The organism is Serratia plymuthica, from assembly GCF_018336935.1.
GTDB lineage: Bacteria > Pseudomonadota > Gammaproteobacteria > Enterobacterales > Enterobacteriaceae > Serratia > Serratia plymuthica_B.
Genome location: NZ_CP068771.1, coordinates 2,417,128 through 2,532,470, shown reverse-complemented (window position 1 = coordinate 2,532,470; position 115,343 = coordinate 2,417,128). Strand labels below are relative to the sequence as shown.

Annotated in this window: 102 protein-coding genes, 1 pseudogene and 1 riboswitch (2 of these 104 only partly in view); of the genes and pseudogenes, 60 read left to right on the top strand and 43 right to left on the bottom strand. The window is 57.4% G+C overall.

The genetic code is table 11. The features are described from left to right. The 5 genes in view from JK621_RS11720 to JK621_RS11700 are tightly spaced (at most 34 nt apart) and all read right to left on the bottom strand, a layout consistent with a single transcriptional unit that may run on beyond the window. Window positions 1-46, bottom strand: partial view of a branched-chain amino acid ABC transporter substrate-binding protein gene (locus tag JK621_RS11720; RefSeq protein ID WP_212559951.1) — the start only. The gene continues 1,118 nt to the left of window position 1, outside the view; 46 of the gene's 1,164 nt are visible here — the first part of the coding sequence; its start codon is at window positions 44-46; its stop codon lies off the left edge, out of view. Between the two features lie 34 nt (window positions 47-80). Further along, window positions 81-794: an ABC transporter ATP-binding protein gene (locus JK621_RS11715; protein ID WP_212559950.1), complete on the bottom strand. Its 714-nt coding sequence runs from the start codon at window positions 792-794 to the stop codon at window positions 81-83. Then, complete coding sequence (locus tag JK621_RS11710; protein WP_212559949.1) at window positions 787-1,557, bottom strand: ABC transporter ATP-binding protein; 771 nt, start codon at window positions 1,555-1,557, stop codon at window positions 787-789. The genes JK621_RS11715 and JK621_RS11710 overlap by 8 nt, the downstream gene beginning before the upstream one ends. Beyond that, window positions 1,554-2,666, bottom strand: a complete 1,113-nt coding sequence (locus tag JK621_RS11705) for an ABC transporter permease subunit (protein WP_212559948.1) — start codon at window positions 2,664-2,666, stop codon at window positions 1,554-1,556. The genes JK621_RS11710 and JK621_RS11705 overlap by 4 nt, the downstream gene beginning before the upstream one ends. 9 nt (window positions 2,667-2,675) lie before the next feature. After that, window positions 2,676-3,626, bottom strand: a complete 951-nt coding sequence (locus tag JK621_RS11700) for a branched-chain amino acid ABC transporter permease (RefSeq protein WP_212559947.1) — start codon at window positions 3,624-3,626, stop codon at window positions 2,676-2,678. Between the two features lie 171 nt (window positions 3,627-3,797). Between JK621_RS11700 and JK621_RS11695 the strand changes: the two genes are divergently transcribed. The 3 genes from JK621_RS11695 to JK621_RS11685 all read left to right on the top strand — a co-directional run bounded on the left by JK621_RS11695 (window position 3,798) and on the right by JK621_RS11685 (window position 7,063). Then, entirely contained in the window at window positions 3,798-4,709 is a 912-nt protein-coding gene (locus tag JK621_RS11695; RefSeq protein ID WP_432761926.1) for a LysR substrate-binding domain-containing protein, read from the top strand. 68 nt (window positions 4,710-4,777) lie between these two features. Beyond that, window positions 4,778-6,658, top strand: coding sequence for a potassium transporter Kup (locus JK621_RS11690; protein ID WP_212559945.1), 1,881 nt, complete (start codon window positions 4,778-4,780; stop codon window positions 6,656-6,658). Between the two features lie 99 nt (window positions 6,659-6,757). Further along, a complete protein-coding gene (locus tag JK621_RS11685) occupies window positions 6,758-7,063 on the top strand; it encodes a cupin domain-containing protein (RefSeq protein WP_212559944.1) in 306 nt (101 codons plus the stop codon). Here the strand turns inward: JK621_RS11685 and JK621_RS11680 are convergent. Beyond that, a complete protein-coding gene (locus tag JK621_RS11680) occupies window positions 7,060-7,647 on the bottom strand; it encodes a TetR/AcrR family transcriptional regulator (protein WP_212559943.1) in 588 nt (195 codons plus the stop codon). The two genes, JK621_RS11685 and JK621_RS11680, sit on opposite strands and share 4 nt — an antisense overlap. A gap of 141 nt (window positions 7,648-7,788) precedes the next feature. On the opposite strand from JK621_RS11680, the gene JK621_RS11675 reads away from it, so the two are divergent. Genes JK621_RS11675 through JK621_RS11665 form a run of 3 tightly spaced genes read left to right on the top strand, consistent with a single transcriptional unit; the run spans window position 7,789 to window position 10,665 of the window. Continuing rightward, the gene (locus tag JK621_RS11675) at window positions 7,789-8,844 is read left to right on the top strand and encodes a sugar phosphate isomerase/epimerase family protein (RefSeq protein WP_212559942.1); all 1,056 of its coding nucleotides are present in this window, start codon (window positions 7,789-7,791) and stop codon (window positions 8,842-8,844) included. A gap of 29 nt (window positions 8,845-8,873) precedes the next feature. Further along, window positions 8,874-9,770: an alpha/beta fold hydrolase gene (locus JK621_RS11670; protein ID WP_212559941.1), complete on the top strand. Its 897-nt coding sequence runs from the start codon at window positions 8,874-8,876 to the stop codon at window positions 9,768-9,770. After that, window positions 9,760-10,665 carry an alpha/beta hydrolase gene (locus JK621_RS11665; RefSeq protein WP_212559940.1) on the top strand — a complete coding sequence of 302 codons (906 nt, stop codon included), beginning with the start codon at window positions 9,760-9,762 and terminating at the stop codon, window positions 10,663-10,665. Before JK621_RS11670 ends, JK621_RS11665 begins: the two co-directional genes overlap by 11 nt. Window positions 10,666-10,746: 81 nt before the next feature. Here JK621_RS11665 and JK621_RS11660 read toward each other — a convergent pair whose 3' ends face one another. Continuing rightward, window positions 10,747-12,180: an NAD-dependent succinate-semialdehyde dehydrogenase gene (locus JK621_RS11660; protein ID WP_212559939.1), complete on the bottom strand. Its 1,434-nt coding sequence runs from the start codon at window positions 12,178-12,180 to the stop codon at window positions 10,747-10,749. A gap of 235 nt (window positions 12,181-12,415) precedes the next feature. Between JK621_RS11660 and JK621_RS11655 the strand changes: the two genes are divergently transcribed. Next, a complete protein-coding gene (locus tag JK621_RS11655) occupies window positions 12,416-13,243 on the top strand; it encodes an AraC family transcriptional regulator (protein WP_212559938.1) in 828 nt (275 codons plus the stop codon). A 46-nt stretch (window positions 13,244-13,289) separates the two neighbouring features. Here JK621_RS11655 and JK621_RS11650 read toward each other — a convergent pair whose 3' ends face one another. Beyond that, window positions 13,290-13,706: a MarR family winged helix-turn-helix transcriptional regulator gene (locus JK621_RS11650; RefSeq protein WP_212559937.1), complete on the bottom strand. Its 417-nt coding sequence runs from the start codon at window positions 13,704-13,706 to the stop codon at window positions 13,290-13,292. Continuing rightward, window positions 13,706-14,068 (bottom strand): GIY-YIG nuclease family protein, encoded by a 363-nt coding sequence (locus JK621_RS11645; protein ID WP_212559936.1) that lies wholly within the window; start codon window positions 14,066-14,068, stop codon window positions 13,706-13,708. Before JK621_RS11645 ends, JK621_RS11650 begins: the two co-directional genes overlap by 1 nt. A gap of 349 nt (window positions 14,069-14,417) precedes the next feature. On the opposite strand from JK621_RS11645, the gene JK621_RS11640 reads away from it, so the two are divergent. Both JK621_RS11640 and JK621_RS11635 read left to right on the top strand, forming a co-directional pair. Continuing rightward, the gene (locus tag JK621_RS11640; protein ID WP_212559935.1) at window positions 14,418-15,080 is read left to right on the top strand and encodes a DUF2239 family protein; all 663 of its coding nucleotides are present in this window, start codon (window positions 14,418-14,420) and stop codon (window positions 15,078-15,080) included. Window positions 15,081-15,213: 133 nt separating this feature from the next. After that, window positions 15,214-16,179, top strand: coding sequence for a DMT family transporter (locus tag JK621_RS11635; protein ID WP_212559934.1), 966 nt, complete (start codon window positions 15,214-15,216; stop codon window positions 16,177-16,179). A 33-nt stretch (window positions 16,180-16,212) separates the two neighbouring features. Here JK621_RS11635 and fusA read toward each other — a convergent pair whose 3' ends face one another. From fusA to JK621_RS11615, 4 genes are all read right to left on the bottom strand, one after another. Further along, entirely contained in the window at window positions 16,213-18,318 is a 2,106-nt protein-coding gene (gene fusA, locus JK621_RS11630; RefSeq protein WP_212559933.1) for an elongation factor G, read from the bottom strand. A gap of 202 nt (window positions 18,319-18,520) precedes the next feature. Continuing rightward, the gene (locus JK621_RS11625) at window positions 18,521-19,558 is read right to left on the bottom strand and encodes an ABC transporter ATP-binding protein (protein WP_212559932.1); all 1,038 of its coding nucleotides are present in this window, start codon (window positions 19,556-19,558) and stop codon (window positions 18,521-18,523) included. Next, complete coding sequence (locus JK621_RS11620) at window positions 19,555-21,138, bottom strand: ABC transporter permease (RefSeq protein WP_212559931.1); 1,584 nt, start codon at window positions 21,136-21,138, stop codon at window positions 19,555-19,557. The genes JK621_RS11625 and JK621_RS11620 overlap by 4 nt, the downstream gene beginning before the upstream one ends. Before the next feature lie 25 nt (window positions 21,139-21,163). Next, window positions 21,164-22,180 (bottom strand): iron ABC transporter substrate-binding protein, encoded by a 1,017-nt coding sequence (locus JK621_RS11615; protein WP_212559930.1) that lies wholly within the window; start codon window positions 22,178-22,180, stop codon window positions 21,164-21,166. 304 nt (window positions 22,181-22,484) lie between these two features. On the opposite strand from JK621_RS11615, the gene JK621_RS11610 reads away from it, so the two are divergent. The 5 genes from JK621_RS11610 (at window position 22,485) to JK621_RS11595 (ending at window position 26,123) form a co-directional block, all read left to right on the top strand. Beyond that, the gene (locus JK621_RS11610) at window positions 22,485-22,697 is read left to right on the top strand and encodes a hypothetical protein (protein WP_212559929.1); all 213 of its coding nucleotides are present in this window, start codon (window positions 22,485-22,487) and stop codon (window positions 22,695-22,697) included. A 228-nt stretch (window positions 22,698-22,925) separates the two neighbouring features. Next, window positions 22,926-23,099: riboswitch (M-box (ykoK) riboswitch) on the top strand. A 72-nt stretch (window positions 23,100-23,171) separates the two neighbouring features. Beyond that, window positions 23,172-24,194: a magnesium transporter gene (locus tag JK621_RS11605; RefSeq protein ID WP_212559928.1), complete on the top strand. Its 1,023-nt coding sequence runs from the start codon at window positions 23,172-23,174 to the stop codon at window positions 24,192-24,194. Between the two features lie 143 nt (window positions 24,195-24,337). Then, window positions 24,338-24,430 carry a protein MgtS gene (gene mgtS, locus JK621_RS11600; protein ID WP_013813036.1) on the top strand — a complete coding sequence of 31 codons (93 nt, stop codon included), beginning with the start codon at window positions 24,338-24,340 and terminating at the stop codon, window positions 24,428-24,430. 111 nt (window positions 24,431-24,541) lie between these two features. After that, window positions 24,542-24,721 (top strand): hypothetical protein, encoded by a 180-nt coding sequence (locus tag JK621_RS25520; protein ID WP_126482861.1) that lies wholly within the window; start codon window positions 24,542-24,544, stop codon window positions 24,719-24,721. 25 nt (window positions 24,722-24,746) lie between these two features. Then, complete coding sequence (locus JK621_RS11595; protein ID WP_212559927.1) at window positions 24,747-26,123, top strand: cation diffusion facilitator family transporter; 1,377 nt, start codon at window positions 24,747-24,749, stop codon at window positions 26,121-26,123. 39 nt (window positions 26,124-26,162) lie between these two features. On the opposite strand, the gene JK621_RS11590 is transcribed toward JK621_RS11595, so the two are convergent. Continuing rightward, window positions 26,163-27,389 (bottom strand): M24 family metallopeptidase, encoded by a 1,227-nt coding sequence (locus JK621_RS11590; RefSeq protein WP_212559926.1) that lies wholly within the window; start codon window positions 27,387-27,389, stop codon window positions 26,163-26,165. Between the two features lie 266 nt (window positions 27,390-27,655). Between JK621_RS11590 and JK621_RS11585 the strand changes: the two genes are divergently transcribed. Further along, window positions 27,656-28,468, top strand: coding sequence for an AraC family transcriptional regulator (locus tag JK621_RS11585; RefSeq protein WP_212559925.1), 813 nt, complete (start codon window positions 27,656-27,658; stop codon window positions 28,466-28,468). A gap of 80 nt (window positions 28,469-28,548) precedes the next feature. Further along, window positions 28,549-28,911 (top strand): cupin domain-containing protein, encoded by a 363-nt coding sequence (locus JK621_RS11580; RefSeq protein ID WP_212559924.1) that lies wholly within the window; start codon window positions 28,549-28,551, stop codon window positions 28,909-28,911. Between the two features lie 65 nt (window positions 28,912-28,976). On the opposite strand, the gene JK621_RS11575 is transcribed toward JK621_RS11580, so the two are convergent. Next, window positions 28,977-30,704, bottom strand: a complete 1,728-nt coding sequence (locus tag JK621_RS11575) for an ABC-F family ATP-binding cassette domain-containing protein (protein ID WP_212559923.1) — start codon at window positions 30,702-30,704, stop codon at window positions 28,977-28,979. 509 nt (window positions 30,705-31,213) lie between these two features. Between JK621_RS11575 and JK621_RS11570 the strand changes: the two genes are divergently transcribed. After that, a complete protein-coding gene (locus tag JK621_RS11570; RefSeq protein ID WP_212559922.1) occupies window positions 31,214-33,637 on the top strand; it encodes a DUF3772 domain-containing protein in 2,424 nt (807 codons plus the stop codon). Window positions 33,638-33,693: 56 nt separating this feature from the next. On the opposite strand, the gene JK621_RS11565 is transcribed toward JK621_RS11570, so the two are convergent. Next, window positions 33,694-33,867: a hypothetical protein gene (locus tag JK621_RS11565; RefSeq protein WP_212559921.1), complete on the bottom strand. Its 174-nt coding sequence runs from the start codon at window positions 33,865-33,867 to the stop codon at window positions 33,694-33,696. Between the two features lie 346 nt (window positions 33,868-34,213). Here JK621_RS11565 and JK621_RS11560 point away from each other — a divergent pair, with 346 nt between their 5' ends. Further along, entirely contained in the window at window positions 34,214-34,483 is a 270-nt protein-coding gene (locus JK621_RS11560; protein ID WP_212559920.1) for a PTS transporter subunit EIIB, read from the top strand. Here the strand turns inward: JK621_RS11560 and JK621_RS11555 are convergent, their stop codons facing one another. Continuing rightward, window positions 34,484-35,419: a LysR family transcriptional regulator gene (locus JK621_RS11555; protein WP_212559919.1), complete on the bottom strand. Its 936-nt coding sequence runs from the start codon at window positions 35,417-35,419 to the stop codon at window positions 34,484-34,486. Between the two features lie 246 nt (window positions 35,420-35,665). Between JK621_RS11555 and JK621_RS11550 the strand changes: the two genes are divergently transcribed. From JK621_RS11550 to JK621_RS11520, 7 genes and pseudogenes are all read left to right on the top strand, one after another. Next, window positions 35,666-36,931: an ABC transporter substrate-binding protein gene (locus JK621_RS11550; protein WP_212559918.1), complete on the top strand. Its 1,266-nt coding sequence runs from the start codon at window positions 35,666-35,668 to the stop codon at window positions 36,929-36,931. 43 nt (window positions 36,932-36,974) lie between these two features. Next, window positions 36,975-37,967 (top strand): carbohydrate ABC transporter permease, encoded by a 993-nt coding sequence (locus JK621_RS11545; protein WP_212559917.1) that lies wholly within the window; start codon window positions 36,975-36,977, stop codon window positions 37,965-37,967. Continuing rightward, a complete protein-coding gene (locus JK621_RS11540; protein WP_212559916.1) occupies window positions 37,964-38,809 on the top strand; it encodes a carbohydrate ABC transporter permease in 846 nt (281 codons plus the stop codon). The genes JK621_RS11545 and JK621_RS11540 overlap by 4 nt, the downstream gene beginning before the upstream one ends. A gap of 32 nt (window positions 38,810-38,841) precedes the next feature. Continuing rightward, window positions 38,842-40,203, top strand: coding sequence for an alpha-glucosidase (locus JK621_RS11535; RefSeq protein WP_212559915.1), 1,362 nt, complete (start codon window positions 38,842-38,844; stop codon window positions 40,201-40,203). A 61-nt stretch (window positions 40,204-40,264) separates the two neighbouring features. Next, window positions 40,265-41,380 (top strand): ABC transporter ATP-binding protein, encoded by a 1,116-nt coding sequence (locus tag JK621_RS11530; protein ID WP_212559914.1) that lies wholly within the window; start codon window positions 40,265-40,267, stop codon window positions 41,378-41,380. Window positions 41,381-41,396: 16 nt separating this feature from the next. Beyond that, on the top strand, window positions 41,397-43,070 hold the full coding sequence (locus JK621_RS11525) for a glycoside hydrolase family 13 protein (protein WP_212559913.1): 1,674 nt from the start codon (window positions 41,397-41,399) through the stop codon (window positions 43,068-43,070). A gap of 112 nt (window positions 43,071-43,182) precedes the next feature. Then, a pseudogene (locus JK621_RS11520) lies at window positions 43,183-43,449 on the top strand (monooxygenase); the annotation flags it as partial. 131 nt (window positions 43,450-43,580) lie between these two features. On the opposite strand, the gene JK621_RS11515 reads toward JK621_RS11520, so the two are convergent. Continuing rightward, a complete protein-coding gene (locus JK621_RS11515) occupies window positions 43,581-44,033 on the bottom strand; it encodes an acyltransferase (RefSeq protein ID WP_212559912.1) in 453 nt (150 codons plus the stop codon). 397 nt (window positions 44,034-44,430) lie between these two features. Here JK621_RS11515 and JK621_RS11510 point away from each other — a divergent pair, with 397 nt between their 5' ends. The 8 genes from JK621_RS11510 (at window position 44,431) to JK621_RS11475 (ending at window position 51,878) form a co-directional block, all read left to right on the top strand. Next, window positions 44,431-45,243 carry a MetQ/NlpA family ABC transporter substrate-binding protein gene (locus tag JK621_RS11510; protein WP_212559911.1) on the top strand — a complete coding sequence of 271 codons (813 nt, stop codon included), beginning with the start codon at window positions 44,431-44,433 and terminating at the stop codon, window positions 45,241-45,243. Continuing rightward, window positions 45,243-46,223, top strand: a complete 981-nt coding sequence (locus JK621_RS11505) for a methionine ABC transporter ATP-binding protein (RefSeq protein ID WP_212559910.1) — start codon at window positions 45,243-45,245, stop codon at window positions 46,221-46,223. The genes JK621_RS11510 and JK621_RS11505 overlap by 1 nt, the downstream gene beginning before the upstream one ends. Then, complete coding sequence (locus JK621_RS11500; RefSeq protein ID WP_212559909.1) at window positions 46,220-46,891, top strand: methionine ABC transporter permease; 672 nt, start codon at window positions 46,220-46,222, stop codon at window positions 46,889-46,891. The genes JK621_RS11505 and JK621_RS11500 overlap by 4 nt, the downstream gene beginning before the upstream one ends. 399 nt (window positions 46,892-47,290) lie before the next feature. After that, on the top strand, window positions 47,291-48,733 hold the full coding sequence (locus tag JK621_RS11495) for a GGDEF domain-containing protein (RefSeq protein WP_212559908.1): 1,443 nt from the start codon (window positions 47,291-47,293) through the stop codon (window positions 48,731-48,733). 116 nt (window positions 48,734-48,849) lie between these two features. Continuing rightward, on the top strand, window positions 48,850-49,203 hold the full coding sequence (locus tag JK621_RS11490; protein WP_212559907.1) for a DUF1428 domain-containing protein: 354 nt from the start codon (window positions 48,850-48,852) through the stop codon (window positions 49,201-49,203). 13 nt (window positions 49,204-49,216) lie between these two features. Continuing rightward, window positions 49,217-49,687 (top strand): VOC family protein, encoded by a 471-nt coding sequence (locus JK621_RS11485; RefSeq protein ID WP_212559906.1) that lies wholly within the window; start codon window positions 49,217-49,219, stop codon window positions 49,685-49,687. 28 nt (window positions 49,688-49,715) lie between these two features. Beyond that, window positions 49,716-50,408, top strand: coding sequence for a VIT1/CCC1 transporter family protein (locus tag JK621_RS11480; RefSeq protein ID WP_212559905.1), 693 nt, complete (start codon window positions 49,716-49,718; stop codon window positions 50,406-50,408). Window positions 50,409-50,540: 132 nt separating this feature from the next. Next, on the top strand, window positions 50,541-51,878 hold the full coding sequence (locus JK621_RS11475; protein WP_212559904.1) for a D-serine ammonia-lyase: 1,338 nt from the start codon (window positions 50,541-50,543) through the stop codon (window positions 51,876-51,878). Here JK621_RS11475 and JK621_RS11470 read toward each other — a convergent pair. Beyond that, complete coding sequence (locus tag JK621_RS11470; RefSeq protein ID WP_212559903.1) at window positions 51,875-52,708, bottom strand: IclR family transcriptional regulator domain-containing protein; 834 nt, start codon at window positions 52,706-52,708, stop codon at window positions 51,875-51,877. The two genes, JK621_RS11475 and JK621_RS11470, sit on opposite strands and share 4 nt — an antisense overlap. A 21-nt stretch (window positions 52,709-52,729) precedes the next feature. Continuing rightward, the gene (locus JK621_RS11465) at window positions 52,730-53,377 is read right to left on the bottom strand and encodes a TetR family transcriptional regulator (protein WP_212559902.1); all 648 of its coding nucleotides are present in this window, start codon (window positions 53,375-53,377) and stop codon (window positions 52,730-52,732) included. An 819-nt stretch (window positions 53,378-54,196) separates the two neighbouring features. Between JK621_RS11465 and JK621_RS11460 the strand changes: the two genes are divergently transcribed. The 4 genes from JK621_RS11460 (at window position 54,197) to JK621_RS11445 (ending at window position 59,005) form a co-directional block, all read left to right on the top strand. Further along, entirely contained in the window at window positions 54,197-54,451 is a 255-nt protein-coding gene (locus tag JK621_RS11460; protein ID WP_212559901.1) for a hypothetical protein, read from the top strand. 263 nt (window positions 54,452-54,714) lie between these two features. Continuing rightward, entirely contained in the window at window positions 54,715-56,040 is a 1,326-nt protein-coding gene (locus JK621_RS11455) for a lysine N(6)-hydroxylase/L-ornithine N(5)-oxygenase family protein (RefSeq protein ID WP_212559900.1), read from the top strand. A 29-nt stretch (window positions 56,041-56,069) separates the two neighbouring features. Then, the gene (locus tag JK621_RS11450; protein WP_212559899.1) at window positions 56,070-56,948 is read left to right on the top strand and encodes an ATP-grasp fold amidoligase family protein; all 879 of its coding nucleotides are present in this window, start codon (window positions 56,070-56,072) and stop codon (window positions 56,946-56,948) included. A 182-nt stretch (window positions 56,949-57,130) separates the two neighbouring features. Further along, a complete protein-coding gene (locus JK621_RS11445; RefSeq protein WP_212559898.1) occupies window positions 57,131-59,005 on the top strand; it encodes a bifunctional sugar phosphate isomerase/epimerase/4-hydroxyphenylpyruvate dioxygenase family protein in 1,875 nt (624 codons plus the stop codon). A gap of 38 nt (window positions 59,006-59,043) precedes the next feature. Here the strand turns inward: JK621_RS11445 and JK621_RS11440 are convergent, their stop codons facing one another. Continuing rightward, window positions 59,044-59,907, bottom strand: a complete 864-nt coding sequence (locus tag JK621_RS11440; RefSeq protein ID WP_212559897.1) for a shikimate dehydrogenase — start codon at window positions 59,905-59,907, stop codon at window positions 59,044-59,046. A gap of 527 nt (window positions 59,908-60,434) precedes the next feature. Between JK621_RS11440 and JK621_RS11435 the strand changes: the two genes are divergently transcribed. The 5 genes from JK621_RS11435 (at window position 60,435) to pcaC (ending at window position 66,570) form a co-directional block, all read left to right on the top strand. Beyond that, window positions 60,435-61,796, top strand: coding sequence for an MFS transporter (locus JK621_RS11435; protein WP_432761931.1), 1,362 nt, complete (start codon window positions 60,435-60,437; stop codon window positions 61,794-61,796). A 337-nt stretch (window positions 61,797-62,133) separates the two neighbouring features. Continuing rightward, window positions 62,134-63,489: an MFS transporter gene (locus JK621_RS11430; RefSeq protein ID WP_212559895.1), complete on the top strand. Its 1,356-nt coding sequence runs from the start codon at window positions 62,134-62,136 to the stop codon at window positions 63,487-63,489. Window positions 63,490-63,500: 11 nt separating this feature from the next. Further along, window positions 63,501-64,679 (top strand): 4-hydroxybenzoate 3-monooxygenase, encoded by a 1,179-nt coding sequence (locus JK621_RS11425; protein WP_212559894.1) that lies wholly within the window; start codon window positions 63,501-63,503, stop codon window positions 64,677-64,679. 144 nt (window positions 64,680-64,823) lie between these two features. After that, complete coding sequence (locus JK621_RS11420) at window positions 64,824-66,188, top strand: 3-carboxy-cis,cis-muconate cycloisomerase (protein ID WP_212559893.1); 1,365 nt, start codon at window positions 64,824-64,826, stop codon at window positions 66,186-66,188. Next, on the top strand, window positions 66,181-66,570 hold the full coding sequence (gene pcaC, locus JK621_RS11415; protein WP_212559892.1) for a 4-carboxymuconolactone decarboxylase: 390 nt from the start codon (window positions 66,181-66,183) through the stop codon (window positions 66,568-66,570). The genes JK621_RS11420 and pcaC overlap by 8 nt, the downstream gene beginning before the upstream one ends. On the opposite strand, the gene JK621_RS11410 is transcribed toward pcaC, so the two are convergent. The 7 genes from JK621_RS11410 to JK621_RS11380 all read right to left on the bottom strand — a co-directional run bounded on the left by JK621_RS11410 (window position 66,567) and on the right by JK621_RS11380 (window position 74,020). After that, entirely contained in the window at window positions 66,567-67,502 is a 936-nt protein-coding gene (locus tag JK621_RS11410) for a LysR substrate-binding domain-containing protein (RefSeq protein ID WP_212559891.1), read from the bottom strand. The genes pcaC and JK621_RS11410 overlap by 4 nt on opposite strands. A gap of 98 nt (window positions 67,503-67,600) precedes the next feature. Continuing rightward, window positions 67,601-68,224: a protocatechuate 3,4-dioxygenase subunit alpha gene (pcaG, locus tag JK621_RS11405; RefSeq protein ID WP_212559890.1), complete on the bottom strand. Its 624-nt coding sequence runs from the start codon at window positions 68,222-68,224 to the stop codon at window positions 67,601-67,603. Then, entirely contained in the window at window positions 68,224-68,952 is a 729-nt protein-coding gene (gene pcaH, locus JK621_RS11400) for a protocatechuate 3,4-dioxygenase subunit beta (RefSeq protein ID WP_212559889.1), read from the bottom strand. Before pcaH ends, pcaG begins: the two co-directional genes overlap by 1 nt. A gap of 233 nt (window positions 68,953-69,185) precedes the next feature. After that, the gene (locus JK621_RS11395) at window positions 69,186-70,622 is read right to left on the bottom strand and encodes a 6-phospho-beta-glucosidase (protein WP_212559888.1); all 1,437 of its coding nucleotides are present in this window, start codon (window positions 70,620-70,622) and stop codon (window positions 69,186-69,188) included. Between the two features lie 261 nt (window positions 70,623-70,883). Then, entirely contained in the window at window positions 70,884-71,618 is a 735-nt protein-coding gene (locus JK621_RS11390; protein ID WP_212559887.1) for a MurR/RpiR family transcriptional regulator, read from the bottom strand. A gap of 88 nt (window positions 71,619-71,706) precedes the next feature. Further along, complete coding sequence (locus JK621_RS11385; protein ID WP_212559886.1) at window positions 71,707-73,014, bottom strand: MFS transporter; 1,308 nt, start codon at window positions 73,012-73,014, stop codon at window positions 71,707-71,709. Between the two features lie 55 nt (window positions 73,015-73,069). Continuing rightward, window positions 73,070-74,020: a 2-hydroxyacid dehydrogenase gene (locus JK621_RS11380; RefSeq protein WP_212560187.1), complete on the bottom strand. Its 951-nt coding sequence runs from the start codon at window positions 74,018-74,020 to the stop codon at window positions 73,070-73,072. 349 nt (window positions 74,021-74,369) lie between these two features. Between JK621_RS11380 and JK621_RS11375 the strand changes: the two genes are divergently transcribed. From JK621_RS11375 to JK621_RS11360, 4 genes are all read left to right on the top strand, one after another. After that, window positions 74,370-74,810: a rhodanese-like domain-containing protein gene (locus tag JK621_RS11375; RefSeq protein ID WP_212559885.1), complete on the top strand. Its 441-nt coding sequence runs from the start codon at window positions 74,370-74,372 to the stop codon at window positions 74,808-74,810. 53 nt (window positions 74,811-74,863) lie between these two features. Continuing rightward, on the top strand, window positions 74,864-75,817 hold the full coding sequence (gene epsC / locus JK621_RS11370) for a serine O-acetyltransferase EpsC (protein WP_212559884.1): 954 nt from the start codon (window positions 74,864-74,866) through the stop codon (window positions 75,815-75,817). Between the two features lie 143 nt (window positions 75,818-75,960). Continuing rightward, complete coding sequence (locus JK621_RS11365) at window positions 75,961-76,893, top strand: family 2A encapsulin nanocompartment shell protein (RefSeq protein WP_212559883.1); 933 nt, start codon at window positions 75,961-75,963, stop codon at window positions 76,891-76,893. After that, window positions 76,868-78,679: a family 2A encapsulin nanocompartment cargo protein cysteine desulfurase gene (locus tag JK621_RS11360; protein ID WP_212559882.1), complete on the top strand. Its 1,812-nt coding sequence runs from the start codon at window positions 76,868-76,870 to the stop codon at window positions 78,677-78,679. The genes JK621_RS11365 and JK621_RS11360 overlap by 26 nt, the downstream gene beginning before the upstream one ends. Window positions 78,680-78,953: 274 nt before the next feature. Here the strand turns inward: JK621_RS11360 and JK621_RS11355 are convergent, their stop codons facing one another. From JK621_RS11355 to JK621_RS11320, 8 genes are all read right to left on the bottom strand, one after another. Next, complete coding sequence (locus JK621_RS11355) at window positions 78,954-79,904, bottom strand: sulfonate ABC transporter substrate-binding protein (protein WP_212559881.1); 951 nt, start codon at window positions 79,902-79,904, stop codon at window positions 78,954-78,956. 23 nt (window positions 79,905-79,927) lie between these two features. Next, window positions 79,928-80,581, bottom strand: a complete 654-nt coding sequence (locus JK621_RS11350) for a methionine ABC transporter permease (RefSeq protein WP_212559880.1) — start codon at window positions 80,579-80,581, stop codon at window positions 79,928-79,930. Continuing rightward, entirely contained in the window at window positions 80,565-81,656 is a 1,092-nt protein-coding gene (locus JK621_RS11345) for a methionine ABC transporter ATP-binding protein (protein ID WP_212559879.1), read from the bottom strand. The genes JK621_RS11350 and JK621_RS11345 overlap by 17 nt, the downstream gene beginning before the upstream one ends. Window positions 81,657-81,659: 3 nt before the next feature. Continuing rightward, window positions 81,660-82,472, bottom strand: coding sequence for a MetQ/NlpA family ABC transporter substrate-binding protein (locus tag JK621_RS11340; RefSeq protein ID WP_212559878.1), 813 nt, complete (start codon window positions 82,470-82,472; stop codon window positions 81,660-81,662). A gap of 29 nt (window positions 82,473-82,501) precedes the next feature. Continuing rightward, window positions 82,502-83,872, bottom strand: coding sequence for an LLM class flavin-dependent oxidoreductase (locus JK621_RS11335; protein WP_212559877.1), 1,371 nt, complete (start codon window positions 83,870-83,872; stop codon window positions 82,502-82,504). Then, window positions 83,872-85,077 (bottom strand): SfnB family sulfur acquisition oxidoreductase, encoded by a 1,206-nt coding sequence (locus JK621_RS11330; protein ID WP_212559876.1) that lies wholly within the window; start codon window positions 85,075-85,077, stop codon window positions 83,872-83,874. Before JK621_RS11330 ends, JK621_RS11335 begins: the two co-directional genes overlap by 1 nt. Before the next feature lie 11 nt (window positions 85,078-85,088). Next, on the bottom strand, window positions 85,089-86,327 hold the full coding sequence (locus JK621_RS11325; RefSeq protein ID WP_212559875.1) for an SfnB family sulfur acquisition oxidoreductase: 1,239 nt from the start codon (window positions 86,325-86,327) through the stop codon (window positions 85,089-85,091). 174 nt (window positions 86,328-86,501) lie between these two features. After that, window positions 86,502-86,651 (bottom strand): hypothetical protein, encoded by a 150-nt coding sequence (locus JK621_RS11320; RefSeq protein ID WP_212559874.1) that lies wholly within the window; start codon window positions 86,649-86,651, stop codon window positions 86,502-86,504. Window positions 86,652-86,926: 275 nt separating this feature from the next. Here JK621_RS11320 and JK621_RS11315 point away from each other — a divergent pair, with 275 nt between their 5' ends. Continuing rightward, window positions 86,927-87,796, top strand: a complete 870-nt coding sequence (locus tag JK621_RS11315; RefSeq protein ID WP_212559873.1) for a LysR family transcriptional regulator — start codon at window positions 86,927-86,929, stop codon at window positions 87,794-87,796. A gap of 8 nt (window positions 87,797-87,804) precedes the next feature. Here JK621_RS11315 and JK621_RS11310 read toward each other — a convergent pair whose 3' ends face one another. Further along, window positions 87,805-88,710, bottom strand: coding sequence for a DMT family transporter (locus tag JK621_RS11310; protein ID WP_212559872.1), 906 nt, complete (start codon window positions 88,708-88,710; stop codon window positions 87,805-87,807). A gap of 129 nt (window positions 88,711-88,839) precedes the next feature. On the opposite strand from JK621_RS11310, the gene JK621_RS11305 reads away from it, so the two are divergent. Continuing rightward, on the top strand, window positions 88,840-89,409 hold the full coding sequence (locus JK621_RS11305) for a helix-turn-helix domain-containing protein (protein WP_212559871.1): 570 nt from the start codon (window positions 88,840-88,842) through the stop codon (window positions 89,407-89,409). A 32-nt stretch (window positions 89,410-89,441) separates the two neighbouring features. Here JK621_RS11305 and JK621_RS11300 read toward each other — a convergent pair whose 3' ends face one another. Then, the gene (locus tag JK621_RS11300; protein ID WP_212559870.1) at window positions 89,442-90,836 is read right to left on the bottom strand and encodes a PLP-dependent aminotransferase family protein; all 1,395 of its coding nucleotides are present in this window, start codon (window positions 90,834-90,836) and stop codon (window positions 89,442-89,444) included. 298 nt (window positions 90,837-91,134) lie between these two features. On the opposite strand from JK621_RS11300, the gene JK621_RS11295 reads away from it, so the two are divergent. Next, window positions 91,135-92,328 carry a benzoate/H(+) symporter BenE family transporter gene (locus JK621_RS11295; protein WP_249337178.1) on the top strand — a complete coding sequence of 398 codons (1,194 nt, stop codon included), beginning with the start codon at window positions 91,135-91,137 and terminating at the stop codon, window positions 92,326-92,328. Between the two features lie 46 nt (window positions 92,329-92,374). Here the strand turns inward: JK621_RS11295 and JK621_RS11290 are convergent, their stop codons facing one another. Together JK621_RS11290 and JK621_RS11285 are read right to left on the bottom strand one after the other, a co-directional pair. Further along, window positions 92,375-93,424 (bottom strand): type II asparaginase, encoded by a 1,050-nt coding sequence (locus JK621_RS11290; RefSeq protein WP_212559869.1) that lies wholly within the window; start codon window positions 93,422-93,424, stop codon window positions 92,375-92,377. Window positions 93,425-93,578: 154 nt separating this feature from the next. Next, the gene (locus tag JK621_RS11285) at window positions 93,579-94,286 is read right to left on the bottom strand and encodes a TetR/AcrR family transcriptional regulator (RefSeq protein ID WP_212559868.1); all 708 of its coding nucleotides are present in this window, start codon (window positions 94,284-94,286) and stop codon (window positions 93,579-93,581) included. 43 nt (window positions 94,287-94,329) lie between these two features. On the opposite strand from JK621_RS11285, the gene JK621_RS11280 reads away from it, so the two are divergent. The 5 genes from JK621_RS11280 (at window position 94,330) to JK621_RS11260 (ending at window position 102,301) form a co-directional block, all read left to right on the top strand. Further along, entirely contained in the window at window positions 94,330-95,844 is a 1,515-nt protein-coding gene (locus tag JK621_RS11280; RefSeq protein ID WP_212559867.1) for an MDR family MFS transporter, read from the top strand. 115 nt (window positions 95,845-95,959) lie between these two features. Then, window positions 95,960-97,108, top strand: a complete 1,149-nt coding sequence (locus JK621_RS11275) for an efflux RND transporter periplasmic adaptor subunit (protein WP_212559866.1) — start codon at window positions 95,960-95,962, stop codon at window positions 97,106-97,108. Window positions 97,109-97,110: 2 nt separating this feature from the next. Next, window positions 97,111-100,287 (top strand): efflux RND transporter permease subunit, encoded by a 3,177-nt coding sequence (locus JK621_RS11270; protein ID WP_212559865.1) that lies wholly within the window; start codon window positions 97,111-97,113, stop codon window positions 100,285-100,287. Between the two features lies 1 nt (window position 100,288). Next, on the top strand, window positions 100,289-101,743 hold the full coding sequence (locus JK621_RS11265; RefSeq protein ID WP_212559864.1) for an efflux transporter outer membrane subunit: 1,455 nt from the start codon (window positions 100,289-100,291) through the stop codon (window positions 101,741-101,743). A 180-nt stretch (window positions 101,744-101,923) separates the two neighbouring features. Then, a complete protein-coding gene (locus tag JK621_RS11260; RefSeq protein ID WP_212559863.1) occupies window positions 101,924-102,301 on the top strand; it encodes a DUF1493 family protein in 378 nt (125 codons plus the stop codon). Between the two features lie 119 nt (window positions 102,302-102,420). Here the strand turns inward: JK621_RS11260 and JK621_RS11255 are convergent, their stop codons facing one another. Then, on the bottom strand, window positions 102,421-102,990 hold the full coding sequence (locus JK621_RS11255; RefSeq protein ID WP_004944657.1) for a DJ-1/PfpI family protein: 570 nt from the start codon (window positions 102,988-102,990) through the stop codon (window positions 102,421-102,423). A 713-nt stretch (window positions 102,991-103,703) separates the two neighbouring features. Between JK621_RS11255 and JK621_RS11250 the strand changes: the two genes are divergently transcribed. Then, window positions 103,704-105,407, top strand: a complete 1,704-nt coding sequence (locus JK621_RS11250) for a hypothetical protein (RefSeq protein WP_212559862.1) — start codon at window positions 103,704-103,706, stop codon at window positions 105,405-105,407. A 76-nt stretch (window positions 105,408-105,483) separates the two neighbouring features. After that, window positions 105,484-108,837, top strand: coding sequence for a hypothetical protein (locus JK621_RS11245; protein WP_249337176.1), 3,354 nt, complete (start codon window positions 105,484-105,486; stop codon window positions 108,835-108,837). A gap of 184 nt (window positions 108,838-109,021) precedes the next feature. On the opposite strand, the gene JK621_RS11240 is transcribed toward JK621_RS11245, so the two are convergent. Beyond that, the gene (locus JK621_RS11240) at window positions 109,022-110,296 is read right to left on the bottom strand and encodes a Glu/Leu/Phe/Val family dehydrogenase (RefSeq protein WP_212559860.1); all 1,275 of its coding nucleotides are present in this window, start codon (window positions 110,294-110,296) and stop codon (window positions 109,022-109,024) included. A 693-nt stretch (window positions 110,297-110,989) separates the two neighbouring features. Between JK621_RS11240 and JK621_RS11235 the strand changes: the two genes are divergently transcribed. Further along, window positions 110,990-111,622, top strand: a complete 633-nt coding sequence (locus tag JK621_RS11235) for a helix-turn-helix transcriptional regulator (protein ID WP_212559859.1) — start codon at window positions 110,990-110,992, stop codon at window positions 111,620-111,622. A gap of 16 nt (window positions 111,623-111,638) precedes the next feature. On the opposite strand, the gene JK621_RS11230 is transcribed toward JK621_RS11235, so the two are convergent. Then, window positions 111,639-112,529: a LysR family transcriptional regulator gene (locus tag JK621_RS11230; protein WP_212560185.1), complete on the bottom strand. Its 891-nt coding sequence runs from the start codon at window positions 112,527-112,529 to the stop codon at window positions 111,639-111,641. A 307-nt stretch (window positions 112,530-112,836) separates the two neighbouring features. On the opposite strand from JK621_RS11230, the gene JK621_RS11225 reads away from it, so the two are divergent. The 3 genes from JK621_RS11225 to JK621_RS11215 form a co-directional block, all read left to right on the top strand. Further along, window positions 112,837-113,865: an alpha/beta hydrolase gene (locus JK621_RS11225; protein WP_212559858.1), complete on the top strand. Its 1,029-nt coding sequence runs from the start codon at window positions 112,837-112,839 to the stop codon at window positions 113,863-113,865. A gap of 83 nt (window positions 113,866-113,948) precedes the next feature. After that, window positions 113,949-114,434 carry a cyclophilin-like fold protein gene (locus JK621_RS11220; RefSeq protein WP_212559857.1) on the top strand — a complete coding sequence of 162 codons (486 nt, stop codon included), beginning with the start codon at window positions 113,949-113,951 and terminating at the stop codon, window positions 114,432-114,434. Window positions 114,435-114,524: 90 nt separating this feature from the next. Next, window positions 114,525-115,343 carry the 5' portion of an MFS transporter gene (locus JK621_RS11215; RefSeq protein WP_212559856.1) on the top strand. It continues 372 nt past the right edge of the window, so 819 of the gene's 1,191 nt are visible here — the first part of the coding sequence; the start codon lies at window positions 114,525-114,527; its stop codon lies off the right edge, out of view.

Here is a 115,343-nt window from a genome sequence, read left to right as displayed (position 1 = left end):
CGGCGGCGGCCAGGGCCAGCGGCTTAAAGCGAGTTATCTTGTTCATGTAAAACTCCCGGTGCGGTTAAAAGTAAAAACGGCTATTCGCCCAGATAGGCTTGTTTGATTTTTTCATCGTCGAGCATGCCGGCAGACCGGCCGCTGTGGCTCAGGCTGCCGCTGTCCAGCACGTAGGCGCGATCGGTCGATTCCAGCGCCAGCCGGGCATTCTGTTCCACCAGCAATAGCGTGACGCCGTCACTGGCAAGGGTTTTGATCACGTCAAAAATGGCGTCGACCACGATCGGCGCCAGGCCCATTGACGGCTCATCCAGCACCAGCAGACGTGGCCGGCTGAGCAGCGCACGGCCCATCGCCACCATCTGTTGTTCGCCGCCGGAGAGCAGCCCGGCTTGTTGCCGCAGCCGTTCGCGCAGGCGTGGGAAAAGGGCGCAAACCCGCTCCAGATCCTGCCGTACCGCCGGTTTGTCGCGGCGGGAGTAAGCGCCAAGCTGCAAATTCTCCAGCACCGTCATGCGGGCGAAAATGCCGCGGCCTTCCGGCACCATCACCAGCCCCTGTTGCAGCAGCCGATGCGGAGGAACTCCGCGAATGGACCGGCCGTCGAACAGAATGTCTCCTTCAAAGGGTTGCAGGCCGGTCAACGCACGCAGGCTGGAGGTTTTGCCCGCGCCGTTGGCCCCGATCAACGTCACCTGCTCGCCGTGATTAACCGTGAAATCGATGCCTTTTACCGCATGGATGCCGCCGTAAGACACTTTCAGCCGTTTGACTGACAGTAAAGGTTCAGACATGCGCAGATCCTCCCAGATAAGCCCGGATCACCGCCGGTTCGCGCCTTACCTGCGCCGGTTCGCCTTCGGCGATGACTTTGCCGTAGTCGAGCACCGTCAGGCGGTCGCACAACCCCATCACCAGTTTGACGTCGTGCTCTATCAGCAGCAGGGTTTTGCCGCTTTCGCGAATGCGTTGCAGCAGCTCGCGCAGCGCCACTTTCTCTGCGGCGTTCATGCCGGCGGCCGGTTCATCCAGCGCCAATAATTGCGGATCGGTTGCCAGCGCCCGGGCAATTTCCAGCCGCCGCTGGTGGCCGTAGGAAAGATCGCCGGCGCGGTAGTGGGCAAACTGACTGATGCCGACGTACTCCAGCAGCGCGTGGGATTTCTCCCGCGTTGCCTGTTCTTCCTCACGGGCGCGGCGGTGGCGTGAAATCGCCGCCCACAGACCGTTGCGGGTGCGCACATGGCAGCCCACCATCACGTTTTCCAGTACGCTCATCTCGTTGAACAGCCGCAGGTTCTGGAAGGTGCGGGCGATGCCGGCCTGCACGACTTGGTCGATCGCCTGCGGTTTGTAGCGACGATCCAGCAGGCGGAACTCGCCGCCATCGGCGCGGTACAGGCCGGTAATCAGATTGAAGCAGGTGGTTTTACCGGCGCCGTTCGGCCCGATCAGCCCGTAGATTTCCCCCCGGCGGATACTCATGCTGACGTCATCCACGGCGGTCAGCCCGCCAAAGCGTTTACTGACGTGGTTAAGGGCGAGCAATGGCGTCATGATGCAGCTCCCGATTGATGACGCGCCGGCCACAGGCCAGCCGGGCGATACAGCATGACCAGAATCAGCGCCAGGCCGTAGAACAGTTGGCGGATAATTTCCGGATCGACCCACACCTGGCCGAACAGGGCCTGTTGCAGCGGCCCCATGGTGCTGCGCAGCAGTTCAGGCAGCGCCGCCAGCAGCAAGGCGCCGAGGATCACGCCGGGAATGTGGCCCATGCCGCCCAGCACCACCATCGCCAGTACGGCTATCGATTCTTGCAAGGTGAAGGATTCCGGTGAGACGAACCCCTGGAATGCGGCAAATAGCGCGCCGGCGATGCCGCCGAAAGTGGCGCCGATGGCGAACGCCAGCAGCTTGAAGTTACGGGTGTTGATGCCCATCGCCCGCGCGGCGTCCTCATCTTCGCGGATGGCGGTCCAGGCGCGGCCGACCCGCGAATGTTGCAGGCGCAGGCAGATAAACAGGATCGCCAGCAGCAGGGCGGCGAACAGGTAGTAATACAAATACAGCGAGGAGAAACGGATGCCGAACCACTCATGCATGCCGGAAAACTTCAGGCCGAACAGGCTGACCGGATCGATGCCGGAAATGCCCTTTGGGCCGTTGGTGATATTGACCGGGCGGTCGAGATTGCGCATCAGAATGCGCACGATTTCGCCAAAGCCCAGCGTGACGATCGCCAGATAGTCGCCGCGCAGACGCAGCGTCGGTGCGCCGAGCAGGATGCCGCACAGCGCCGCCAACACGGCGGACAACGGTATCAGCAGCAGAATCGACAGATGCAAGCCATCCGGAAACCAGTGCAGAAGCAGCGGAAACTGTTCGGTCAGGTGCGGCGATGACAGCAGCGCGGTCAGATAGGCGCCGACCGCGTAAAAGGCGATAAACCCCATGTCCAGCAGGCCGGTCAGACCGACGACGATATTCAGCCCCAGAGCCAGCATCAGATACAGCAGCGCGAAGTCGATCACCCGCACCCAGTAGTTGCCGCCGGCGGCCCCGGCCAGCCAGGGAGCCAGCAGCAGGCCGAGCATGAACAGCGCGACGCCGAGCCTGGCGCGGCCTGGGGTGGCGGTTTGCAGATTGGTGGTCAGAACGGTCATTTTATCTCCTCAGGCGCGGGTGGCGACGCGCTCGCCCAGCAGCCCGGATGGGCGTAATACCATCACCGCAATCAGAATCAGGAAGGCGAAAACGTCCTGATAATTGCTGCCGAAGGTGCCGCCGGTCAGTTCGCCGAGATAACCGGTACCCAGGGATTCAAATAGCCCCAGCAATAGTCCGCCGAGCATGGCGCCGCGCAGGTTGCCGATACCGCCCAGCACCGCGGCGGTAAACGCCTTGATGCCAGGAAGAAAGCCCATGGAGAAGCCGGCGTTGCCGTAGTTGCTGGCCATCATAATGCCCGCTACCGCCGCCAGCGCGCCGCCGAGAGCGAAGGTCAACACGATCACCCGGTTGGGATCGATGCCCATCAGGCCGGCGACCTGCGGGTTTTCCGCCGTGGCGCGCATCGCGCGGCCAAAACGCGAGTGTTCGACCAGCAACAGCAGCCCGGCCATCACCAACACGGCGACAACCAGCGTGGCGATACCGGTGCCGGTGATCACCGCCGGTGCATGCCCGGCGCTGCCCTGGGTCAAGGCGATGGGGGACATGGGCAGCAGTTGCGGGAACATCAACGGATTGCGCGACCAGATCAGCATCGCCAACGTTTGCAGCAGCAGCGAGACGCCAATACCGCTGATCAACGGCGCCAGGCGCGGGGCATTGCGCAAGCGGCGATAGGCCAGGCGTTCGATGCCCATCGACACCAGCGCGCAGATCGCCATGGCGAACGCCGTCGCCAGCAACAGTACCCAGTACGGCGACAGGGAGGGAAAATGATGCTGCAACACGCCGATGGCAGACAGGGCGCTCAGCGCGCCGACCATCAGCACGTCGCCGTGGGCGAAATTGATAATGCGCAAAATGCCGTACACCATGGTGTAGCCCAGGGCGATCAGCGCATAAATACTGCCGAGCATCAGTCCGTTGACGGTCTGCTGTACCAGCGTATCCATAGGAGGGAGTCCCGAAAATAATGATTCAGGAGGCTCACAGTAGAGAATTTAAAAAAATTGTAAAATACGGAAAAATAATTTCTTATATAAAAAATGTGTGTTTTTAATTTATTGATTTATTTGTATATTAATTTCAACCCGCAGCCGATTTTTTACCAAAATAGTCAATATATGAAAAAAACAGAAGAATACGAGGCGCTGCTGCCGAACGATCCGCCGCTGCGCGCTGTAAGGGCGTTCGAGGCTATCGCCCGCCTGGGCAGCATTACCGCGGCAGCGAAGGAGCTTGCGATCTCGCCTTCGGCCGTCAGCCATCAGCTCAAAACGCTGGAGGCTTTTCTGCAAATGCCGCTCACCGAACGGCAGGGCCGCAACCTGATCCTGCGCAGCGAAGGGCGCGAGTATTACCGCTCGATCCGCTCGGCGTTTAACGTGTTGCGCCAGGCGACGGAGCATGTGCGTGAGCAATCGGCTTCCCGGCAGGTGACCATCAGCCTGATCCCGCTGTTCGGCATGGGCTGGTTTATTCCGCGTTTGCACGGTTTTCTGCGCGAGAATCCCGATATCGACATCAACGTTGTGTACGCCAATCACCGCAACTATCTGAGCGACGCCGCCGATATGTCGATTCGCTTTGGCGTGGGGCAATGGACCGGCTATCGCAGCGAAAAGCTGATGTCCGGCAAAATGGTGCCGGTGTGCAGCCGCAGTTTTATCAGGCTGCACGGGCTGCTGGATACGCCGGATCAACTTTTGCCGCTGCCGTTGTTGCACGACGAAGAACGCAATACCTGGATGCAGTGGTTCCAGCAGGCCGGCGTCAGGCGGCCGCTGCGCAGCACCGGGCCGATGTTCGAGGATGGCCTGCTGACGCTGGCGGCGGTGCAGTCGGGGCTGGGCTGCGCCCTGATGCGCGAGCCGCTGATCGAACCCTATCTGAACAGCGGCGAGCTGGTTAAGTTGTTTGACAGGCCGATTGACGATGGCCGCGATTATTACCTGTGCGTACGGGCAGACAGCGAGCTGTCGCAAGAAGGGCTGAACCTGCAGAAATGGTTGCTGCGCGAGGCCGCAGGCCAATAAAGATATGCGCGCTAACTGCCTGAATTGACTATCCTGAATAGAGTGTAATGGGCCAACAGGAATGTCCGATGACTGCAGAAAACGAGCTGGAACAAACGCCAAAAATGAGTCTGCCGCTGCTGGCCGGCGGCGCGTTGGGCGTGGTGTTCGGCGATATAGGCACCAGCCCGCTGTATACGCTGAAAACCGTGCTTTATCTGTCTGGCGATGCGCCGTCCGCCCCGGTGATCCTCGGCTTGTTGTCGCTGATTTTCTGGACGCTGGTGATAGTGACCTCGCTCAAATACGCCATGTTCGCCATGCGGATCGATAACCGCGGCGAGGGCGGGATTATGGCGCTGATGTCGCTGCTGGTCAGCAAGAAGAGCGCCCGGCCGATGGTGGTGTTCGCCGGCCTGTTCGGTGCGGCGCTGATTTATGGTGATGGGGCGATCACCCCGGCGATCTCGGTCTTGTCGGCGCTGGAAGGGTTGAACATTGTTCTGCCTGAATCGCAGCCCTATATTTTACCTGCGGCGGTGGTGATCCTGGTCAGCTTGTTCGCCATTCAGCCGCTGGGCACTGCACGTATCGGCAAGGTGTTTGGCCCGATTATGGCGCTGTGGTTTTTTTCCATCGCGGCGTTGGGCATCTGGGGCATTATCCAGCACCCTACGGTGCTGATGGCATTGAATCCTCTGTATGGCATTGATTTCCTGTTTTCAAACGGGGTGACCAGTTTTCTGGTGCTGGGCGGTGTTTTCCTCTGCGTTACCGGCGCAGAAGCGTTGTACGCCGATATGGGGCACTTCGGCAAAAAGCCGATCTGGCTCGCCTGGTTTGGCATCGTTTTCCCCAGCCTGTTGCTGAACTATGCCGGGCAGGCCGCGCTAATTCTTTCTGGCGCGGACGTCACTCAAAATATCTTCTTCCGCCTGTGTCCGCCGATGCTGCAAATCCCGCTGGTGATCCTGGCCACTCTGGCCACCATCATCGCCAGCCAGGCGATCATCAGCGGGGCCTTTTCCATGACCCGTCAGGCGATTCAGCTTGGCTGGTTGCCGCGCCTGCGGGTGAAGCAAACCACCGAGGAGAGCTACGGCCAAATTTACATCGGCGCCATCAACTGGTTGCTGATGACGGTGACGGTCTTTCTGACGGTGTTCTTCAAATCCTCCGATAACCTTGCCGCCGCTTACGGCATCGCCGTTTCGCTTACCATGATCATGACCAGCGGTTTGCTGTTTGTGGCGATGCGTGAAGTGTGGCGCTGGGGAAGGGTCACCAGTTTGCTGGTTGCGGGAGGCTTCTTTATCGTCGATCTCAGTTTCCTGTTGGCAAACCTCAGCAAGGTGATGCAGGGCGGCTATGTACCGTTGCTGCTGGCCAGCCTGGTTTATGGCGTGATGCTGATCTGGCATCGCGGCGTGGCGGCAGCTTCACGCACTCTGGGTGAAAAGAGCATGCCGCTGGCGGATTTCCTGGCGCAGATCGAAGCGCAGGCCATTCCTCGGGTACCGGGTACGGCGATATTTCTTACGCGTAGTATGAATGGCACGCCGCCGGTGATGAAATGGCACGTCAAACGTAACGGCTCGTTGCACACCGATGTATTGACGCTGAACATCATGATCGTGAACGAACCGCGCGTGGCGAATGCCGAGCGGTTGGTGATGCGGCAACAGTCACCGGGCTTCTGGTGCGGCGTGGCCAGTTACGGCTTTATGGAGCGGCCGAACATCCCCCGGTTATTGCACCACGCCGAGGCGCAGAAAACCGGGTTTAATTTTGACGATGCCACCTACTATCTGGGGCATGAAACCGTGGTGCGCCGCGAAGACAACGACAGGTTACCGGCGTGGCAGCGCAGTATCTTTGCGTTGATGGTGCGTAACGGCATGCACGTGACGGATTACTACTACCTCCCCAGCGATCAGGTGGTTGAGATCAGCCGCCGGGTGCCGGTGTGACGGTCTGGCTATAGGTTAAAAGCAACGGTTATTTAGCCGCAAGCATGGCGCAGGCTATAGTGCGGTGGCGCGATGTGCGCGGCTTTGCTCCGAGGGTTTATGTCACAGTTCGATCTTGTTGCTTTGGCGGCCGGTTTGCCGCAGGCATGGCGTTCCAGCATCCTGGGGCGCGTCGGTTCGGCCAATATCAAAGTGCTGCGAATGGATCAGCGCGCCATTGACGATGAGGTTCACGAATACCATGAGGCGCTGCTGGTGATTGAAGGCCAACTGCGGTTGGCGGTGCAGGGCGAAGAAATTACGGTGAACGCCGGGCAACTGTATCAGGCCATGGCCGGCGTGCCGCACCGCGTATTGGCGGGCAGCCACGGCACGCTGGTGATTGTCGATTTACCCGAGAATTAATCGCCCAGCGCGGACAACGCCACGTCAACTGCCGCCAGCAATCGCTCTTTTGTGACGCCGTCACGTGCTTGTATCGATAGCCCGTGCAAAAAGACCGCGAAGTAATCGCCGAGGCTGTCCGCGTCGGTATCCGCCGGCAGCTCCCCGTTTTGCACCGCCAGCCGCAGCCGCTCAATAATGCCCTGGGTACGCAGCAGGCGGTGTTCCGCCAGCCAGGTTTTGATGCCGCTGTTTTCAGCGCTGACGCTGGCGGCGGAGGAGACCACCATGCAACCCTGCGGCAGATCGGCGCGGCTATAGAGCGCCACCGCGTCTTCCAGCAGGCGCTTTATCGCCGCCCGCACGCCGGTTTCCTCACTGAACGCGCGCTCGGCAAAGCCGCCTTCATGGCTTTCGTAGCTGGCGATGGCTTCGCGGAACAGCAATTCCTTCGAACCGAACGCCTTGTAAATACGCGCGGAGGCGATACCCAGTTCGGCCACCAGATCCGACATCGAGGTGCCTTCGTATCCCTGGCGCCAGAAGAGATCCCGTGCCTTCAGTAATGCCTGTTCACGGTCGAATTCGCGTGGTCTGCCTGCCATCGGTCGGCTCCTGTTTGCCTGTCATTCAGTGGGATAGGATCGCTTAAATCGCCCCCGACGCCAACGAATTTCTAAAATCTGCTTGCTGCAGGATTCATTTAAGCCTATTGTTTGTCAATCGACAACCAATAGGAGTTTACGATGAAAACCTTGAAAGGTCCAAGCCTGCATCTCGCACAATTCAGTGACGATACCGCCCCCTTCAACAGCCTGCCCGCCATTGCGCAATGGGCGGCGGACACCGGTTTTAAAGCGCTGCAAATCCCCGCATGGGATCGCCGCTTGTTCGATTTGGCTACCGCCGCGGAAAGCCAGACTTACTGCGATGAACTGATCGGCATGCTGGCAGACAAGGGGCTGGTCGTCAGTGAACTGACCACCCACATTTTTGGTCAGTTGATGGCGGTGCACCCGGCTTATGACGCGCTGTGCGACAGCTTTGCGCCGCCGGCGCTGCACGGCAACCCGCAGGCTCGCGGCGAATGGGCGCGGCAACAGCTGCTGTTGGCGGCCAAAGCTTCCGCGCGGTTGGGGCTGAGCGACATGGGCACTTTTTCCGGTTCGTTGGCGTGGCCCTATCTGTTCCCGTTCCCGCAGCGCCCGGCCGGGTTGATCGAGACGGCGTTCGATGAACTGGCGAAACGCTGGTTGCCGGTGCTGAATGCCTGCGACGAGCAGGGCGTGAACCTGTGTTATGAAATTCACCCCAGTGAAGACCTGCACGACGGCGTGACGTTTGAAATGTTCCATCAGCGCGTCGGCGGTCACCCGCGCTGCCAGATCCTGTTCGATCCGAGCCACTTCGTGCTGCAACAGCTGAACTACCTGGATTACATCGATATCTATAAAGACTTTATCCGCATGTTCCACGTCAAGGACGCCGAGTTCAACCCGACCGGGCGGCAGGGCATCTATGGCGGTTACCAGTCGTGGACCGAACGCGCCGGGCGTTTCCGCTCGCTGGGCGACGGCCAGGTGGATTTCAAAGGCATTTTCTCCCGGCTGACGCAACACGGCTACGCCGGTTGGGCGACGCTGGAATGGGAATGCTGCCTCAAGCACCCGCAGGACGGCGCCCGTGAAGGGGCGGCTTTTATCCGCGACCATATCATCAACGTCACCGACAAGGTGTTTGATGACTTTGCCGGCGCGCCGGTCGACCAACAACAGATCAATACTTTGCTCGGCCTGCGCTGAGCCACGCTATTCCACCACGGAGAACACCCATGAAAATGCAAAATAACGGGTCCATGCTGAATGGACCTGAACCCGAACACGTCTATGCACGGGTCAACGGCAACCGCATTCACTGCGTCACCCTCGGCGAAGGCCGGCCGGTATTGTTGATCCCCGGCTGGCCGCAGACCTGGTATACCTGGCGCTATGTGATGCAGGCGCTGGCAGCGGCCGGCTTTAAGGCGATTGCGGTGGATCCGCCGGGCATCGGCGATTCGGATAAACCCACCGGCGGTTACGACACCGGCAGCGTCGCCGCCGTGCTGCACCAGACCATGCTGCAGCTTGGGCACCCGAGTTATGCGTTGGTCGGCCACGATATTGGCATGTGGATCGGTTATGCGATGGCCAGCGACTATCCACAGGCGGTGGAAAGACTGGTGCTGACCGAAGCGGTGATCCCAGGGCTGGCCCCCGCACCGCCGATTTTTGTGGCGCCGGACCAAAACATCTTCCTGTGGCATTTCATGTTCAACCAACTGGCGGATCTGCCGGAGGCGTTGACGCTGGGGCGCGAGAGGGAGTATCTCGGCTACATCTTTAACCGCTGGTCTTATCGCCGCGATCGGGTGGCTGCAGAGACCTATATCGCCGCTTATTCCGCACCGGGCAGCCTGCGCGCCGGCTTTGATTACTACCGCGCCATTCCCGAGACCGTGCGGCAAAACCAGCGGCGTGCCGAGAGCCGGCTCGAAATGCCGGTGATGACCATCGGCGCAGAGCACGCCACTGGCGATGCGCCTTTTGTCACGTTGCGGGATAACGCCGTGGATCTGCGGGGTGAGACGGTCGCCGGCTGCGGTCATTTCATTACCGAAGAGTGTCACGAGGCGTTTATCGCGCTGGTGGTGTCTTTCCTGTCAGAGGCGCAGACCGATGCCGCTTGATACGCAGATTGCCCGTTTTCTGGCGGATACGGCAGGTGCGGCGGCACCCGCCTCCCTGGCCGAGATGCGCGCCGCCGCCGAGGCTGGGTTGTTGCAGTTGCAGGGCGAAGCTGAAGCCGGCGGCGGCGTGCGGGATTTTACGGTCACCGCCAACGACGGCCATGAAATCGCCATTCGCGCCTATTTACCGCTGGGCGCGGGGGAAGGCCCCTTGCCGGCCATGCTGTACGCCCACGGCGGCGGCTGGTGCCTGGGGTCGTTGGCGCTGTATGACCGGCCTTGCCAGGCGCTGGCCAATGCCACGGGCCGGTTGATCCTGTCGGTCGATTACCGGCTGGCGCCGGAGCATCCGTTCCCTCGGCCGCTGGAGGATTTTTACCAGGCATTGTGCGCAGTGGCTGAGCAGGCGGATGCGCTGGGGATTATCGCCGGGCGCATCGCGGTTGGCGGCGACAGCGCAGGCGGCAATCTGGCGGCGGCCGTGGCGTTGCTGGCCCGCGACCGCGCAGGGCCGCAAATCGAGCATCAGCTGTTGCTGTATCCGGCGCTGAGCGGCGCGATGAATACCGCCAGTTACGACGACTACGCGCAGGGGTATTTCTTGACCCGGGAAGTGATGACGTTTTGCTGGGCGACGTATTTGGGTAAAGAGGGGAAACCGCGCGACCCTTACGCCGAACCCCTGCATGCAATCACCCTGGGGCGGTTGCCGCCGGCGACCATTCTGAGCTGCGAGTACGATCCGTTACGCGATGAGGCCGAGCAGTATGCGCAGCGGTTGCGTGAGGACGGGGTGGCGGTGCGCTGCGAGCGGCTGCCGGGCATGGTGCATGCCTGCATTCATATGCTGGGGTTAACCCCGGCGGCGCGGGTGCTGTTCGACAAGGCCGTTTAATCGGGTGCTGAATGCGGCATCTGGTGTGATTAATGCCCCGCATGTGGATTGCGGGGCATTGGCGTTTCCGGCTATGGGAGTTTAACGGCCGGCGACGGTGACGAAGCGGGTCTCCAGATAGGATTCGATCGCCTCGCTGCCGCCTTCGGTGCCGTGACCGGAGTCTTTCACCCCGCCAAACGGCGTCTCAGGCAGGCCGAAACCGATATGGTTGATGCTGAGCATGCCGCTTTCCACATCGCGCCCCAGCGCGGTTACCGTGGCGATGCTGCGGCTATAGGCATAGGCCGCCAGACCGTAAGGCAGGCGGTTAGCCTCGGCGATCGCTTCCTCGTAGGTGGCAAACGGACGCAGCAGGGCGACCGGGCCAAACGGCTCTTCGGACATCGCTCGCGCGCTCAGCGGGACGTCGCGCAGCACCGTTGGCTCAAAGAAGTTGCCGCTGCCCGGCAGACGGTTGCCGCCGGTGCTGGCCTTGGCGCCCTGGTCGATGGCGTCCTTCACGAAGGCATCGATGGCGGCGACGCTGCGCTCCAGCACCATTGGCCCCATGGTCACGCCCTCATCCAATCCGTTGCCCAGTTTGATGTCGCGCACCGCTACGGTGAATTTCTCTACAAAGGCTTCATAGACGCCTTGCTGGATCAGGAAGCGGGTTGGGGCGATACAGACCTGGCCGGCGTTGCGGAACTTGGCCAGTGCCAGCTCTTTGGCGGCGGCGTCGAGATCGGCATCGTCAAAAATCAACACCGGCGCGTGGCCGCCCAGCTCCATGGTGGCCTTTTTCATATGCTGCCCGGCCAGCGCTGCCAGATGTTTGCCCACGCGGGTGGAGCCGGTGAACGAGATCTTGCGAATGGTCGGGTGCGGGATCAGGTATTCGGAGATGTCCGCCGGGGTGCCGTACACCAGCGCTATCACGCCGGCCGGGATGCCTGCGTCGGCAAAGGCTCTGATCAGCTCTGCCGGTGAGGCCGGGGTTTCTTCCGGGCCTTTGATGATGATCGAGCAACCGGCGGCCAGTGCGGCGGACAGCTTGCGCACGATCTGGTTGATCGGGAAGTTCCACGGCGTAAAGGCGGCAACCGGGCCGACCGGCAGCTTAAGGGTTTGCTGTTGAACGTCGCGGCTGCGGGCAGGGATGATTTGGCCGTAGGTGCGGCTGGCTTCGCCGGCAAACCAGTCGATGACGTCCGCCGAGTTAAGGATCTCAACCTTGGCCTGCGCCACCGGTTTACCCTGTTCCTGCGTCATGATGGCGGCGACAGAGTCTGCGCGTTCGCGCAGCAAGGCGGCGGCTTTACGCATCAGGATGGCGCGCTGATAGGCGGAGGTGTCGCGCCAGAGTTTAAAACCGCGTTCGGTAGCGGCCAGCGCCAGATCGAGATCGGCCTGTGCGGCGTGCGCCACGTTGCCGATTACCTCACCGGTTGCGGGGTTGGTGACCGGCATGGTTTTGCCGGCAACTGCGCCGCGCCATTGTCCGTCAATATAGAGTTGAGTATCTGGATACATTGTTGCCTCTTACTTTCAGGGAGTTAAACACCGTTTTCCTGCTCTGCGGCAGGATAATCAAACCCGCCGGTGCCGATCAACAGGCGCCGGGCGATGGGTAAAATACCCTACGCCGAATGAGCGCGATCGTCCAGGGAACCGCGTTGCGCACTACTCAAACGGCGTGGGTTTGACTATCATACAAGCCAGATTCGGCCTTGATGCAAGGCGGTAGGGCGCAGGCGATGGAGGTTGCGTGCAGGGTGTTCCACAGCAGTTCCCCTTCGAAAAAGATTGCGCACAGTTCCGGCAGTTGCCGCAACTGCCGGGCGTAGAGCTTTACCACGCCCATATCGAGCGCTATGTCTTCGAACCGCATACCCACGACGCTTTCGCCATCGGCACCGTCGATGTCGGCGCCGAGCGCTTCCGTTATCGTGGCGCGCAGCATCTGGCGGCACCGGGTTCGCTGGTGCTGATGAACCCGGATGAGCTGCACACCGGCGAGGCGGAAACGGCCGGCGGCTGGAATTATCGGATGCTCTATCTTGAACCCGGGGCGCTGGAGCTGCTGTCCGGCGAGCAGGGGTTTTGGTTTACCGATGCGGTACGCCAGGATCCGCAGGCGGCGCGGCAACTATCGGCGACGCTGGCCGCTCTGTGGCAAGCCCGGGATCCGATGACGATCGACGACCTGCTGCTGCAAGTGGTGGCGATTTTCCGCCCCCACGCGCGTACCGCCCGGCCGCTGAAAGATGAGCCGGCGCACCGTTTCGACATCGTCAAAACCTACCTGCGCGATAACTTTTCCGCCGCTATTACGCTGGATCAGTTGGCGGCGTTGGTGTCGCTCAGTCCGTATCATTTTTTGCGCAAATTCAAAGCCGAATACCATGTATCGCCCCAGCAGATGCTGATGGCGATCCGCCTTGCGCAAGCCAAGCTGATGCTGGGGCGCGGCATGCCGGCCGCGCAGGTAGCCGCCGCAGCCGGGCTAACCGATCAGGCGCATTTAACCCGCGCTTTCGCCAACCGTTACGGTGTCACGCCCGTGCGCTATCAAAAACAGGTCATGGCTCGCTAAGTATCGCCATTTATACGCTGGTTAGTGCATGACAGGATTAATGACTTTAAGGCGCGTCTGCCAGCGTCACCATTGCGGCGAAAACAGTTGCCACCATTGCCGGGGTAAATGACTCGAGAGCTTTTGTGCCAACACTCGCTGCAGTTTCACGCGCCACGTTCACCAATACACGGCCGGGCGCGCGAAGCACGACCTGACGAAGCCCATCGGTGCTGTCGCGTGCTACGAGGCCAATTTTTTCGAGAACGATCAATTGACGCACTACGGCTGATTGCGGTTTACCCATCTGCTCCCCGAGTACTGATATCTTTACCCGATCGCCGTCCGATCGCGCGATAACATTCAGTAGCGTAAAGTCACTGAAGCTGATGCCATGATATGTGCCCAATTCATCGTCAAGCTTAAGTTGCAGATTGGCCTGAGCACGATATAACGCCAAACAAAAATCGAGATTTGCGTTCATTAAGGCTTCCTTCCGGGTTCGTCGTAGCTAAGTTGGTCGGGGCAGTGGATTTCCTGGCGCCACAGGCTCACCAACATTTCCAATTCCCGCGCGGCATCGAAAGCGGGATCTTCACTGGCTTTAACCATGTCGAGTACCTCAAAGAGAAAGTTACTCTCACCATGCTCGACCCAATCCTGCGCGAGTCTCATGTTCCGATGTTGTGCATATCGCAGTTCAAAACGGTGCCGGTTGAGTGTTCCCTGAACGTTAGCACTGCCTGCAACTAATACTCGCCCCGTGATCTTGTTACGGATCGCATACACCCCTGCCCGGGTTTTCGTGTCCAGGTACTGCCGTTTCAGCGCTTGTTTGTCTGTCATTATCCCTCCTCTTGGTTTCAGGTAAGTCATGGCGTTGTTGTCAGCGATATGCATTTTCACGAATAATACCCGGATAATATTACGTGTCAATAATACCCGGGTAAATATACCTATCGCTATGCCGCATGAAAATTTGGGGTTGACGGCGAGCCGCTGGAAGAGGGCCTCTCATCACCGGTAAATGGGGTTACAGTTTGAATTTGCTGCTGTTATAAGCCACCGGTCGTTGCAAGTTTTGCGGATGTCGTCAAAAAGGCGACCAATCAGAATGAAACTGTCTTCATAATATTTACTATTAATTTTATCCGGGTATATTAAGGCCCCTTAACATCCCATTGAGGTTGAATGCATGTCTGAATACCTGTCGAAGGCGTCGACAGCCTTTGGTGATCAACAGTTGCTGTTCTCAGGTCCGTTGGTTGAGGTTGCACTTGCCGTTAAAAATGAGATCGAGAAGGGATCGTTAAGAACATTTCTTGTTTTTGATGATATGACAGGCGGCGTGATCGACTTGGACCTGCGAGGGTCCGATGCCGACGTCGTAGAGAGGCTTTCCTGTCCTCCCCAACAATTCACGGGGCGTTATGCCACCCGCCGGGACAAGTCGGGAGATACGCAGGAAGACGATTCCGCCGAATCGAAAGGACGGGGTCGGCCAAAATTAGGTGTCGTTGCTCGCGAGGTAACCTTGCTGCCAAGTCAATGGGATTGGCTAACCGCCCGGCCCGGCAGCGCATCCGCTATACTCAGGCGTCTGGTAGACGAAGCCATGCATTCGGAGGGGGCGCGTGAACAAAAACGGGCAGCTCATGAGGCTGCTTATCAGTTCATGCAGGCGATCGCCGGAGACTTGCCTGGCTATGAGGAGGGGATTCGTGCGCTCTTCGCAGACAATCGCGCCAAACTTGAACAATGTATTGCGGCCTGGCCTGTAGACATCAAGACTCATACTCTATGCCTGGCTTTCGGTTCATCAGATCAGCCAACGAAGAGAACGACTCAGACCGGCTAAAATATCGCCATAAAAAACAGGCTTGACGTAGTTTCCCAGGTCGACCCGCTAAAACAGCAACCTGCTACAATATCGCCACCGTGGATTGCGCTACGCTGCCCCTGAAATGCATTCACGGGTTGATGGAGTCACTATGTTTGTTGGCGTGTTATTTGCCCTCTCTGCCGGGCTGATGTGGGGGCTGATTTTTGTCGGACCGGTATTAATCCCCGAATATCCTGCAGCGTTACAGTCCACCGGGCGCTACCTGGCCTTTGGCCTGATCGCCTTGCCGTTGGCGTGGCTCGATCGTCGCCGGTTGAAAAAGCTGCAGCGTAAAGACTGGCTCGAGGCGCTCAAACTGACGGCGATCGGCAACCTGCTGTATTACCTGTGCCTTGCCAGCGCCATTCAACGCACCGGTGCGCCGGTGTCCACCATGATTATCGGCACGTTGCCGGTGGTGATTTCGGTGACCGCCAACCTGTTCTACAGCCGTCATGACGGGCGACTTTCCTGGCGGAAGCTAACGCCGGCGCTGGTTTTGATCGCTTGCGGGCTGGCATTCGTCAACGTCGCCGAACTGAAGGGCAATGCGGCACCGCTCGATCTCTGGCGCTATATCAGCGGTTTGGGGCTGGCGCTGTTGGCGGTGGCCTGCTGGACCTGGTTCCCGCTGCGCAATGCCCGCTGGCTGCGGGAAAATCCAGACCAGAGGCCGGCCACCTGGGCGACGGCGCAGGGGGTCGTTACCTTGCCGTTGGCGTTGGCGGGCTACCTGTTGGTTTGCGGCCAGTTGGCCCTTACTCAACCGGCGTTCGCGCTGCCGTTTGGGCCACGGCCGGGGGTGTTTGTCTCGTTGATGATTGCCATCGGCATACTGTGTTCGTGGATTGGCGCGCTGTGCTGGAATGAGGCGAGCCAGCGCCTGCCGACGGTGCTGGTGGGGCCACTGATCGTCTTCGAAATTCTGGCGGGGCTGGCCTACACCTTCATGCTGCGCCAGACGTGGCCGCCGCTGTTGACGCTGTGCGGTATCGCCTGTCTGATGATCGGGGTGGTGTACGCGATGCGCATCAAACCGCAGCCGGTGATAGTGCGGTTGGCAGAGAACGAGTGACGCCTGCCGCTTACGCGGCAGGCGGTGAACAGCTTAACGTTTACTGTGGTGAATGATCTCTTCGGCCACGTTGCGCGGCGCTTCGGCGTAGTGGCTGAACTCCATGGTGTAGGTCGCGCGGCCCTGGGACATCGAGCGCAGGGTGGTCGAGTAACCAAACATCTCGGACAGCGGCACCTTGGCGCGGATCTCCTTGCCGCCGCCGCCGGGGATATCCTCCATGCCCTGTACCAGACCGCGCCGCGACGACAGATCGCCCATCACGCTGCCGGCATAGTCTTCCGGCGTTTCCACCTCTACCGCCATGATCGGCTCCAGGATCACCGGGTCAGCCTCGCGGCAGGCCTCTCTAAAGCCAAAGATCGCCGCCATGCGGAAGGCTTGCTCAGAGGAGTCGACGTCGTGGTATGAGCCGAAGGTCAGATGCACCTTGACGTCAACCATCTGATAGCCGGCCAGCACGCCGTTGTTCAGCGCCTCCAGCAGGCCTTTTTTTACCGCAGGTATATATTCGCCCGGGATCACGCCGCCCTTGATTTCATCGAAGAACTCGAAGCCTTTACCCGGTTCGTTCGGTTCCACCGTTAACACCACGTGACCATATTGGCCTTTACCGCCGGACTGCCGCACAAATTTGCCCTCCACGTCGACCACGCGTTTGCGGATGGTTTCGCGGTAAGACACCTGCGGTTTGCCGGTGGTGGTCGCCACGCCAAATTCACGGCGCATGCGATCGACGATAATTTCCAGGTGCAGCTCGCCCATGCCGTAAATAATGGTCTGACCGGAGTCTTCGTCGGTGCGAACGCGGAACGAAGGATCCTCGGAGGTGAGGCGTTGCAGCGCGATGCCCATTTTTTCCTGGTCGGCCTTGGTCTTGGGTTCGATCGCCTGCGCAATCACCGGTTCCGGGAACACCATTTTCTCCAGCGTGATAATGGCGTTAGGGTCGCACAGGGTGTCGCCGGTGGTGACGTCTTTCAGCCCCACGCAGGCGGCGATATCGCCGGCGTGCAGTTCTTCGACCTCTTTGCGATCGTTGGCGTGCATCTGCACGATGCGGCCAATGCGCTCTTTTTTGTCTTTGATCGGGTTATAGACACTGTTGCCTTTGGCCAGCACGCCGGAATAGACCCGTATGAAGGTCAGTTGGCCCACAAAGGGATCGGTCATCAGCTTGAACGCCAGCGCCGAGAATTTTTCGTCGTCGGCGGCGTGGCGGATAACGATATTGTCGTGCTCGTCATGGCCTTCCATCGGCGGCACGTCGAGCGGCGAGGGCATCAGTTCGATCACCGCGTCGAGCATGCGCTGTACGCCCTTGTTGCGGAAGGCCGAGCCGCACAGCATCGGCTGGATTTCACCGGCTATGGTGCGCAGGCGCAGGCCGCGAACAATCTCTTCTTCGCTCAGCGGTTGCTGGTTGAGGTATTTGTCCATCAGCTCTTCCGAGCCTTCGGCCGCGGCCTCGATCATTTTATCCCGCCATTCCTGCGCGGAATCGCGTAGCTCGGCCGGGATCTCTTCAAAGCTGAAACTCATGCCCTGCGAGGCTTCGTCCCACAGGATGGCCTTCATGCGCACCAAGTCCACCACGCCGGTGAAGTGGTCTTCGGCGCCAATCGGGATGACGATAGGCACCGGATTGGCTTTCAAACGCTCGATCATCATTTTGCGCACGCGGAAGAAGTCGGCGCCGACGCGGTCCATTTTGTTGACGAAAGCCAGCCGCGGCACTTTATATTTATTGGCCTGCCGCCAGACGGTTTCTGACTGCGGCTGTACGCCGCCCACCGAGTCATAGACCATGACCGCACCGTCCAGCACGCGCATTGAGCGCTCGACCTCGATGGTAAAGTCAACGTGTCCTGGGGTATCGATAATATTGATGCGGTGCTGCGGATAATTATGCTGCATGCCGTTCCAGAAGCAGGTGGTCGCCGCCGAGGTAATGGTGATGCCGCGCTCTTGTTCCTGCTCCATCCAGTCCATGGTGGCCGCACCGTCGTGCACTTCCCCCAGCTTGTGACTGACCCCGGTGTAAAACAGAATCCGCTCGGTGGTGGTGGTTTTGCCGGCATCAATGTGCGCCGAGATGCCGATATTGCGGTAGCGTTCGATAGGGGTAGTACGTGCCATAATTAACCTTTCTTAGCCGCGTTAAAGAAGGGCGGCTTAAATAGTATGAATAATTATGATAATCCTCAATGGGTTACCTTCTTGACCTGTAAAGGGAATGAATCGGTCACAGAATAATCGTAGTTGATGAAGGGGGATTTACTAAGCAATGGCTGCGATAGGTGGAGCCTGAATGATCGGGGCGGCGAACCGCCCCGGAAGGTTACCCGGCAAAGATATGCGCCTGCCCGATGATATTCAGGCAGACTTGGGAACCGGCGCGGATGCCTTCGCGGCTGACGGTTTTTATTTCGATAGCGGCGTCGCTGCCGCTCATGCGCAGGTTGAGGGTCGAGACAAAACCGGCGAAATCGATGCTGGTGACCACCGCCTGGCCCTGCTGAGCCGGCTCGGACAGGCTGATTTGGATCTGTTCCGGGCGCAGCATAATGCGGGCAGGTCCCTGGCGGTGGCGATCGTCCACCGCAATCCGGCCCAGAACGCAATCGGCCCAGCCGTGTTCAAGTTTGGCCGAAAGCACCAGGGTTTCCCCCAGGAAGGTGGCGGTCGGTTCATCCACCGGTCGCAGATAGAGATCCTGCGGCGGGCCCACCTGCGCCAGCCGGCCATTGCGCATCACCGCGACCTGATCGGCAAACGACAGCGCTTCCGTCTGATCGTGGGTCACCAGAATGGACGCCACCCTGGCTTCCGCCAGCAGTTCCGCCACCGCTTTACGGGTTGCGGCGCGCAGGCCGGTATCCAGGGCGGAGAAGGGTTCGTCCAACAGCATCAGCTTGGGTTGCTGAGACAGCGCGCGCGCCAGTGCCACCCGCTGCTGTTGCCCGCCGGAAAGCTCATGCGGCCACAGCGCGCCCAGCCGCCGATCCAGCGCCACCATGTCCATCAACGCATCAACATGCCGCTGCTTGTCACGCTTGCTGCCCTTCAGGCCGAAACCGATATTCCCGGCCACGGTAAAGTGCGGGAACAGCGCGCCGTCCTGCGGTACAAAGCCAATGCCGCGCAGATGCGCCGGTACCCAGCCGCTGCCATTGGCCATCGGCTGGCCTTGCAAGATAACCTGGCCGCTGTCCGGTATTTCAAAGCCGGCGATAATGCGCAGCAAGGTGGTTTTTCCCGAGCCGGAAGGGCCGACAATCGCGGTGCGGCTGCCCTGCGCCACCTGCAAATCCACGTGCTCCAGCACCTTGACCGAATTATAGGACTTACCGATACCCTGCAGTTGAAGCGTGCTCATAATCCCGCCGTGCGTTTAGATTGAGAATAAAGAAGCCAGGTCAATGGCAGCGATAACGCCACCATAATCAGTGCGTAAGGTGCGGCCGCCACGTAGTCTATCTCGCTGGTCAGCGCCCAGAAACCGGTCGCCAGCGTGCGGGTCCCGTTCGGCGCCAGCAACAGCGTCGCGGTCAGCTCATTGGTTATCGCCAGAAACACCAAGGCTGCACCGGCAGCCGCGCCGGGGGCGGCCAGCCGCAAAGTGGTGCTCCACAACGCCTGCGCCGGCGAACGGCCAAGGCTGCGCGCCACGTTTTCCAACTCCACCGGCGCCTGGGCAATACCTGCACGCAGGTTGATCAAGGCCCGGGGCATAAACATCAGCAAGTAGGCCAACAGCAGAGTGATTTCCGTCTGATAAATCGGCCGGAAGCTGTGGATGGTAATGGTCACCAGGGCCAGCGCCACCACGATGCCGGGCAGCGAACTGGTGACGTAATTGCAGCCTTCCAGCAGCCGATACAGCCGCGCCGGATAACGAACCGACAACCAGGCCATCGGGATGGCGCACAGCGTGATCAGCAACGCACCGCTGGCGGCCAGCGACAGCGTTTGCAGCAATGCGGGCAGTAAATCCGCATTGCGCCAGACCTCAATCCCGCCCAGCGTCAGCCAGCGCGCCAGGGTGATAAAGGGCACGCCCAGCGCCAGCGCGCTAAGGCTCAAAGGCAGTAACAGGGCAAGCAGAGTCGTTACCGGCCCCAGGCGGTAGGGGGTTTGGCTGCGGGCGCTGCCGGAACCGACGCGGGCATAACGCGCGCGGCCTCGGCTGGCGGCCTCCAGCAGCAGTAAGCCCAGGCAGCACAGCACCAGCACCCCGGCCAGCATATTGGCGGCCGGGCCGTTAAAGGTGGACTGGAACTGATCGAAAATGGCGGTGGTGAAGGTGTCAAAACGGATCATGGCGTACAGGCCGTACTCCGCCAGCAGATGCAGCGCGATCAGTAACGATCCGCCCCAGGTCGCCAGTTTGAGCTGCGGCAACACCACGCGGAAAAACACCGCCAAGGGGCGGGTGCCGAGCGAAGTGGCGACGTCTTCAATGCCGGGATCCAGGCGGCGCAGCACCGCTGCGGCCGGCAGATAAATAAACGGGAAGTAGGCGAGGACCGAAATGAACACCCCGGCGCCCAGCCCATGCATCGAGGGTACCAGGCTGATCCAGGCATAGCTTTGCACGAATGCCGGAACCGCCAGCGGCGCGGTCGCCAGCAGCGACCAGATGCGGCGGCCCGGCAGCGTGCTGCGCTCCGTCAGCCACGCCAGTGTGACCCCCAGAATGGCGCAAATGGGCAGCGTGAAGACCACCAGTAACAGGGTGTTGAGCAACAGTTCGGCCACCCGGGGGCGGAATACCAGAGCTTTTACCGTCTGCCAGCCGGTTTCAAACGCCACGCTGACGACAAACCCCAGCGGCAACAGGGCCAACAGGGAGAGTAAAAGGGCGGCCGCCACGATAAACACCCCCGGCCGCTGATGCCGCCGGGTAGTGGTATAACATGGCGTGGCGCCGGTGGCGTTAAGGCCAATATTCGACATAAGGTAAAAGCTCTCTAAAACCGGCTTACAGCAGCCCGGCCTCGGTCATCAGTTCAACTGCTTTTTTACCGTTCAACTGCGAAGCGTCGATTTTCGGCGCGTCCAGCTCTTTCAGCGGCACCAGTTTAGGATTGGACGCTGCGTTCACGCCTACCGCATATTCGAAGGCGTTATTGGTACGCAGAATGTCCTGGCCATTCTTGCCGGTGATCCACTTCACGAAGGCCTGAGCCTGTTGTTGGTGTTTGCTGGAAGCCAGTACGCCGCCGCCGGAGGTGCTGACGAACGCGCCCGGATCCTGGTGTTTGAAGTAATAAAGTTTGACGTTTTTGCTGTTTTCGCCGGTCTTGGCGCCGTCGACGAACGGATAATAGTGATAGATCACGCCGCTGTCGATCTGGCCGGCATTGACCGCTTTCATCACCGTGCTGTTGCCCTTATAGGCGGTGAAGTTGGTTTTCATCGCTTTCAGCCATTCCAGCGTGGCTTTCTCGCCTTTCAGCTCCAGCAGCGCGCTGACGATCGCCTGGAAGTCCGCACCGGATGGCGACGCGGCCCAACGGCCTTTCCATTCAGGCTTGGCCAGGTCCAGCAGCGATTTAGGCAATTGCGCTTCGGTCAGTTTCGCCGGGTTGTAGACGAATACGGTTGAACGGGCGGCGATGCCGATCCAGCGGCCATGCTGCGGGCGGTACTGCGGTTCGACCTGCGCCAGCGTCGCTGCATCCAGCGGGGCAAACAGCTTGGCGTTGTCCACCAAGACCATTGCCGGGGAGTTCTCCGTCAGGAAAACGTCGGCAGGGGACGCGCTGCCTTCCTGCACCAGTTGGTTGCCCAGCTCGCTGTCACCGCCGTTACGCAAAGTCACCTTGATGCCGGTGTCTTTGGTGAAGCCATCCACCCAGGATTTCACCAGGTTCTCGTGCTGGGCGTTATAAATAACGATGCCGTCATCGGCAGAAGCCGCATGGGCGGAAAACGCCAGCATCATTGATGAGGCGAGCAGGGCAACGGGGCCCAGAGAAGAAAGACGCAGCTTCATACTGTTATCCTTTTTAGAGGTCGAAGAAGAAAAGCGAATATCGCCTGGTGAGCGCAAGCAGGCCCGATTGTAGCTAAGAACAGTCATAATGATAGTGAAAACGATTCGTATTAAATTATTTTTTGCATTCGCTCATAAATTAACTCGCCCTAAGGAAAAATTAAGCTTCAGCCTGAATACTCTGAACTGATTGCCTCATGTCTAGCGTATTCAGGCAGTTGAAAATATTCCCTCACGTGCTCGCCTTCTCAGGATCCGCCATCTCACTCTCAAACCAGTCTGCCAGTTGCGCTACGGCGCGGCCGTGCTTGCCGTCGGGGTTGCTGACAAAATAATGCGCGGCGCCCGCCAGCGAGTGCCCGAATGGCGCCACCAGCAGACCGCCATTCAGCGCGTGTCGCACCCTCAGTTGGCCGGGCCAAACTCGCTGCGCCAAAGCGGCCAGTCTGGGGAAGATTGCAATAATCGGCTGGAAGCGCCGGCCGGGTTGCAACTGACGCTGTTCCAGCCGCTATAAATCCATGCCCGCCATTATGGCAGGCATTAAGGTCATTTAGGGTATTTTGTTCCTGGGCAATATACGACAACAATAGGTCCATTATCGCTCGTCGATATCCTAATAATGGGGGGGCATTTTTATTGTCTTCGTGGTTAAAATTGTTTTTTCTAAATGTTTCATAAACGGTTGGCCAGATTTACCTCTGCCGTGAAAAAATCGCGTCTATAATGCCCCCGTAGTTTATATGCAGTATCTCGTTTGGCGAGGCTCCTATACAAACACAGGTTACTGATCTGACGACATCGAGAGATGCCCAAGGTTAAGACAGGCTTTATCGGATTAAGGTTTAGCCCAAGGTAACTTCTGATAAATACATCAGATACGTTGTATAGTGCTAAAACCTGGACGCGGAGATAGGCTGTCTGCACTCCCTCTGTGGTTAACGCCCCTATGCGATTCGCTGTTGAAGTTTAAACAGAAATAGGGACTAACATGATGAAGTCACATCAAAATTACTCATCCCCGGCGCTGGCCCATACCGAAACTCTCGACGAATCTTCGGTAGCCGGCTATATGAACGCCAATTTCATTACCGTCCCCGGTAATATGACGGTCAATAAAGCCAAGGAATATTTTCTTTCACAGCTTAAAACGGACGAAATTCCGACCCAGCTGTTTGTCACCGCCGACGATTATCAATTGCGCGGCACGCTATCGGTTAAAAAATTGCTGCAGTGCGCGGACGATGATAAAGCCGTTGGGGTAATGATCAACCACAGCTATTTCCAGGTATCGCCCGACGACGATCGTAATGACGTTGCCCATTTATTGGGCAAGGGCGGGCTGGACGTGGTGCCGGTGGTGGTGAATAAAACCCTGGTCGGGGTATTGGGGGAAAAAGAGATCGCCCGGCTGATTGAGGATGAAAATACCGAGGATGCGCAGCGACAGGGTGCCAGCCTGCCGCTGGACAAGCCCTATCTGGAAACCAGCCCCTGGGCGCTGTGGCGTAAACGTTCGGTTTGGTTGCTGATGCTGTTTGTCGCCGAAGCCTACACCGGCAACGTACTGAAAGCGTTTGAAGACCAACTGGAAGCGGCGATCGCCCTGGCGTTCTTCATCCCGTTGCTGATTGGCACCGGTGGTAACAGCGGTACGCAGATCACCTCCACGCTGGTACGCGCCATGGCGCTGGGCGAGGTCAGCCTGCGCAATCTGGGCGCGGTGATCCGCAAAGAGGTGTCCACCTCGCTGCTGATCGCCGCCACTATCGGTATCGCCGCCTGGGTTCGCGCCTGGATCATGGGGGTGGGAATGGACGTGACGATGGTCGTCAGCCTGTCGTTGGTGGCGATAACCGTCTGGAGCGCGATTGTGTCCTCGATTATCCCTATGTTGCTGAAAAGAGTGGGGATCGATCCGGCGGTAGTGTCTGCACCCTTTATCGCCACCTTTATCGATGGCACAGGCCTGATTATCTATTTCAAAATTGCCCAGCACATTCTGAATATTTAAACCGAAATCCGCTTCGTGTCGCTGCCGGAGCGGACATTTTATCTCACCCAACAAGGAGGCGCGTTAATAGCAATGAACAATCCTTTAACCCACTTTTTAATTAAAGAGGTTTTTATCGATAACCGTTAACTGAGGAAGTAATAATGGGAAATATGACGATTTTTGTAGGATTTCTGAGCATCATCAGCTCGCTGGGCCTGTTGGCCGCCTATATGAGCACCAAATGGGATGATTAATGAACGTTGAAGAACCGCCAGAATGCATCCTCCCCGAAGTGCTTTATTTACGACGGGGAGGATACCGATAAACGCTGACCGCCGCCTGCGGTTTTAACGAGTGAAACGATAATGATTATTTTTATTCTTGGTTTGCTTTATGCCATTTTAATGATCTCTGTGGGTGTTAATGAGATTTATTTTTATTCAACCGGAAAATCAGAATTCCTGACTAGTTTAATGCTGACATTCTCGGGTAGTATGCTGCTGGTTGCTTTTGTCTGGCAATTGTCTGCGAAAATGAAAAAATAAATTCCCCAGGAATGTGAGCCGTATTATGAAAAATGAAAAACAGTCCGTTGCCAGAAACTCGATGATAGCCAGCGGACTATTGGCAACCGGGAAATTTACTGCAGGCATTTTTACCGGCAGTATTGGCCTTATTTCCGAAGGAATACACTCTTTCACCGATTTTGTCGCCACCAGCATTACCTGGCTGGCGGTGCGCATCAGCGACAAACCGGCCGATGAGGACCACCACTTTGGTCACGGCAAGGTCGAAAATCTGGCGGCGTTGTTTGAAGTGCTGCTGCTGTTGGGCGCGGCGGGCTGGATTGTTTACGAGGCCGGTACCAGCCTGCTGGGGCAGGCGCATGAAATCGTCGCCGCGCCGGTAGTGATTGCGGTACTGTTGATCTCGATTGTGGTCGACTATTTCCGCGTCAGGGCGCTGAATCGCGTGGCGAAGGCCACCGACAGCGCGGCGCTGGAGGCCGACGCGCTGCACTTCTTCTCCGACATGCTGTCTTCAGCCGTGGTGCTGCTGGGGATGGTATTTGTGTTACTGGGGTTCGGCCGCGCAGATGCGATTGCGGCGTTGATCGTGGCCTGTTTTATCGTGGTCGCAGCCCTGAAACTGGGTAAACGTTCGTTCGATTCGCTGATGGATACCGCGCCCGCCGGTACCAAAGAGGAGATCGGCGCGTTGCTGGATAGTTTTCCGGCGATACTGGCGACCGAGAATATCCGCATTCGCAACGCCGGTGCAGCCCTGTTTATCGAGGTGACCGTCGCCGTCTGTCGCACCTTGCCGCTGGAGCGCATCAACGCGCTGAAGCAGTCCATCGCCGAGCGTCTGGAGCGGCAGTATGCCCATGCCGAAGCCACGGTGATTGCCAACCCGCAAACCCGCAGCGATGAGGACATGGCGACCCGTATCCGGGTGATTGCCGCCAATCACGGCGCGGTGGTGCAAAACGTGGCGTTGCAGCAACTGCCGGAACGCATGTCGATCAGCATGGATCTGGCTGTGCCGGCCAGCGCCAGCGTGGCGCAGGCGCACGATATCGCCAGCGAGATTGAAAACCTGCTGCGCCAGGCCATCGGCGAAGACACGGAAATCGAAACTCACCTTGAACCGCAAATGCACCACTGGGTCGCCAGTAAGGACGTAGAGCCGGATGAACTGGCAAACATTCGCCAGATCTTGCGAACTGCGGTGGAGAAGGGGGATATGGTGCAGGACGTGCATAACATTCGGGCGCGCAAAACGGCGGACGGTATTATCGTCAATTTCCATTGCCGGGTGTCGCCGGCAGCATCCATTGTGGCGGCTCACGACGCGGTGGACCGCATAGAACGCCAACTGCGGGCGCTTTATCCCACCATTTCGCGGGCGGTAGGGCACGTGGAGCCGATCAAACCCGCTTTGTGAGCCTGCATGCGGCGACGGTGGGTGGCCGCAAGGCAGAGGTCAGGATGCCAGATCGAAAGGATCATCGAGGGATTTTGCCGGCGGGGTAAACCAGTGTGCTCCGCCTTCAGTAACGTAAAAATGATCCTCAAGGCGGATGCCGAACTCGCCAGGTAGACATAGCATGGGTTCGATGCTGGCACACATGCCAACATCGAGCTGTTCCTGCCGTTTGCGGACCAGATACGGCGCTTCATGAATGTCCAGCCCGATACCGTGTCCGGTGCGATGCGGCAAGCCCGGCAACTGATAATCCGGCCCGAAGCCATGAGAGGCCAGGACTTCGCGTGCCGCGTCGTCCACTTTATGGCAGGGCACGCCAGGCGCGATAACGGCAAACGCCGCAGCCTGCGCTTCATGCTCCGCTTGCCAGGCGAAACGTTGGCGGGCGTTGGGTTCGCCGTACACATAGGTGCGGGTGATATCGGACAAATATCCCTTATATCGGCAACCGGTATCCAGTAGCACGATATCGTTGTCCCGCAGAGGCTTGGGTTCTTTCACACCATGCGGGAATGCGCTATCGGAACCGAAGAGTGCAATACAGAAGTAAGAGCCGGTGGTGCCCATTTTGCGGTGGGCTTTATCAACGAAATCGATGAGTTCGCTGGCGGTGATACCCGGGTGCAAAATGCTGGCCGCCGCCTGCTGTACTCTCAGGGTAATGTTATTCGCAGTCTGCATCAGTGCGATTTCCGTCGCCGATTTGCGGCTGCGGCAGTGACCGGTGATGGTTTGTGCGCCGATCAGTTCAATATCGCCGGCGTACTGCTGCAGGCCGAGGAACAGCGTTACCGACGCGGTTTCGCAAATCGCCACCTTGCGCCGCCTGCCCGCGCCCGTCAGCCCATAAGACGCCAGCAGGGTGAAGAACAGCTGGTAGGGATCTTCCTCCTCATGCCAGCTGAATATTTCGGCTTCGATGACTTGCGCATCTTTGAAGGTGCCTATCTCAAACCAGGGCGCAATATAAGCGATTTCACCTTCGGCCGGGATCACTGCGCCCACCATACGTTCGCTGGGCGACCAAGAGGTCCCGGTAAAATACAGTAGATTGTTGCCGGCATTGATATAACAGGCATCAATGTCGTTTTCGCGCATCAGACGCTGCGCGTGCCGAATGCGTTGTCGATACTCGCCGCCGGCGATTGCGGGCGGGTTGTCCGTTAAGGGTTGCAACTGTTCCAGAGCCTGTTGCGGCGTGCAACCGCCAATACCTGCAGCCATGTTTTTCTCCTCGCGGAATGTTCAATATCAGGGCCAATATCCCAGCGTGCTTAGTCCCATCATAAATAAAATGCGGCGGCAATACTTGGCACCAATAGACAGGAAAGGTAGCGATTACGGCACAATGCTTTTCCCCAACGCCGTCAATGCCGGGATATCGATTTCATTGTGTTAAATGGTCTTTTTTAACGGGAACTACTAGCCAACCCGATCTTTAACGATTATCAATAGAGTCTCGTTGTCTCGACAGATGCAGGTATCTCCCCATGTCACGAAGTAAAAACCTGCAAGATTGGGTAAAACCGGCCCGGTCCCCACTGCAAATTGAGCGTATCGAAGCTTTTTTCGGCGGCCACGGATATGAGCTCCATCGCCACGATACCTACGCCATCGGCCGCACGTTGTCCGGTGTGCAAAGTTTCAACTATCGCGGCGGCAGGCGCCATAGCTTGCCCGGCGGCACCCTGGTATTGCATCCGGATGAGCTACATGACGGAGAGGCGGGTACGCAAGCGGGGTTTCAATACCGCATGGTTTATATCGAACCTGCATTGATCCAAAAGATACTCGGCGGCAAGCCGTTGCCCTTTATTCCGGGCGGTCTTTCCGATGACCCAAGGCTCTTTGCCGCGGCTCAACCCTTGCTCAGGGCCATGGACGATCCCTTTGAAACGCTTGAGGAAGAGGATGCGCTTTATGACCTGGCGCAGACCCTGGCCACTGTCGGGGGGCAGCGTTATCAACGGCGAGCGTTTGACTACCAGGCGGCTGAAAGGGCAAGGGAATATATCCATTCCTGTTTCGATAAAAATATTACCCTGGATGAGCTGGCTGTGATCAGCGGCCGAGATCGCTGGAGTCTGAGCCGGGATTTTCGGGTGCTGTTTGGCACCAGTCCTTACCGCTACGTCACTATGCGCCGTCTCGAACATTGCAGACGGCGGATGTTGGCGGGCCATCATCTGGCCGATATTGCAATCGATGCAGGATTTGCGGATCAAAGCCACATGACGCGCCAATTCATCAGCAATTTTGGCGTTTCTCCTGGCCGCTGGCTGAGGTTTATCAACGGAAGTTGAGCCAGAAGTTGCACAATCATTCAAGATTGCCGCCCGCTGGGGCAACTATGCTGGGTTCCTGTTAACCAAGGAGCCTGAAAATGCATCAACCTATTAATTTCGCTCATAAACTCTCTCTGTTTTCTGAACAATGGCAGCCGAAGGTGATTGCCGAGATGAATGACTATCAGTTTAAAGTGGTCAAAATTCAGGGAGACTTCGTCTGGCATACGCATGCCGACACCGATGAAACCCTTATGGTGTTGGACGGCGTTTTACGCATTGATTTTCGCGATGGCCATGTGCTGGTCAATGCGGGAGAGATGTATGTGGTCCCGCGCGGCATCGAACACAAAACCTCTGCCGAGATCGAAACCCAACTGATGCTTATCGAACCTCGCGGCGTGTTGAACACCGGTGACGAACGGGGAGAGCGCACGGCGGTCAACGATGTCTGGATTTGATCAAGCGCCCCCGGCAAGCCTGTAGCGGGGATAATAAGGCCGCCAGAACAGGCGGCCTGTGAGGGTCAGTCTAGCTTCAGCAGGACGGTGATTTCAGCAATTTCGTTGCGCCATTGCCGTTGCAACGCCGGTTTTTGGTGGCTGGTTTTACGCGCCAAATCCTCCTGCAGTTTAGCCTCGAGTTCGAACAGGCAGGCCAACAACCGCTCTTCGTCATGGTGTAAGCCGTCGCTGTCGCCGGCGGCGGTTTGCCTGGCCGCTGCTGGCTCGGCACCGGGTTCTTCCGCCAGCCGGGCATAGACCGGGTCCAGCTCCTGCCACTCTTCCAGGCGTTGATGATCAATCAGCCAGAAGCGGTTACAGCTGTTTTCTATCAACATCCGGTCGTGAGTGACCAGCATCACCGCGCCGGCAAACTCACGCAGGGTTTCCGCCAGCTCCTCTTTGCCTTCCATGTCCAGATGGTTGGTCGGCTCGTCGAGCAGCAACAGCGAATGGTTGGCCAGCGTCAGGCCGACAAACAGCAGGCGCGAACGCTCGCCGCCGCTCAGGGTGCCGATCCGCTGCTGATGGCGCAGGTAAGGGAAACCGGCACCAATCAGCGCCATTTTGCGCTGCTCTTCGGTCAGCGGAGCGAAGTGCGTCAACGCCTCGCTCAGCGTATCGCCATCCTGCAACTGCTGGAGGCTCTGATCGTAATACCCGATGCGCACCCTGGGGTGAAATACCACCTCACCGGAAACGGCGCTTTGGTATTCCCGCCACAGATGCTGCAACAGCGAGGATTTACCGCAGCCGTTACGGCCAACGATGGCGATGCGATCGCCGCTTTTCACCCGCAGGTGCGCCAGGCGAAACAGCACCGGTGCATCGGCTGCCGGGCGTACATCCAGCTGCGGCAGGGCCAACAGGCGATCGGCGTCCAGGGCTTCGCCCCGCAGCCGGAGCCGCCACTGGGTAGCGGCCGTCAGTTGCGTTTGATCTTCTTTCAGGCGGTCGACCCGTTTTTCCATCTGTTTGGCCTTGCGGGCCAGATCCTCGTTGTCGTACACCCGTCCCCAGACCGCCAGCCGCTGGGCGCTTTTTTCCACCCGGTCGATCTCCTTTTGCTCCGCCTGGCGGCGATGCGTATCCGCCGCATCCTTCTCCGCCAGCGCCTGACGCGCCGCAGAGCAGGGCAAGCGGAAGAACTGCAGGGTTTTGTCGCGCAGGATCCAGGTGCAGTTGGTCACCTTGTCCAGCAGGTAGCGGTCGTGGGAAACCAGCACGAAGCTGCCCGACCAGTTTTGCAGGAACCGCTCCAGCCACAACAGCGTCGGCAGATCCAGATGGTTGCTGGGTTCATCCAGCAACAGCAGGTCCGGCCGGCGGATCAGCGCACGCGCCAGCAGCAGGCGGGTATGCTGGCCGCCGCTCAGGGTGCCGGCGGTCAGTGTCCAGCAGGACGCAGCAAACCCCAGGCTGGTCAACAGGACTTCCGCCTGCCAACTTTCGCAGGCGCGCTGGTTTTCCGGCAGGCGCGCCAGTACCGCATCCAGCAGGGTGCAGCCATGCAATTCGGCGGGAAGATGTTGTTCCACTCGCGCCATCAGGCATTGGTGAGAGAGGGTAACGCTGCCGGTACTGGCGGGCAGGGCGCCGCTGAGGATTTTAAGCAGGGTGCTTTTGCCGCAGCCGTTGTGGCCGATTAAACCGATGCGATCGCCTTTTTTCAGGCCGAAGGAAACCTCAGCCAGCAGTGGGCCGAACGCGTTGTCGTAACCGACGGATTGTGCAGATAATAATGTGCTCATTGCTTACTCGAGAGTTACAGGCATGCAAATGCCTATCGTCAAACATCGCTGACGACAACCCGGTAAGCCGGAGGGAAGGGACTCAGATTTTAGTAAGCTTCGCTCAAGCCTGGGTTATCGCAGCACGATACCGGTAATGCTTGAGCAGCGGCAATTACTATAGAAGTGTGAGTAAAAGAACAATTCACACATCGGCATAGTAATCCTCCTTTTATAATGTTGGTTAATAGGTGAGCTGAGTATAGGGTTATTCTTCAGAATACGCCACCACCCAATAACTCGGGTTATCAGTGGGCTAACGACCCAAAGCGGCCAGATTTCAGGTGGCGTTGTGCGCGGTGACGCAGCAGCATAAATAATCGTGCTGAATGGGAATAATACTGATATTTAAGCTGAGATTAAGCAGCTATTATAATCCCAGTTTATGCTTAACCAAGCGGGCCGGTAAATAATCAATACCGGCCCGTTTGTTTCGTCTGTCTATCATGCCATTGCCGAGCACTGAATTTATGTTAAAACCCCGTCAGATCATTCTTTTCCTGTTCCTGCTGTTTGGGTTGCAGTTGGCGCCGCTGACCAGCGTTGCCGCTCAGGATGACCCTGTTGCCATCAGCGCGCCGGATGCCGCCACCGCGTTGAAAAATTACCAAAAACAGTTGGATAGCATCAAACAGCAGGTCTCCAAGGCCAGCAACGACACCCAGCTCATTAAGCTGAGGCAGACCACCGACGAGCTGGCCGCGGGGCTGGAAAAACTGGCAACCGACCTGCAACCGGCGCAGGAAAAGCTGCAGGGGCAGCTGGACGTCCTGGGCCCGCAACCCGCCGCCGGTTCGATGCCTGAAACCGCAGCCGTGGTACAACAGCGCAACGCGTTGAATAACAGCAAAAAGCAGCTGGATGATGCGGTAAAACGCGCGCAAGAGATGAAAGCCGGTGTGCTGGATCTGGGGCAGCAAATCGGTGATATGCGCCGGGTGGCGTTCAAAACCCAGCTGGCGCTAAATACCGGCAGCGTATTGGGGGGCAAATTCTGGTCGCCGATCGTGCAACCTACGGACGATGACGCACAGCGGCTGGATCAGTTCAATGTCGCCATGAAAGAGGCGTGGGATGCCAGTTGGCAGGAGGAATGGCGCTACGGCACCCTTGGCCTGCTGCTATTGGCGGTCGTTATCTGGTCATGGGGGCGTTATTTCTCCGAACGTTTCCTGGCCTGGGTGAGCATTCGTTATCTGCCGGACGGGCGTTTGCGCCGCAGCTTTATGGCGATGGTGACCGTCAGCGTCACGGTCATCACCACCAGCATCGCGTTGAATCTGGTGTATCTCACCTTTACCCGCGTGCAGCCGCTGCCGCCCATGCTGGAGGATTTCGCCGAGGGGTTTAATCGGCTGGGGATCTTCTGCGCGCTGATCGCCGGACTGGGCCGTGCGACGCTTTCGCTTAACCGCCCGTCATGGCGTTTGGCCTCGCTGGACGACGCCGTCGCCTCCGGCCTGCGTTTCTTCTCGCCGTTGCTGGCTGGGTTGGCGCTGGCATTCGGTACCATTGAACAAATCAATAACGTGGTGAGCGCCAGCCTGGCCGCGACCATTTTCGGCAATGGCCTGGTGGCCGGATTGATCGGCATGGTGCTGCTGGCGATGCCGCTGCACGCCCAACGCATCCGCCGCAAGCTGGAGCAACAGGGTGAACACGTCGAGAAACGTTCCACCATCAGCGGGTTGCTGCACATGGGCACGTTGGTTGGCTCGCTGGTGATCCTGTTCTCGCTGCTGATCGGTTATATCGCTTTCGCCCGTTTCCTGACCTATCAGGTGATCTGGATCGCCCTGGTGCTAATGGCGTTCTATTTCCTGCTGCTGTTTGCCGTCGATCTGTGCGGCGCGATTTTCTCGCCGCAAACCGCCAGCGGCAAAATGCTCAAGAAGTCATTGAACTTCAAGGACCGTCATTTGGAGCAGCTGGCGATAATCTTCACCGCCATCGCCAAATGTTCTTTGCTGTTACTGATGATTGTCGCACTGTTTAACGGCACCTTCGGCACCACCACGCCTAATTCGCTGTTGGACAAGATTATCGCCATTCTGAGTGGCGAAGGGCTGAAGAGCCTGCACATCGTGCCCGGCAACCTGATCAACGCGGTAATATGCCTGGCCATCGGCATCTATATCATGCGGGTGACCCAGCGTTGGCTGAGCCATGAACTGTTGCCGAAAACCATTTCGGATATCGGTATCCGCGCATCCTTGGTCACGCTGTTCAGCAACGTGGGTTATGTGCTGCTGATCCTGATTACCCTGGCGGCGCTGGGCATCCAGTGGAGTAACCTGGCGTGGATTGTCAGTGCGTTGTCGGTCGGTATCGGTTTTGGTTTGCAAGAGATCGTGAAGAACTTTATTTCCGGCATGATCCTGCTGACGGAACGGCCGGTGAAAGTCGGCGATATGATCGGTATCGGCGGCGTAGAGGGTGACGTGCGCCGGATTAACATCCGCGCCACCGAAATCCAACTCAGCGACCGTTCGACGATGATCGTGCCCAACTCGCAACTGATCTCGCAGAACGTACGTAACGCCACCATGGGCAACGCCCAGGGCGTGGTGACCATCGCGTTGACCTTCCCGACGGATATCGATCCTGAGCAGGTGCGCAATATCCTGCTCAGCGCCTATCAGGAGTATGACGCCATTCAGGAAACGCCGGCGCCTTATGTCCGTTTCAGCCAGCTCGGCCCGGAAGGCATCATCCTCAGCGTGACCGGCTACGTTGCCAGCCCGCGCATGGTCGGCGCCACCAAAAGCGAATTGCTGTTTAATATTCTTAAACTGCTGCGCGCGCAACGGGTCAATATGTCCAGCCCGCAGGAAGTGGTGTTTATGAAGCAGCAGGCGAAGAATCTGGCCAACGAAGAAGAACAGTCTTCTTAACCTTTGCCGGAGGGTGGCGGGCCGGCGCGTTTCTCGGTGGCCCGCCAGTCCGCCGATCAGTGCATCGGCGGCACTACCGATTGCGAACAGTCGCTGTTGGCGCTGGCGGATGAGTTATTGCAGGTCTGCGGATCATTATGTACCGGCGGTGGCGGCACGTCCTGCGGGCCACCTCTGCCAATACAGCCGGAAAGGACAAAAATCAACATCGCAGGGATTATCGCTTTCATTTCACTCTCCTCGAGCAATCTCACTGCCGTGCATTACCGCGGATACCCTTGCCGAACGTCGCGTCGGGCTTCAGACCTTGGCGCCGGTCATGATGTAGAGCAGCATGCAGACGATCAGTAATGATATAACGATAGCCCAGATTAATCGGTTCATCTGCGGTCCCTGGTTATTCTGTGAACTCAGGGTCTACCATAGCGCCGCCGGTGGCGCAGGGATATCAATGATTGCCGTTTTTTTGTTCGCCATAGATTCACTCTATATCCTCCCGGCCGAAATCAATTTCACTTTGCCCGGCGACCGGGCCTATGCTGCAGCGGCATGTGGCAAACTCTCTCAGGAGGCATAATGGAAAAGCAAAAGCTGGCGGCATCGGTGTTGGCGGCATTCGGCGGGGCGGACAATCTGATCAAATTGCGATACTGCGCCAGCCGCATCAGGGCGGAACTGCGCGATGGCAGCCGGTTGGATCGGTCGGGGATTGAGGCTCTGGATGGGGTTAAGGCGTTGCTGGAGGTGGAAACGTCGCGCCACACCCCCGAGTTTCAACTGGTGGTGGGGCCAGGCAACGCCCGGCCCTTGTATCAGGCGTTGATCGCAGTGACCGGCGAGAAATAACTACAGCAACAGAGGGCGGATCTGCTCCAGATGCTGACGCATCAACGCCTGCATCTGCACCACATGGGGCGCATCCGCCTTTTCGCGCATCAGGTAAATGCCTACCGTGCAACGCAGGCTTTCCTGCGTCGTTTTCAGCGGCACAATGCCGTAGTCGGCGAAATAACCCGCCATGCAGGTGGGATAAGCCAGCATCACCGCATCAGAATCGTTGATCATGTCCACCGCCGACATCATCGAGTTAGTCGAGCAAATCACCCGTTCCGCCAGATGCAGCCGGTTACGCGCGAGCCTCTTCGGCTGCATGTCTTCCACCATATGTTGATAGCGGCTTTCGTCCGGCGTCAGTTCCACGCAGGGGTAATCCAGTAATTCGTCCGGCCCAACCTGCCGGCCCGCCAGCGGATGCCCGCGGCGGACGAACATGCTGTCGGTGGTGGCGAACAGCGGCAAAAAGCTGATGCCGGCCTTGGGGTTCAACCCCTGAATTTCATGACCGATAAACATATCGATATCCCCGCCCAGCAGCAGATCCATCAGGCGCAGGTGGTTACCCAGATCGATATGAATATTCACCGTGGGGTGCAGGTTGCGGTAGGCATTAAAGCTGTCGCGCACGAACATATACCACCAGGCGTGGCCAGTGCCCATGCGCAGGCTCTGCTCCTGGCGCGCCTTGATAAACGCCAGCTTGATCAGCGTGTTGTCATAAATGCGCTGCATCATCTGCGCCTGTTCCAGCAGCAGATCGCCGTATTCGGTGGTGTTAACCCCGGTAGACGTGCGCTCCAGCAGTGGCACCCCCAGATTCTCTTCCAGTTTCTTCATGTTGTGGGTCAGCGTCGGCTGGCTCAGGCACAGCTTGTTTGCTGCATGACTCACATTTTTGAACATCGCAACTTCGATAAACTGCCGCAGAATTTTGTCCACGATCATGTTTTCCGCTAGTGGTATAGAAAGTTTCTATATCGTAGCGGCAAAAAACGATTTCCGCCAATGACCCGCGTCCGATAGTTTTGCTGCCATACCCAAAATAATTGGCGTTGCATCAAGGCGGCAAGGCCGTAAATCCCCAGGAGCTTAGTCACTAAGTGACTGGGGGGCGCGGGTGCAGCCAACACATGCAGCTTCAAGTATCACGGGGATATGCCGGTATTCCCAGCCGCCACCAGAGAGGACGCAATGAGAAAATTGATACCGAGTATGGTCGCCGCCGCACTGGCGCTGATGTCCGGCCAGGCGCTGGCCGATACCTTGCGGATGGAATGCGCGCCCAGCAAAGAGGGCCGTCAGTTCTGCAATGAGATTAAGCAGCGCTTTGAGGCTCAGACCGGCCATACCCTGGAGTTTATCGATCTTCCCCGCGCCTCCGACGAAAAGCTGTCGCTGTTTCAGCAGTTGTTTGCCGCCAAAGATTCCAGCGCCATTGATTTGTTTCAGGCCGATACCGTGTGGATCGGCGTGCTGAACAAGCACCTGTTGGATCTGACCGACAGCGTGAGCGATATCCGGCAGGATTTTTTCCCCGCCGCCTGGCAGAACAACGTGGTCAATGGCCGGGTCAAGGCGGTTCCGGCTTATCTGGACACCGGCGCGCTCTATTACCGCAAAGATCTGTTGGAAAAGTACGGCGAACAGCCGCCGGTCACCTGGGATGAACTGACGCGCATCGCCACCCGCATTCAGCAGGGCGAACGCCAGGCGGGCCATAAGAATTTCTGGGGGCTGGTGTTCCAGGGCAAGTCCTACGAAGGGCTGACCTGCAACGCGCTGGAATGGGTGGCCTCGCAGAACGGCGGGGGATTTATCGACGCCAACGGCAACATCACCATCAATAACCCGCAGGCGGCGCAGGCGTTGAACAGGGCCGCCAGCTGGATCGGCACTATTTCGCCGAAGGGCGTGCTGGGTTACATGGAGGAAGAGTCCCGCGCGGTATTCCAGAACGGCGACGCACTGTTTATGCGCAACTGGCCTTACGCCTACGTGCTGGCGCAGGACAGCAGCAGCGTAATCAAAGGTAAGGTCGGCGTGCTGCCGCTGCCAAAGGGCGCGGACGGCAACTCGGTCAGCGCGCTGGGGGGCTGGCAGTGGGCGATCAGCGCCTACACCAAAAACCCCACGGCGGCGATAGCGCTGCTGAAAATCGTCAGCGACGCCGAATCGCAGAAAAGGGCGCTGGCGCTGATGGGCTGGGCGCCGTCGCGCACCGCGCTGTATGAGGATCCCAAGGTGTTGGCGCAGGCGCCGTATCTGGCGGACTTCAAGGGCATCTTCTCGCAGGCGATGCCGCGCCCGGCGTCGCAGACCAAAAGGCAGTATGCGCAGGTCTCGAAAGCCATTTACAACGCCACTTTCAATGTATTGCGCGGTGACAGTGACGGTGTCACGGAGGTGGCGGATTTACAGCAGCGGCTGGAGCGGATTAAAGCCAGAGGATGGCGTTGAAGGCAGTGCAATTTCCCCCCATTAACGGCCCGGAGTCTGATGCATGAAACGCGATACACACAGCTTAACCCTGACGGCCACGCCCGCTCCGGCGGCAGTGAAGCCGGTCAGACGCAGCAAGCTTAATCACCGCCAGCGCCGCAGCCGCATCGCCTGGCTGTTGGTGGCGCCGGCAATGTTGCTGCTGGCGGCGGTTGCCGGCTGGCCGCTGCTGCGAACCCTGTTTTACAGCTTTACCGACGCCATGCTGGATGCGCCGGATGAATACCGCTTTGTCGGCTTCGCCAACTATCTGGATCTGACCGGGGGCGAACACGCGTACGGCGTACTGGCGGATCCGCAGTGGTGGCAGGCGGTGGGCAATACGCTGCGTTTCAGCCTGCTGTCGGTATCGCTGGAGCTGGTGTTCGGCATGCTGCTGGCGCTGCTGATGAACCAGAAATTTCGCGGCCAGGGGCTGGTGCGCACCGCCATTTTGGTGCCCTGGGCGATTCCAACCATCGTCTCCGCCAAGATGTGGGGCTGGATGTTCCACGATCAGTACGGCGTGGTGAACGATCTGCTGCTCAAGTCGGGGGTTATCGCCGCGCCGCTGGCCTGGGTCGCCGAGCCGGGGCTGTCGATGTGGGCGGTGGTGATTGCGGACGTCTGGAAAACCACGCCGTTTATGGCGCTGATGCTGCTGGCCGCGTTGCAGCTTATCCCGGGCGATCTGTACGAAGCCGCACGGGTGGACGGGGCAAACGCCTGGCAGCGGTTCCGGCGCATCACGTTGCCATTGATCATGCCGGCGATGATCGTCGCGTTGATTTTCCGGGTGATGGATGCGCTGCGGGTATTCGACCTGATCTATGTGTTGACCTCCAACAGTGAAGCCACCATCTCGGTGTCCGGCTATGCCCGCGACCGCATGGTCAGCTATCAGGAAATGGGCTCCGGCTCGGCCGCTTCGGTGCTGGTGTTCATGATGGTGGCCGGTATCGCCGCCTGTTTCCTCACGCTGGGCCGCCTGAACGACAAGGAGAAACGCGCATGAAACTGACTCGCCAACAGCAAAAGTACGGCCATAAGGCGCTGATTTTCGCCGGTGCCGCGCTGGCCAGCGTCATCTGTTTGTTTCCCTTTTACTACGCGCTGATCACCTCGCTGCGTTCGGGGGGCAGCCTGTTCCAGGTCGCTTACCTGCCGGGGGTGCCGCAGTGGGGCAACTACCTGACGGCGTTGGTGGATAACGGCATCGCCCGCAGCTTGTTGAACTCGATCGTCGTGGCAACGCTGACGGTGGGCATCTGCCTGCTGGTGTCGATTACCGCCGCCTTCGCGCTGGCGCGCATCAGTTTTCGCGGCCGCAAATATCTGCTGTTCACCATTTTGTGCGTCTCGATGTTCCCCCAGGTGGCGGTGCTGTCCGGCATGTTCGAACTGGTGCGTTTTATGGGGCTGTACGATTCGCTGGGCGCGTTGGTGCTCTCCTACACCACCTTTTCGCTGCCGTTTACCGTCTGGGTGCTGACCACCTTTATGAAGGCGATCCCGGTGGAGCTGGAAGAGGCGGCGATCGTCGACGGCGCCAACACCTGGACCATCATTACCCGCATCTTCGCGCCCATCATGGGGCCGTCGTTGGTGACCACCGGGCTGCTGGCGTTTATCGGCGCCTGGAATGAATTCATGTTCGCCCTGACCTTTGTCATCTCCAGCGGCAAGCGCACCGTGCCGGTGGCGATCGGCATGCTGCAGGGCGCTTCTCAGTTCGAACTCCCCTGGGGCACCATCATGGCGGCCTCGGTCATCGTCACACTGCCGATCATCGTGCTGGTTCTGATTTTCCAGCGCCGCATCGTCAGCGGATTAACCAACGGCGCAGTAAAAGGCTGATTTTCGATTAACCCTGAAGCAGGAGAAATGCAATGGCTACAAAAATCGTTTTAGTGGGCGCAGGCAGCGCGCAATTCGGCTACGGCACCCTGGGCGATATCTTCCAGAGCAAGACGCTGTACGGCAGTGAAATTGTGCTGCATGACATCAACCCGGCCTCGCTGGCCGTGACCGAGAAAACCGCCCGTGACTTCCTGGCTGCGGAAGATCTGCCGTTTATCGTCAGCGCCACCACCGACCGCAAAACCGCGTTGAGCGGAGCGGAGTTCGTGATTATCTCCATTGAAGTGGGCGACCGCTTTGCACTCTGGGATCTCGACTGGCAGATCCCGCAGCAGTACGGCATTCAGCAGGTGTATGGCGAAAACGGTGGCCCCGGCGGGCTGTTCCACTCGCTGCGCATCATTCCACCGATCCTCGACATCTGCGCCGACGTGGCGGAGATTTGCCCGAACGCCTGGGTATTCAACTACTCGAACCCGATGAGCCGCATTTGCACCACCGTGCATCGCCGTTTCCCGCAGCTCAATTTTGTCGGCATGTGCCATGAAATCGCCTCACTTGAGCGTTATCTGCCGGAAATGCTCGGCACCTCCTTCGACAACCTCAGCCTGCGCGCAGCCGGGCTGAACCACTTCAGCGTGTTGCTGGAGGCCAGCTATAAAGACAGCGGCAAAGACGCTTACGCCGACGTACGCGCCAAGGCGCCGGACTATTTCTCCCGCCTGCCGGGCTACAGCGACATTCTGGCTTACACCCGCAATCACGGCAAACTGGTGGAGACGGAAGGCAGCACCGAACGCGATGCGCTGGGCGGTAAAGACAGCGCCTATCCGTGGGCGGACCGCACGCTGTTCAAAGAGATCCTGGAGAAGTTTCACCATTTGCCGATCACCGGCGACAGCCACTTTGGCGAGTACATCCGCTGGGCCAGCGAAGTCAGCGATCACCGCGGCATCCTCGATTTCTACACCTTCTACCGCAACTATCTGGGGCATGTGCAGCCAAAAATCGAACTGAAGCTGAAAGAACGCGTGGTGCCGATCATGGAAGGGATCCTCACCGATTCCGGTTATGAAGAGTCTGCGGTCAACATTCCGAACCAGGGTTTTATCAAGCAGCTGCCGGCGTTTATTGCCGTCGAAGTCCCGGCGATTATCGACCGCAAGGGCGTACACGGCATCAAGGTCGACATGCCTGCGGGCATCGGCGGCCTGTTGAGCAACCAGATTGCGATTCACGATCTGACCGCCGACGCAGTGATTGAAGGCTCGCGCGACCTGGTTATCCAGGCGCTGCTGGTCGATTCGGTCAACGATAAGTGCCGCGCGATACCGGAGCTGGTGGACGTGATGATCTCACGCCAGGGGCCGTGGCTCGATTACCTGAAATAAGCCGGATGGCGGGGCGCGTTTGCGCCCCGTTGAATGCAACTACCTGGGGTTCGGGAGGAATATGGCGCAATTAACGCTGGAAAAACTGCAAAAACGCTATGGCGCTAACGCAGAGGTGATCAAGTCGCTGGATCTGCAGATCAACAGCGGGGAGTTCGTGGTGATCGTCGGGCCTTCCGGCTGCGGCAAATCGACGTTGCTGCGCATGATCGCCGGGCTGGAGGAGATCAGCAGCGGCGGCATGTATATCGATGGCAACTACGTCAATGACGATACGCCGGCCGAGCGCGGTATCGGCATGGTGTTCCAATCTTACGCGCTCTATCCGCACATGAGCGTCTACAAAAACATGGCGTTTGCGCTGGAACTGGCCGGCCATTCGGTGGAGGAGATCGACCGCCGGGTGCGCGAAAGCGCCCGCATTTTGCAGCTTGAACCCTTGCTGGAGCGGCGTCCGAAGGATTTGTCCGGCGGGCAACGCCAGCGGGTGGCGATTGGCCGCGCCATCGTGCGCGAACCTAAGCTGTTTTTGTTCGATGAGCCTTTGTCCAACCTCGACGCATCGCTGCGCGTACAAATGCGCATGGAAGTGGCCTCGCTGCATAAACGGCTGGGTTCGACCATTATTTACGTGACTCACGATCAGGTCGAAGCCATGACGCTGGCCGACCGCATCGTGGTGCTCAACAAAGGGCATGTCGAGCAGGTGGGAACGCCGCTGGAGCTTTACGATCGGCCGGCCAACGAATTTGTCGCCCAGTTTATCGGCTCGCCGAAAATGAACCTGATCCCGGCCATCCTGCGGCGGGCCGGTGAGCGGCAGAGCGTGGTGGAACTGGACAACGGCAAAGCGCTGGTGTTGCCGATCGCCACGCCGGTGGCGGCGGAAGGCCAGAGTGTTAACGTCGGCATACGTCCAGAGCATATTCGCGGCGGCGAACAGGCGCAGTGCGAGTTTCAGGGCGAGGTGATGTTCGTCGAGCATATGGGCAACGAAACCTACCTCTATCTGGATAACGGCAACGCGGCGGAACCCTGGGTGCTGCGCAATCCCGAACGCTCGACCATTCAGGCCGGTGAAACCGTCGGCGTGCGCCTGCCGGTAGAGTGTTGTTACCTGTTTGACCGCCAGGGGCGCGCGTTCCCTCGCATTTTGGCGTCGGAACAGGCGCATTAACATAAGGAAGCATGACATGAGCGGTGCGCAAACGGCGCGATGGTGGAAAGAGGCGGTGGTTTATCAAATCTACCCGCGCAGCTTTATGGATTCCAACGGTGACGGCATTGGCGATCTGAACGGCATTACCGCGCGGCTGGACTATTTGCAGTGGCTGGGCGTAGACGCTCTGTGGATCTGCCCGATGTATCGCTCGCCGAACGACGACAATGGCTACGATATCAGCGACTATCAGGCGATTATGACCGAGTTCGGCACTATGGCGGACTTTGATCGCCTGCTGGCGGAGGCGCATGCGCGCGGCATGCGGCTGATACTCGATCTGGTGGTGAACCACACGTCGGACGAACATCCGTGGTTTATTGAATCCCGTTCATCCAAATCCAGCGCCAGGCGCGACTGGTATATCTGGCGCGACGGCAAAAACGGCGCGGAACCCAATAACTGGGAGAGCATTTTCAACGGCTCTGCCTGGAAGTACCATCCTGGCAGCGAACAATACTTTCTGCATCTGTTCTCCGAGCGCCAGCCGGATCTGAACTGGGAGAACCCGCAGGTACGCGCAGCGCTGTACGACATGATGCGTTGGTGGCTGGATAAGGGCATCGACGGTTTCCGTATCGACGCCATCTGCCATATGAAAAAACAGCCGGGACTGACCGACATGCCGAACCCGCACGGGCTGCGTTACGTGCCGTCGTTCGAACGGCATCTCAACTACGATGGGCTGCTGGATTATGTCGATGAGATGTGCGAACAGGTGTTTAACCGCTACGACATCATGACGGTGGGGGAAATGAACGGCGCCTCGGCGGAACAGGGGGAGGAGTGGGTGGGAGAGCGGCATGGCCGCTTGAACATGATTTTCCAGTTCGAGCACGTCAAGCTGTGGGAAACCGCCAATCAGCAGGCGCCGGATGCCGGGCTGGATTTGCTCGGCCTGAAAAACATTTTCACCCGCTGGCAGACATTGCTGGAGGGCAAGGGCTGGAACGCGCTGTACGTCGAGAACCACGATATTCCGCGCGTGGTGTCGAAATGGGGGGACGACGGGCGCTACCAACGCGAAAGCGCCACCGCCATTGCCGCGCTGTATTTTCTGATGCAGGGAACGCCGTTTATTTATCAGGGGCAGGAACTGGGCATGACCAACACCCATTTTGCCGGCCTGGATGACTTTAACGACGTCGCCACCAAAAATCGCGCCGCCGAGCTGCGCCGACAGGGAATGGATGAGGATCGGATCCTGGCGATTCTGCGCCGCAGTTCGCGTGATAACTCACGCACGCCGATGCCATGGAACGACGGGCCTAACGGCGGCTTTAGCGCCGCAACGCCCTGGTTTGCGCTTAACGCCAACTACCGCGATATCAACGTGGCGCGCCAAAGTGGAGAGCCGGACTCGGTGCTGAATTTCTACCGTGCGCTGATCCGGCTGCGCAAACAAACCCCGGCGCTGCTGTATGGCCGCTATCGATTGCTGCTGGCCGAACATCGGCATATTTACGCCTATACCCGCACCCTGGATGACCGGCAACTGCTGGTGCTGTGCAACCTGAGCGGCGAACCGCAGCAGGTTGATCCCCAACATCTGACGCTGGACGGTTGGCAACTGCGGTTGGGCAATTACCCGCAGAACGGAGAGCCGCAGCGGCTACGCCCTTACGAGACGCGGATTTATCAGGCATAGAGACTCGCTGTGCGGCCGGGGCCGTTGTGTCAATGGAGAGCCGCACCGGCCGCATTTTCGTCGTACGGAATAATCCCGCTTTTTAACTAACCATAACCGGTATTCAAGGAAATACCACAAGCCGGAGAAATTTAAAGGAAATAATATTCTCATCATAGATGGTAGTGTCAGTGGAGCTGATATTGTTTCAGACCTTGTGCCCTATGCAAACACAGTGAGTATTTCGGTGAAAAAAATGGGCTTCTACCTGCCAAGACAGTTCCGGATAGGCCCGAATGATATGATGCATTCCTATTTTGGTAGGTGGATATTGAACCGCATGAGTTATTCAGAATTCATCTCTTATCTCGATAAAATTATGCCTGACTACATTGCTTAGAAAAGGTGATATCACTGACGCTGAATATAAGGTTGCAGTAGGTATAGAACCTCAGGAGTCCATTTCCGCACACCTGCCATATTCGCAAACATACCTCTGATAAAAAGGGCCATAATAGGCCCTTTTTCTTTTCATAATGGTCGAATCAGTCTTGCTGGGTTCCCTGCATAAATTCCTTTTATCTCGATCTGTTTAACCACGACGGAACCTGCACCAATGACGGAACCACTGCATATAAATGGTGATAGAATAGTGGCCCCGCTGCCCACAGTGACCGAATCTCCAAGGGTAATGGTGATCCAGTTATTCGGCAGCGGGTCCGGAGCTCCTGAACGAAACAGATCGTTTGCGAATGTTACGTTATGACCAATAAAGCAGTTCTGACCTAATGTTACGTTTTCACAAATAAATGTGTGTGATTGGATTCGGCTTCCACTTCCAATTACACACCCTTTTTGAATCTCAACGAAAGGGCCAATGAATACATCATCCCTGAGCTCACACCCATAAACATTGGCAGGTCTGATGATGGTGACGTTTTTTCCTGAAATTACGTCGCGAACTTCACTTTCTATCAATTTCATAGGCATATCCAAAATAAGGTCTAATTAATATAAACCGGAATTGTTGGATGTAAAAATTATTTTTCTCAGACTCCGATTTTATGCAGAGCCTGTATCCGATAGACCTGTGATCTTCGAAGTACCTATGTCGATGCCGAGATAATAATCCATGAGAGCGCCAGCCTGCGGGGAACGAGGCTGCCAGCGTAGCAATGAAGGAAAGGATCCCATATGCCATTTTCGGCAAAGCTAATTCATTAATAATATTATAATTATTAATACCTTATAACGGAACGGTATTGGTGACGCGCGAAGGCTTGGTGCTAATTTTTTATTACTTTATGGCATCAAATGACCATAAATAAGAACGTACGGTTCTTAACCGGCGCAGAGTTTTGATCTTTCATTGGGGGTGACCATGTTTAAAACGACGATTTCCCGTTTGGCTCTGCTGACGGTGCTGGCGCTACCGGCCTCTCTGCTGGCGGCGGAACCGCTGCGGGTGGCGGCCGATCCGGTGCCCCATGCGGAGATCCTGGCCTACGTGCAGAAAATTGATCCACAGCTGAAACTGAAGGTGATTGAGATCGGTAACGGCGTGAATTCCAATGAGCTGTTGGCGCACGGCGACGTGGATGCCAACTACTTCCAGCACCTGCCTTATCTGCATTCGCAGGAACAGGCGCTGGGCACAAAATTCGCCGTGGCGGCCAGCGTGCATATCGAACCGCTGGGCATCTACTCGAGCAAGTATAAAAAGCTGAGCGAGGTGCCGGACAACGCCAAGGTGGCGGTGCCCAATAACGTCACTAACCTCAGCCGGGCGCTGTACCTGCTGCAGGCGCAAGAGCTGATTACCCTGAAAGCCGGTTTTAACGATCCGGCCAAGGATCAGGCAACGCCAAAAGACATTGCCAACAACCCCAAACACCTCAAGATACTGGAGATTGAATCGCCACAGATCCCGCGTGCATTGGATGACGTCGATTTGGCGGTAATTAACGGCAACTATGCGCTGGAGGCCGGGCTTACGCCAGCCAGGGACGCGCTGGGGCTGGAAAGTCCGAAAAATAATCCCTATGCCAATATTCTGGTCACGACACCGCAACTGGAGAACGATCCGCGCATCAGGCAACTGGCCAAAGATTTGCAGTCGCCAGAGGTGGCCAAATTCATTCAGCAAAAATATCAGGGCTCGGTGATCCCCGTGGCACCTGCGGACGCCGGCTGATGATTGTCGTAGAACGGCTTGGTAAAACCTACGGCGCCGGTGAAACGCCGGCGCTGGAACAGGTGTCGCTTACCATTAACGACGGCTCGGTGTTCGGCATTATCGGCCGCAGCGGCGCGGGCAAGAGCACCCTGATCCGCTGCCTTAATTTGCTGGAGCGGCCCAGCACGGGCCGCATTTTGATGGACGGGCGCGATCTGACCCAACTGAGCGAAGCGGAACTGCGGCGCCAGCGCCAACGTATCGGCATGATATTTCAGGGGTTCAATCTGCTGCATGCCCGCAACGTACGGGATAACATCACCTTGCCGCTGGAGATCGCCGGCGTACCCCGTGCGGAACGCCTTCGCCGCGCCGCTGAACTGCTCGATCTGGTCGGGCTGAACGACAAGGCACGCGCTTTTCCTTCTCAGCTGTCAGGCGGGCAGAAACAGCGCGTCGGTATCGCCCGGGCGCTGGCGGCCCGGCCGGACTATTTGCTTTCCGATGAGGCGACCAGCGCGCTGGATCCGGAAACCACCGCCTCTATTCTTGCCTTGTTGAAAGACATCAACCGCCAGTTGGGATTAACCATTGTGCTGATCACCCACGAACTGGACGTGGTGAAGGCCATTTGTGACCATGCGGCGCTGCTGGCCGCCGGGCGGGTGGTTGAATGGGGGCCGATTGGCGAGCTGCTGGCGGACCCGGCATCGCCGCTGGGGCAGGCGTTGTTGCCGGGTTGCCTGACGCCGGTGGCGCCGGAAACCCAGGTGGCGGAGCTGACATTTTTCGACAGCGTGCGCGCCTCGCCGGTGCTCAGCGAACTGGCGCAGCGCCATGCGGTGGACGTTACGCTGCTGGGCGGGGGCGTTGAACTGATTGCCGGCCAGAGCGTCGGCCGTTTCCGGGTGGGGTTGCGATCGCCGCAGGGTGGTTTGCCTTTGGCGGAAGTGGTGGCGTTCCTCAATCAACGGGGCGTGAGGGCCGAATTGCTATGAGAAACCAATTGCCCTGGGAAGATCTTCTGGCGCTGGTGCTGAACGCCACCGGCGAAACCTTGTATATGGTGGCGCTGGCGTCGCTGTTTACCTTATTGCTCGGTCTGCCGCTTGGCGTGGTGCTGTTTATCACCCGCAAGCAGGGCATCTTGCCCGCACCGCGCATCAACGGGGCGCTGGGCGCAATCGTCAATCTGGGGCGCTCGCTGCCGTTTGTGGTGCTGTTGATAGCCTTGATCCCGTTAACCCGGCTGATTATCGGCACCACGTTAGGTAGCTCCGCGGCGGTAGTGCCGATCACCATTGGCGCTTTTCCATTCTTTGCGCGCATCGTCGAGTCGGCGCTGGATGAGGTGGAAAAAGGGCGGGTCGAGGCGATTTTGTCGATGGGCGGCAATGTGCGCCACGTCATTTTTAAAGTGCTGCTGCCGGAAGCCTTGCCGACGCTGTTGGCCGGGCTGACGCTGACGGTGGTGATGCTGATTGGTTTTTCCTCCATGGCCGGCGTGATCGGCGGCGGCGGATTAGGCGATCTGGCGATCCGTTATGGTTATCAACGTTTCAACAATCAGGTGATGATCGCGACGGTGATTATTTTGGTGCTCCTGGTGCAGGGCGTGCAAACCCTGGGCGATCGCCTGGTCCGCTCGCTGGCGCATCGGCGTTAGTGGGCCGCTGGCCCGGTTTTGTCATGCACCGCAAGAGGCGTTGAAATGACGGGAAAATCCGCCACAACAAGGCGCCGTTGATAAACGGCGCCAAAGGTCTGAACATCATGGCCACAGGCTCAGTCTGTGTGGCTCCGCTGCAAGAATCCACGCCAACGTTTTCTGCCTTGATCCTGGTTTGCGGGAAGGCGGGTGTATTGCCCCATTTGGCGCTACAGTTGATCTATAAATATTTTTGCCAAACCTTCAATTAACAGGTGATCGGACCTGTGAAAGTCGCAATAATGCCACTCTGGCCGCTCATTTTTCACGCGCATCCTCAGGTATGATGAATCGGTTGTCGCCCCTCATCATGTTGGCAGGTTTTTATCCGTATTCTTTGAACGCTCTGGAAGCAAGATGCACACCATCCCGTCACCTGACACCACAACATTACGGCCTGCGCTCACCGTCTTTATACTGGTGTTCGCCGCCTGCCTCTTCGGTATCGAGAGCCGGCCCATTGGCTTTCTGGCGGCATTTTGGCCGGGCAATGCGGTGTTGCTGGCGGTGTTCGTTCGTTATCCGAAACTTGTCAGCCGTTTAGGCTGGGCGATGGCGATGTTGGGGTATTTGACGGCAGATCTGCTCACCGGCAGCGCGCTCGACAAAGCCCTGCTGCTGAACTGCGCCAATATTGCCGGCGTCGTGGTGGGGTATCAGTTGTTTAAGCGCGTGCCGCCGCAGGTCAGAACGCTGGAACGCACGTCATCCAGCGTTTATCTGTTTGCCATTTGTCTGGTCAGCGCCGCCGTCACCGGGGTAATAGGTGCCTTGGCCTCGGTGCTGTTGTTTGATCGCGAATATTTCCCCGCTCTGGCGCTGTGGATGTCTTCGGAATTTACCAATTACATTACGTTGATGCCGTTTATCCTGGCTTTTCCTGCGGATTGGCGAGCCTATCTGCGTGGTATGGCTCAGGGCATTACCCGGCGGCACGGGTGGTATAACACCGGCAGAAAACTGGCGGTTCTTATCCTGCTGGTGCTGGCTTGCGTTGGCAGTATCCTGATTGGCGGGCCTGGCGCCGTGATTTTCCCCATACCGATCCTGCTGTGGCTGGCGATGTCGTTTTCACTGTTCTCCACCCTGGTGGTGGTGCTGATCTACGTTTTATGGTGCCATTTGGCCATCGATTTGGGGCTGATCGCCATTAACGTCGATATGAAGGCGCTGCAGAACACCGTGTCGATGCGGCTTGGGGTAGCGCTGTTGGCGCTGGGGCCGATTGCGATCGCCAGCATGAATTTCGCCCGTAATGCGCTGCTGCGGCAGTTGGAACACGTGGCGAACCATGACGCTCTGACCCATGTGCTGACGCGCAATGCCTTTATGCAGCGCGGCGCGCGGTTGCTCACCCAAAAAGGCGAGCAGGTTTGCGTCATGATGCTGGACATCGACTACTTCAAATCCATCAACGATCGCTTTGGGCACTCCGGCGGTGACGCCGCACTGATTTCCTTTACCCGCGCCATTGCCGGCGATCTGCGCGATTCCGATCTGTTTGGCCGTATGGGCGGGGAGGAGTTCGCGATCGTTGCGCTTCTCGAGCGCCAGCAGGATGCGCTGTATCTGGCCGAACGTTTGCGCCGGCGGGTGGAAATCGAATCGATCGCCATGCCCGCCGGCAATCATCTGCAAATCACCGTTAGCATAGGTATGGTTACCTGCCTCGGCGGTACAGAGCAAAGCCTTGATAATCTGTTGAAAATTGCCGACATGGCAGTCTACAAAGCCAAAAATGGCGGCCGCAACCGCGTCGCCACGCCAGAAATATCCCCGCCGATTTACAGCGACCACTGAAATCCACCGTTTGTCGTTCATGGTTGACCCCGACCAAGGGGGCTAAAATGAAAGGGAGCGTGGGCAATGTCGCTTGCGCCCTACCTGATGTCCGAACGGACAGGAGGAATCATCTCATGAACTATGTTGATGGCTTTGTTGTCGCGGTACCTGCCGCCAATAAGGAGGCGTACCTGAAACTGGCCGCCACGGCCGCACCCTTGTTTAAAGAGTTCGGCGCGACGCGGATCGTCGAATGTTGGGGTAACGACGTGCCCGAAGGTAAACTCACCGATTTTCGCGGTGCGGTGAAAGCCGGGGCCGATGAAGTGGTGGTTTTCAGCTGGATCGAATATCCCTCAAAAGCGGTGCGCGACGCCGCCAACGAGAAAATGATGAACGATCCGCGCATGAAGGCGCTGGGCGATCAGATGCCGTTTGACGGCAAACGCATGATTTTCGGCGGTTTCGAACCTATCATTGACGCGTAGCGGGGAGGGTGCGATGAAGATCACACAACACCTGTGGTTTGAAAAAGACATGGAAGCGGCGCTGCGTTGTTACATAGCGCTGATCCCCGGTTCCTCCCTGACCTGGAGCTCCACCTTGCCCGCCGATACCCCGAGCGGCCCCGCAGGCAGCGTAAAACTGGCGGCCTTTACCCTCGGCGATCAGCGCTATGCGGCGATTGAAGCCGGCCCGCTCGATGCTTTCAATCACAGTTTTTCGATTATGGTCGAATGCGCGGATCAGGCTGAAGTGGATCGGCTGTGGGAAGCGTTAAGCGAAGGCGGCACCATAGAGCAGTGCGGCTGGTTGCGCGATCGCTGGGGGCTGAGCTGGCAGATTGTTCCCCAGCGGCTGGGTGAGTTGATGAGCGACCCCGACAGCGCGAAGGTGAAACGGGTGACTGAAGCTATGTTGCAGATGGTAAAACTGGATATCGCCGGGCTGGAAGCGGCGGCTCGCGGTTAACTTTTCCCCCACGACAAGGACGGGCCTGATGCACAAAGAGCGGCACAGCATTGAGAATATAGGTTGGCTCCGGGCGGCGGTGCTGGGCGCAAACGACGGGATTGTCTCGACGGCCAGCCTGTTGCTCGGCGTGGCGGCGGCCAATGCGGCGCACGGCGGCATTTTGCTGGCCGGCATTGCAGGGCTGGTTGCCGGCGCGATGTCGATGGCTACCGGCGAATACGTTTCGGTATCATCGCAGGCGGATACGGAAAAGGCCGCTCTGGCGGAGGAGCAGTCGGAGTTGCTCAGCGATTACCCGGGCGAGCACCGTGAACTGACATCTATTTATGTGCATCGCGGGTTGGATTTGGCGTTGGCCAAACAGGTGGCGGAAAAACTGATGGCTCATGATGCGTTGGGAGCCCATGCCCGCGATGAATTGGGGATTTCGGCCATCACCACGGCGCGGCCGTTGCAGGCGGCGCTGGCCTCGGCGTTGAGCTTTTCCGTCGGGGCGCTGCTGCCGTTATTGGTCGCGGTGCTGGCACCGCTCGCATGGACCATTCCGGCCATCGTGGTCTCCGCACTGGTGTCTTTGGGCATTCTCGGGGGTGTTGCCGCCAGGGCAGGCGGCGCACCGATCCGCCCGGGCATAGTGCGTATCCTGTTCTGGAGCGCGCTGGCGATGGCGGTTTCCTCCGGCGTTGGCCTGCTGTTTGGGACCGCGCTGGGGTCATAGGTAGGCTAGCCGCGCAACAAAAATCAGTTTTTGCATTAATGCCGTTCACGCAAGGCTGAGTTTTTATCATTTGTCAGCGCCGGCGAATCGCTGCACCCTAGGGGAAACGGTTAGGTAGCGTAGAGAATTATAATGGATAAATCACAGATTCAGCAGTGGGTTACGCAATTCCCTTTGGTGCAAGACCTGATCGACCTCAACCCGATAACCTGGTTCAACCCGCGTGCAACGACTGTGCAGGCGGGGTTGCCGTACGTCGGATTGGGCGCCGACGACGTCGCCGACGCGGAGCGGCGGCTGGCGCGTTTCGCTCCCTACCTGAGCGCCGCTTTCCCGGAAACCCGGGCCGCCAACGGCGTGATCGAATCCGAGGTTGTCGCCATTCCGGCGATGCAAGCTGCGCTCGACCAGCGCTATGGGCTGAGGCTCGGTGGCCATTTGCTGCTGAAAAAAGACAGCCATCTGCCGATTTCCGGTTCAATCAAGGCGCGCGGGGGCATCTATGAGGTGCTGGCGCATGCGGAAAAACTGGCGCTGGAGGCGGGGTTGTTACAGCTTACGGACGACTACGGCAAGCTGTTCTCGGAGGAGTTCCGCCAGTTTTTCAGCCGTTACCGCATTGCCGTGGGGTCAACCGGCAATCTGGGGATGTCTATCGGTATTATCAGCGCCAGGTTGGGATTCAGCGTTAGCGTACACATGTCGGCGGACGCGCGCGAATGGAAAAAGCAGAAGCTGCGCGACAATGGCGTCAACGTGATCGAGTACCAGCAAGATTACGGCGTCGCCGTTGAGCAGGGCCGCCTGCAGGCAGCGGGCGATCCGAGCTGCTTTTTTATCGATGACGAAAACTCGCAAACGCTGTTTCTCGGTTATGCGGTGGCCGGTGGCCGCCTGAAGCGGCAGTTCGCCGAGCGCGGCATTCCGGTTGACGCGCAGCACCCGCTGTTTGTCTATCTGCCCTGCGGCGTCGGCGGCGGGCCGGGCGGAGTGGCTTTCGGGTTGAAACTGGCCTTTGGCGACCACGTTCACTGCATCTTTGCCGAACCGACGCACTCGCCGTGCATGCTGCTTGGGGTCTATACCGGGCTGCATGATCGGATCGCGGTTCAGGATCTGGGCATCGATAATCAAACCGCCGCGGACGGGCTGGCGGTTGGGCGCGCTTCCGGCTTTGTTGGCCGCGCCATGGAGCGCCTGCTCAGCGCTTTTTACACCTTAAGCGATCGCGAGATGTTCGCGCTGCTTGGGCTGTTGGATCGCCAGGAGCACATTCAACTGGAGCCTTCAGCGCTGGCGGGCATGGCGGGGCCGTGGCGCGTGGCGGCTAACTCTGAGTGGCTGGCCGAACGCGGGCTGGACGAACAGCAGATGAACCAGGCCACTCACCTGGTATGGGCTACCGGCGGCGGCATGGTGCCAGAGGCGGAGATGGCGAAATATCTGGCCAGTGCGCACGAGGCCGGTTAGTGCGTCAGCAGCGAAAGCTCTTGCGCACCTTCGAGCAGGATCGGCAGGATGCGCTCGGTCAATTCGCTTACCGGAACGTGGCCGGCCTGTACGCCGACGTTTAACGCGGCGGTGACGCTGCCGTTGGCCGACATGATCGGCACGGCAATGGAACGCAGGCCGATTTCCAGTTCCTGATCGTTAATCGCATAACCCTGCGCGCGGACCTTATCCAGCTCTTCACGCAGTTTGTCGATGGAACCGATGGTGTACTGCGTATAGCGCATCAGGGTGATGCGTTGCAGGTAATCATCCCGCTTATCCGCCGGCAAATGGCTCAGCAGCACGCGCCCCATCGAGGTGGCGAACGCCGGCAGCCGGCTGCCTATGTTCAGATCGATAGTCATGATGCGTTCGGCGGAGGCGCGGGCGATATACAAAATATTGTCGCCGTCCAGCGTGGCGATGGAACAGGATTCATTCAGCAATTGGCTGATGTGTTTCAGTACCGGCTGGGTGGCCTTGGCCAACGGCGTCGAGCCGAGATAGGCGTGGGCCAGCGTCAGAATACGCGGGCGCAGCTCGAAGTTTTTGCCGTCCTGCGCGTAAACGAACCCCAGCTTGTTCAGGGTATACAGACAACGGCGCACCGCGGCGCGCGGAATGCCGGTTTTCTGGCTGATTTGCGAAATCGACATCAGGCGGCGTTGCGGGGTAAAGGCCTGGATCACCTCCAACCCCCGCGCCAGCGAGGCCATAAAGTTGGGATCGCCCTTGAAGGGATCGCCGCTGGCGGCGGGCAGCGAAATGTCATGGGTGGCGATGTCTTCGCCGGCAGAGATCTTGGTCATTCAGGCTCCCGGTTTAAATGCTTACAGCGCCAGATAGCGCAGGGTCGCCACGACGGCCAGCCGGCGGTTATGGATAACCTGGTCTTCCGGCGGTTCATGACTTTCGAACAGCGTATTAAAGGTGTACTGGTTGGCAACATAGTGGAAACACAGGCTGCTGATCAAGCGGTGCACGTCGGCGGCGCTGGCATCTGCAGTAAACTCCCGGCTTTGCTTGCCGCGCTGCAAAATATCTTCCAGCAAAGTCAGGGCGCTCTGATTCAGCGCCTTGATGCGCGGGGACTGGCGGATGTACTGGCCACGCAGCATGTTTTCCATGCAAATCACGCGGATGAAGTCAGGGTGCTCCGCGTGGTAATTGAAGCTTTCCTCAACCAGCCGGGTCATCGCTTCTACCGGCGGCAACGCGTGCAGATCCAATGAGGATTCGTGCGCGCGGATATGCTGATACACGTGCTCGAGCACCTCCAGATAGAGCGACTCCTTGTTCTTGAAATGATAAACCACCATGCGTTTGGTGGTGGCCGCGTGCTCGGCAATGTTCTCCATGCGGGCGCCTTTCAGGCCCGCTTCGGCAAACTCACTCAGCGCCCCGGCGAAGATGCGCTGTTTCAGGCCGACAGGGTCATTTTTGCGTTTGGTGGCGGGGATATCATCATTGTTCAACACATCAGTCACTTATCGTTTGGGTACACCGGTTAAGAGTAACCGGGGTCACCGGGTAATACAATCCGCTGCGGCGGCGCTTTTGTGAGCGCTATCATGTTGCTATAAAAGTGTGGAATAGGGGGGCCTGAATTTGAATCTGAAAGGGAATCCTATTAATAAGAGAGGTTTTTTTATTTTTGCATACTGAGCAGAGAATATATTCATCTGAACAAATGCTGCAGTTGATATGAAAATCATTAACTCTGGGTTTGAAAATGGATTATGTAAACTGATGGCGTTCGTACAGTAAATGGCTCCCCCCCCAAACTTCCACGATTCACTCTTCCCTCCGGTTGTTTATGACGAAGTGCGTTTGCAAATCATGCCCGGATGAGCTCAGGCTTTTAGCTTTCTATCACCGCAAGGCTTAATTTTACCTGTCGCCGTTCAATGGGAATCGACATGTTTGACCCAGAGTCGGCAATATCGATAAAGCGCCCATTTATGCCAGAGCACAGATATTTATGGCAAGTGAGAAGGGAAAACTGCCGTATAGGCGATAACAGCAGGATAAAATGCCTGAAAATACGGTGACGGAAATATAATTCGGATAATCACTTCGACGGCGAATCTCAAATATCGCAAAAAAAGCGGAATGCGATGATATGGGTGGATAGAAAATACACAGGCGTTGCGCGAAGTTAAATCTGGCGGTTGGCTTATAATGATAATTTTCAATTTATTGATTTTAAATGATTTTTGTTGATTTGTTGTTCTCGTGAAGAGGCATTGCAACCCGGAGAAACGCCTGTGGTTGCGGCCAAACCCAAGTGAAATTTTATGAACATTGACGATTTCACTTTTATTTTCACATTAACAAAGCGCGTTGAGTTTGATTTTATGTTTTTTTACATGCCAGACCGCAGTTTTGCCGCTACTCTGAACCGGCAATGTCTAATTAAGGATGATGTTATGCGGGATATACAGGGACATGTTATGGATTTTTCTTTTGAACTATTGGATTTCATTGTCTCGAATTTACCTCCTGAAGCACTCTCTTTTCATAGCGCTGCAAAGCGTTCTTATTTTAGCTGAAATTCTCTTGCCAAAACGTGATGCGTGAGAATTTTAAGTGAAATAAAACGACGATCTATTACGGTAATTTTAATATTTTTATCTTGTGGTTGCTAATGGCAAGCGTCAGGGAAAGGTAACAATCCGCAGAGGGTAAATGAAAGTCGTGCCTAAACTCCGAGGGCGTCAATAAGCCCAATGGCACTATTTAGTTTAGTTGCGTTACTTTACCGGACCGCAAGATATCTTTGGGATATATATTTATTCACTCAGGAGCACACTCAATGAACCAGCGTTTGGACTTTATCGGTGTTGGTATCGGTCCGTCCAACCTCAGCCTTGCTGCGCTTGGAAGCGAAATCGCAGGCTTCAATTGCAAATTCCTCGAACGCAAACCGCACTTTTCCTGGCACCCGGGCATGATCCTGGCGGATAGCAGCATGCAGACCCATTTCTTGAAGGATCTGGTCACCGCCGTCTCGCCAACCAACCCTTATAGTTTTCTCAACTATCTGGTGAAGAGCAAAAAGTTCTACCGCTTCCTGACGACTGAACAGCGTACCGCGTCACGCGAAGAGTTTGCCGATTATCTCAACTGGGCGGCAACGGGTTTGGATTCGCTGATGTTCAACCAAGAGGTTCGCCGTGTCGACTTTGACGACAATCAGCGGCAGTTTGTCGTCACCACCCAGAATGACGTGCTTTACGCCAAACACCTGTGCGTGGGTATAGGCAAGCAAATCAAACTGCCGGCCTGTGTAACCCAACAAAATGATCAATGTTTTCACGCCAGCGAAATGATGCTGCGCCAGCCAAACCTGGCCGGAAAACGCGTAGCCATTGTCGGTGGAGGCCAAAGCGGCGCTGACCTGTTCTTGAATATTTTCCAGGGGGAATGGGGCCGGCCCGAACAGCTTAGCTGGATATCTCGGCGCAACAACTACAACGCGCTTGATGAAGCCGCCTTTGCCAACGAGTATTTTACGCCAGATTATGTCGACAACTTCTACACGCTCGGCCACGCGGCCAAAGAACACATGCTGCAGGAACAGAAGATGACTTCTGACGGGATCACCAGCGAGTCTCTGTTGGCCATTTATCGCGCCCTGTATCACCACTTCGATGTGCTCCGTGAGAAGCGATGGGTGCGCTTGCTGCCCAGCCGTTCTGTTACGACCCTTAATGCCAAAGACAATGCTTATCAGTTAGAGACGCTGCATCACCTTGATCACGGGCGAGAAAGCGTTGATGCAGACGTGGTTATTTTTGCCACCGGTTATGAACAGGTCCGCCCGGCCTTTCTTGATTCCCTGGCCGATCGTTTGTTGACCACCGCCGATGGGCAATATCGCATTGCTTCTGATTTTGCCCTTGAGCGGGAAGGGGAACATGAGAATTGCTTGTTTGCGGTCAACGCCAGCATGCACCAGCACGGCATTGCCGATCCTCAGCTTAGCCTGATAGCCTGGCGCTCGGCTCGCATTCTCAACCGGGCTTTAGGTCAGAACCAATTTGATCTGAGCACCGCACCAGCGATGATTCAATGGCGCAGTGAGCAAGAACAGCCAATCGCTTTAAATTCCTTTGGGACATCCCGGTCACCCTTTTAATATTTTTATCAAATGATGAGACAGGTTGCATGAGAAGACACATTAATAAATTCATCATGAATCAATTGGCGACATTCGCGCCCACGTTCAAGACCAAATTTATATATAAAAAGGCATTCGGGAAAAAATTGAATTTAAACCCGCCATCGACATGGAACGAGAAGATAAATTATCTCAAACTCAACGATTACAGCAACAATGCATTGGTCACGCAATGTGCGGATAAATACGCAGTCAGAGAGTATCTGAAAGCCAAAGGATGTGAAGAAATTCTCAATGAGCTCTATTTCGCCTGCGATTCGGTTCATGAGATCCCATGGGGTTCCTTACCTGACAAGTTTGTGATTAAGGGGAACCACGGTTCAGGTTACAACCTGATTTGTCAGGATAAAAGCGCATTGGATAGGGTGCAAACATCGAAAACCATTGAAAACTGGATGCGTGAGGACTATTGGAAGGTCTATGCGGAGTTAAACTACAAGAAGATCAATAAAAAAATAATAGGTGAGAAATTTATAGAGTCATCGAATGGCGCTGGTCCTGATGATTATAAAATATACTGTTTTCATGGCGTTCCTTATTGCACGTTACTGTGTGTCGGCAGAGAAACCGGCATGCCGAAATATTACTTCTTCGATAAAGACTTCAAGTTTCTTTGTTATAGCGAGGACTGCCTGGCGCTCAGCCAGGAAGAGATCGACGCTTTTGTTAAACCCGAAGGTTACGATGAGCTCTTTGAGTACGCCAGAAAATTGTCTGAACCCTTTGAATTTGTCCGCGTCGACTTCTATATCTCCAATGGCAAAGTCATTTTTGGCGAGTTGACCTTCACCCCTTCCGCAGGGCTTGATACGGACATACTCGAACCCACGGATATCCTGCTCGGGAAGATGCTTAAGCTGAAATAACCTCTGATCCCCGCACAGCGGCGGCGCTTTTGTGATCCGGGTTAAAGAGTTGTTAACGTTCGCGGGCGGCGCATTGACACAATGAACCTTATGGTTCATTTATAACTGCATATGCCGCCGCCCGTTTCCCCCTTTAACGACGGCGAGCCGATTTGTAACCACTGTCGCAAAGGGGAAAAGTCATGTTTCGTTCTATAGCCACCGTCTCCATCGCAGGAACCCTGCCGGAAAAGCTGGAAGCGATTGCCGCCGCCGGTTTTGACGGCGTGGAGATTTTTGAAAACGACCTGCTGTATTATCCCGGCAAACCGGCGGATATCCGTCGTCTGGCGCAGGAACTTGGGCTGGCGATTACGCTGTTCCAGCCGTTTCGCGACTTTGAGGGTGGCCCACGCGATCGGCTGGCGGCCAATCTCGAACGCGTGCGGCGCAAGTTTGCGCTGATGCAGGAGCTTGGCTGCGACCGCATGCTGCTGTGCAGCAACGTAGCGCCCGACTGCTCCGCAGAGATTGAACTGCAGATTGAGGATCTGGGGCGTCTGGCCGATCTGGCTCAGCAACAAGGCATGGTGGTGGGGTACGAGGCGCTCGCCTGGGGGCGGCATGTGAATCGCTATCGCCAGGCCTGGGAACGGGTTCGCGCCGTCGACAGCCCTTCGTTGGGGCTGGTGCTGGACAGTTTTCATATTTTGGCGTTGGGCGATAACCTCGATCAACTGGACGATATCCCGGCGGAGAAAATCAGCTTCCTGCAACTGGCCGATGCGCCATTGATGAACATGGAAGTGATCGAATGGAGCCGGCATTTTCGTTGTTTCCCCGGTCAGGGGGAGTTGCCGCTGGTCGAGTTCACCCGTCGACTGGTTGAAAAAGGCTACGCCGGCCCCTGGTCGCTGGAAATTTTCAACGACGGTTTTCGCGCCACGCCGAGCACGCCAACGGCGCAGGACGGCCTGCGCTCGCTGCTGTACCTGGAAGAACAGGTGGCCGCCACCCAACCGCCCACGCCTGAGTTATTCAACAGCGCGCCTTTGCCTGAAAGCCAGCAGATTGAATTTATCGAGTTTGCGGTAAACGGGCAGGAGGCGGAAAACCTGGCCGGCTGGCTGCGGCAGATGGGGTTCAGCCTGCGCGGTGAGCACCGTTCCAAGGCGGTGACACTGTATCAAAACGGCGCGGTGCGCATCATCCTTAACCAGCAAAACGACTCCTTTGCCGATGATTACCGTGAGCGGCATGGCGTTTCGCTGTGCGCCATGGCCTGGCGGGTGCCTAATCCGTCCGCGTTGCTACAGCGGGCGCATGATTTCGGTTATCCGGTTTATCAGGGGCAGGTTGGCCCAAATGAACACCGCATTCCGGCGCTGTGCGCACCCGACGGCAGCCTGATCTACCTGGTTGAGACCCCGGCTAACGGCGGCGAAGCGGCGATTTATCAGGATGATTTTCAGCTGCTGAACAAGCCGACACCCACGGCTTCTGCACTTGAGGGTATCGATCATCTGGCGGTGGCCATGCCCGAAAGCGCCTTAAAAAACTGGGTGATGTTCTTGCGCTGCGTACCGGGTTTCGAACCTGACGGCGAACAGCTGCTGCCGGATCCTTACGGGCTGGTGCACAGCCGGGCGATGCACAGCCGTTGTAACGGCATCCGCTTGCCGCTGAACGTCTCGCAGAGCAGTGCGACGCTCAGCGCCAGAACGGTGGAAACCTACCACGGCGCCGGGCTACAGCACGTTGCGTTCTCGACCGGGGATATTTTTCAGGCGGTTGAACAGGCCAAGGCCAACGGCATGCAGTTGTTGACCATCGCCGATAACTACTACGAAGATCTGGCTGCCCGTTTTGATCTCGATGACGCCTTTATCGCCCGGCTGGCACAGCACCATATTCTCTACGATCGCGACGCGCAGGGCGGCGAGCTGTTGCACGTCTACAGCCATCCGTTTGCTGAAGGGCGGTTCTTCTTTGAAATACTGCAAAGGTTTGGCGGTTACGCCCAGTATGGTGCGGTGAATGGTGCGGCGCGTTTGGCGGCGATGCGGCAATTGCGGTGATGGCAGGGCGCGGTTCGCAGTGACCGCGCCCGTTCTGGTTAACCGGCCTGCTGGAATACCTGGCTCATGCTTGCGGTATCCGGCGCGTGGCCGGTATACAGCTGAAACGCCAGCGCTGCCTGGTGCACCACCATGCCGTCGCCCACGATAGCCCGGCAGCCTTTGGCGCGGGCCTTTTTCACCAGTTCGGTTTCCCGGGGAACGTAAATCACGTCCGCCAACCAGTGGCGCGGCTGCAGCCAGTCGATATCCACCGGCATGCCCGGGTGACCGGTCATGCCGATCGGCGTGGCCTGTACCAGGCCATCGCTGTCTGCCAGCGCCCCGGCCACGTTTTCCGTCACGCCGATCCGCTGTTCGCCAAAGTGCCGCGCCAGTTGCCGTTGCAGGCTGTGGCTGCGCGCCGGATCCCGATCGTGCAACATCAAATGACCGACGCCGTGCGCCAATAGGCCATAAGCCACCGCATAGCCCGCGCCGCCCGCACCCACCTGAACCACGCGATGGATATTTTCGCCGGCCAACCCTTGGCTAAAGTGGGTGATAAACCCGTCGCAGTCGGTGTTGTGGCCAATGCGTTTGCCATTCTGGAACAGCACGGTATTGACCGCGCCAATGGCGCTGGCCTGCGGCGACAGCTCATCGAGCCAGGGAATAACCTGTTGCTTGAACGGATGCGTGATATTGCAGCCGCTGAAACCCAACAGCGCCAGGCTGTCGAGCACCTCCGGCAGGCGGTCGTCGGCCCAGCCGCGTTGGGTGAAATCGAGCAGTTGATAGGCGCACCTAAGGCCTTGTCGACGGGCCTCCTGTTCATACAGCTGCGGTGACAGTGAACCCTGAATGCCCTGGCCCAGCAGGGCGAGCAGATAGAGCGGGCGAGGTTGTTCATTATTTTTCATGGTTTCTCCGGGTTCAGGGCTGGGACGCCGTGGATCACGACACGAAGAAAAAATGAACCATTTGGTACTTTATGTAAACCGGCTATTTTCGATTTGTGATCGGTATCATGTTGGCTGAATGTTAAGCAATTTGCGGGCATTGGCAGCGTCATAATGATCTTCCTCACACTTCGGCAACATTATTTTTCGCCGCCGCGCTGGCGTTTCACCCGGTAATAAGGTTATTAATTATATTAGTTTTCAGCGTTTTGTATTATCGGCTCTCGGTAGTGCGGTGTTTTAACTTGGCGATAAACGTACCAATAGGTTCGATAACCGCCCAGATTATCGATACCCTCCGTTGCCGACTCGCTTGAGAGTTCTTACATTGGAAGTGCGATATTTGAATGTTGGTGCGATTATCGAACATTTGCATTCATCTGCGCCTGTAGCCCTGGTGGCCGTAAAGCGAATAACACAGCGACGCGGAGACAGTCCCGACGCTTATAACGACATTTGCGGCCTGAGCCGACTGTACGGAGGAAGAAATTGTGGCTTCAAACGAGATTGATGTTCGCACACTGATTAACGATCGCCCGTTATCCGGGTATCAGAAATTGATCGTTTTGCTTGGATTTACCGTTATTGCACTGGACGGTTTCGACATTACCCTGATGGGCTTTATCGCGCCGGAGCTGAAAAGCGAATGGGGCGTCGGCAATCATCAACTTGGCATGGTGATCAGTGCGGCGTTGATCGGCCTGACGATAGGCGCGTTGCTGTCCGGGCCGCTGGCGGATTGGATGGGTCGCAGGGTGATTATCATCAACAGCGTGTTCTTTTTTGGTTTGTGGACGCTGATCACCGCATTTTCGCAGAATATCGATCAGATGATTTTCTTCCGCTTCATGACCGGGCTGGGGCTGGGGGCGGCAATGCCGAACGTCGGCACCCTGATCTCCGAATATGCGCCGGAAAAAAAGCGGTCGTTCATTATCACCGTCGTGTTCTGCGGCTTTACCTTCGGCGCTGCGCTGGGGGGATTCGCCGCCTCATGGATTATTCCGCAGATGGGCTGGCATGCGCTGCTGCTGCTGGGGGGCATACTGCCGTTGCTTAGCGTGCCGCTGCTGCTCGCCAAGCTGCCGGAATCGGTGCGATTCCTGGTGACCAAGCGCGCCAGCCCTGAACGCATCGGCAAAATTGTGGAAAAACTGGCGCCGGGGAGTACCGACGCCGACACGCGCTACACGTTGCCGCCGCTGGTAGCCCCCGGTAAAGGCTCGATGCAGATTGTGGTGTCGCCTCAATACCGTTTTGGCAGCATCATGCTATGGCTGGGGTATTTTATGGCGCTGTTCCTGGTCTATCTGCTGGGCAGTTGGCTGCCGACGCTGGTGAAAGGCATTGGGATGAGCGTGGCGCAAGCGGCGGTGATTACGGCGCTGTATCAGGCCGGTGGCACCCTGGGCTCACTGTTTGCCGGCTGGCTGATGGATCGGGTTAATCCCCATCGGGTGCTGGGCGTGATCTACCTGCTGGGCGCCTGTTTCACGGTGATGATAGGGTTGGCTTCTCACAGCAGCGTGATGCTCGGCGTGCTGGCGTTGGTCTGCGGTTTTTGCCTGAATGGCGCCAATACCGGCATGAATGCGCTGTCGGCGCACTATTACCCGACCGAGGCGCGGGCGACCGGCTCCAGTTGGATGCATGGCGTCGGGCGCATTGGCGCTATCCTCAGCGCCTTTGCCGGCGCAGAGATGCTGGCGCTGGGGTGGGGGTTCGAGCGCATCTTTGCCATTATCGCCGTTCCGGCGGTGATCACCGCTTGCGCCATCTTCCTTAAGGGCATTCGCGGCTATAACCGCCAGGCCCAGTTACCGACAGGCGAGATCGCCAAGAGCATTTGATCGTTGAGGCCGCGCGCCGGTTAATCAGGCCGGTGCGCGGTTGAAAAATCATGTTTCATCAATGTTAATCAGCTCACAGAACGCCATTCCTTCCTTTTTGCGAAAAAACCAATCATCCCTTTTAAAATAAACGCCTTACAGAAACCTTAACCTTTTCTCGTTCGGTAATCGCACGCTAATTAATTTAACAATATTGAAACTTATTGTTGGCGGTGTTTTGATTTGAAAGTCGATTAACGAACTAAGTTTCGATAATCGCACAAAAAGCGATTGTGCCAGCGTCGCATCTGGCCATTCCCGCCGGGCTTATTTCGCCAGGCCAACTTAGGAAACGCTAATGTCCGATCACAACACCTTAGAAATTCAGTCGTTTATCAACGCCAAACCCTTTTCCCGTTATCAGTGGATGATCCTGATACTGTGTTTTTTAACGGTGGCGCTGGACGGATTCGATACTGCGATCATCGGTTTCATCGCCACTTCGCTGGTGCAGGATTGGGGGATTGAGAAGACCTCTCTGGGGCCGGTGATGAGTGCCGCACTGGTGGGGCTGGCGGTGGGCGCGCTGACCGCCGGGCCGCTGGCGGACCGCATTGGCCGCAAAAAGGTGCTGGTGATGTCGCTGATCCTGTTTGGCGGTTTCAGCCTGCTGACGGCGTTTGCCACCTCACTGCCCATGTTGACCTTGCTGCGTTTTTTAACCGGGCTGGGGCTGGGCGCGGCGATGCCGAATGCCGCCACCCTGATGTCGGAATATGCGCCCGAACGTAAACGCGCGCTGCTGGTGAACCTGATGTTTTGCGGCTTCCCGCTCGGCTCCTCCCTGGGCGGTTTCGTTTCCGCGTGGCTGATCCCGCACTTTGGCTGGCAGAGCGTGATGGTGCTGGGCGGCGTAATGCCGCTGCTGTTGGCGATAGTGTTGATTGTCGCCTTGCCGGAATCCGCCCGTTTCATGGTGGTGCACGGTTATCCGCGCGAACGCATCGCCGCGGTGCTCAAGCGCATAGCGCCGATCAATTTGCCTGAATCGCTGCGTTTTACCCTGAGTGAAAGCGGCCAGGTGAAGGCGAAGTCGGCGTTGGGCGTGATTTTCTCCCAGCGCTATCTGATGGGCACGCTGATGCTGTGCCTGACCTACTTTATGGGCCTGATGATTTTCTACCTGCTGACCAGTTGGTTGCCGCTATTGATCCGTGAAACCGGCGCCTCCATCCGCCAGGCTTCGCTGATTACCGCACTGTTTCCTTTGGGCGGCGGCATTGGCGTGCTGATCATCGGCTGGCTGATGGACCGAATGAACCCGCACAAGGTGGTGGCGGTGGGTTATCTGCTGACCGGGCTGTTTGTCTGCGCGATTGGTTACGTTTATACCCATCCGGTGCTGATGGCGGTGACGGTATTTATCGCCGGCACCTGCATGAACGGGGCGCAGTCTTCAATGCCGGCGCTGGCCGCCGGTTTTTATCCGACCCAGGGACGGGCGACCGGCGTGGCCTGGATGCTGGGGTTGGGCCGCTTTGGCGGCATCCTGGGCGCCATGAGCGGCGGGGTGCTGATGCAAATGCAGCTGTCGTTCAGCACCATTTTCACTCTGCTGGCCATTCCCGCATTGGTTGCCGCAGTGGCACTGATGATCAAACACTTTTCCACCCGAGCACCGGCGTTGCCCGGCTCACTCAACAAAGCGCTATAAGGGAGATAAACATGCGTACACAGGTCGCCATTATCGGCGCCGGCCCTGCCGGATTGATGTTATCGCACCTGCTGCATCTGCAGGGTATTGAGTCTGTGGTGCTGGAGACGCGCAGCCGGCAGGCGGTGGAATCCACGATTCGTGCCGGGGTGCTCGAGCAGGGCACGGTAGATTTACTGAACCAAACCGGGATTGGCGAGCGCATGCGCAGGGAAGGCGTGCAACACCACGGCATTCGGTTGGCGTTTGGCGGGCAACAGCACCGGATAGACCTTACCGAGCTCACTGACAGGGCGATCACCGTTTATGCCCAGCACGAGGTGCTGAAGGACATGATAGCCGCGCGGCAAGCGGCGCAGGCCCAGCTCTATTTTGAGGTCGAGCAGGTGTCATTACAGGCGCTGGACAGCGAACGGCCGCAGGTTCATTACCGCCACGCCGGCGAACAGCGGCAGCTAAGCTGCGATTTCGTTATCGGTTGCGACGGTTTTCACGGTATCAGCCGGGCGGCGATGCCCGGTGGGCTGAGGCAGGATTACACCCGGATCTATCCCTTCGGCTGGTTCGGCATTCTGGTGGAGGCGCCGCCATCGAGTGATGAATTGATTTACGCCCGACACGCGCGCGGCTTTGCGCTGATCAGCACCCGGTCGGCGGGCGTGCAGAGGATGTATTTCCAGTGCGATCCGGCGGAAAATGTCGACCAATGGTCGGACGATCGCATCTGGAACGAACTGGAAACCCGGCTGGAAAATCACGATGGCTGGTCGCTGAAAAAGGGCCGTATTTTTCAGAAAAACGTGGTTGGCATGCGCAGCTTTGTCACTGAGCCCATGCGCTGCAAACGCCTGCTGTTGGCGGGGGATGCGGCGCATATCGTGCCGCCGACCGGCGCGAAGGGGCTGAATCTGGCGATGGCGGACGTCTGCCTGCTGTCGCAAGCGCTGGAGGCGTTTTATCTGCGCAAAAGCTGGCGGTGGCTGGACAGCTACAGCGACGATGCGCTTAAGCGGGTATGGCGCGCCGAGCATTTTTCCTGGTGGATGACCAATATGTTGCACACCCACCCTGACGGCAGCCCATTCCAGCAGCGGCTGCAACTGTCGGAGCTGCAATATACCGTCAAGTCGCGCAGCGCCATGACGGTACTGGCGGAAAATTACGTCGGCTCGCCTTTTCAGATGAGCTGACCCAACCGGGATCACAAAAAACGCAGCCGGTAGCAGAAAAATGCCCAATGTTTCGATTATCGCCCAAAGCTGCGTTTATCGCTCTTGCACCCTGCCTTGGGTCGCGCCATCATCGGAAAAAGCCCCTTTTAGGTCGGAGAATTTATGGAATTACTGACGCCGTTGTTGCGGTCTTCAGCGGTTAGCGAATGTTTCAGCGATGCCGCTACCCTGCAGGGCATGCTGGATTTCGAAGCTGCGCTGGCCACCGCGCAGGCCGGGTTGGGGATCATTCCGCCAGACGCCGCGCAGCATATCGCCGCCTGTTGCCACAGTCATTTAGTCGACAGCACGGCGCTGGCGCAGGCGGCGGCGCAGGCCGGCAATCTGGCGATCCCGCTGGTAAAGCAACTCACGGCGTTAGTCGCGCAGCGCGATACCGGTGCCGCACGCTTTGTTCATTGGGGGGCGACCAGTCAGGACGCCATCGACAGCGGCCTGATGCTGCAACTGCGGCACGCAATCGCCATCACGCAAGAGGATCTGAACCGGTTGATGGCGGCGCTGGTACAACAAATTACGCGGCATCAGGATTGCGTGCTGGTCGGGCGAACCTGGATGCAGCACGCGCTGCCGACCACGCTGGGGCTAAAGTTGGCCGGTTCGCTGGATGCCTTGTTGCGCTACCGTCAGCGGCTGGATGAAATGCGTTCTCGGGTGCTGGCATTGCAACTTGGCGGCGCGGCGGGGACGCTGGCGTCACTGGGCGGGGAAGGCGGTCTGCTGGTGCCGGCTCTGGCCGCACGATTGCAACTGAGCGCAGCGGATACGCCCTGGCACAGCCAGCGCGATCGTCTGCTGGAGATTGCCGGTTGGTACGCCGGTTTAACCGGTACGCTGGGCAAACTGGCACGGGACATCTCCTTATTGATGCAAACCGAAGTGGCGGAGGTCGCCGAACCGGTGGCCGAAGGGCGCGGCGGTTCTTCCACCATGCCACATAAACGCAATCCGGTGGCCTGCGCGGCGATCCTCGCGGCGGCCAACCGGGTTCCGGCGCTGGTCGGCGGGCTGTATGCCGCTATGGTGCAGGAACATGAACGCGGACTGGGTGGCTGGCACGCCGAATGGGAAAGCCTGCCGGAATTGGTGATGCTGGCGACGGGCGCATTGCACACGGCGGGCGATCTGATCGCCGGTTTGCAGGTATTCCCGCAGCAGATGCAACATAACCTGAAGTTAACCGGCGGATTGATCATGGCCGAGTCCGTCACTATGGCGCTGGGCGAGGCTATCGGCCGCCAGCAGGCACATCAGCTTATTGAAAAACAGTGCCATCTGGCGCTGGCGCAGCAGCGCACGTTGCTCGACGTCTTGCTGGAAGACAGCAGGGTAATGGCGTATTTGACCCCAGAGCGGCTGGCCGCATTGCTGGATCCGCAGCATTACCTCGGCAGCGCGCAGACATTTACTCAACGGGTGCTGGATCAGGCATCCCGGTTAACCGCAGGAGCAAAACGATATGAATGATGATCAACGTTATCAGCAGGGCATTGAGGTGCGGCGCGCCGTGCTGGGGGATGCCCACGTTGACCGCAGTCTTGACCGGCTCAGTCCGTTAAACGAGGAATTTCAGCATTTTATCAGCCGCTACGCTTGGGGGGAGATTTGGACCCGGCCAGGGCTGGCGCGCCACACCCGCAGCCTGATCACCATTGCCATGTTGATCGCCCTTAACCGCGAAGCCGAACTGCGCATGCACCTGAAAGCGGCAGCAAATAATGGCGTGACCCGCGATGAGATCAAAGAGGTATTGATGCAGAGTGCGCTGTACTGCGGCCTGCCGGCGGCAAACTCGGCATTCCATCTGGCGGAGGAGGTTTTCGCCGAGCAGGATAGCGAGGCGAGCTAAGCGGAACCTTTGGCGTTGGCAACGCGGCGCACGGTGGCGATAAACGCCAGCGCCGCTTCACTGAGTTCGCCGTCGTTACGACTCAAAATGCCCACCGTTTCCTCCATGCCCTGAGTGGGCAGCGGCAGGGGGATAAGCTGCCCGGCGGCAATATCGGCTTTAACCGCGCTGGAAGGCACAAACCACACATAGTCAAATTGCAGCGTCATCTGGCGTGCCAAAGAGGCGGACAGCGTTTCGATATACTGGCCTGGCAGGTTGAACCCCTGGGTGGATAACAGATTCTCGGTATTGTGGCGCGGCACCGTGCCTTTGGGCGACAAAATGGCCGGATAGTTGAGCGCCTGCTCGAGGGTGATGGTCTCGCTCAACAGCGGGTGCCCCGGGCGCGTCACCATCAGCAATGATTCCAGCAGCAGCAATTCGAAGGCAATGCCGCTCATCATTTCCGGTTCGGCCATGCGGCCAATCGCCACGTCGATGTCGCCCGCTTTGAGCTGCGCCAGCAATTCGGTATTTTTGGCGGTGATCACCTGAATACGTGAATAAGGGCGCGCCTGCTGATATTGGCCGATCGACTGCGGCAGCATGCCCAGCGCGGTGGTCGGCAAGGCGCCGATACGCAGCACCCGCGCCGGTGCGTCGTCAAGTCTGTCCAGCGCGTGCCCGGCGGCGGTCAGCGCCTCCAGCACCCGCGTGGCATACCCTAAAAACTGTTCGCCTTGTTCGGTCAACCGGGTTCCCTGCCGGCTGCGCACCAGCAGGCGGTTACCGGTCAGGGCTTCCAGTTCACTCAGCGTTTTCGACAGCGCCGGCTGGCTCAGGCTCAGTTTGTCGGCGGCACGACTCAGCGATCGCTCCTGCGCCACCGCGACGAACCCGTTGATGTGGCGCAAGCGCATGCGCTGTATAAATAAATTGGCTTTTTTCATGCCCCAGTGTAGGGAGTTTTCCCCAGCGGCAACAAGTGACGGCGGCCGCATATTTGCACTGACGTGCAGATTTTTTGCGGCCGCTGCGGCGGCGGGAATTACAGGTCGAAGAAAACTGTTTCGCGATCGCCCTGAATAACGATGTCAAACCGATACACCAGCTCATCGCCACGGCGCTCGGGGTGCGCAATCAGCGTTTTACGGCGTACCTCCAGTTCGATCAGATTCAGCACCGGATCTTGCCGGTTGGCGGCATCTTCGTCGGCAAAATACACCCGGGTGTGCAGCCCAAGATTGATGCCGCGCGCGACGATCCACAGATTAACGTGCGGAGCCATTACGCGGCCGTCACGCCCGCAAACTGCGCCGGGTTTGATGGTTTCAAAGCGATAGTGGCCGGTTTCAAAATCCGAACAACTGCGGCCCCAACCGCGAAAAGCGCTGTCCAGCGGCTTGTCGTGCTGTTGATCTCCAGGATGGTTGTAGCGGCCGTGCGCATTGGCCTGCCAGATTTCCAGCAGCACATCGCGGATCGGCGAGCCGCTGCCGTCGAACACCCGGCCTTCGAGGGTGATGCGTTCGCCCTGGGTTTCCGGCTGGGTCAGAATGTGGTTGAAGTTGTTTTCAAAAATATCGAAGCCGGCGGCAAATGGAGCCAGGCCGATGTGGACATAAGGCCCGGCGGTTTGCGACGGCGTTTCCGGCAGATACTGTTGCGGCATTATGCTTTCCCCTGCAGGCGGTTTTCAAACAGCGTAGCGCGGTGGCCACGCAGCACCAGATCGAAGCGATAGGCGAGACTGTCCAACTGAATCGAGGCGGTTTTGTCCAGCCCGGCGATCAGCGAGCGCACCGCATCGTCATTTTTGATGGCGCGGACGATTGGGCAACTGGCAATCAGCGGATCGCCCTCAAAGTACATTTGGGTGATCAGCCGCTGGGCGAAGGCATCGCCGGACAGCGAGAAATGAATATGGGCGGGGCGCCAGTCGTTGACCTGGTTGCGCCACGGATAGGGGCCGGGCTTGATGGTGCGAAAGAAGTAATAGCCGTTATCGTCGGTCAGCATGCGGCCGCAACCGCCGAAATTAGGATCTATCGGTGCCAGATACTGATCCTTTTTATGGCGGTAACGCCCACCGGCGTTGGCCTGCCATACTTCTACCAGCGCATTGCGCAGCGGCAGGCCGTTCTCGTCGCACACATAGCCATGCACGATAATCCGCTCGCCGATTGGCAGACCCTGTTTGGCGTAATTAAGGATAAGATCGTTATCCAGCGCCCCCAGTTCATGCTGGCCGAACACCGGGCCGGTGATTTCTGATAGTGAATTCTGCAGCGAGATCAATGCGTTCTTCGGCGAGCGCAGCACACTGGTTTTATATTCAGGTACCAACGCCGGCGGGTGCCGATCGTAGTTGCGATGGTAAAGTTCGTTTATCTGGCTCATGCGGAAATCCTCATGGCATAGGCAGGATACAAAGGGCTGAACTGTTTTGTTGTTATGTCAGCGCGAAGGGGAGAAACCCGGTCCCCACACTGAGTCTACGCAAGCCGAAGTGTTACGATAAAGTGAAATCTAGCGGCGTTTTACATAACCTGAGGTTATGTAGCATCGTTCAAATAAAAATGAGCCACAGAGATGTGGCTCATTTTCGTTTTCATAAGAAAAACCCGTGATTGTTAAAGCTGCTCGCCGTTGCTGGCGATCACGTTGCGGTACCAGTCAAAGCTCTTTTTGCGCGAACGTTCGAGGGTGCCGGTGCCGTCGTCATGCTTGTCGACGTAGATAAAGCCGTAACGCTTGCCGTACTCGCCGGTAGTGAAGGAAACGCAGTCGATACAGCCCCACGGGGTGTAACCGATCAGATCTACGCCGTCTTCGATCACCGCTTTCTTCATCTGCTCGATATGCGCGCTCAGATAGTCGATGCGATAGTCGTCGTTGATTTGGCCGTCGGCCTCGACTTTGTCAAAGGCGCCAAAGCCGTTCTCAACGATAAACAGCGGTTTCTGGTAGCGTTCATACAACACGTTCAGCGAATAACGCAGCCCAACCGGGTCAATCTGCCAGCCCCAGTCGGAGGCTTTAACGTACGGGTTCGGCACGTTGCCCGGGAAGCCGAACATGGCGTCGCTGCCGCTTGGCGCATCCGCCTGCAGGGCGTTGCTCATGTAGTAACTGAAACCGATGTAGTCCGCGCAGCCTTCGCGCAGGGTTTGCTCGTCCTGCGGTTGCATTTCAATCTGGAAGCCCTTGCGCTGCCAGTCGCGCAGCAGGTAAGACGGGTAGTAACCGCGTACCTGTACGTCGGTGAACAGGTAACGCTGGTGCATCGCCTCGACGCTGTACATGACGTCGTCCGGCTTGCAGGAGAACGGATAGAAGGGCACGCAGGCCAGCATGCAGCCGATCTTGAATTCCGGGTTAATCTGGTGACCGAGTTTCACTACCTGCGCACTGGCGACGAACTGATGGTGCAATACCTGATACAGCGTTTGCTCCGGGTTCTGTTCTTTGCCGTACACCACGCCCGAGCAACAGTAGCCAAACAGCGGATACTGGTAGTTGCTTTGGTTGTTGATCTCGTTAAAGGTCATCCAGTATTTCACTTTGTGCTGATAGCGGCGCAGCACCACTTCGCTGAAACGCACGAAGAAATCCACCACCTGGCGGTTTTTCCAGCCGCCGTACTCCTTCACCAGGTGATAAGGCATTTCAAAGTGAGACAGGGTGATCACCGGCTGAATGTTGTATTTCAGCAGTTCATCGAACAGGTCGTCGTAGAATTGCAGGCCGGCTTCATTCGGCTCCAGCTCATCCCCTTTAGGGAAGATGCGCGTCCAGGCTATTGAGGTACGGAAGCATTTGAAGCCCATTTCGGCAAACAGCGCCACGTCCTGCTTATAACGGCCGTAGAAATCCACGGCTTCATGATTTGGGTAGCGATAACCGTCCAGCACGCCATCGGTCATCACGCGATCCACGCCGTGCGAGCCGCCCGACAGCACGTCGGCAATGCTTGGGCCTTTACCGCCCTGATCCCAACCGCCTTCAACCTGGTGCGCGGCGACGGCGCCGCCCCACAGAAAATCTTTCGGTAACTGTTGCTGTTTCATTGTTGGATTCTCATTCGTTTATTAATGAAAGGCTATACGCAAAATAATTGGAGTTGCATCAAGGCGGCAAGACCGTAAATCCCCAGGAGCTTAGTAAGCTAAGTGACTGGGGTGCGCGGGCGCGGCCAACACAGATGCAGCTTCAAGTATGAAGGGTATATTTTGTTAGCGTCTGAGAATAGAGTAACAAGCTGGAATTAAATGTCACGATATAACAAATCGCCGCTTCGGTAACTTGTCACATTAAAAAAACAGACTGTTTTATTTTGCGGCGTTAATATTCCCCAGCCGCTTGCCGATGGTTTCAATAATGTAAATGACCGGAATCTGGGTGGTGATATTATGTTGGCCGGCGATGAGCTGTTGGGGGACGTGATAGGAGAGGTTGAAGTCCGCAATTTTGGCCAGCGACGAGGTTTCGTTGTTGGTGATGCTGACAATCTTGCAGTGATGCAGGCTGAACTGGCTGGCGAGACGCAGGATCTCTTCGGTTTCGCCGGAGACCGAAAGCATAATCGCCACTGCGCTTTTATACATATCGCTGTTGATCGGGTAATAAGGATCGTCAATATGGGTGCTGAATTTCCCGACGTTGGAAAAGAAACGCGCCCCGTATTTGCCCAACGCGCCCGAGGTGCTTACGCCGACGAAAATAATACGTTCCGCCGCGGCGATATGCTGTACCGCCTGATCGATTTGCTGATTAAACTCGTCGTTGTTGATGCTTTTAAAAAAACTGATGATTTCACTGGTGCCAAAATCCAGCGGCATGACTTCCGTTTGCTCCAGATACAGCTTGAAACGGATACGGAATTCGGAATACCCCTCGCAACCCATTTTCTTGCAAAAGCGCAACACGGTGGTGGTTGACACCCCGCTAGCCTCGGCCAGTTCGCGGATCGTCATGTACATCACCGGTTTCTTGTTTTTGATGACGTAGTTATAAACCATCATTTCCAGCGCGTTGAGTTCGGCGATTGCTTTATGGGTAAACATAGACTTATCCGGCTAGTGGCAACAGAGCGTAATCAGCGGGCTAACATAGCAAATTCTGCCGTAGCCCGCTCGTGGTTTCCGTTGCTTTTCAGGCGCGTTTAGCCTTATCCAGCAGGGCGTCATGCGCCGGTTCTGAGCCGGTCAGATCGCACTCCTTCGGCAGCCGCCAGGCGATAATGCCGGCGATAATCAGCGAGACGGCCAGCGCGCAGACGGCGACGTTCTGGCCGTACAGATAAATCATCACGCCGACCAGATAAGGCCCGCAGAAACCGCCCAGATTGCCCAGGCCGTTGATCACGCCGCGCGCGCCGCCGGCTACTTCCGCCGAAGCGATGCGGCCAGGCATCGACCAGAACGGGCTGGTGGCGGCCTTGAGGAAGAACCCGCAGACCACCAGGGCGATGTAGGCCGCCACGACGTTATGGCGCAGTACCACCGAGGCCAACAGCGCGGTGGCGAAGCAGAACAGTGAAACCATCACCCACAGGCGGCGCTTGCCGGTTTTGTCGGTGAGTACCGAAATCAGGTAAATCCCCAGCAGCGTGGCGACGAAGGGCAAAATGGCCAGAAACCCGACCGAGGCCATATTGCCGCCGGTGAGATTTTTCAGGATGGTGGGTAGCCACAGGGTGTAGCCGTAATCGCCGGTTTGATAAAAGAAGTTCAGCAGCACCAGTTTCATCAGCCCTTTATTGCGGAACACATCTCTCAATGGAGCATTACTGACCGGCTGCATTTTGCTGCGCGCCTGACGCTCACGCGCCAATTCGGTTATCAGATATTCACGCTCGCGGGCCGGTAACCAACGCGCCTCCTGCGGACGATCGCTGATCAACAGCCACCAGACGGCCAGCACCAGCAGCGACAGTACCCCTTCGAGTATAAACAGCCAGCGCCAGTCGAGCTGATTGATGATGGCACCGGAGATCGGTGCGGTCAGCATGCCGCCAAGAGGGGCGAACATCATGACGAAAGCGTTGGCGCGCCCCAGCTCTTTCTCCGGGAACCAGTTGCTGATCATGGTCAGCACCACCGGCAACATGCCCCCTTCGGAAATGCCCAGAACAAAGCGCAGTACCAGCAGCTGATAGTGATTGGTGACAAATCCGGTGGCCACCGAAACTACCGCCCACGCGCACAAAGACCAGGCGATAAAACGTTTGCCGCTGCCGTTAACCGCGATGCGCCCACCGGGCACCTGCAAAAACAGATAACCGATAAAGAAAATGCCGCTGGCCAGGCCGGCCATCTGGCTGGTGATGCCCAAATCACTTTCCATGCCGCCGGGCAGCGCAAAACTGATATTAACCCGGTCCATAAAAGAAATAATGCAGGCGATCAGGATCGGGGCAATAACCCGCAACCAGCGGGTGTTGGGGATTTTATTATCCATGGCGATCTCTCTTTGCGGGCGAGGGTAACAATAAGGTTCTGTCGTTCGCGGTTAATTACTCAATCGCGTTGGGCAGCGGCGTACGGTTAAAGAAGGCTTTTACGTTGGCGAACACGATATCGCTCATCTTTTGCCGGGTTTCGTGCGTGCCACTGGCGACGTGGGGTTGCAGCACCACGTTGTTCATGCCAATCAGTTCGGCGGGCACCCTTGGCTCATCGGCGTAGACATCCAGCCCGGCGCCTGCGATGGCGCCGCTTTGCAGGGCATCGATCAGATCCTGTTCATTAACGATGCTGCCGCGGGCAATGTTAATCACCAGCGCGTGCGGCGGCAGAGCGTCGAAGACTGCCTTGTCCACCAGGCCGATGCTGTCTTTGCCGCCGGAAATGGCGATAACAAAGAAGTCGCTTTCCCGCGCCAGGGAAAGGGGATCAGGGAAGTAGGCATAGGGTAATGCGCCATCCTGTTGGTGGCTGGCGTATTGAATATGCATGTTGAAACCGGCAGCGCGCTGGGCAATGGCGCGGCCGATGTTGCCCATGCCAAAAATGCCGAGGCGCTTGCCGCTGACCTGCACCGACAGGCCCGGCGCTTCCTGCTGCCAGCGGCCCTCACGCACAAAACGGTCGTAGCGGCACAGCTGGCGCGCGGTCGCCAGCAACAACCCCAGCGCCATATCCGCCACGTCTTCGGTCAGTGCGCCGGAGGTGATGGTGACCGCGATGCCGCGCTGCCGGGTATAACTCAGGTCAATGGCGTCGGTACCCACGCCGAAAACGGCAATCAGCCCCAGATTCGGCAGTTGTTCCAGTACCGGCGTAGCAACGCCAATATCGCCGCGGGTGACCAGGGCGGTGAAAGTTCCGCCCTTGGCGGCCAGAAAAGCGGCCGGATCGGCCTGTTCGTAGAGCCGGTGCACGACAAAGTCAGCCTCAAGGCGGGCAAGCAGGCTGTCCATTAGCGGGGCGATTAACAGCACGTTATTTGGGGTATCGGTCATCATTTTCACCTGTTCAGAAAACATCATTGCTTCGTTGCTGTTATCAAAGCGGTTTTCAGACGGCGGTTTTGCGACAGATATCACGCTGAAGAGTGTTAACAAACTGTGTTACCCGTAATGTGATCGACGGGAGAAAACGGGTAACAGCGCGCCGTAACATAGCCGCGCAAAAATTGAAATTCATAAGCCAATAATTGGTTTTCATTAGCCTGATTTTAGCTAAGTCGGGCTAGATGCTTTTACTATAAGCCCTAATGAAAAGTTATTTATTGCTGGTCGGAAAGGATAATAAATTGACGTTAATGAAAGAAAACGACCCTACTGAAAAATAGAAAACATGCCGGAGGTAAATATGTCCTACGCATCTGCACAAACGTTTAACACCCATTCCAACGTGAATGCGGGTAGCCCGGGCAGGGATAACTACGCCGCCCAAAATGCCGCCGTTTTTGAACGCGATCTGACGCCGGAAGTCAGTTGGCAATTAGTCAACAGCGGGGCGGCGGTGTTGGTGGATATCCGTACCCCGGAAGAGCGCAAAACCTTTGGCTACGTTGAGCAATCCGTGCAGGTTCCCTGGTTAACCGGCTCGAACAAAATCCGCAACCCACGCTTTTTCCTTGAGTTAAGCAAAGCTGTCGACAAACAACAGCAGGTCATCTTGTTGTGCCAAACCGGCAAACGCTCCGCCGATGCGGTGCTGGCCGCCCTTAAAGCCGGTTATACGCAGGCTTACGGGGTGCAAGGCGGGGTTGAGGGCGCACGACACTTGCCCTGGCTGAAGACCGCCTGACGGCGCTCGAACCGAGTGGGTCATTGGGTGTTATCACATAAACAGAGGGAATTATGACTCGCTTTTCACAGCCGCAAGAAAATACCAACTGGCAACTTGCCGATATCGTCAATGAGCTGCGCTCAGCGCGGCTCTCCTGGCGCGAGCGCAGCGGCCAGGCATCGCTTTCCGGGCAAAAGGAGCTGCCGTCGAAAACTGCGGTCAACGAAATAACCGAATCGCTGCGGGCGATTTTATTCCCGATGCGATTGGGGCCGGACGATCTGCGCCATGAAAGCGAAGACTACTTCGTTGGCCATACGCTGGATGCGGTGCTGAATGCACTGCTGATTCAGGTGCGCCTCGCTTTGGGGTTTAGCCGTTCAGAGGGTGGCGACGCGGAGCAAGGGGACTCGCTCAATGCGCAGGCGGTGACGCTGGTGCGGCAGTTCGCCACCGTGCTGCCGGCCATCCGCCGCCGGCTGGACAGCGACATTCTGGCCGCTTATCACGGCGATCCTTCGGCGCGCAGCGTGGACGAGGTGCTGCTGTGTTTCCCCGGCGTCAACGCCATTATCCACCACCGGCTGGCGCACTATTTTTATCTCGCGGGCGTTCCTTTGCTGGCGCGCATCATCGCCGAAAAGGCTCACGGTGAAACCGGTATCGATATTCATCCCGGCGCACAAATCGATGACGGTTTTTTTATCGACCACGGCACGGGCGTGGTGATTGGCGAAACCGCCATTATCGGCAAGCGGGTACGTCTCTATCAGGCGGTCACGCTGGGCGCCAAACGTTTTGTCACCGAGGAGTCCGGCATTCTGCAAAAAGGGCAGCCACGCCATCCGATTATTGAAGACGATGTGGTGATCTACGCCGGCGCTACGTTGCTGGGCAGAATTACCATTGGCAAGGGATCGTCCATTGGCGGCAACGTCTGGCTGACGCGCAGCGTCAAACCGGGCAGCAATATTCGCCAGGCAAATATCCAGAGCGACAGTCATGAATTTGGCTCAGGTATTTAATCTGGCGCATTTCAATCATTTTAATTAGCCCGCAGTGAGGTCTGCAAAAAAACAATCAAAAAATTCATATTCTATTTAACGCGCTATTAAATCGGTAATTATTCATTGTTTATCACCAGCCTATTTTTTCAGGAGAAACAACCATGTCTCAACAAAATGACGCCCGGCTTGCATTAGGAGATAATGCAGCACGGCAATTGGCTAACGCGACAAAAACCGTCCCGCAATTATCCATTATCACGCCGCGTTGGCTGGTGCATTTGCTGCAATGGACACCGGTCGAGGCAGGGATATTTCGCCTGAACAAGGTCAAGAACCCGTTAAATGTTCAGGTTGCCTGCTCGCAGCGCGATGAAGGGTTATTGCCCCAGACCTATGTGGATTATGAAGAAGCGCCGCGCGAGTATTTTCTCAATGCCGTTACCACCATTCTGGATGTGCATACCCGCGTCTCCGATTTGTACAGCAGCCCGCACGATCAAATTCGCGAACAGTTGCGCCTGACCATTGAAACCATTAAAGAGCGCCAGGAAAACGAGCTGATCAATAACCCTGAGTACGGCTTATTGGCCAGCGTTGATGAAGCCCAGCGTATTTCAACGCTGACCGGTGCGCCGACGCCGGACGATCTGGACGAACTGATCGCCAAAGTATGGAAAGAGCCCGGTTTCTTCCTCGCTCATCCGCTAGCCATCGCCGCCTTTGGCCGCGAGTGCACCCGCCGTGGCGTACCGCCGCCAACCGTCAGCCTGTTCGGTTCGCAGTTTCTCACCTGGCGTGGTTTGCCGCTGATCCCTTCGGATAAGTTGCCCATCGACGAAGAAGGCAAAACCAAAATTATCCTGCTGCGTACCGGGGAAAAACGTCAGGGCGTCATTGGCCTTTACCAGCCGGGCGTCGCCGGTGAGCAAAGCCCGGGGCTGTCGGTGCGCTTTATGGGGATTAACCGCAATGCGATAGCCTCCTACCTGATCTCCCTTTACTGCTCATTGGCGGTTCTGACTGAAGATGCCGTTGCCGTTTTAGACGATGTTGATGTGAGCAAATATCATGACTATCCAGACAGTTACAAGTAGTTCATTGCCTCACGAGGCGCATCCGCCAGCCGGATTGCCGGACGTTAACGCGCTGGCCAACCTGGCTAATCAGATCTTCAGTGCCTTGCCTGGGCGTGAGGCGGCCGCAGGCAGCGAACGCGCCACGACGGTGTTACCACCGACCGCTACGCCAGTGCTGGAGCCGGCGCTGGCCACCGACGGTCTGGAGGCGCAAACGTCGTCCGGTTGGCAGCAGGGCGCACAGCGGCAGGCCTTTTTGGCACCGCCGACGCTGCCTCAGCCACGGGATCCGGCGGCGACGGCCGGGTTCTATTTTCTGAGCGAAAATCAGGCGCAGCAGAAACGCTTGCCGCCGGATAGCGGGCTGGACGGCCTGGCGAACCAGACGCTGACCGGGCAGGAGCATCTTAGCGACCAACCCTTCGCCGGGGCGGTCAACGGCGGGCTGGAGTCGGTTATCGGATCGCTGTTTCCTGCCGTCGCCGCGTCGGTTGGCGGCGTGGCGCAAGATGCGACCGGCGGGCAGTATTATTTCCTGGAGCAGGGTCAGCCACGGCGAGACGCCGCCCCGCAGCAACGGCCGCGCAGCAGTTTTGATGTGCATGCCGTACGCCGCGACTTTCCCATTCTTGCGGAACGGGTTAACGGCAAACCTTTGGTGTGGCTGGATAACGCCGCCACCACCCATAAACCGCAGGTGGTTATCGATCGGCTGGCGTATTTTTACGCCCATGAAAACTCGAATATCCACCGCGCGGCGCATGAGCTGGCCGCCAGGGCAACGGATGCCTATGAAGGGGCCAGAAACAGCGTCGCCCGTTTTCTGGGAGCCAAAACACCGGCGGAAATTATCTTTACCCGGGGGGCAACGGAAGCCATCAACCTGATTGCCAATACTTTTGGCCGCCAACACATCGGCGAAGGCGATGAAATCGTGGTTTCCCAGTTGGAACACCACGCCAACATCGTGCCCTGGCAGCAGCTCGCCGCCGGCGTGGGGGCCAAAATTCGGGTGATCCCGGTCGATGACAGCGGGCAGATTCTGCTGGATGAATACCGCAAACTCTTGTCGCCGCGAACCCGTTTGGTTTCGATCACCCAGGTATCCAATGCGCTGGGTACGGTGACGCCGGTCGAGCAGGTGATTGCGCTGGCTCATCAGGCCGGCGCGCGGGTGTTGGTGGATGGCGCACAGGCGGTATCGCATCTGAAAGTTAACGTGCAGACGATGGACGCGGACTTTTACGTGTTCTCCGGCCACAAGGTGTTTGGCCCAACCGGCATCGGCGCGGTGTACGGCAAGGCGGAGCTGCTGGAAACCCTGCCGCCGTGGCAGGGTGGCGGCAATATGATTGCCGATGTCACCTTTGAGAAAACGCTGTACCAGCCGGCTCCGGCCAGGTTTGAAGCCGGTACCGGCAACATCGCCGACGCGGTGGGATTAGGGGCGGCATTGGATTACGTCGAACGCCTGGGGCTTGATAACATCAACCGTTACGAGCATGAATTGCTGGAGTATGCCACCGGGCAGTTGATTCGCATTCCCGGTCTGCGCCTGATTGGTACCGCCGCCAACAAGGCCAGCGTGCTGTCGTTTGTGTTGAGCGGCTACCGTACCGAAGAAGTGGGTAACGCGCTTAACCGTGAGGGCATTGCGGTGCGCTCCGGCCATCACTGCGCCCAACCTATCCTGCGGCGCTTTGGCGTCGAGGCGACGGTGCGGCCATCGCTGGCGTTTTACAATACTTACGAGGAAGTGGATCTGTTGGCGGCAACCTTGCGCAAGCTGGCAAAAGGGCGCTAATAGCGAGTAACACGAAGGATAACCGAGCCGGCGCAGAGCACTCTGTGCCGGCTTTTTTATACCCGCAGCGGACCCGTGCCAAAAAAGAAAAGCCGCACAAAAGTGCGGCCAAAATAAGTTCGCGACGAACGAAACAAGGACAAAAACTCCGGTAGACAGGCCCTGAAAGAAAGTGCTTCCAGAGACATGTCCCGATAATAATAAAAATATCCCTGCAGGTTAAATGCCGAATATCGCTTTGCTTAGCTGAATCAATACAAAGATATTCAGTAAGTTACTTATCCTCGGACCAGCGTGCGGCGCCGATGTCCACCTTGACCGGCAGCAGGCCAATCGCGGTGAACTTGTCGGCTAATTGCTGCTGTTCGGCAAATACCGCCGGCGTCATGCGTTGGCTGCCGAACGGCATGCGGGCGAGGGCTCTGGCCCAAATGGCCTGATCCAACCCGGTGCTTTGCGCCAGGATCTTCGCCGCGTCGTCCTGATGGGCATTGGCCCAGGCGCTCAGTTCACTTAGCTGGCCGATCACCAATTTTGCGCTGTCCGGGTAGGTTTCGGCAAAGTGGCGGCTGGCGAGATAGAAGGTGTAATGCGGCACCAGACCTTCGGCATCCTTCAGCAGACGGGCGTTGGCGTGGGTTTCCACCTCGGCGTAGTAAGGGTCCCAAATCACCCAGGCGTCGACGCTGCCGCGCTGGAAGGCGGCGCGGGCGTCACTCGGCGGCAAATACACCGGCGTCACGTCTTTGTAGCTCAGCCCGGCCTGTTCAAGCGCGCTGACCAACAGGTAGTTGACGTCGGAGCCTTTGTTCAGCGCCACGCGTTTGCCCTTGAGGTCGGCAACGGTTTTGATCGGCGAATCCTGCGGCACCACGATGGCTTCGGTTTTCGGGCTGGCCGGCGAATGCCCCAGATAGATCAACTCGGCTTTGGCGGCCTGGGCAAAGGCCGGTGGCGCATCGCCGGTCGCCGCCAGATCAATGCTGCCGACGTTCAGCCCTTCGAGCATTTGTGGCCCGGCGGGAAACTCAATCCAGCGCACGTTGATGCCCTGCGGCGTCAGGGTTTTCTCCAGCGTACCGCGATATTTCAGCAGGGCGAAAATATTGGCTTTCTGGTAACCGATGGTGATTTGCTGCGGTTTTTCCTGCGCCGCCACGGCCGGCAGGGCGAATGTCCCCGCTAGCAGCGCAGCGGCGATCAGCGAGGCTTTCAGTTTTTTCATTACGCATATCCAGTCAGTAAAGGTTAATGACGGTGGTTTAACCGGCGGGAAAGCCGATCGCCAAAAAATTGCAGCAGGGTCACCAGCGCCACCAATACCACGATGACGGTGAGCATTACCTGGGTGTCGAAACGCTGGTACCCATAACGGTACGCCAGGTCACCCAGGCCGCCCGCGCCTATTGCTCCTGCCATCGCAGAGGCGTTAATCATGGTCACCAGGGTGATGGTAAAGCCGCTGACAATACCGGGCATGGCTTCCGGCAACAGCACATGGCGAATGATATGCCCACGGCGGCAACCCATTGCCTGCGCCGCTTCAACCAGCCCCTGGTCCACCTCTCGCAGACTGACTTCGGCGATACGCGCGAAAAACGGCATGGCGGCGATGGTCAGCGGCACCACGGCGGCCCATACGCCATAAGAGGTGCCGACAATCATGCGGGTGAAGGGGATCAGCGCCACCATCAGGATCAAAAAGGGGATCGAGCGGAACAGATTCACCAACCCGCCGAGCACCCGCTGAACGCCAACCTGTTCATACAATCCGCCGCGTTCACTGACCACCAACAGGATCGCCAGCGGCAATCCCAGCACCAGCGCCAACAGGGAAGAAACGCCCACCATCAGCAACGTATCGAGAAATCCGGCCCACAGCCGTTCAAGCAACAGTGACATAACCCAGGACCTCCACGCTGTCGGCCAGCGTCTGCGGAATGGTTCGATCATTCAGTGACGGCGTCACGGTCAGCAGCAGATAACCGATGGTGCGCCCCTGAATATGTTCAATGGCGCTTTCCACCAGCGTCACGCTGCCCTGAAAAGCCGCCAGCACGCGGTTTAACTCCAGCGATGCTCCTTGGCCGCGGTAGCGTAACCGGATCAATTGCGCTGCATCCGGCGTGGGGGGCGTGGCGGCAATCCGCCCAACCCATTCCTCCGGCAAGCGATCGTGTGAAGGGGTCAGCAGGATGCGGGTCGTTTTCTGCTGCGGGTTGCCGTACACCTGCCACACCGGGCCGCATTCGATAATCTCACCCCGTTCCAGCACCGCCACCCGGTGGCAGATATCATGGATCACCTCCATTTCATGGGTAATCAGCACGATGGTGATGTTGAACTCACGGTTGATGCGCCGTAACAGCGCCAGAATGGCGCGGGTGGTTTCCGGATCGAGCGCGGAGGTGGCTTCATCGCACAACAGCAATTCGGGGTTATGCACCAGCGCCCTGGCAATGCCGACCCGCTGTTTCTGCCCGCCGGAAAGCTGCGCCGGATAGGCGTCCGGGTAGTCGCTCAGCCCGACCAGTTCCAGCAATGCGTCCACTCTGCTGCGCCGCTCGGCGACGGGCACGCCCGCCACTCGCAGCGGCAACTCGATATTCTGCCGGACGGTTTTGGCCGACAGCAGGTTGAAGTGCTGGAAAATCATGCCGGTGCGCCGCCGGTAGGCCACCAGTTGATCTTCATTCAATTGGCCGATATCAACGCCATCGACCTCCACGCTGCCGCCGCTGGGGCGTTCCAGCCGATTGATGGTGCGGATCAGGGACGACTTGCCGGCGCCGCTGCGGCCGATAATGCCGAATATCTCCCCACGGCGAATGCCCAGGGAGATCTCCTTCAGCGCCTCGGTCAGTTGGCCGGGGTAACGCTTGCTGAGCCGGGTAAAGCGCAGGTGGGTGTCATCATGGCGGCGCACCACCTCGTCGGCGACGAGGGCATCCGGGTTAGACAAAATCAGGCTGGACATAAACTACTGGCTCCAGCCCGGCTGATACAGCTTGCCGTAGAAACTGTCGAGTTTGGCGCGCACGACCGGCGAATGCTGGTAAACGTCGACAAACTTGCGCAGACGCGGGTCGTCCTGATGGCCATCGCGGACCACGAACTGGATCACGTACTCCGGGTTTTCCAGGCCGTCGAACAGCAGGGCGCTGTTGGGATCGACGGTGCCGGACAGCCGCAGGTAGTGCGGATAGCCCTGCGCCAGGTCAACTTCCTCCAGCGTGCGTGCCAGTTGCACCGCTTCCACTTCGATAATGTTGATATGTTTAGGGTTACTGACGATGTCTGCCTGGGTGGCCTGCAGGCCGGAGCCCGCCTTGAGCTTAATCAACCCGGCCTTTTGCAACAGCAACAGGCCGCGGCCACCGTTAATCACGTCGTTGGCGATCGCCACTTTGGCACCCTCCGGCAGATCGGCGATGCTCCGGTATTTTTTGGAGTACAGCCCGACGTTATTGATGATCGCCGGGGCATAGGCCACCAGGTGGAAATTGCCTTCTTTATTGGCGTTGTGCAGGAACGGCAAGTGCTGGAACAGGTTGACGTCGATATCGCCGTTTTCCAGGCTGACGTTCGGTGCGGTCCAGTCGCTGAATTCGACGATGTCGACCTTCAGTCCCTGTTTGCGAGCCTCTTCCGCCGCTACCTCCAGCGGCGGGGCGAAGGCGGCGGTGGTGCCGACTTTCAGGGCTCCGCTGTACTCATTGGCCGCAGCCGCCGGGCCTGAGATCGCCAGCAGCGCCGAAAACAGCAGTGTTACTGTCCGAAAGGGTATTGTCATAGGGTTGTTCCTTCAAAAAAAGTGAGGGTTCAAACGGGTAAAGGCGCGCCCAGACGCCAGCTGGCCGCCGGATGGCTGTGCGGCAAGCGGTCCTGCTGTCGAAACAGCTTTTGCCGCAGGCTGCCGGCGCGGTAGGCGGTTTTGTAGCGGCCACGCGCTTGCAACTCCGGCACCACCAGATCGATAAAATCGCGGTAGCTGCCTGGGTTAACGATGCGCGTCAGGTTAAACCCGTCGATATCGGCTTGATCCACCCATTGCAGCAACCTGTCCGCCACCTGTTGCGGATCGCCCACCACCAACGGATAACGTCCGCCCATGGCGTGCTGTTCCAGCAGTTGGCGGCGGGTCCAGCCGCGGTAGGTTTGGGTTACCGATTCAATGGCCTGCGTCGGCCCGGCCTGGATCGGGTCGTCCAGGCCAAAGCGTGAAAGATCGATGCCGGTCGAACTGGAAAAATGCGCCAGACCGGCTTCAGGGCTGGCGTAACGCAGATATTCACGGTGTTTGTCCTGCGCCTCGGCGGCGGTTGGCGCAACGATAACGCCGACCCCCATAAACACTTTCAAATCCTGTCGCTGGCGGCCGGCCGCCACCGCTGCGGTACGCAGCTTGTCCACCTGCGCTTTCATTACCGCCGGGGTGGCGTGGTTAACGAAGGTGCACTCCGCGTGGCGGGCGGCGAACTGAATCCCCCGTGCCGAGCTGCCGGCCTGGAACAGCAGCGGGGTACGCTGCGGCGAAGGCGAAGACAGGTGATAGCCCTCCACCTGATAAAATTCGCCGCGGTGGGTAACCTTGTGGATCTTCTGCGCATCGGCGTAAATCCGTCGTTGACGGTCGGCCAGCACGGCGTCATCTTCCCAACTGCCTTCCCATAACCGATAGGCAACGTCGAGAAACTCATCGGCCTGATCGTAACGGCGATCGTGACCGATCTGTTCGTTCAACCCCATCGCGCGCGCGGCGCTGTCCAGGTAGCCGGTGACGATATTCCAGCCGATGCGGCCCTGGGTCAGATGGTCCAGCGTCGACATGCGGCGGGCAAAGGGATAGGGCGCTTCATAACTCAGGTTGGCGGTGATGCCGAAGCCCAGATGTTGGGTCACTCCGGCCATCGCCGACACCAGCAGCAGCGGATCGTTAACCGGCAGCTGTATCGACTCGCGGGCGGTCAGGGCGATGTTTTGCTGATAGACATCGTAAACGCCGAGGATATCGGCGATGAACAACCCGTCGAACAGCCCGCGCTCCAGCAACTGCGCCAGCTCGGTCCAGTAGCTGAGCTGGTTGAATTCGGTGGAGCGATCCTGCGGATGGGTCCACATGCCGTGATGAATATGGCCGACGCAGTTCATGTTGAAGGCGTTCAGCAGGACCTCTTTGGCGACAGCGTTCATTACAGTGTCCCCCGGCGCGGCGGCAGCACCCCGTTCAGCACGTAATTGCCGATCGCCGGGTATTTCCAGCGTACCGGGTCATGCAAGGTGTGGGTTCGGGCGTTGCGCCAGTGGCGATCGAGGTTATATTCCTGCAGCGTGGCACGGCTACCGGCCAGCTCAAACAGCAGATTGCCGGCGGCCAGGGCGACCTCGGTGGTCCAGGCGCGCGCTGTGGCGACCTCAATCGAGGCTTGCGCGACCGACTGGGCATCGCTGTGGCGCTGAGCGACATCGATGGCGTCACCGGCCACCGCCAGCAGGGCGTCGCCGGCCTGAATGCGGGCGGAAATTTTGCCTATGCGGTCCAGCGTCAACGGGTCCTCGCTGGCATGTTCGACGCCGGCATCAATCCACGGGCGCGAACGGCTGCGAACAAATTGCAGCATGTCCTGCCACGCGGCTTTGGCAATGCCCTGATCGATGGCGGCGTGCATGATTTGCGCCAGCGGGCCCACCGGCGTCGGCCGTTCAAACGCCGTCTGGAAGGGCACGATATCCTCTTCATCGACCGGGCACTGTTCCAGCGTCACGCTGCCGCTGCCGGTGGTGCGCTGACCAAAGCCGGACCAGTCGTCGGTGATGCTCAGGCCAGGCGTATTGCGCGGCAAAAACACCAACTGTTCTTTACCGTCTTCGCCCCGCGCGGCGGTCGGGATGCGCCCGGCGTACAACGCGCCGGTAGCGTAAAATTTTTGGCCGGACAGTTGCCATTGGCTTTCATGCCTGGCCAGCGAGGTGCTGCGGTGGTGGGCGGCCTTGCCGGCAAACTCCGCCAGCGCATTGCCGAAATGCACTCCGTCCAGCGCTTCCTGGTACAGCCGCCGTTGCTGCTGCGGCGAACCGTTCACCCGCAGCACTTCCAGCGCGTAATAATGGTTTTGCGGCACCTGGCCGATCGACGCATCGCCCTGGCTGAGAATAGCGATGACCTGCGCCAGCACGCGGTTCGACAACCCCGGGCCGCCAAATTCGTGCGGCACGGTAATCGCGCCGAGGCCAGAGGCGAACAGGTCTGCCAGTTCGGCAACCGGCAATCGTCGTTGGCTGTCACGCTCGGCGGCGGTCGGGCTGAATTGCTCCGCCAGCCGGTATGCGGTCTCCAGCGCCTGTTCGGGGCTGGTAATGCGTTGCGCCACGCGTTGAGAGGCTACCTGGGTGGTCATGTTCTGCTCCTTTAAATCCACGAATGGCGCGCCGGAAAGCGGCCGTTGAGGTAGTACTCGCCAATGGCGTGGTATTTCCAGCGCACCGGATCGTGCAACGTGTGGGTGCGTGCGTTACGCCAGTGACGATCGAGGCCGTGCTCCGCCAGCGTGGCGCGGCTGCCGGACCATTCGAACAGTTTTTCGCTGGCCAACAGCGCCACTTCCGTGGTCAGCACCTTGGCTTCGGCGACGGCGATCGACGCCGCTGCGGCGCTCTCGGCGGTCACCGGTCGGCGGTCGATCTCATCCAGCGTCCACGCCGCACGGCGCAACAGGGCGTTCGCCGCGCTCAGTTCCATGCTGAGCCGGCCGACGTCGGCCAGAATGTAGGGATCGTCAGCGTTGCGTTCGACGCCTGCGTCGATCCAGGGGCGAGAACGCTCGCGAATAAACTGGGTAGCCTCGTCCAGCGCGCCCTGCGCAATGCCGGCATCGATGGCGGCCTGAATCAGCTGGGAAACGGCGCCCTGAATCGTCGGTCTTTCTGCCAGCGGCAGCAGCGGGATCACATTGTCCGGATCGACCAGGACCTCACGCAGGCGCACCGTGCCGCTGGCGGTGGTGCGCTGCCCCATGCCGGACCAGTCATCGACGATCGCCAGGCCTGTCGCCGGGTGGGGGATCAATGCCAGTACCGGCTGTTGCCGATCGTCGAGTGCCTTGGCGGCGACGATATGGGCGAACAGCGCGCCGGTGGAGTAAAACTTGTCGCCGGTAAAGCGCAGGCCGTCTGCGGTTTGCCGTAAGCGGCTCTGCATATCCAGCGTGTGCTTGCTGTTTTTCTCTGGGCCACCGTTCCCGATGCGTTGGCCGGCCAGCACCGCCGCGAAAATACGCCGTTTCTGTTCTTCATTGCCGGCATCACGGATTAACTGAATCAGGCCGAAATGGTTTTGCGGAATTTGCCCCAGCGCCGGATCAACGGCGGAAATCAGGCGAAACACCTCCGCCAGCGTGGTAAAGGACAGTGCCGGTCCGCCGTATTCACGCGGGATGGAAATGCCACCGAGGCCAGATTGGGTAAACAGCGCCAGCTGTTGTAACGGATAGCGCCGTTGGCGGTCACGCAGTTGGGCTTCAGGCGCGGCGGCCGCGGCGACTTGCCGTGCTGCATCCAGCGCCTGTTGGTCGTCGACAATCCTGTGGGTCCGTTCTTCTGCGTGAGGGAAATTGGCCGCATCCGGCGCAGGCGAAACAGAAACAACCATAACGATGTCCTCAATACGGGAGACAGCAGTAAATAACGCGCCGCCGCGGGCATGGCGCGATGAAATATAATTAAAATTTAAATTGATACAGCGGTGGGGTACGAAGTGATAATAATAACTTGCAGGTTGCGGTGTAAAGCAAAGGCTTATTACAAATAGTCCATTACTTAGCGATTAATTAGCTTTGCGATAGGCGGGCGGTGATTTTCCCGCGCCGATAACCGGCAAGAGGGCTCTGCCCGCGCAGCCAGTGACGCACAGCTCATTCCAGTAGCTGAAACGGATGCGCTGTTTCAGCCGGTTATTCCACACATAACGCGTCATCGTTAATTCCTCCTCCGTGTCTGCTTAATAGAGATAACAGCTATTTTAAAACGGGTCGAATACGTTATTTCGCTTAGCTTTTGAGGTTTTCGGGATAATATTTTCACCACCGTCAGACTTTCTGCAAAAACGCCATCACGCCTCTGCGTTAGGCATAACGCAATGCGCGCCGGGTCAGGCCTGATTACAAAGAGGCTCCGCAAGGATACACTCAGCGCTGCCGGTTCCTCATGTGGGGGAGCGGCAGCGGACATTTTTCATGAGGGGTATTCGTGGTGGGCAAGCTTAATTTGGACCAGCTTCAGACCTTTGCTTTGGTGGTGAGGCAAGGGAGTTTTTCCGCCGCAGGGGACGTACTGGGGCTGAGCCAGCCCGCGGTCAGCTTGCAAATCCGGCAATTGGAACAGCGGCTGCAAGTTCGGCTGCTGGAGCGGGTCGCCAGGCGCGTACGGCCGACGTCCGCCGGTGAGGCGCTACTGGAACACATAAGCCGCATCAATGCGGCGGTGGATAATGCGCTGAGCGACATGGCCGGCCACGCGCAGGAGATTGCCGGCACCCTGACCCTGGGCACCGGTGCCACGGCCTGTATCCATCTGCTGCCGACGCTGCTGCGGGAGTTGAAACAGGCTTATCCTTTGTTGAACGTCGGGGTTCGCACCGGCAACACCGATGACATGGTGAAAGCGGTGGAAGAAAACCGCATCGACATCGCGCTGGTGACCTTTCCGGCCAATGGCCGCAGTTTGCAACTGACGCCGCTGTTGCAGGACGAGTTTGCCGTCATTTTCCCCGCAGACTCCCCCGATTTGCCTGCCACGTTCACCCCGCACACCCTGGGGGCGCTCCCGTGGGTGGCTTTTGAATCCGGCAGCAGCACCCGTCGCCTGATTGATGGCTGGTTCCTTGGCGCTGGGGTTAAACCGGTGCCGATAATGGAATTGGGCAGCATCGAGGCGATCAAAGAGATGGTTGCCGCCGGGCTTGGGTACAGCATTGTGCCGCGCATGGCGCTCTCCGGCATCCGGGGAGACTCTCTTACGCCCGCGCTTGAGCGCACTTTAGGCATCGTACTGCGCCAGGATAAGCCGCTGAGCAGGGCGCTGCAGAAGGTGATCGCCAGCCTGCACGCCTTGAAAAAATAACCTGTCGGTTACTGCCTCTCCGCCGTGCGGGCGGTTTTACCCGCGCGCATCACCCGCCAGCCAAAGTTCATGCCCGCCGCGGCAGTCAGAATGGCGGCAGCGCCCAATAGCTGCATCAGGCTGAGGCGGTGCCCGAATACCGCCCAGTCGACGATGATCGCCACCAGCGGGTAGATGAACGACAACGCGCCGACCAGGCTGGTGGGGATTTTCTGGATCGCGCCGTACAGCAGCGAAGACATCAGCCCGGTATGCACCAGGCCGATAGTCGCCAGCAGCAGCCAGGCATTGGCCGTTGACGGTAGGTGGGCCAGGCCGGCGAACGGCGCCAGCACGACTACCCCGACGCTGAGCTGGATCAACACGATCAAATGCGGCGGCACGGTTTTTAGCCCTTTGACGATCGCCGCCGCCACCGCATACATAAACGCGGCGCCCAGCGCCAACAGTACGCCGATAACGTAATCCGATCCTAAACCGCCCGCGCCGGGGCGGCCGGTAATAATCAGCAGCATGCCGCCAAAGGCCAGCAGCAGCCAACCCAGTTTATTCGCCGTCAGTTTCTCGCCAAAGAACAGCACGCCCAGCCCGACCAGCATAAAGGGCTGCACGTGATAGGTCACCGTGGCTACGGCGATAGAGGCATGGGCATAAGCGCCAAACAGCAGCGTCCAGTTCAGCACCAGCGCCATGCCGCCCAGTACCGCCACGGCGGCCTGGCGGCGGGTCAGCATGCCTTTTTTCAGCAGGCCGAGCAGGGCGCAGGCGATCAACATCGCAAGGGCGCCAAACGCGCAGCGCCAGAAAACCACCGTCGCCGCCGGTTGCCCCAGTGCGATCACCGGCCAGCCGACGGTGCCGGAGATCACCATCGCCAGAGTCATCTGTACTACGCCGCGGGTGTTTACCTTCATTTGCCTTCTCCCTGATTGAGTGCCGTGCTTGCCGCCGTCGACGAACACCATTAAAATGAACAACTGAACATTATGATGAACAGCTCGCAGTTGTTCGTCAAGTCGAACAAATGAACGTTATGGTGAACAATGAGCGATAATACCTTCACTAACGGCACGCCCATCGGCCTGCTTTCAGCCGCCATTCGCCGTGAACGCGAGCGGTTGGGGCTGTCGGTCACCGAACTGGCGCGCCGCGCCGGCATCGCAAAATCGACGCTTTCCCAATTGGAAACCGGCAGCGGCAACCCGAGCCTGGAAACCTTGTGGTCGCTGGCGATGGCCCTTGACGTACCCGTCAGCCGGTTAATCTCTCAACCGCGTCAGCATGTGCAGGTGATCCGCGCCAACGAAGGGGTCGCCACGGTTTCCGAACAGGCCAACTATGCCGCTACGTTGCTGGCAACCTGCCCGCCGGGGGCACAGCGCGATATTTACCGTTTGCGCGTTCAGCCGGGCGAAGCTCGGGTTTCACGCCCGCATATGCCGGGCACCATTGAGCACGTGATTATCAGCAGCGGCAGGGCGCGAATCGGGCCGACGGAGCAACCGGTGGAGTTGAGTGCGGGGGATTACATCAGTTACTCCGCCGATCGGGAGCATATATTTGAAGCTCTGGAGGCGGATACCACGGCGGTGATGCTGATTGAACAAGGCTAATCCGGCGCGGTAAAGCGCGCCGGACCTGGGCCTCAGTAATACAGGCGGGGTTCTGCAGATTCGATCATGCTGCGCAGCTTGGTCAGGGCAAATTTCAATTCGCTGCGGCTGGTTGGCGACATCAGCACGATGCGCACGGCACGGGTATGGCCGCTGCGTTCGGCCAGGAATTGCGTGCCGCTGGAGATATTCACTCCCTGGGCGCGCGCCAGATTGGCGAATTCATCGCTGGTCCAGGGCTCCGGCAGGTTGACCCAAATATGGTAACCGTAGGGCTGCGAAGCGACCTCCAGCCCGTGGAAAACCTCTGCGGCGATGGCCTGGCGCGCCGCCGCTTCTTGCCTCTGGGTCTGCAGCATTTCAGCCCCAATGCCGGAAGTGATGATATTGCTGGCCAGCTGCGCGATGAGCGGGGAAGGCATCCAGATGCTGGTTCGCACCATCGACGTCAGCCGCGACAAGGTTTCCGCCGGCGCATGCAGATAGCCGATGCGCAACGCCGGTGAGATGCTTTTCGACAGGCTGGTCAGGTACACCGAGCGTTCAGGGGCAAACGAAGACAGCGCCTCGACCGGCTCTGCGGTAAGAAAACCGTAAATATCGTCATCGAGAATGTAAAAATCGAACTCGCGGGCAATCTGCGCGATTTCGGCCCGTCTGGCGTTCGACATCACCACCGTAGTGGGGTTTTGGCAGCTCGCCACACAGATCAGCATCGCCGGTTTTTCCTGGCGGCACAGGGCTCTCAGCGAGTCGGGCACGATGCCCTCGCTATCCATTTCAACCCCGCGCAGCCGCCGCCCATTGCCGTGTACCAACGAGATAATGCCCGGATAACACAGCGCTTCGCACAGGACCAGGTCCTGGTGCGCCGTCAGGGCATTGATGGCGACCAGCAAACCGTGTTGAGCGCCGGCGGTCAACACCACTTGCTGCCAGTGTACGTCAGGCAAGAAACGCCGCAGCCAGCTGGCGCCGGCGTCGCGATGCGCCGGATGCCCGCCTTCCGGCGAATAGTCGAGCGCCAACCCCAGTTCCGGGCTGGCGACCAGATGCTCGAGCGCGGTGCGGATCCCCTGTTCCTGAGCCTGCACCTCCGGCTTGATCACCGACAGATCGATATGATCCCGCTGGGCGGAAGATGAAGGGCTGAAGTGCGGCAGGCGCGCGCTTTCCATGGCCCTTTCAGGCGTGGCCAGCACAAAGGTCCCGCGGCCCACTTCGCCCTGAACCAGCCCGCGCCGCGCCGCTTCTTCATAGGCGCGATTAACGGTGCCCGGCGTAACGGCCAGCGTCTGCGCCAACTCTTTCAATGTAGGCAAACGTGAACCGGCAGGCAGCACGCCGTTGTTGATGTCATTTTGCAGCGCATCTGCAATCAGCAAATACACCGGGGCATTTTTCTCACTGAAGCGCGGTGTCCACATAGACCCTCTGTATGCTTTGAATGGCTATCTCCACAGGCTTCCTGCACTGGCAACGTTGGCCGCAGGGCGGGGATAAGACGATTACAGTATAAGCCAGCCATTAAATTGATGTAATAAGTATTAACACAGAAAGAATTACACAGATACAATCGACTTAAATTGATTCGATTCAATTGATGCTATTTTCGAAGCGACGTTTGTTTATGAGTCTTCAAATTATTGTTTTTACGTTAATTTATCGGGTTTTTTCTTTTCTGGCATATTGCATCGATTTAATCGATGTGCATTGATAGGGGTAATGATGGACAGATTGCGACAGGATTTTTCTCTTTCGGCGGTAGTGGCAGGGGCCATTGCGGTGATAGTGTCTTACGCCGGCCCGTTGATCATCGTGTTTCAGGCCGCCAGTGCGGCGCACTTGCCCACGGAGGTGATCTCCTCCTGGATTTGGGCCATCTCCATCGGCAGCGGCATCACCGGGCTGATTTTAAGCTGGCGCCTGCGGGTGCCGGTGATCACCGCCTGGTCAACCCCCGGCGCGGCGCTGCTGGTCGGGTTATTGCCTGGGGTGACGATCAACGAGGCGGTAGGGGCTTATATCGTTTCCTCGCTCATTATCGCCGTCATAGGCCTGTCCGGCGCCTTCGATAAACTGATCGGCAAATTACCGCGCTCGATCGCCGCCGCCATGCTGGCCGGCATTTTATTCCACTTCGGCGCCGAGATGTTTGTCTCCATTCAGTTGCAACCGACGCTGGTCATGGCCATGTTCGTCACCTACCTGCTGTTTAAGCGGCTGCTGCCACGCTATGCCATCGTCGCGGTGCTGTTTGCCGGCGGTGCAGTGGCGGGCATGAGCGGCATGTTGAACAGCGGGGATATCGTCGTCAGCGTCGCGCATCCGGTTCTGATTACCCCGGCCTGGAGTTGGCACGCCATCATTAATATCGCACTGCCGCTTACGCTGGTAACGCTGACCGGTCAGTACGTACCCGGCATGGCGGTATTGCGTTCCTCCGGTTACGCCACGCCGGCCCGGCCGATCGTCTCGATGACCGCGATTGCCTCGGTGTTACTGGCGCCCTTTGGTTCGCACGGGGTGAATCTGGCGGCCATCACCGCCGCGATTTGCACCAGCGAAGAGGCACACCGCGAGAAAAGCAAACGCTACATCGCCGGCGTGGCCTGCGGGATTTTCTACATTGTGATGGGGATTTTCGGCGCGACGCTGGCCTCGGTGTTTACCGCATTGCCCAAGGAACTGATTATCTCGCTGGCCGGGCTGGCGCTGTTTGGCGCAATCAGCACCGGGCTGACCGGTGCAATGGCCGACGAGAAGCAGCGGGAAGCGGCGTTAATCACGTTCCTGGTCACGGCGTCCGGCATGAACTTTTTAGGCATGGCGTCGGTATTCTGGGGGTTGATCTTCGGGCTGGCCGCGCACTTCTCCCTGACTCTGCTTTCCGGTCGCCGTCCGGTGCTGGCCAGGTAGTCTTTCGTGAGCGTCCCGGCTTGTCGCCGGGACGTGACAGCGCGGATCAATAGGTGTGGAAATAGTCCTGGATCACCTGCGGGTTATGGGTTTTGGTCAGCGCCAGCATCAGCAGAATGCGTGATTTAGCCGGGTTGAGCGAGTCGGAAACCAGGCCGGGCTGACCGGCATCCTCCGGGACAATACCGCTGCCGGTGCGGCTGGCGCGAACGACCAGCACGCCGGCTTTTTCCGCTTTTTCGATCCCGGCCGAGCTACGCACCGACACCGAACCGGCACCGGTGCCGGCATAAACAATCCCGTCTACCTTGTGCTGAATGGCGGCGTCATACATGTATTCAGGATCGTCCTGATAACCGTAAATAATGTCGACTTTCGGCAGTGCGCTGACATTGCGCACGTCAAACACCGAACGGGTGGTATGAATTTTATCCACCCGGGTTTCAAAGTAAGGTTTGCCGCCGACAATCACCCCCAAATAGCCTTCCTCCGGCGCCTTGAACGTGTCCAGCGTGGTGGCGTTGGTTTTGGTGCTGAAGCGGGCGGAACCAATGCGATCGTTCAGCACCACCATGACGCCGCGGCCTGCAGCCTGTTTATCGGCGGCGACGGTCACCGCATCCAGCAGGTTCATCGGGCCGTCGGCGCTGATGGCGGTCGCCGGGCGCATGGCGGCCGTGAACACCACCGGTTTGTCGCTTTTTACCGTCAGGTTAAGGAAGTAGGGCGATTCGTCCAGCGTATCGGTGCCGTGGGTGATCACCACGCCGGCGACGTCATCGCGCGCCAGCAGTTCGTTGACGCGTTTTGACAGCTTGAGCAGGATCTCGCTGGTCATGTTTTCACTGCCGATATTGGCAATCTGCTCGCCGTCCACCCGGGCGACTTTCTGCATTTCCGGCACTGCGGCAATCAAGGTATCCACCCCGAGCGCCCCGGCTTTGTAGCCGGTGGTTTGGGTATTGGAAGCAGCCGAGCCGGCAATGGTGCCGCCGGTGGCCAAAATAACGATGTGCGGTAACTCACCGGCGGCGGTCGCCGCATTGGCGCACCCTAAGGTCAATAAAAAAAATGCCACTCTAATTATTTGAAACATAGCGCTACCCCTGATTAGAAAGCCAAATTAGGCGGAGTAGGCAAAGCAAAAAAGGTGCCAGTTAAGCGACGGGCGCAAATAGCGGGAAAGCGGGCGGGTCAAGGTGGGTATTGCACCCGGCGCGGGAGCGCCCCGCACCAGAATAGATCTCTTTTCAGCGTTGCGGCCCCAGGCCGTGGGTGAGCAAGGTAATGGCATGCCGGGCAATGTCTTCGGCGCGCAACGGGCTGAGGGCGTTATCGCGCTGCCATTTTGACGCCGTGGCTAACGGCAGCAGCGTCATGCCAAACAGGGTGACAATCAGCAGGGACGGCTCCAGATCGGCATGCAGCTTGCCTTCCTTCTGCCAACGTACGATGGACTGCATCGCCGTTTTGCGCTGTTTGTCGCCGAAACGCTCGTCCATCCGCTGCTTCAATACGCCGCTGTCGCTCATCACTTCGCGCAACCACAACGGGGCGAACCACGGATGGGCGATGGAAATATCGATAAACCGTTGCGCCAGCTCAGTGAAGGCCGCTACCGGATCGTCTTCGTTGGCGTCGAAAACGCCGCCGGCGGCAATTCTCACCGGCAGGAAACGCTCGTCAATCAGCACATCGAGCAGTTGTTCGCGGTTGTGAAAGTAGTAGTGCAGCATCGCCGGGGTAACGCCAGCCTCGCGGGCAATGGCGTTCAGCGACGTATCGGCAATGCCCTGGCGAGCGAACAAATTCAACGCAGTGTCGAGCAGGTGTTCCCGTTTCTCTGCCCCGTTGGCCGCGCCGCTGGGCCTGCCTGGGCGGCGTGGAGAGGTGGGTTTCTTAACGTTTTGTGCTGTCATCGCGGCGAGATCCATTGACCGGAGAAAAGAATAACTCATATATTAATTACTCAATTAATTAATTACAAGCGGACTCACTCGAATGGGCATTGATAACACAGCAGGCCACGAAGATAACGGCAGGGCGTCCGAACAGGCGCCCTCGATCCGTTTGCTGTTCTCCGCGCTGCTGCTGGTGATGCTGCTGGCGGCACTCGATCAGACCATAGTCTCGACCGCGCTGCCGACCATCGTCGGCGAGTTCGGCGGGTTGGAGAATTTGTCCTGGGTCGTGACGGCCTATCTGCTGGCATCGACCATCGTGGTGCCGCTGTATGGCAAGTTCGGCGATCTGTTCGGGCGCAAGATCGTGCTGCAAATCGCCATCGTGGTGTTTTTGCTCGGTTCGGCGCTGTGCGGGCTGGCGCAGAACATGACGCAATTGATCCTGATGCGCGCGTTGCAAGGGCTGGGTGGCGGCGGTTTGTTGGTGGTGACCATGGCGGTGGTGGGCGACGTGATCCCACCGGCCGATCGCGGGCGTTACCAGGGGCTGTTCGGCGGGGTATTTGGCCTGGCGACGGTGATCGGGCCGCTGATCGGCGGGCTGCTGGTGCAGCATTTCTCCTGGCGCTGGATTTTCTATATCAATCTGCCGCTGGGGGTTTTCGCCCTGTTGGTGATCGGCGCGGTATTCCAGTCGCGGGTCAACCGGGTCAAACACGAAATCGACTATCTGGGGGCGGCTTATCTCGCCTCGGCTTTGACCTGCATCATCCTCTTCACCAGCCAGGGCGGCACGGTCATGGCCTGGTCGGACGGCCAGCTGTGGTGCATTCTGGCCTTTGGGCTGGTGTCGCTGGGCGGGTTTATCTACGAAGAGCGGCTGGCGAGCGAGCCGATCATTCCGCTGGGGCTGTTTCGTAATCGCACCTTCGTATTGTGCAGCCTGATCGGTTTTATCATCGGCATGTCGCTGTTTGGTTCGGTGACCTTCCTGCCGCTGTATTTGCAGGTGGTGAAAGACTCGACGCCTTCGCAGGCCGGGATGCAGCTGTTGCCGCTGATGGGCGGCATTATGATCAGCTCGATCGTCAGCGGCAGGCTGATCAGCAAAAGGGGCAAATACCGTATCTTCCCGATTATCGGCACCCTGTGCGCGTTGGCAGGCATGATCCTGCTCGGCACGCTGACAAATTCGACGCCGGTGCGCCAGTTGTATCTCTATATCAGCCTGTTGGGGCTGGGATTGGGCATGGTGATGCAGGTGATGATTCTGGCGGCGCAAAACAGCGTAGCGCCGCAGCATATGGGGGTCGCGACCTCCAGCGCCACGTTGTTCCGCTCGATTGGCGGTTCGATCGGCGTGGCGGTGTTTGGCGCCATTTTTACCAACGTGCTGCACAGCCGCCTGGCCGTATTGTTGCCGCAGGACGCGCAGTTGCCGCGTTCTCTGGGCGCGGCGGCGGTACACCATTTGCCGGCGGCCTTGCAGCAAGACTATCTGCAAGCCTTCGGCGGGGCGATCCACTCGGTGTACCAGATTGCCGCCTGTGTGATGGTGCTGGCCTTTGCGCTGACCTGGCTGCTGAAAGAGGTGCCGCTGAGGCAAAAATAGGGCGTTTCTCATGCTTTGCGAAGGACTTTTACCGAATCCTTACGTAACCCTGTCAGACGAAAAATACCAGAGTCTATATATTGAGAATAAACGTTCTCAATAGGATAGATACTCGATGCAGAGGAAACAGATTTTTCTTGCCAGCCTGGCGTTATTGCTGGCCGCCTGTGACGGCAAACCCGGCGGAGCCCCGATGGGAGCAGGCGGCACGCCGGAGGTTGGGGTTGCGACGCTGCACGGGCAACCGGTCACGCTGAGCAGCGATTTGAGCGGCAGGGTGAACGCCACCATGACGTCGGACGTACGTCCGCAGGTTGACGGCATTATCAAACAGCGCCTGTTTACCGAAGGGGCCGAGGTAAAAGCCGGCCAGATACTGTATCAAATCGATCCCGCCACCTATCAGGCCAGTTATAACCAGGCTGCCGCCCAGTTGAAAAGCGCGCAGGCCACGGTCAAATCCAGCCGCCTGAAGGCGCAACGTTACGCGGCGCTGGTGAAAGAGAATGGCGTCTCCAAACAGGATGCGGACGATGCGATGGCGACCTATCTGCAAGCGGTCGCTTCCGTCGACCAGTATCAGGCGGCGCTGGAGACCACCAAAATCAATCTCGCTTATACCCAGGTGCGCGCGCCGATTTCCGGCCGCATCGGCATTTCCTCGGTGACGCCGGGCGCGCTGGTGACCGCCAGCCAGACCGATGCGCTGGCCACCATTCGCGCGCTGGATCCCATTTATGTCGATCTCACGCAGTCCAGCAGCCAGTTGCTCAGGTTGCGCAAACTGCAGGCGTCCTTAAAACGTGACGATGTCACACCGGTCGCCATCCAGCTTGAAGACGGCACGCCTTATGCGCATGACGGCAAACTGGAACTGACGGAAGTGTCGGTGGATGAGTCTACCGGCTCCGTTACGCTACGCGCCGTATTCCCTAACCCGGAGCATGAATTGCTGCCGGGCATGTACGTGCGCGCCAGAGTCGATAACGGCGTCGATCCCAAAGGCATCCTCGCGCCGCAGCAGGGCATCACCCGCAATGCCAAAGGGGAAGCTACTGCGCTGGTGGTGAATGCGCAAAACAAGGTGGAACAGCGCACGGTCACCACCGAACGGGTGATCGGCAGCAACTGGCTGGTGAGCAAAGGGCTGAACGACGGCGATCGCCTGATCGTCGAAGGCACCAATAAGGTGGCCGCCGGGGCCGACGTTAAAGCGGTTGAAGTGCAAAAGCAGACACAAACGGCTAACGGCGGGGAGCAGTAATCATGGCGCAGTTCTTTATTCGGCGGCCGGTGTTTGCCTGGGTGATCGCGATCATCATCATGCTGTGTGGCCTGATGTCGATCAACTCGCTGCCCATTTCGCAATATCCGGACGTCTCCCCACCGCAGATCGCCATTTCGGCGACCTATCCGGGCGCTGATGCGGAGACCCTGGAAAACAGCGTGACGCAGGTCATTGAGCAGCAGCTCACCGGCCTGGACGGCCTGCTGTATTTCTCGTCGACCAGCAGTTCCAACGGTTCGGTAAGCATCAACGTGACCTTCGATCAGGGTACCGATCCGGACATCGCCCAGGTGCAGGTGCAAAACAAGGTGCAGCAGGCGGAAAGCCGCTTGCCGTCGGAGGTCACCTCGCAAGGGGTCACGGTCAAGAAATCGCAGAACAGCTTTTTGCTGATCGTCGGTCTGTACGATGAGACCGACAAGGCGACGATGGCCGATATCTCCGACTATCTGGTCAGTAACCTGCAAGATCCGCTGTCGCGCATTAACGGCGTGGGCGACGTGCAGGTGTTCGGCTCGGAATACGCCATGCGTATCTGGCTGAACCCGACCAAACTGGCGTCCTATTCGCTGATGCCGTCCGATGTGGAGACGGCGATTGAGGCGCAGAACACCCAGGTTTCTGCGGGTAAGGTCGGCGATCTGCCGGCCGGCGCCGATCAGCAATTGACCGCCACGGTCAAGGCGCAATCCCGGCTGCAAACGCCGGAGCAATTTCGCAATATCATCCTGAAAAGCGACAGCAGCGGAGCCCTGGTGCGCCTGGGCGACGTAGCGCGGGTTGAACTGGGCAATGAGGATTACTCTTCCAGCGCACGCCTGAACGGCCACCCGGCGGCGGGTATCGCGGTCAAACTGGCCGCCGGGGCCAATGCGCTCAACACCGCCAAACTGGTCAAGGCCAAGGTAGCGGAATACCAGTCATCCATGCCGGAGGGCTACAAGGTCGCATATCCGAAAGACAGCACCGACTTTATCAACATCTCGATTGAAGAAGTGGTTAAGACGCTGTTCGAAGCGGTGGTGCTGGTGGTGATCGTGATGTTCATCTTCCTGCAGAACCTGCGTACGACGCTGATCCCGACCATTACCGTGCCGGTGGTGCTGCTCGGCACCTTTGGCGTGCTGGCGGTGTTCGGTTATTCGATCAACACCCTGACGCTGTTTGGCATGGTACTGGCCATCGGGCTGTTGGTGGATGACGCCATCGTGGTGGTGGAGAACGTCGAGCGCGTGATGCGCGAAGAAAAACTGCCGCCGCGCGAAGCGACGGAAAAGTCGATGAAAGAGATCACCGGCGCGTTGGTGGGCATTGCGATGGTGCTGTCTGCGGTATTTCTGCCGATGGCGTTCTTCGGCGGCTCCACCGGGGTAATCTATCGCCAATTCTCCGTCACTATCGTCTCTTCCATGGCGCTTTCGGTGATCCTGGCGCTGACGCTGGCACCGGCGCTGTGCGCCACGCTGCTCAAACCCGCGCATGAGGAACTGACCGGCAAAGGCCTGCTGGGCAAATTCAACCGGGGTTATGACCGGCTGCAGGCGAAGTACGCCGACAAGGTCGGCATGGTGATCCACCGCCCAATGCGTTACCTGCTGATGTACGGCCTGTTGCTGATCGCAGCCGCGGTCATGTATATGCGCCTGCCGACCGGTTTCCTGCCTAACGAAGATCAGGGGATGGTGATGGTGCAGTATACGCTGCCGGCCGGCGCTACCGACGCCCGCACCTCGGTGGTCAGCGACGAGGTGAAGGATTACTTCCTCACCAATGAGAAGGCCAACGTCAATACCATCTTTACCATTAACGGCTTTGGTTTTAGCGGCAGCGGCCAGAACGCCGGCATGGCCTTCGTCAGCCTCAAGGACTGGAGCCTGCGCAGCGGCAGCGAGAATACCGCTGATGCGATTGCCAAGCGCGCCATGGGGCACTTTGCCGGCATTCGCGATGCCCAGGTGTTTTCGATGAGCCCGCCGTCGATCGACGGTTTTGGTCAGTCCAACGGGTTCACCTTCGAGCTGCAGGCCAAAGGCGCAACGACCCGTGCGGAGTTGCAGGCGATGCGTGACCAAATCATTGCCGCCGCCGGTAATAATTCGGGCCTGATCGCCGTGCGCGCCAACACCTTGCCGGATACCCCGCAGCTGCAGGTGGATATCGATAATGACAAGCTGCAAGCGTTGGGCCTGAGCGCCGGCGACGTCAGCAGCACGCTCACCAGTTCTTTCGGCAGCACCTATGTTAACGACTTTATCGACCGCAACCGGGTGAAGAAAGTCTATATGCAGGGGGATGTGGCGTTCCGCTCAAAACCTGAGGATCTGGATAAATGGTTTGTGCGCGGCAGCTCAACCAGCACCAGTTCCGGCACGAGCACAACCTCGACCAGCATGACGCCGTTCTCGGCCTTTGCCTCATCCCGCTGGATCTACGGGCCGGAAAACCTGTCGCGTTATAACGGGCTTTCGTCGTTCGAAATCACCGGCGAAGGCGCTCCGGGCACCAGTTCCGGCACCGCGATGGATGAAATGGAAAAGCTGGCGGCGAAGTTCTCCGCAGGCAGCAGCTACTCCTGGAGCGGGCTGTCTTATCAGGAACGCCTGACCAGCGGCCAGGCGGGATCGCTGTACGCCATCGCGCTATTGGTGGTGTTCCTGTGCCTGGCGGCATTGTATGAGAGCTGGTCGATCCCGTTCGCGGTCATGATGGTGGTGCCGATGGGCGTGGTGGGCTCGCTATTGGCGGTCACGCTGCGCGGTCTCGAAAACGACATCTACTTCCAGGTGGCGCTGTTGACCATTATTGGCCTGTCGGCCAAGAACGCCATTCTGATCGTGGAATTTGCCGAAGAGAAGTACCGGCACGGAGAAACGCTGATCGCCTCGGCGGTCGAAGCATCCCGTATGCGCTTGCGGCCGATCCTGATGACGTCGCTGGCGTTTACCGCCGGGGTATTGCCGCTGGCGATTTCCACCGGCGCCGGCGCCAACAGCCGAATTGCCATTGGCACCGGGATTATCGGCGGCACCCTTACCGCGACGCTATTGGCGATCTTCTTTGTTCCTTTGTTCTACGTTTTGGTACGCCGGGTATTTGCACGTAAACCTGTCGTCGCCAAACAGGTAGCAAGCACCACGCCACAGGCAGGAGAATAATGTGCTGCAACGTTTGATAACTCTGACATTCCCCCTGTTGCTGGCAGGCTGTATTTCACTGGATCCGGACTATCAGCGGCCACAGGCGCCGGTGCCGGCAAACCTGCCGCAAGGTGCCGCCTATGCCGCGCCCAGCGATAAGCTTTCGCTGAGCTACCCGGATATCCCGTGGCGCGATTATGTGGTGGATGCGCGGCTGCGGCAGGTGGTGGCGATGGGGCTGAGCAGCAGCCGTGATCTGCGTGAAGCGATCGCCAACATTGAATCGGCGCGGGCGTTGTACGGCGAACAGCGTTCCGAACTGTTCCCGACCATCAACGCCGGCGTGGACGGCACGCGCTCACGCTCTTTGACCGGCAACGGCAATGCGACCGCGATCGGCCAGAGCTACGAAGCCAGCGCCAGCACCAGTTCATTTGAGTTGGATCTGTTCGGTAAAAACCGCAGCCTGTCGCGCGCAAAATTCGAGTCCTATCTGGCGGAGTCCGAGGCGGCGAAAAGTACGCGCCTGACGCTGATTGCCGATATCGTCACCGACTGGGTGAACGTGGCGGCGGAACGCAGCCTGTTGAAGGCGGCCCAAGACACGATGGAAAGCGCCAGGCTGTCGCTGGAAGTGACGCGTAAAAACCAGCAAAACGGCATTTTGTCGATGGTGGATGTGGCTTCGGCGGACACGGTTTATCAGCAGGCCCGCTCAGACGTCGCCAGCTACACCACCAGCGCCGCGCAGGCGAAAAACGCGCTGGATCTGGTGGTGGGGCAAAGCGTGCCCGAAAGCCTGTTGCCGAACGGGATCGAGGCGCTGTCCGGCATCATGAAAGACATGCCGGCCAATGTGTCGTCGCAGGTGCTGCTGAACCGGCCGGACGTGCTGGAAGCCGAGCATAATCTGAAGTCGGCCAACGCCAGCATCGGTTCCGCGCGCGCGGCGTTCTTCCCGTCGATCAGCCTGACGGCCAGCGGCGGGGTGGGCAGCGGGGAGCTGTCGTCTCTGTTCAGCAAGGGAGCCGGCGTCTGGTCCTTTGCGCCGAGCATCAGCCTGCCGATTTTCACCGGCGGCTATAATACCTCGCAGCTCAACTACACCAAGGCGCAAAAGGATCTGTACGTCGCCACCTATGAAAAAGCGGTGCAGACGGCGTTCCAGGAAACTGCCGATGCGCTGGCGCGCAAAGGCACCATTGGGGAGCAACTGGCGGCGCAGACCGGCTACGTAGCCGCTTCGCGGGAGTATTATCGCCTGGCCGAACTGCGTTATCGCCACGGCGTGGATACCTACCTGAACATGCTGGACGCGCAGCGGACGCTGTACACCGCCCGCCAGTCGTTGATCGGCGCGCAGCAAACGCAGTACCAGAATCTGATTACGCTGTATAAGGTGCTGGGTGGCGGTATTACGGCGGAGAAGCAAGGGGACAGCGTGGTCGCCAATAGCGCGACCCTGACCCGTTAAACTTATTCGCAATCAATAAACCTATTACGCAGGGTGGTGTTATCACCCTGCGTTTTTATATTTATCCGGTGAGGGAAATGTAAAGAAAAGGAAAATAACCCCGACCGGCAGAACTCGACCCAATAAGAAAGGTCAGAACAATATCGCATCTTTCCCGCGGCCAAATATATTGAGGTTGAAATGGACAGTGATATTCAGCAACAAGTGATTTCCGTTATCGACAGATATAATGCGCCCGCATTTCTTAAAAAGGGCATTGCCGTCACTCTGAATACCGAGATAAACAAGGAGCTTAACCTGACCTTGCCAATGTCGCAGACGCTGATGAGCGGCTACTTCGACACCTTCGGCATAGATAACAGCAATTACAATCACGAGTTGTATTTCCGGCAGGAGACAAAGTCGGGAATATTGTTCTCCGGCTCACCCCGCCGCATGAATAACTGGGATCTGGAGATGGAAAGGATCCGGCCGCTGTATGTTTACATGCTGGTACGTTCCGCCCGGGCTAAACGCTGGCTGTATGATATCCATTTTCTGATTGAACAATTAAAATGAAGCGAAACCGGGGCGGATTATTTTCTGTTTCCAGACGCTAAATTAACGCCGCCGGGAAATAGAGGCTTTGCGCTGTTTTGGGCCCGCATATCCGATTGCGGGCCTTTTTTACGCCGGGTTTATTGTTCCAACACCTCAGCAAATTTCGCCAGCCACTGCGGATGCGCCGGCCAGGCTGGGGCGGTCACCAGATTGCCGTCGACGTGGGCCTGATCGATGCCGATATCCGCATAATGCCCGCCGGCTAACTGCACTTCGGGGGCGCAGGCCGGGTAGGCGCTGCAGGTGCGGCCTTTCAACACGTTGGCGGCGGCCAGCAGTTGCGGGCCGTGGCACACGGCAGCTATAGGTTTGCGTGCGGCGTCAAAAGCCTGCACCAATTTGATCACCTGTGGGTTGAGGCGCAGATATTCGGGCGCTCTGCCGCCGGGGATCAGCAGGGCGTCATAATCCTCCTCCCGTGCGGCGGCAAAATCGGCATTCAGGATAAAGCGGTGGCCGGGTTTCTCACTGTAGGTCTGCGCGCCGTCAAAATCATGGATCGCCGTCATGATGTAGTCGCCTTTGACTTTATCGGGGCAGACGGCATCTACCTGGTGACCAATCATCTGCAATGCCTGAAACGGCACCATGGTTTCGTAATCTTCGGCATAGTCGCCGACCAGCATCAGGATCTTTTTCTTGCTCATGAGGACGTTCTCCGGGGGGGGAAAGGATCCCTAACATATAGCTTATGCGGGCAGGGAGCGCGAACCAGAATCAAGGCAGCGGCCTGCCTTCTCTGCGGTACCGCGTCATACGGTTGGAAAACGGCCCGCAGGTATTATTTTACTCGCACCATGAAAGCAACCTTACAGGCATTGATTAAGATATTTTTGATGAAATATTCTTTTCAAGAAGATAAATAAATTAAATATAACAACATAATCATGTTGTTAGTGTGGTTATTTTTAATGCAGCATATTTATGCCGGCCAGGTTGCTTGCATATACCTACTGGTATCCTATATTAAAGTTTCTGTTGGGAATAGGTATGCGGCGTGTTAATTTTCTTCGCGGGAAATCCGTGTCAAAAAAAACACCCAGCCATTACAATGCATTATTATTAATCCGCTAATAATATATATTGCTTGCATGCATTAGCGGGTATGAACATGCCAAATCATATTTATCAATACGTAACGGGTTCATAAATCAACCCGCAGATAAATATTGTCAATTTATCTTGGCAATCATACCACACTAAATATCAGCGACGATATTTTATCGTTTATTCCTGCTTGCAGGTATTTAGCGTGGATTTTGTTTTTTAGATAATTTCAAACTCAGGAGTTTTATTGCGCAGCTAAATATAACCTAACGATATCTTTGCTTACTCAGTAGGCAACGAGGAGACGTTTATCATGAGTGCAAATCAATCCAATTTATCAGACTCTCACTATGGTTATGATTTTGTCGTAGCCACTTCTCAGGCCAGCATTAATGGAACGATGAAAGAATATTTATACAATTCCGTCTTCCCCACGGTAAAGATGTATTGGAATCAAGATGATCAAGGCCAGCCGGTAGTGATATCCCGAGAGGAACTCTTGCAGCAAACTCAGGGGACCGATCCGCTAACCGTGCCAAATTGGAGTCAGGGCGACCCCATGACACCTGAAATAGAAAATATTAATAACAGCAATTTCTATTTTGCCTTTGAGGCTGCTATAGGTATTCCTGCCGACATAGAGCCTAATGCCATTCCTGATATCGTTACGCTGCAACCCACTAGCCAATCAGTCATTTTCAATCTGATTTGCGCGCAGTTTACGGTCGTGACCTGCAACTTTGGCAGGCATGGCCTGACCAGTTTTTTCAGTGCCACACAACCTACCAATTCGCCCTGGCTTTTTACCTCCATCGTTTCATTAAAACAAATTATGGATAATGCCGATCTGCCGCCGGACGTTCAGGAACAGCTTAACAATCTGGGACCGGACGCTTTCAGCGTACAACAACTGTTTTTTGATTTAGATAACGCAGCGCTGGAGTCAACGCCAACGATCAATGGCGTTACGCCAGGCACACCGGCTTACACGGTATTGTCCGAAGTGTTTTTAGGGGCCTATTTCACGGCAATGAAAGCCAATGCCCAACCCGTGTTGAATTATTCTATCGTACAGAACACGCCCGACAACAATCCGTCGACCCTAAAGTTGACTAAAATGGAACTTGAGGTCAGCCCCTATACACCGAGCAGTACCAGCACCAATGATTTAAATACGCTTAATTATCTGTGTGAAGTCAATGGCAACAGCCTTCCACCGGCGGTACCTTTCTCCTGGAATTGGGTCGAACCTGCCGAAGAGTCCAGTTTTGACGGCGTTATTGCCATAAACAGGAATACCTTCGCAAATTATTTTAAAAGTCAGCTATCCAATTACGTATCAGCAAACTGTTATAAGGCCTGGGTGAGAGTCTGGCTTTCCGGTTTTCTTGATACGACGATCAATTACAGTTGGTCCATGACCCCTTATCAAATGCCGACCGTCGATATTCCGGCGACGGGGAGTACTATTTTAACCTATTCCTACAGCTCTTCCGACAATGATGACGCAGGGCTTGGCGGCGACATGGGCGAGATGACATTGGGTACGACGTACAATGCTACCGTTACCTTTGCCGGCAATACCATTGTCGTTGAGCAAAAATTTGTCGTGTCGGTCTATATTCGATCCCTGCAGTCCTCGGAAAGCTGGAAAGCAATAAACAAGACCATTACAGATACCTATACATTGGCTATCGACCAGGAAGGGCATTTATCAGCCAGTCTGATTTCAGTACCTGTCGACAATTCCGATGCTACGCCGAGCACCAACTGGTTTATTGAGATCTTTACCGGCCTTAATGATCTGGTTGGTGATGTTGCCGACTGGGCCGGCAGTTTTTCTCAGACGGGATTCCACAGCATACCGTTAAACGTTGCCCAGCGTTTCGTTTTCCCTGGAGGCAAAACATTTACCTTCAAAGACGTAGATTTTTCTAACAATCAGGACCTGGTTTCACATATTTCGTATGTTCAACCAGGACTGACAGCCAAGTCGATTAAGCCGGCTAAATTCTGAGAAGGTAAATAATATGACTACGCCAAAAGTAGAAGTCTCGGTAGAGTTGATGAAAAATTACAAACAGACGTTACTGATGTCGCCGGAGAAGCAGTTTGAAGCTCTCCAAACCCGCAGTGGCAACTCGCTGTTGTTTTCAGTGGGTTCGGACGGCGCGTTTTACGCCACCGAAGAGACGATAAAACACGATACCGGTTGGGAAAAAAACAATATCAGCGCCGGGCAGATTGCGCAGAGTTTTCCCGGGCAGAGTAACATTGTTTGTAAAATGTTCGATGCGGGGCAAAGCGTGGTTGATGGCACCGTTGGCCTGGCGATGGTGCTTAATGACGGCGTAAACGATCATTTGTTTCTGAGCCTGGGCAATTCCAACGCCGATACCGATTGGTTAAAAAAACCGGTGTGGGTTCAGTATCCGTTTGATAACCCGACAAAGAACATCACCATTGCCGGCGTTTTTCTGAGCGAGACCCTTAACAACAAACAATATATCGTTGTCGATATATTAAGGGATCCCAGCAGCGCTGAGCATCTGATTTCCCGCTATTACATCAACACCTTGGGTACGCCCGCCTGGATGCCGCACGATGTGTCGATAGATTTGGAGGCCGGCAGCTACAGCAGCTGTTTGGGCCGCCAGTATTTGTCCGGTAGCCCTCATCAACCGACAATCGATGGGTTGTATACCGCCGGACAGGTCGACGGTAACCCGCAGTTGATTTTCCAGCCGCTGTACAATGTGTTCAACCCTGATATACCGGCGCTTTCGGCCCGTTTATCGCTCCCCGGCAACCTGATTGCCGACAGCATTGCCTCCTGCCGTAAACCCAATATGTCCAGCGATCTGTATGTTTGCAGCAACGGTGGGCTTTACTGCTTTGCGAGTGATAATCAGACGGATGGCGCCATGGGTGTTTTACTGGCGCAAAGCAGCCTATTTAACGGCGTGAGAAAAATGTACGCTGCGCAGTCCAACAATATGTCCGTTGTCTGGGGATTGAATGGCAACGACGAGATTTTTTACCTTCGCTGCCCACTGGGTCAAGAGCTGGCATCGCCTTCAGCATGGAGCTACCCATTGCCGATCGTCACTGCGGTCGATCAGTTCTCGCCTTATCTGAATCGGGTGGACGACGGCAACACCTTCTTCACGGTAGCGGGCAATCTGTTGAATAAATGGGTGAAATCGACAGACAATACGCTGTGGACGTCACAGAGTATTACGCTGCCTTCGCCGGATATTAAAGATACCCAAAAGTACAGCTCCTATACCACCCGGATCCAGGTCAGCGATGAGAATAACCAACCGCTGGCAGGGGAGAGGGTCTCCATCAGCGCCGGTTCCAGAGTCGGCGTCTATATCAATCATTTGTATTATATTATTGATGCCGCCGGCATTCAGATAAATACCGATGAGTTTGGCAGTATAACCGTCATCGAATGGATAAACGGCCTGAGCGGGACCCGATTGAGCGTATTACCCGCCAATGGGCCAGCCACGCTGGTGGACCCGATGGACAAACCGATGCGGAAAATCGCGCAACTTAATAGCGTCGACAGCCTGAAGCAAGCCACCATTACCCATGCTGACGGCTCGTCCAGCCCCTTGATCGGGGCCGGCGTCTCCAATGCGGAGCTGCAAAGTGTTGCCGCATCAAATAGTCAGTTAGGCGAGGTTTACGGCACATTGGGCACTGCCGCTTTGCAGAAAATGGCATTGGCGCAACAAATGTCGCCTACATCGTCCACATTGAGCGTCGATGGAATAGATGCCCTGTGGGTCGACATCGGTGACCTTTTCAGTTGGTTGGCGTCGGGAGTGGAAGCCGTTATTCAAATCATTGAGGATGCCGCAAGCAAAACGTGGAACTTCATTGCCAGGATTGCCGGGAAGGTCTATGCGGCGGTACTGGACGCCGCTGAAAAAGTGGTGGAGGCTGCGGTTTGGGTCTTTAACGCCATCAAAACGGCCATTACGGACTTGATCCAGTTCCTGGAGTTCCTTTTCGAATTCAAAGATATCCTTATTACCCATCGCGTGATGAAAAATGTGTTTACCCAATGGGTGAAGCAAAGCGTAAACAGCTTGAGTGGCCTCAAGACGGAAGTGTCTGCGGTTTTTCTCGCGTTGCAAAACGATATCAATAGATGGGCGGATATTCCGGGGTTTAACCAAACGCCGGCTGGCACCAGCGCCGTAAATCCGCCGTTGGATGGGCAAAACAGCGCGCCGGCTCAGCTCGGTTTACACCATTATCAAGGCAATATGTCGAGCGCGAGTTCGACATTCAGCTCCCCTTCGGTGGATCAGGCGATTTTTCAAGACCTGCTTAACTTGCTTGATAGCGAAGAGGCCACGTTAGTCGGCGCCTATAACGCGATCCAAACGGATATTATCGGCCAGTTTGATACGTTGTCGGTGACTCAGATCATACAAAAATTCACCGCGATTATTGTTGATACCCTACTGCAAACCACGGAGAACATTCTGCTTGCTGCTATCGATGTGTTTGTTCAATTGGCTGAGGGTTTTCTGAGCTTACTGGACGCGCCTCTTGATATTCCCGTGATTTCCTGGCTATACAAAGAATTAACCGGCGACGAACTTTCCTTCCTGGACCTGTTCTGTTTTATCGCTGCCATCCCGGCCACCCTGGTCGGTAAAATCGCCCTTGGTGCCACTCCCTTTCCGCAAGGGGATGCATTCACTCAAGGATTACTGGCGGCCGAAGATTTTGAGCAGGTCCGCCAACAGTTCTTCACGTTGGCGTCCTCTTCGCTGCCCGGTGCCAACCGATATCGCACTGCTGAAACGCCGGTACTGGATGATGCACGTCTGAAGGTGTTTGGTCTGGTCTCCGCTTTCTTTGCCTTAGCAGGCAGCGTAGGACTGGTGGTAGTCCTTTCACTGCAACGCGTGACTGAGGAAGGCGATGGCAGTTTCGCGGATAGTTGGCCAAAAACCTTGGCTTTGGTGGGGGCGATTGCCAATGTGTCTTATGTTTCCCCCAATTTGGCGACATTGATCAATGCGCTGACCGCCACCTGGTGGCAACAAATGAACAATACGCTGACCGGGATAAGTATTGTCAAAGGATTCGTTAACATCCCGCTTGCGACGTTGCCGACGGGACATCTGGCCACTACGATATCTGCCGGTGTGGAGTCGGTGATCAATCTGGTCTGGAATGTGCCGGTTATCATGAATATTGTTGAAAATCATGAGAAGTGGAACACCAGCTATAAATCATTGATCCCGGAGTCTATCGCAAACTTTGCCTTTAATTTCGGCGGTATACTCGAGTTTCCTATCGCCGTGACCAAGGATCCTCGCGCCAAACTGATTGAAAGCGTGATTCAATACGCGCTGATGGTCGGGTACGGCGGGATGTCGGTGATCGCCGGTGGCATCAACGAATCCTCACATTGAATCGAACTGGCGCAGCGCAATCGGCTTTGCCCGGTTGTGCTGGCGTCGTCGGTGGCGCGTGCAGGGCACGAATGCATCTGTGTCGAAGAAACGCTGTTCGCCTGAAACGAAGATCGGCACTGGAAAGACTGGCGGGGGAAGGGAAATATCCCGGCCCGCAAAGCAGGCCGGGCAGTACGACGTATTAACCTGGGTAAATGCCACGCTCTTTACGTGCGGTCAGGATACGCTCACAGGCGACGATATAAGCCGCTGTACGCAGGCTGCACGTTTTCTCTTCGGCTTTGTTCCAGACGTGAACCATAGCGTCGGTCATGATCTTGTCCATACGCTCGTTGATTTCGCTCTCGCTCCAGAAGTAGCTGGCCATATCCTGCACCCATTCGAAGTAACTGACGGTCACGCCGCCGGCGTTACAGATAACGTCAGGCACTACGGTAATGTTGCGTGAGCGCAGCACGTCGTCCGCGTCTGGATAGGTCGGGCCGTTAGCGCCTTCCAGTACCAGCTTGGCGCTCAGGATTTCTGCGCGCTGGCGGGTGATCTGGCCTTCCAGCGCCGCTGGGATCAGGATATCCATGTCGACCGACCAGAAGGCTTCGCTTTCAATCTCTTTGGCGCCAGGGAAGCCCGCGATCTGCTTGTTCTTGGTCTGCCATTCGGTCAGCGGGGCCAGATCGATGCCGTCCGGGTTGAACAGGGTGGCTGAGTGGTCCTGAATCACCACTACACGGGCACCGACGCCAACGAACAGACGAGCGGCTTCGCTGCCTACGTTACCAAAGCCCTGTACCGCGACTTTAGCGCCTTCAATTTCAACGCCAAGACGCTTGGCCACTTCGCTGCCGGTGACGAACACACCGCGACCGGTGGCTTTTTCACGGCCCAGAGAACCGCCGAGGTGAATCGGCTTGCCGGTGACCACGCCGGTGATAGTGGTGCCGTGGTTCATGGAGTAGGTATCCATCATCCAGGCCATGACTTTCGAGTTGGTACCGACGTCCGGTGCAGGAATATCTTTCTGCGGCCCGATGATAAAACCGATTTCGCTGGTGTAGCGGCGGGTCAGTCGCTCCAGCTCGCCTTCAGACAGTTTGAAAGGATCGACGCGGATACCGCCTTTGGCGCCGCCGTACGGCAGGTTGACCGCCGCACATTTGATGGTCATCCATGCTGACAACGCCATGACTTCATCGAGATCAACATCCGGATGGTAACGGATGCCGCCTTTACCCGGGCCGCGCGACAGGTTGTGCTGAACGCGGAAACCTTCGAAGTGGCGGATAGAGCCGTCGTCCATTTGCAATGGGATGTCGACAATCAGCGCACGCTTGGGGTGACGCAGGGTATCGACCCAACGAGAAAGGTCACCCAGGTAAGGTGCAACGCGGTCGATTTGTTGCAAGTAGGTGGCCCAGGCCGTTGTGCTGCTTTCTGAAGCGTAGGATAGCTTTTCCATAACCAACCTTTTTTAAAATAGGTATTTATTTTGTTTAACCGTGGATTACTAAGTGCATAACACTTTTGCGACGCTAAATTTACCATTAAACCTGCCGGTTGTTAGCCCCCTCTGACAGGGCTGCAGGCCGGTTTCCAACGGGTTTTGACGGCTAAAAATGAATAGTTAATTACTTTTGTCAGGAGGTTGCGTGAGGCATTCATGCTTTATGCACAAAAAGCGCATAAATTTTGCCTTTATCTATTTGTCAGAAGCTTGAATGTGATCAAAAAGTTTCATTTTATTTAACCATCGGGTTGACAATGCCGTTTCCTGACGGCAACGAAAAATCCATGTTAAAACGGCCTGGCATCGTATCTTTATTAAACGAAATCGACGCCAACTGACTGATATATCGAAAATCTTGTGCTATCAATACACCGAAGCCGCAAAATGTGGGCTACAGCGCAGTTCGAAGCCTCGTTTTATGATGCGTAGCGGCATTCACTTTCCGTTAACAAAAGGGCTGGTGGCATGTTGCCGCTGCGGACTCAACATATGCGGTCAACGCTGTGGTAAATCGGGGAGCCAGCGCAGGCAGGGCGACCGCTCTCCCGCTCGGCATTGCACAGCAAGTAAGGTATGCTAAGCGGCTGACCAAATGATGAAAACCGGCCAAAATCATCATGCTTATCGCTACGGAGAAACGGCAGAGTGCTGAAACCCACGTCCCAACTTGAATTATTGCAGTCGGTCGCCGACGGCATCGCAGCCCTGTTTTTCCCGAATGTGGAAGTGGTGATACACGATCTGTCGACCAACAAAGTCGCCTACCTCGCCAATAACCTGTCGAAGCGCAAACCGGGCGACGATGCCGGCCTGGACGATTTTGATATCAACAGCGGCGCACCGGTCACCGGCCCTTACGAGAAGCTCAACTGGGATGGCAAAAAAATGCGCTCGGTGAGCATTCCCGCGCGCGATGAACAGGGTAATCCGAGCTATCTGCTGTGCGTTAACCTGAGCACCGGCATGTTCGAGGACGCCAGAAACGCGCTGGACATGTTCTTGTCGGTGACTCGTCTGCAACCGCAGCCGCAGCAGCTGTTCAAGGATGACTGGCAAGAGAAGATTAATACCTTCCTGCATGAGTGGATCCGCCTTCAGAACACCTCGCTGTCATCATTGAGCCGTGAGCAAAAAAAGCAGCTGGTGATCGATCTCTACAATGAAGGCGCCTTCAAAGCCAAAAGCGCCGCCGATTATATCGCCAACGTGTTATCCCTTGGGCGCGCGACGGTCTACAAATACCTGAAAGAACTGAAAAAAGGCGAGGGCGCCGCTTAAGCCCCGTTCAGCTCGGCTAACCTGTCTTGCGGTAATTTTCCTTCAGGATGTCGACCAGAGCCATAAAGGCCGGTGAACCGTGGCGACGATGAGGATAATAAAGGTGATACCCCTGAAAATACGGGCACCATTCAGAGAGGATTTCTGTCAGTTTCCCGCTCTGGAGATAAGGGGCGACCAGGTAATCGGGCAGGTAAGCAATGCCGATACCCGCCAGCACGGCGTCTAACTGATGCAGGGTGCTGTTTGCCGTGAATTGCCCCTTCACTTTTGCGCTAAACTGATGTTGGCCTTTTTCAAACTCCCAGGCATAAACACCGCTGGTGATTGAATGACGGATATTAATGCAGTTATGCCGGATAAGATCGTTAGGGGTTTCCGGGGCGCTATATTGTTGGAAATAGGTGGGCGTCGCCACCACGCACAATCGCCAGTCCCGACTGATCCGTACCGCCACCATGTCCTTGTCAATAGACTCGCCCAAGCGTATACCCGCATCAAAGCGGTCCTGGACGATATTGGTAAAGCCGTAATCGATACCGATTTCAATATTAATCTCAGGATATTTTTTTAGAAAATCGGCCAGCACAGGCCGAATCAGGTACTGAACGGAATCATCGGAACCTGTCAGGCGAATCGTCCCGGACGGCGTGTTCCTCATCGCCCCCAACTTTTCCAGCTCATCGTTTATCTGCTCGAATAAGGGCCCCAGACTGCGCAGCAACATTTCGCCTTCTTCGGTAGGGGCCACGCTGCGGGTGGTTCGGGTCAGCAAGCGATACCCCAGTTTTTCCTCCAGCGTTTTAATCGTGTGGCTCAGGGCCGAAGGGGTGACGCCAATCTCCGCCGCCGCTTTGGTAAAGCTCCGCAATCTGGCTATGCACAGAAACGCTTTTAGATCATCCACGTAGCTTCTCCTCTGGGGCTGGGTCCAGGCGTTGATGGGGGCCGGTGCCTGAGTGTGTCTTATCTTATCCAAATGCAGGTTGAGAGAAAACCATTGATGAATTTTTCTCACAAAAGCGTAAAGATTTTTGGCATTAATTGCGCTAATCATTGTTGCTATATTGACTGCGTCGACAGGCCCTTTAAATAAAACTTGAAATGAGTCGTTTAAATAAATGACCTGCGTTCAGGTTTGAGTTGTTATTCGCCGATTTATTTATACGAACGCCGAAGAAATTAACCTCACTATTTCAACCGAGAGTAATCAGATGAAGAAAATAGCGTTATCGCTGGCCCTGCTGGTCAGTTCATTCACCTCTATGGCAGCCGATATGTCTAACGGCGCAAATAATTTTTACCGGAGCGATAAGGTAACGACGCAAAAGATCACCTTTAACAATCAATTCAAAATGAAGATTGTAGGGAATCTGTTCATGCCTGAAAACCTGAAACCGGGCACCCGCTATCCTGCCATCGTCATTGGCCATCCGATGGGGGCGGTGAAAGAGCAGAGTTCGAACCTTTATGCGCAGAAGCTCGCTGAGCAAGGTTTTGTCACCCTGGCTATCGATCAGTCTTTCTGGGGTGAGAGTGAGGGGCAACCTCGTAATGCCGTCGCACCGGACCTCTATGCGGAAGCATTCAGCGCAGCGGTTGACTATCTGAGAACCCAGCCGTGGGTAGACAAAGAGCAGATTGGCGTGCTGGGCATTTGCGGGAGCGGCAGCTTCGTCATCAGCGCCGCGAAAATCGATTCGCGCATCAAAGCCGTTGCTACGGTCAGTATGTATGATATGGGCGCGGCAATGCGCAATGGGATCAAACATTCGCAAACGCTGGAGCAGAGAAAGCAGATGATCGCCGCCGCATCCGAACAGCGCGATGTGGAGTTCGCGGGCGGAAAAACCGAATACGTCGGCGGTACCGTGCATGAATTGACAGCGGACACGCCGGCTATCCAGCGGGAGTTCTATGACTACTACCGCACGCCGCGTGGCGAATTCACCCCTAAAGGTTCGTCGCCGGCGCTGACGACCCATCCGACGCTGACCAGCGTCGTCAAGTTCCTGAACTTCTACCCGTTCAACGACATTGAGACGATCTCTCCTCGCCCGATGCTGTTCATCACGGGTTCTGAAGCTCATTCGCGTGAGTTCAGCGAAGCGGCCTATAAACTGGCCGGCCAACCGAAAGAACTGGTCATCGTGCCGGGCGCGGGCCATGTGGATCTGTACGACCGCACCGACCTGATCCCGTTCGCCAAGCTGGCTTCTTTCTTCCACAGCAATCTGAAGTAAGCGTTTCGTCTCCGTAACCTCGGGCCGCGCATTGGCGCGGTCTTCAACCTGAGTTTATTTCACGGGTAATGAAAGGACATGCCATGGGAAAGACCTCTATGCGGGTTAGCCAATATGCAGCTTTACTCTTGATGCTGCCGACAGTCGGCACATTACAAGCAGCCCAGGCCAGTGCTGAGAACCAGAGAGAAACCGTAACCCGGCAGGTAAAAATGCATGATATTCGGATAGCCATAGGTTCCACCCATCTGACGGCGACGCTTGAGGATAATCCGACGGCGCGGGACTTCGTCAAACTGCTGCCACTCACCTTAACGCTTAAAGACTACGGTGATGCGGAGAAAATCAGCGGCGCGCTGCCACAGCGTCTTTCGCAAGACGCGGCCCCCGAGTCTGATGCCGGCGCCACCGGGGACATTGCTTACTATGCTCCCTGGGGGAACATGGCTTTTTACCGAGGCCGCGGACCTGAAGCCGCAGGGGTTATCAAAATAGGCAAAATCACTTCAGGCCTTGAGGCCCTTAACCGACCGGGAAGCCTACGCGTAACAATCACCCTTGGGAATTGAATCTGATGTGGATTTGACTGCGTTCACTCATCTTCGCCACCCATAATATGTCCTGCTGTTTTACGGGATATTTTCATTTCGGAGTAACCCATGACCACCTCAACCCGATCCTCGTCAAGACGCTCTCTGGCGAGTGCCGTCGGCTCAATGGCGCTGTGCGTCGCACTGCTGATCGCCTCGGAGTTTATGCCTGTCAGCCTGCTGACGCCTATCGCCGGCGATTTGCATGCTACGCAGGGGATGGCGGGGCAGGCAATTTCCATCTCGGGCCTGTTCGCGGTGTTGGCCAGCGTATTTATCGGCCCGCTAGCAGGCCGCTTTGATCGCCGCTATGTCTTGATGAGCATGACGGTGCTTATGCTGCTGTCGTTGATTCTGATCGCGCTGGCACCCAGCTTTTCCTTGTTAATGGTCGCCCGCGCACTGCTGGGTCTGGCCGTGGGCGGTTTCTGGTCGCTGGCTACCGCCACGGTGATCCGCCTGGTTCCTGCACACCGGGTCCCCAACGCGCTCGGCGCCGTTTACATGGGTAATGCGGTCGCCACCGCGTTCGCGGCACCGATTGGCGCCTATCTGGGTGGACACTTCGGATGGCGTTGGGTGTTTGCGGGCCTGGTGCCCCTGGTTTTGATTAACCTCGTCTGGCAGGCGAAAAGCCTGCCGTCGATGCCGCCACAGGCCGCCATTCCGGTCACGCGCCTGTTCGGATTGCTCAAACGCCGCTACGTCGCCATAGGTATGCTGGCGGTCATGCTGACCTTTGCCGGTGCCTTTGCCGCATTTACCTATTTCCGTCCCTTTCTGGAAGGCGCGACAGGTGTTGACTCAGACAAACTCTCATTGCTGTTGTTGGGCCTGGGGGCAGCAGGTTTCGCCGGCACGCATTTCGCCAGCGCCATGCTGCAGCGC

Excerpts from the sequence above, each read along its gene's own strand:
- JK621_RS11255 (WP_004944657.1), bottom strand. The coding sequence starts at position 102,990 with ATGAGCAAGAAAAAGATCCTGATGCTGGTCGGCGACTATGCCGAAGAT.
- JK621_RS11420 (WP_212559893.1), top strand. The coding sequence starts at position 64,824 with ATGGAATTACTGACGCCGTTGTTGCGGTCTTCAGCGGTTAGCGAATGT.
- JK621_RS11310 (WP_212559872.1), bottom strand. The coding sequence starts at position 88,710 with ATGAAGGTAAACACCCGCGGCGTAGTACAGATGACTCTGGCGATGGTG.
- JK621_RS11650 (WP_212559937.1), bottom strand. The coding sequence starts at position 13,706 with ATGAACGCAAATCTCGATTTTTGTTTGGCGTTATATCGTGCTCAGGCC.
- JK621_RS11335 (WP_212559877.1), bottom strand. The coding sequence starts at position 83,872 with ATGAACGCTGTCGCCAAAGAGGTCCTGCTGAACGCCTTCAACATGAAC.
- JK621_RS11535 (WP_212559915.1), top strand. The coding sequence starts at position 38,842 with ATGGCTACAAAAATCGTTTTAGTGGGCGCAGGCAGCGCGCAATTCGGC.
- JK621_RS11245 (WP_249337176.1), top strand. The coding sequence starts at position 105,484 with ATGTCGCCGGAGAAGCAGTTTGAAGCTCTCCAAACCCGCAGTGGCAAC.
- JK621_RS11250 (WP_212559862.1), top strand. The coding sequence starts at position 103,704 with ATGAGTGCAAATCAATCCAATTTATCAGACTCTCACTATGGTTATGAT.
- JK621_RS11285 (WP_212559868.1), bottom strand. The coding sequence starts at position 94,286 with ATGAGTTATTCTTTTCTCCGGTCAATGGATCTCGCCGCGATGACAGCA.
- JK621_RS11345 (WP_212559879.1), bottom strand. The coding sequence starts at position 81,656 with ATGTCCAGCCTGATTTTGTCTAACCCGGATGCCCTCGTCGCCGACGAG.
- JK621_RS11635 (WP_212559934.1), top strand. The coding sequence starts at position 15,214 with ATGTTTGTTGGCGTGTTATTTGCCCTCTCTGCCGGGCTGATGTGGGGG.
- JK621_RS11590 (WP_212559926.1), bottom strand. The coding sequence starts at position 27,389 with ATGGCTGCAGGTATTGGCGGTTGCACGCCGCAACAGGCTCTGGAACAG.
- JK621_RS11575 (WP_212559923.1), bottom strand. The coding sequence starts at position 30,704 with ATGAGCACATTATTATCTGCACAATCCGTCGGTTACGACAACGCGTTC.
- JK621_RS11375 (WP_212559885.1), top strand. The coding sequence starts at position 74,370 with ATGTCCTACGCATCTGCACAAACGTTTAACACCCATTCCAACGTGAAT.
- JK621_RS11340 (WP_212559878.1), bottom strand. The coding sequence starts at position 82,472 with ATGACAATACCCTTTCGGACAGTAACACTGCTGTTTTCGGCGCTGCTG.
- JK621_RS11480 (WP_212559905.1), top strand. The coding sequence starts at position 49,716 with ATGCACAAAGAGCGGCACAGCATTGAGAATATAGGTTGGCTCCGGGCG.
- JK621_RS11585 (WP_212559925.1), top strand. The coding sequence starts at position 27,656 with ATGTCACGAAGTAAAAACCTGCAAGATTGGGTAAAACCGGCCCGGTCC.
- JK621_RS11350 (WP_212559880.1), bottom strand. The coding sequence starts at position 80,581 with ATGTCACTGTTGCTTGAACGGCTGTGGGCCGGATTTCTCGATACGTTG.
- JK621_RS11440 (WP_212559897.1), bottom strand. The coding sequence starts at position 59,907 with ATGAAAAATAATGAACAACCTCGCCCGCTCTATCTGCTCGCCCTGCTG.
- JK621_RS11360 (WP_212559882.1), top strand. The coding sequence starts at position 76,868 with ATGACTATCCAGACAGTTACAAGTAGTTCATTGCCTCACGAGGCGCAT.
- JK621_RS11545 (WP_212559917.1), top strand. The coding sequence starts at position 36,975 with ATGAAACGCGATACACACAGCTTAACCCTGACGGCCACGCCCGCTCCG.
- JK621_RS11500 (WP_212559909.1), top strand. The coding sequence starts at position 46,220 with ATGAGAAACCAATTGCCCTGGGAAGATCTTCTGGCGCTGGTGCTGAAC.
- JK621_RS11685 (WP_212559944.1), top strand. The coding sequence starts at position 6,758 with ATGTCACAGTTCGATCTTGTTGCTTTGGCGGCCGGTTTGCCGCAGGCA.
- JK621_RS11325 (WP_212559875.1), bottom strand. The coding sequence starts at position 86,327 with ATGGTTGTTTCTGTTTCGCCTGCGCCGGATGCGGCCAATTTCCCTCAC.
- JK621_RS11220 (WP_212559857.1), top strand. The coding sequence starts at position 113,949 with ATGGGAAAGACCTCTATGCGGGTTAGCCAATATGCAGCTTTACTCTTG.
- JK621_RS11305 (WP_212559871.1), top strand. The coding sequence starts at position 88,840 with ATGAGCGATAATACCTTCACTAACGGCACGCCCATCGGCCTGCTTTCA.
- pcaH (WP_212559889.1), bottom strand. The coding sequence starts at position 68,952 with ATGAGCCAGATAAACGAACTTTACCATCGCAACTACGATCGGCACCCG.
- JK621_RS11455 (WP_212559900.1), top strand. The coding sequence starts at position 54,715 with ATGAACCAGCGTTTGGACTTTATCGGTGTTGGTATCGGTCCGTCCAAC.
- JK621_RS11605 (WP_212559928.1), top strand. The coding sequence starts at position 23,172 with ATGATGAAGTCACATCAAAATTACTCATCCCCGGCGCTGGCCCATACC.
- JK621_RS11355 (WP_212559881.1), bottom strand. The coding sequence starts at position 79,904 with ATGAAAAAACTGAAAGCCTCGCTGATCGCCGCTGCGCTGCTAGCGGGG.
- JK621_RS11290 (WP_212559869.1), bottom strand. The coding sequence starts at position 93,424 with ATGTTTCAAATAATTAGAGTGGCATTTTTTTTATTGACCTTAGGGTGC.
- JK621_RS11645 (WP_212559936.1), bottom strand. The coding sequence starts at position 14,068 with ATGACAGACAAACAAGCGCTGAAACGGCAGTACCTGGACACGAAAACC.
- JK621_RS11225 (WP_212559858.1), top strand. The coding sequence starts at position 112,837 with ATGAAGAAAATAGCGTTATCGCTGGCCCTGCTGGTCAGTTCATTCACC.
- JK621_RS11425 (WP_212559894.1), top strand. The coding sequence starts at position 63,501 with ATGCGTACACAGGTCGCCATTATCGGCGCCGGCCCTGCCGGATTGATG.
- JK621_RS11615 (WP_212559930.1), bottom strand. The coding sequence starts at position 22,180 with ATGAAGCTGCGTCTTTCTTCTCTGGGCCCCGTTGCCCTGCTCGCCTCA.
- JK621_RS11640 (WP_212559935.1), top strand. The coding sequence starts at position 14,418 with ATGTCTGAATACCTGTCGAAGGCGTCGACAGCCTTTGGTGATCAACAG.
- JK621_RS11690 (WP_212559945.1), top strand. The coding sequence starts at position 4,778 with ATGACTGCAGAAAACGAGCTGGAACAAACGCCAAAAATGAGTCTGCCG.
- JK621_RS11410 (WP_212559891.1), bottom strand. The coding sequence starts at position 67,502 with ATGAAAAAAGCCAATTTATTTATACAGCGCATGCGCTTGCGCCACATC.
- JK621_RS11490 (WP_212559907.1), top strand. The coding sequence starts at position 48,850 with ATGAACTATGTTGATGGCTTTGTTGTCGCGGTACCTGCCGCCAATAAG.
- JK621_RS11530 (WP_212559914.1), top strand. The coding sequence starts at position 40,265 with ATGGCGCAATTAACGCTGGAAAAACTGCAAAAACGCTATGGCGCTAAC.
- epsC (WP_212559884.1), top strand. The coding sequence starts at position 74,864 with ATGACTCGCTTTTCACAGCCGCAAGAAAATACCAACTGGCAACTTGCC.
- JK621_RS11450 (WP_212559899.1), top strand. The coding sequence starts at position 56,070 with ATGAGAAGACACATTAATAAATTCATCATGAATCAATTGGCGACATTC.
- JK621_RS11705 (WP_212559948.1), bottom strand. The coding sequence starts at position 2,666 with ATGACCGTTCTGACCACCAATCTGCAAACCGCCACCCCAGGCCGCGCC.
- JK621_RS11300 (WP_212559870.1), bottom strand. The coding sequence starts at position 90,836 with ATGTGGACACCGCGCTTCAGTGAGAAAAATGCCCCGGTGTATTTGCTG.
- JK621_RS11495 (WP_212559908.1), top strand. The coding sequence starts at position 47,291 with ATGCACACCATCCCGTCACCTGACACCACAACATTACGGCCTGCGCTC.
- JK621_RS11710 (WP_212559949.1), bottom strand. The coding sequence starts at position 1,557 with ATGACGCCATTGCTCGCCCTTAACCACGTCAGTAAACGCTTTGGCGGG.
- JK621_RS11595 (WP_212559927.1), top strand. The coding sequence starts at position 24,747 with ATGAAAAATGAAAAACAGTCCGTTGCCAGAAACTCGATGATAGCCAGC.
- JK621_RS11385 (WP_212559886.1), bottom strand. The coding sequence starts at position 73,014 with ATGGATAATAAAATCCCCAACACCCGCTGGTTGCGGGTTATTGCCCCG.
- JK621_RS11430 (WP_212559895.1), top strand. The coding sequence starts at position 62,134 with ATGTCCGATCACAACACCTTAGAAATTCAGTCGTTTATCAACGCCAAA.
- JK621_RS11560 (WP_212559920.1), top strand. The coding sequence starts at position 34,214 with ATGGAAAAGCAAAAGCTGGCGGCATCGGTGTTGGCGGCATTCGGCGGG.
- JK621_RS11695 (WP_432761926.1), top strand. The coding sequence starts at position 3,798 with ATGAAAAAAACAGAAGAATACGAGGCGCTGCTGCCGAACGATCCGCCG.
- JK621_RS25520 (WP_126482861.1), top strand. The coding sequence starts at position 24,542 with ATGATTATTTTTATTCTTGGTTTGCTTTATGCCATTTTAATGATCTCT.
- JK621_RS11510 (WP_212559911.1), top strand. The coding sequence starts at position 44,431 with ATGTTTAAAACGACGATTTCCCGTTTGGCTCTGCTGACGGTGCTGGCG.
- JK621_RS11280 (WP_212559867.1), top strand. The coding sequence starts at position 94,330 with ATGGGCATTGATAACACAGCAGGCCACGAAGATAACGGCAGGGCGTCC.
- JK621_RS11665 (WP_212559940.1), top strand. The coding sequence starts at position 9,760 with ATGCCGCTTGATACGCAGATTGCCCGTTTTCTGGCGGATACGGCAGGT.
- JK621_RS11260 (WP_212559863.1), top strand. The coding sequence starts at position 101,924 with ATGGACAGTGATATTCAGCAACAAGTGATTTCCGTTATCGACAGATAT.
- JK621_RS11275 (WP_212559866.1), top strand. The coding sequence starts at position 95,960 with ATGCAGAGGAAACAGATTTTTCTTGCCAGCCTGGCGTTATTGCTGGCC.
- JK621_RS11625 (WP_212559932.1), bottom strand. The coding sequence starts at position 19,558 with ATGAGCACGCTTCAACTGCAGGGTATCGGTAAGTCCTATAATTCGGTC.
- JK621_RS11570 (WP_212559922.1), top strand. The coding sequence starts at position 31,214 with ATGTTAAAACCCCGTCAGATCATTCTTTTCCTGTTCCTGCTGTTTGGG.
- JK621_RS11320 (WP_212559874.1), bottom strand. The coding sequence starts at position 86,651 with ATGACGCGTTATGTGTGGAATAACCGGCTGAAACAGCGCATCCGTTTC.
- JK621_RS11670 (WP_212559941.1), top strand. The coding sequence starts at position 8,874 with ATGAAAATGCAAAATAACGGGTCCATGCTGAATGGACCTGAACCCGAA.
- JK621_RS11445 (WP_212559898.1), top strand. The coding sequence starts at position 57,131 with ATGTTTCGTTCTATAGCCACCGTCTCCATCGCAGGAACCCTGCCGGAA.
- pcaC (WP_212559892.1), top strand. The coding sequence starts at position 66,181 with ATGAATGATGATCAACGTTATCAGCAGGGCATTGAGGTGCGGCGCGCC.
- JK621_RS11540 (WP_212559916.1), top strand. The coding sequence starts at position 37,964 with ATGAAACTGACTCGCCAACAGCAAAAGTACGGCCATAAGGCGCTGATT.
- JK621_RS11505 (WP_212559910.1), top strand. The coding sequence starts at position 45,243 with ATGATTGTCGTAGAACGGCTTGGTAAAACCTACGGCGCCGGTGAAACG.
- mgtS (WP_013813036.1), top strand. The coding sequence starts at position 24,338 with ATGGGAAATATGACGATTTTTGTAGGATTTCTGAGCATCATCAGCTCG.
- JK621_RS11565 (WP_212559921.1), bottom strand. The coding sequence starts at position 33,867 with ATGAAAGCGATAATCCCTGCGATGTTGATTTTTGTCCTTTCCGGCTGT.
- JK621_RS11515 (WP_212559912.1), bottom strand. The coding sequence starts at position 44,033 with ATGAAATTGATAGAAAGTGAAGTTCGCGACGTAATTTCAGGAAAAAAC.
- JK621_RS11395 (WP_212559888.1), bottom strand. The coding sequence starts at position 70,622 with ATGAAACAGCAACAGTTACCGAAAGATTTTCTGTGGGGCGGCGCCGTC.
- pcaG (WP_212559890.1), bottom strand. The coding sequence starts at position 68,224 with ATGCCGCAACAGTATCTGCCGGAAACGCCGTCGCAAACCGCCGGGCCT.
- JK621_RS11330 (WP_212559876.1), bottom strand. The coding sequence starts at position 85,077 with ATGACCACCCAGGTAGCCTCTCAACGCGTGGCGCAACGCATTACCAGC.
- JK621_RS11700 (WP_212559947.1), bottom strand. The coding sequence starts at position 3,626 with ATGGATACGCTGGTACAGCAGACCGTCAACGGACTGATGCTCGGCAGT.
- JK621_RS11390 (WP_212559887.1), bottom strand. The coding sequence starts at position 71,618 with ATGTTTACCCATAAAGCAATCGCCGAACTCAACGCGCTGGAAATGATG.
- JK621_RS11460 (WP_212559901.1), top strand. The coding sequence starts at position 54,197 with ATGAACATTGACGATTTCACTTTTATTTTCACATTAACAAAGCGCGTT.
- JK621_RS11580 (WP_212559924.1), top strand. The coding sequence starts at position 28,549 with ATGCATCAACCTATTAATTTCGCTCATAAACTCTCTCTGTTTTCTGAA.
- JK621_RS11620 (WP_212559931.1), bottom strand. The coding sequence starts at position 21,138 with ATGTCGAATATTGGCCTTAACGCCACCGGCGCCACGCCATGTTATACC.
- JK621_RS11675 (WP_212559942.1), top strand. The coding sequence starts at position 7,789 with ATGAAAACCTTGAAAGGTCCAAGCCTGCATCTCGCACAATTCAGTGAC.
- JK621_RS11470 (WP_212559903.1), bottom strand. The coding sequence starts at position 52,708 with ATGACCAAGATCTCTGCCGGCGAAGACATCGCCACCCATGACATTTCG.
- JK621_RS11475 (WP_212559904.1), top strand. The coding sequence starts at position 50,541 with ATGGATAAATCACAGATTCAGCAGTGGGTTACGCAATTCCCTTTGGTG.
- JK621_RS11550 (WP_212559918.1), top strand. The coding sequence starts at position 35,666 with ATGAGAAAATTGATACCGAGTATGGTCGCCGCCGCACTGGCGCTGATG.
- JK621_RS11660 (WP_212559939.1), bottom strand. The coding sequence starts at position 12,180 with ATGTATCCAGATACTCAACTCTATATTGACGGACAATGGCGCGGCGCA.
- JK621_RS11485 (WP_212559906.1), top strand. The coding sequence starts at position 49,217 with ATGAAGATCACACAACACCTGTGGTTTGAAAAAGACATGGAAGCGGCG.
- JK621_RS11380 (WP_212560187.1), bottom strand. The coding sequence starts at position 74,020 with ATGATGACCGATACCCCAAATAACGTGCTGTTAATCGCCCCGCTAATG.
- JK621_RS11295 (WP_249337178.1), top strand. The coding sequence starts at position 91,135 with ATGATGGACAGATTGCGACAGGATTTTTCTCTTTCGGCGGTAGTGGCA.
- fusA (WP_212559933.1), bottom strand. The coding sequence starts at position 18,318 with ATGGCACGTACTACCCCTATCGAACGCTACCGCAATATCGGCATCTCG.
- JK621_RS11680 (WP_212559943.1), bottom strand. The coding sequence starts at position 7,647 with ATGGCAGGCAGACCACGCGAATTCGACCGTGAACAGGCATTACTGAAG.
- JK621_RS11525 (WP_212559913.1), top strand. The coding sequence starts at position 41,397 with ATGAGCGGTGCGCAAACGGCGCGATGGTGGAAAGAGGCGGTGGTTTAT.
- JK621_RS11365 (WP_212559883.1), top strand. The coding sequence starts at position 75,961 with ATGTCTCAACAAAATGACGCCCGGCTTGCATTAGGAGATAATGCAGCA.
- JK621_RS11555 (WP_212559919.1), bottom strand. The coding sequence starts at position 35,419 with ATGATCGTGGACAAAATTCTGCGGCAGTTTATCGAAGTTGCGATGTTC.
- JK621_RS11240 (WP_212559860.1), bottom strand. The coding sequence starts at position 110,296 with ATGGAAAAGCTATCCTACGCTTCAGAAAGCAGCACAACGGCCTGGGCC.
- JK621_RS11715 (WP_212559950.1), bottom strand. The coding sequence starts at position 794 with ATGTCTGAACCTTTACTGTCAGTCAAACGGCTGAAAGTGTCTTACGGC.
- JK621_RS11270 (WP_212559865.1), top strand. The coding sequence starts at position 97,111 with ATGGCGCAGTTCTTTATTCGGCGGCCGGTGTTTGCCTGGGTGATCGCG.